Here is a 113676-nt window from a genome sequence, read left to right on the forward strand (position 1 = left end):
TGCACCGACACCTACGAACATTTCTACGAAGTCAGAGCCAGAGATGCTGAAAAACGGCACTTTGGCTTCACCGGCAATCGATTTGGCCAGCAGCGTTTTACCGGTACCAGGGGGGCCGACCAGCAGCAAGCCGCGCGGGATACGACCGCCCAGCTTTTGAAATTTGCTGGGGTCTTTCAGGAAGTCGACAACTTCTTTAACTTCTTCTTTGGCTTCATCGCAACCTGCGACGTCGGCAAAGGTCACGGTGTTGGTGTTTTCGTCCAGCAAACGAGCCTTGCTCTTGCCGAAGCTGAAAGCCCCACCCTTGCCGCCGCCCTGCATCTGGCGCATGAAGTAGACCCAGACGCCGATCAACAGCAACATGGGGCCCCAGCTAACTAGCAGAGTCATCAGCAAAGAGCCTTCTTCACGGGGCTTCACATCAAACTTGACGTTGTTGGCAATCAGGTCACCGACCAAGCCACGATCCAGGTAGGTTGCCGTTGTACGGACTTTGCGGTCATCAGAGGTGACGGCCAGAATCTCGGTACCGCCCTGCCCCTCTTGGATGATGGCACTCTTGATCTGGTTGTTCCGGACCTGCTCCAGGAAATCGGAATACCCGACCATGCCCGACGCCGAGGCGCGCGAGTCGAATTGCTTGAACACGGTGAACAGCACCAAGGCGATCACCAACCAAACTGCAACTTTAGAAAACCACTGATTATTCAAGCGAAGCTCCATTCAGGACGCGAAGGCACGTGCCTCGCATACATGGCAACCATTTTAGGCCTTTCAAGGATGCCCCAAGCTTTTTTGCAGGCCGACAGCCATAGAAACAGCATGGGTTTGATCCAACCGGGCTCAAAAGCCCTTCAAGCCCATGCCGACGAGGAAGGTTTCTGACGACCGGTCCCGCGAAGCCTTTGGCTTCAGGGGCTTGACGGTGACAAACGCATCCTTGAAGCGCTGCACCACACTGTTGTAGCTGCCACCATGGAACACCTTGGCAACAAGCGCTCCTTGGGGCTTCATGTGATTCTGGGCAAATTCAATGGCCAGCTCGACCAGATATTCGATGCGCGCCGCATCCGCAGACGAGATCCCAGACAAATTGGGCGCCATGTCTGACACCACCAAATCTGCCTTCTGCCCCCCCAAGGCGGCCTCCAGCTGGGCCAGCGTATCGGCTTCACGGAAATCCCCTTGGATAAAGGTCACGCCTTCAATCGGCTCCATCGGGAGCAGATCCAGACCGATCAATGTGCCATTGAGGGTGCCAACTGCGGCCCCTTGGGGGGACATCCGTCGACGAAGGTACTGACTCCAGGCGCCCGGCGTGCACCCCAAGTCCACCACCAACTGCCCCGGCTTAACCAGATGCAGGGTTTCGTCAATTTCCTTGAGTTTGTAGGCTGCCCGTGCGCGGTATCCCTCTTTGTTGGCGAGCTTGACGTAGGGGTCATTAATATGGTCGTGCAACCACGCCTTATTGACCTTTTTGTTGCCCGCCTTGTTATCGGGCTTGTTACTTTTGCTCTGCGTTTTCATTGCGTTGATAATACCCACATGCCTCAAATCCAATTGACACCTGCTCAGCGCAAAGAACACCGCGCTGAAGCCCACCACCTCGACCCCGTTGTTCTGGTCGGTGGCGATGGCCTGACTGCCAACGTAAAAAAAGAAATCGACGCCGCGCTGAACGCTCACGGACTCATTAAAGTCCGCGTTTTCTCAGACGACAGGCTTGCCCGCGACGAGATGTTCAAGACACTGGCGGAAGAGCTCAGTGCTGCGCCTATTCAGCACATCGGCAAACTGCTCGTGCTGTGGCGCCCCAAGGCGGTCAAAGAAAAAACCATTGACGAAGACCGCATGCCCGGCCCCCGCGACTTCAAGGTCTTGAAGTTCGGCCGCCCCGGCACCCGCCCCGAAGTCAAAACACTGCGTGTACTGGGCAACCAACGCCTGACGCCCGGCGGCAACATCAAACGTGCCAAGCCGAAGCCAAAGACCAGCGTGAAAAAACGCAGCCAGACTTGATTCCCTAGTAAAGACTAATAACCGGAGCTACATGCTCCGGTTTTTTTATGTCTGGTCGGTTGGTGATGTGGGCTGAGCCGCGAGGGCCGCAATCATTTTCTGCAAGACCACCAGCGCGCACACCCACTGCGCAAAGTACATGGCGCTACCCACGCGGTGCCACACAGCGAGGTTTTCGCGGGCAACGATGCGCGGCGCTACCGCCAACTCCACCAGCAAGGCCAGCAGAACTCCCGCCACTACAAAAAGTGTAGCAGCCTGCGCATATTCAACGGGGACCAACTGGCGATTTGACCTGAAAGTCATCAACAACATGGCGCCACAGGCGACCGACAGCCACGTTTGTGCACCGAACAACTTGGCCGCCATCTGGCCGGCCATAGCCGGCGTCGGCAGGTGGACAAACAGCATGGGCACCACCAAAAAACCGAGCATGGTGAGCGCCATGGCCCACGCGGCCGCCAACCAGACGGGAAGCTGACGCATCAGATGTAGTGGACCGCCACCACCTCATAGGAGCGCTCACCACCGGGGGCTTGCACTACGGCTGTGTCGCCCACCTCTTTGCCGATCAAGGCGCGGGCAATCGGGCTACCGATATTGATAAGACCTTGCTTCAGGTCTGCCTCATCCTCGCCCACGATCTGGTACTTGACGGGTTGACCGCTGTCTTCGTCTTCCAGCTCCACCGTTGCACCAAAAACGACGCGCCCTTCGGCCTGGATCGATGCCGGATCAATCACCTGAGCGGCGGACAACTTGCCCTCCACCTCCTGGATGCGGCCTTCAATAAAGCCTTGGCGCTCTTTGGCAGCGTCGTAGTCCGCGTTCTCGCTGAGGTCGCCCTGGGCACGGGCTTCAGCAATCGCCTGAATCACCGAGGGGCGCTCGACGGTCTTGAGTTTGTGCAGCTCGGCCTTGAGCATTTCTGCGCCGCGCTTGGTAATGGGATAGGTTGCCATGATGTCTCTAGCTAGGTTTTACGGAGCCTCAAAGTACAAGGACAGTGCGGCGCTTGCGCGCGGCACTGTCCTATGCGGTTGGCATGATTATGCCAATGATTGAAAAGAATTACGCCAATAGTTCGGCGTGCATCTCCTGCACGGAAATCACGTCGAGGCTATCGAGGTACTTCATGCCTTCGACCGCAGCTTCCGCGCCTGCAATCGTGGTGTAGGTGGTCACGCGTGCCAACAAAGCAGAGGTCCGGATCAAACGGGAGTCCGCGATGGCGTTGCGGCGCTCTTCCACCGTGTTCACCACCATGGAAATTTCTTCGTTTTTGATGGTGTCCACGATGTGGGGGCGGCCTTCGGTCACTTTGTTGACCACGCCGCAGGCCACGCCAGCCGCGTTGATAGCTGCTGCAGTGCCCTTGGTGGCCACCACTTCAAAGCCCAAGCCGACCAACTTGCGCGCGACCTCTACTGCACGGGGCTTGTCGGCTTGTTTGACCGAGATAAATGCTTTGCCGCCGCGTGGCAGCTTCGCGCCAGCACCCAATTGGCTCTTCACAAAGGCTTCGCCAAAGGTCTTGCCGACTCCCATGACCTCACCGGTGGATTTCATTTCAGGTCCGAGGATGGTGTCCACGCCCGGGAACTTCACAAAGGGGAACACAGCTTCTTTCACGCTGAAGTAAGGAGGTGTTACTTCTTTGCTGATGCCCTGGCTTGCCAAAGACTGGCCGGCCATGCAGCGCGCTGCGACCTTGGCCAGCTGGATACCGGTGGCCTTGGAAACAAAAGGCACGGTGCGGCTGGCGCGAGGGTTCACTTCCAACACGTAGATCACGTCTTTGCCGTCTACGTTTTGAATCGCAAACTGCACGTTCATCAAACCCACCACGTTCAAGGCACCGGCCATGGCCTTGGTTTGGCGCTTGATTTCATCAACAGTATCGGCGTGCAGGCTGTACGGGGGCAGCGAGCAGGCGGAGTCGCCGCTGTGCACGCCAGCTTGTTCAATGTGTTCCATTACGCCGCCGATGAAGGTAGCGCCGGTGCTGTCACGGATGCAGTCCACATCGCACTCGATGGCGTCGTTCAGGAAACGGTCGAGCAGCACAGGGCTGTCGTTGCTGACCTTGACCGCTTCGCGCATGTAACGCTCCAGATCGCGCTGCTCATGAACGATTTCCATCGCACGGCCACCCAACACGTAGCTGGGGCGCACGACCAAGGGGTAACCCAGTGCAGCAGCTTTTTCCAGCGCTTCGGGCTCGGTGCGGGCTGTGGCATTGGGCGGCTGACGCAGGTTGAGTGCGTGCAACAGCTTTTGGAAACGCTCGCGGTCTTCGGCCGCGTCGATCATGTCGGGTGTAGTGCCGATGATGGGCACGCCGTTGGCTTCGAGATCGAGCGCGAGCTTCAAAGGCGTTTGGCCACCGTATTGCACGATCACGCCGACCGGCTTTTCTTTGTCCACGATTTCCAACACGTCTTCAAGCGTCAAAGGCTCAAAGTACAGGCGGTCGGAAGTGTCGTAGTCAGTGGACACCGTCTCGGGGTTACAGTTGACCATGATGGTCTCGTAGCCGTCTTCGCGCATAGCCAAAGCGGCATGCACGCAGCAGTAGTCAAACTCAATACCCTGGCCGATACGGTTAGGCCCGCCACCCAGCACCATGATTTTTTTGTTGTTGGTGGGAGCCGCCTCGCACTCGGCTCCATCTGCCTCGTAGGTGGAGTACAGGTAAGCGGTATTCGTGGCGAACTCAGCGGCGCAGGTGTCCACGCGCTTGTACACCGGGCGCACGCCCAGCGCACGGCGCTTCTCACGCACAGCTTTGTCCGTGGTTTTGAACTGCTTGGCCAAGCGACGATCGGAGAAGCCCTTTTGCTTCAGGCCGCGCAGTGTGGCTGCATCAATCTTGTCCAAGGCGGTGCCGCTTGCGGGCTGGGGCAGGCGCTCAATTTCAAGCTCCAGCTTCACGATCTGCTCGATCTGCACCAGGAACCAGGGGTCGATCTTGGTAAGCGCAAACACTTCGTCCACGCTCATGCCCTGGGCAAATGCATCACCCACGTACCAGATACGCTCAGGGCCGGGCTCGCCCAGTTCTTTTTCCAGGACTTCGCGGTCTTGAGTTTTCTCGTTCATGCCGTCCACACCGACTTCCAGGCCGCGCAGGGCTTTCTGGAACGACTCTTGGAAGGTGCGACCCATGGCCATCACCTCGCCCACCGACTTCATCTGGGTCGTCAAGCGGCTGTCGGCTGTCGGGAATTTTTCGAACGCAAAGCGTGGGATTTTGGTAACCACATAGTCGATGCTGGGCTCGAACGACGCGGGGGTAGCACCACCCGTGATGTCGTTGCGCAACTCGTCGAGGGTAAAGCCCACCGCCAACTTGGCAGCCACCTTGGCAATTGGGAAACCAGTGGCTTTGGAAGCCAATGCAGAGGAACGCGACACACGCGGATTCATCTCGATCACCACCATGCGGCCATCGACCGGGTTGATGGAGAACTGCACGTTGGAACCACCCGTGTCCACACCGATTTCGCGCAACACTGCCAACGAGGCATTGCGCAGGATCTGGTATTCCTTGTCGGTCAAGGTTTGCGCGGGGGCCACGGTAATGGAGTCACCGGTGTGCACACCCATGGGGTCCAGGTTTTCGATGGAGCAAACGATGATGCAGTTGTCCGCCTTGTCGCGCACCACTTCCATCTCGTATTCTTTCCAGCCGAGCAGCGACTCTTCAATCAGCAGCTCATTGGTAGGCGAAGCTTCCAGGCCGCGCTTGCAGATGGTTTCGAACTCTTCGGAGTTGTAGGCGATACCGCCACCGGTACCACCCAGTGTGAAGCTGGGGCGAATAACAGTGGGGAAACCCAGCGTTTTTTGCACCGACCAAGCTTCGTCCATGCTGTGAGCAATGCCGGAACGCGCAGAACCCAGACCGATTTTGGTCATGGCGTCCTTGAACTTGAGGCGGTCTTCCGCCTTGTCGATGGCCTCGGGCGTCGCGCCGATCAGCTCAACCTTGTACTTGTCCAACACGCCGTGGTGCCACAGGTCCAACGCACAGTTCAGTGCCGTCTGGCCACCCATGGTGGGCAAAATCGCATCCGGCTTTTCCTTGGCGATGATCTTTTCGACCGTTTGCCAGGTAATGGGCTCGATATAAGTGACGTCGGCAGTGGCCGGATCCGTCATGATCGTGGCAGGGTTGCTGTTGATCAAGATGACTTTGTAGCCCTCTTCACGCAAAGCTTTACACGCTTGCACGCCGGAATAATCGAACTCACAGGCCTGCCCGATGATGATGGGGCCGGCGCCGATGATGAGAATGCTTTTGATGTCGGTACGTTTTGGCATGGTGGACTCTTAGCTTTAGGGCTTTTTAGTTTTTAATCAAATCGATCAGGGTCAGCTCAAGCTGGCGGTTGCCAGCTTGGCGCCGAACCAGACAAACAGGCCACCCACGGCACTGGACAAGGCGGCACTCAGTCGCTTGCGGCGGCTGAAACCTTGGGCCAATCGGGCGCCTGCAAAAATCAGGGCAGACAGGTAGACAGCGCTAAACACCATGATGATGGCGCTGAGAATCAGAAAAGGCACTGCGGGCGTGTCATAGGCAGGGTCAATGAACTGCACAAAGAACGACAGCAAAAATAGAATCGCCTTGGGGTTGAGCAAGCTGATGACCAGCGCGCGCTTGAAAGGCTGCTGCAAATGCCTCGTGGCCTCGGCCACCGGGCTGGCGCTTGCGGCTTGCGCTGCTTGGGAACTACGCCATTTGCGAATCGCATCGCGGACCAGGTTCAGGCCCACCCAAGCGAGATAGGCCGCGCCGGCATACTTGACCACCATGAACAACGCGGGATAAGTGCGCAACAAGCCTGCTGCACCGAGTGCAGTGAGCAACAACAAAATGGTGTCACCCACAAACACGCCCATCGCGCCCTGGTAGCCCGCTTTAACCCCGCGCACGGTAGCCACCGACAACACGAACAAAGAGTTAGGCCCGGGCAACAAAATGATGCCCAAAGCGCCCAACACATAGGTCCAGAGGTCGGTGACGCCGTAGAAGCTCATGGTGCTTACGCGGCCTTCTTTTCCATCTCGCGGATGAAACGGTCAAACAGATAGCCGATGTCATGCGGCCCCGGCGATGCCTCCGGGTGACCCTGGAAACAAAACGCCGGCTTGTCGGTGCGCTCCAAGCCTTGGAGTGTGCCGTCGAACAAGCTCACATGGGTTGCACGCATGTTGGCAGGCAGAGACTTTTCATCGACCGCAAAACCGTGGTTCTGGCTGGTGATGGAGACTTGGCCACTGTCGAGGTCTTTGACCGGGTGGTTGGCACCGTGGTGACCAAACTTCATTTTGAAAGTCTTGGCACCACTGGCCAGCGCCATGATCTGGTGACCCAGGCAGATACCAAATGTCGGAATGCCGGTTTCGATCAGCTCTTTGGCGGCAGCGATCGCGTAATCGCATGGCTCCGGATCGCCGGGTCCGTTGGACAAAAACACTCCTGTCGGCTTGAGTTTGAGCACGTCGGCGGCAGAAATTTGCGCAGGCACCACGGTGACCTTGCAGCCGCGCTCAGCCAACATGCGCAAGATATTTTTCTTGACGCCGAAGTCGTAGGCCACCACATGAAATTTGGGGGCAGTTTGCTGGCCATAGCCCTTGCCCAACGTCCACTCGGCTTCGGTCCATGTGTAGCTATCCTTGCTGGACACCACCTTGGCCAGGTCGAGGCCGGCCATGCTGGGCGCGCCTTTGGCAGCCGCGACCGCCTTTTCGATAGCCTCTTTGGTGACCGACTCGCCGGCAGATAGCGCGAGAATGCAGCCATTCTGGGCACCGTGGGTGCGCAGTTGGCGGGTCAGTTGGCGGGTATCAATATTGGCAATCGCCACGGTGCCCTCGGCAACCAAGTACTCGGTCAACGTTTGGGTTTTGCGGAAATTGCTGGCCACCAAAGGCAGGTCTTTGATGATCAAGCCGGCTGCGAAGACCTTGTGGGACTCCACGTCTTCGGGGTTGACACCGTAGTTGCCGATGTGGGGGTAAGTCAGGGTGACGATCTGCTGGCAGTAGCTAGGGTCCGTGAGGATTTCCTGGTAGCCGGTCATGGAGGTGTTGAACACAACTTCGCCGACCGTGGAGCCTGCGGCTCCAATGGAATTGCCAATATAGACCGTGCCGTCTGCGAGCGCCAGGATGGCGGGTGGGGTGGTTCCCTTAAGAGACAAGAGCACTGGTTTCTCCGAATGTTTTACGGGTACGCCCAAACGCGCTCAAGACAGACTCTTGGCGGGTGCCGCGCAGGAATAGACCCGGCGGGTGCTTTTTTAGTGAGGGAATGTTGCTTGAACTGCGCTTGGGACGGCTGTTTTCTGGAAAGCCTCCCATTATAGCCGAGGGCTAACCCTGATTCAGGTTTGCGCAAGTTTCAAGCTGCTGGCATGCAGACAAATGGCTGCAGCAGCCGCCACATTCAAAGACTCCTCGCCCCCGGGCTGCCCGATGCGGGCAAACACGGTTGCACGCGCCATGAGTGCATCAGAAACTCCCTGCCCTTCGTGCCCCATGGCCCAGGCACAAGGATGCGGCAGCTCGAGGCGCTGCACGAGGTCGCCCTGGTGCGAGCTGGTGACAACCAAGGGAACTTGCAGAACCTCTAAATCAGCGAGCTCAAGCCCCTCCAGCAGTTGCAGCCCGAAATGCGCCCCCATGCCGGCGCGCAGAACCTTAGGGCTCCAGAGTGCAGCAGCCCCCTTGAGGGCCAGCACTTGACGGAAACCAAAAGCACCTGCGCTGCGCAAAATAGACCCCACATTGCCGGCGTCCTGAACCCGGTCCAGAATGACCGTTGCGGCCTGAGGATCAATCGCTGCCACCGGAGGCAGATTGATCAAAAACCCCACCCGGGCGGGCGACTCCAAGCTGCTTATTTCTCGAAACAAGGCATCCGGAATTACTATTATTTTGATAGCTGCCTGCGCATATTCTGCGGGGGCTGAAGGCCAAAAAGACTCTGAAACCACCATGACCGCAGGCCCCACTCCGCGGGTCAGGGCCGCACTGCACAAGTGATCGCCCTCAATCCAGAAGCGCCCTGCTTTACGGTAAGCGGTATTGTCAGCAGTGAGTTTTTTCAGCTCTTTGAGGAAGGAATTTTCGCGTGAGCTAATAAATACGGGTTCGGTCATAAAAAGGCCTACAGCACCCGTGTTACCGGCGCAAAGGTTTTCCGGTGCTCGGGGCAGGCACCATGGGTTTGAAGGGCTGCGAGGTGCATGGCGGTTCCGTAGCCCTTGTGAGTGGCAAAACCGTATTGGGGGTATCGGGCGTCCAACTCCGCACACCAGCGGTCGCGGGTCACCTTGGCCAGTATGGAGGCGGCTGAAATCGCTGGCACGGTGGCATCCCCCTTGACAATGGCTTCCGCCAAAACATCCAGCACAGGCAAGCGATTGCCATCGACCAGCACTTTGGCTGGCTTGAGCCGCAGGCCCTCTACCGCGCGGCGCATGGCCAGCAGGGTCGCTTGCAGAATATTGATTTCATCGATCTCTTCGACCGTGGCCTGCGCAATGGAGCAGCACAAAGCCTTGGCACGGATCTCGTCAAACAGCTTCTCACGGCGGGCCGCAGTCAGCTTTTTTGAGTCATTCAAGCCGGCAATAGGACGCAAATCATCCAGGATGACCGCCGCAGCCACGACGGGGCCGGCCAGCGGGCCCCGCCCTGCCTCATCTACACCGGCCATCAGGCCCGGCAAGTCCCAGCTGAGGGCCACTTGCTGCACCGCGGGAAGTGCTGAATTAGCTTTGGAGGACTTTTTCAATGGCATCGGTCGCAAGTGTGGCGGTGTCGCGCTGCAGGTCAGTGTGCAACGCGCGGAAGGTGTTTTGGAGTGCCTCTATTTTCGCAGGCTCGCTGCGCGCGGCATCTAACCACTCCAGGGCGGCGGCGGCCAAGGCTGCCGGACTAGCCGCATCCTGCAAAAGCTCTGGCACCACAAACTTGCGGCACAAAATATTGGGCAATCCCACCCAAGGCTGCAGACGTTTGCGCCGCATGATTTGCCATGACAGCCAAGACATGTGGTACCCGATGACCATGGGGCGCTTGAATAGAGCCGCCTCCAGCGTGGCGGTTCCGCTGGCAATCAAGGTGACATCGCAGGCCGCCAAGGCAGTGTGACTTTGCCCGGTCAACAGTTGCAAACGATTTGCGATACCGCTGCGCTGCGCCAAGGCCTGAATCTCAGGTAACAGGCCCGGCACCGAAGGCACTATAAATTTAATAGCAGTACGCGCTTTCAGCATAAGGGCTGCAGCCTGAAAGAACCTCAAAGCCAAGTGCCGGATCTCGGACTGCCGACTGCCCGGCAAGATGGCAACCACCTCATCCTCCGGCTGCAGGTCGAGTATCCGTCGGGCTGCCGCTTTGTCGGGCTCCATGGGAATGACGTTCGCCAGGGGATGGCCCACAAAGGTTGACGCAATGCCGTGAGCAGCCAATAACTCGGGTTCAAAAGGGAAAATGCACAGCACATGGTCAGTGCTCTGGCGGAGTTTTTCAACCCGCTCCAGGCGCCATGCCCAGATGGACGGGCACACGAAATGCACCGTCTTGATACCTTGCTGCCGCAGGCGCGCTTCCAAGGCCAGATTGAAGTCGGGGGCATCCACGCCGATGAACACGTCCGGCTTATCTGCCAGCAAACGGTCCCCGATTGCAGCGCGGATTCCCACGATCTCGCGGTAGCGCCTCAAAAGCTCCCAGCTGAACCCATGCACTGCCAATTTGTGGTGAGGCCACCAAGCCTCGAAACCATGCTGCGCCATATGCGGGCCGCCGATGCCATGCGATTTTGCAGAGGGCCAGCGCTGCCGGATTCCCGCCAATAACAGGCCAGCCAACAGGTCACCGGACGCCTCACCCGCAACGAGCGCTGTTCTCGGCTGCGCCCCTATTGACACACTAGTTGGCATGACCGACACACAGCGCTGCGCTCAGCGCACGATTCCGCGCTGGGCCGACACGCCGGCCAGGAAGCCATTCATCATGGCCACGTCCGGCGCTGTTTCGGGGCGGTCCACAGCCAGTGCTGCGATACGCTCTTTAGACTGCTCCAAAGTGAGGTCATCACGATAAAGTGCCTTGTGAATGGCTTTCACACCGGAGATGCGCTCAGTGGTCCAGCCGCGGCGGCGCAAGCCCTCAAAATTCATGGAGCGAGCAGCAGCCGGCTGCCCTTGGCACATGACAAAGGGAGGCAAGTCCGCAAAAAGCAGCGAGCACATGGCGCTCATGCTGTGCGCGCCAAGCCGCACAAACTGGTGCACCACCGTGAAGCCACCCAAGATGACCCAATCCTCCACGTGCACATGGCCCGCCAGTTGCGAGTTGTTTGCAAAAATAACGTGATCACCCACGATGCAGTCGTGGGCCAGATGGACATAGGCCATGATCCAGTTGTCATTGCCCACGCGGGTCACACCGGCATCGCCGGGGGAACCGATATTGAAGGTGCAAAACTCGCGGATCGTGTTGCGGTCACCAATGATCAACTCGCAAGGTTCACCCGCGTACTTTTTGTCTTGAGGAATAGCCCCCAAGGAATTGAATTGGAAAATCCTGTTGTCACGACCGATGGTGGTGTGCCCCTCGATCACGCAATGCGGGCCGACCGTCGTGCTGGCACCGATACGGACATGGGGACCGATGACGGTATAGGGGCCGACAGTGACCGAGCTGTCCAGCTCTGCGCCCGGCGAAACGATCGCGGTAGGGTGAACGTTTGACACGCCTGTACCTCAGGAAATGGCGCGCATGGCGCAGGTGAGCTCGGCCTCACAGGCGAGCTCTTCTCCGACCATGGCGCTGGCTTTGAATTTGAAAATTCCTGCTTTCATGCGCAGCATTTCGACATTGAGCGTGAGTTGATCGCCGGGCTCAACTGGGCGCTTGAAGCGCGCGCCATCGATACCGGCAAAGTAGTACACCATCTCGTCATTGGGGGAGGTGTCCAAAGCGTCGAATGCAAGCAGTGCTGCGGCTTGCGCAAGGGCTTCGAGCATCAACACACCCGGCATTACCGGGCGATGCGGAAAGTGCCCTTCAAAAAATGGCTCGTTGATGGTGACATTTTTCAGTGCCTTGATGGTTTTGCCTTTTTCCAGCGCCAACACCCGATCCACCAAAAGAAAGGGATAACGATGCGGCAACTGCTTCAAAATTTTGTGGATATCCATCATGACTTGTTCTCTTTTTCTAAAGTTTTAATACGGTCGCGCAGGCTATGCAATTGCTTCAATGAAGCCGCATTGCGCTCCCAGTTTGCGTTCTCATCGATCGGGAACATTCCCGTGTAATGGCCTGGCTTGTGAATCGATTTGCTGACTACGGTTGCCGCCGAAATGTGCACCCCTGGCGCTAAAGTCAAGTGCCCCAAGATGATCGCGCCCCCACCGACCGTGCAGCCCGCACCAATAGTGGCGGAACCTGCCACACCGACACATCCGGCCATGGCTGTGTGGGCGCCGATCCGCACGTTGTGACCGATCTGGATGAGGTTGTCCAATTTGACGCCATCTTCAATCACCGTATCCTGAAGTGCGCCACGATCGATGCAGGTGTTGGCACCGATTTCGACATCGTTTCCGATCACGACGGCCCCCAGCTGTTCAATTTTTTCCCAACGGGCACCATCCAATGCAAAGCCGAATCCATCGGCACCAATAACGACGCCTGAATGGACAATACAACGCTCACCGACATGACAGTCCTCACCCACACTCACCCGGGACTTGAGGACTGTGTGCGCACCTACTGAAGCACCTGCTTCGATGACACACAAAGGGCCTATACGTGCCGTAGATGCCACCCGTGCATCTGGATGGACGACCGCGGTCGGGTGAACCAGTGGCTCATGGGCAGTAGAACGCGCGGTCCATTGCCGCCAGAGTTGGGTCAGGCGCGCAAAGTACAGATACGGGTTGGGGGTAACAATGCACACACCCCGCTGCGTCGCTGCTCCTGCCATGGCCGGGCTGACAATCACGCAAGCCGCTTGGGACAACGCCAGCTGCTGCTGGTACCTGGGATTGCTCAGGAAACTGACATCTTGTGCTGTAGCCGACTCAAGAGGAGCCAACCCTGAAACCATGACCTCGCCGGAGCCGACAAGCTCTCCCCCGAGGCTCGCAATCAGGGAGGAGAGTGGAAAGGAATTCACATGAGACGAGACTTGCGACAAAGCTTATTTTGCGCCTTGGTTAAGGATCTTCAACACCTTCTCGGTGATGTCGTGACGGGGGCTGCTGTAGACGACTTCCTGGATCACGATGTCGTACTTTTCTTCCATCGCGACTTGCTTCACCGCTTTGTTGGCTTTATCCAAGACTTGTTGCAGCTCTTCGTTCCTACGACCATTCAGGTCTTCTTGAAATTCGCGCTGCTTACGCTGAAAGTCGCGGTTTTGCTCTGCGAATTCTTTTTGACGCGTGGTGCGCTGCGCTTCAGACATCGCGGGCGCATCGCGCTCAAACTTGTCACTCATGGACTTCAGCGACTGCTGGACATCACCCAAGTCTTTCTGACGCTTAGAAAACTCCTGCTCCAACTTCGCTTGGGCCGCTTTAGCCGGAGCAGACTCCGTTGTGATGCGCTGGGTGTTGATGTAGCCGACTTTGGACTCTTGCGCAAAGGTGCTGCACATCGCCAACGACATGATGGCTGCCAACGCCCATTTGACTTGTACTGTTTTCATTAAAAAGTGGTTCCAATTTGGAATTGAATATTTTGCATTTTATCTGCGTCGAACTTGGAAAGAGGACGGGCCAAGGCAAGTCGCAATGGACCCACCGGGGATATCCAACTGATACCCACTCCAAACGATGCCCGCATTTCGGACAGCTGAATAGACTCTTCGGGCGCGTAAATGCCGCCGGCGTCTACGAAAACAAAGGCCCGCAAAGTACGGTCATTGCCGCCGCCCGGAAGTGGAGACAACAGCTCTGCGTTGAAAACAACTTTTTTAGCTCCGCCGGTTGCGGTAAGCGAAACCGCTCTCTGGGCGGCAGTCGTAAGACTTCCCTGCTCAAAGCCTCGCACAGAACCTAGGCCACCGAGGTAGTAGTTCTTGAAAATCGGATAAGAGCTGGAGCCGGTTGCAGCGCCCACTGACAACTCACTGTTGAAAGCTGCGGTTACTTTGCGTGTCACCGGAACGAATTGCTGATACTGCGCAGTGCCCCGAACGTAACGCATGTCACCACCCACACTCCACTCGCCGTTCGTACGAATGACTTTGCCGGAACTTGGTACCAAGGCACTATCGCGGGTGTCACGAGACCAACCCACGGTCAAAGGTACTGCCGTAGCACTGAACCCGAATTCCTTGGCGTAGTCTTCATACACTGTCGGGAGAAAAGTTCCAGGAATGATCCGGGTCTTATCAACACCCAAGCCGAAAAACACTGTATCGGAGTCTGAAAATGGCACCCCGAAACGCACCCCTAATCCGGTGGTTTCGATCGCATAGGTGTTTACATCATCGTAGGGGCGCGAGGTACGTTGGTACAGGTCAAACGTCCGCGAAACACCATCGTCCGTAAAGTAAGGGTTGGTGGTGCTGAGCACCACAGTCCGGTTAGCCCTACTGGTGTTGACCTCGATACCTAACGAGTTACCGGAGCCAAACGCGTTTTCCTGCTTGAAGCCGAAGGACAAACCCAAGCCGTCTGCACTGGAGATACCGGCACCCAAACTGATACTGCCTGTAGGCTTCTCTACAACTGTGATGGTGAGGTCCACTTGATCAGGAGATCCAGCAACCTCTTGGGTGTCTATGCCCACATTGGTGAAGTATCCTAGCCGATCGACCCGATTCCGGGATTGCCGGATTTTCTCTCCGTCGTACCAAGCCGCCTCAAGCTGGCGGAACTCGCGTCGGATCACTTCATCTCTGGTCCGGTCGTTTCCGGCAACATTGATACGACGCACATAGACTCTGCGGGATGGCTCCCCCACTAGCGTGATCTCAACGCGATTGGTAGCGCGGTCAATGTCCGTGCGTGCCTCTGCCCGCGCGAAAGCGTAACCGAAGTTAGCAAAGTAATCTGTGAATGCCTTGGTTGTTTGGGCAACGTCCGTCGCGTTGTACGGCTCACCCGCTTTGATCGTGACCAAGGACTGGAATTCAGACTCTTTCCCTAAAAAGTTTCCTGCCAATTTGATCTTGGAGACGGCAAATTGTTCACCTTCGGTGATGTTCAACGTAATAGCGATGTCTTTCTTGTCCGGAGAAATTGCCACTTGTGTAGAGTCCAGCTTGAACTCTAAAAAGCCTCTCGCGAGGTAAAAAGAACGCAGAGTCTCCACATCAGCATTTAACTTAGTGCGCGCGTAGCGGTTGGACTTGGTGTACCAGCTCAGCCAGCTGCCTGTATCCGAGTCAAACAAACCACGCAAAGTGTCAGACGAAAAGGATTTGTTGCCGACGATCGAAATTTCACTGATCTTCGCGGTATCCCCCTCCGTGACAGCGAAGCTTACGTTGACGCGATTCCGCTCGATAGGCGTGACCGTTGTCACGATTTCGACGGCGTACATGCTCTTGCTGATGTATTGTTTTTTCAACTCTTGTTCAGCGCGATCGACTAGCGCCTTATCGAAGGGTCGACCATCGGCCAAACCAATGTCACGCAGTGCACGCTTCAGAACATCTTTGTCAAATTCACGATTGCCGGAAAAGTCCACATCGGCAACGCTCGGACGCTCTTCAACGATAACCACAACTACGCCGTTGTTACTTTCAATGCGAACATCCTTGAAGAGACCCAGAGCAAAAAGCGCTCGGATAGACGCCGCAGCTTTTTCATCGGAATAGGAGTCTCCGACACGAACTGGAATTGAGGCGAAGACCGTGCCTGCCTCTACACGTTGAAGGCCCTCTACCCGAATGTCCTTTACCGAGAAGGGCTCAATGGCCCATGCATTCTGGATGAGCAGTGATAACAAACTGCCTACCGCAACCACACGGATATTGCGGCCGCTACGTTTCAAAATATTCAATTTGAATCTCCGGGGGTCAAGGTGGCCAAGACTCTGGCTAACCCAAGATTTGCTGGATGTCGTTGTAAAAAGCAATGACCATCATCGCCAACAAAAGCGTGATTCCCACGCGTTGCATGTGCTCCCACCATCTTGCGGGAACGGGACGGCCGGTAACAGCTTCCCAAAGATAATACATCAGGTGCCCGCCATCCAAAACTGGCAAGGGAAGCAAGTTCAGAACACCCAAACTGATGCTGATAAGGGCAAGAAAACTCACAAACTGGATCAAGCCAAGGGCAGCCGATTTGCCTGCATAGTCGGCTATCGCAATCGGGCCATTCAAATTTTTGAGAGAAACCTCGCCGGTCACCATTTGTGCCATCGTCACCAAAGACATTCGGGCAATATCCCAAGTCTTGACGAGAGCACGTTTGAATCCCTCAAGCAGCCCATAGCGAACGGAAACCATTTCAGGCACTCCGCCAACATAGGCACCGATTCGCCCGAGCACCACACCATTTTTTGACTCTGCCGCGGGCGTGACAGTGAGTTGAATGTCCCGAGAACCCCGCTTCAATTGCCAGTTCATTGGACGTTCAGCAGACATTCGAATGGCTGCCCTCAACGCATAGGCGTCTTTCACAGGAATACTGTCGACATCTGTAACTAAATCACCTGGCAACAGGCCAGCAGAGGCAGCTCTAGATCCGGCACTGACTTCGCCAATTTCAGCCTTAGAAAAAGGAGAGAGCCACCCAATTCTTTGAAACAAAGTTGCATCAACAGCATGGGTAACTTCCCTCGAAAAATCTAGGGAACGAACAAGCGTCCGGCCCCCGGCCTCATCGTCGATGACCTCCAGCAAAAGTACTTTCTGCTTCAAGGCCGCGGTGGTTAACCACCATCTGAACTCTTCGAACGTTTGAACCGGCTCGAGTGAGGCTTCGGTATACCCCGCCTTCACAATACGCTCGCCGCCGGTCCATCCGTTGCTAGAGGCCATAGAGCCAAGCACCGGAGATGGCAATACCGCCACTGCGGCTGTCGTGGACTGCCAGTTCACAACTGAGTACAAAAGAACAGCAAAAAGCAGGTTGACTAACGGCCCTGCTGCGACGATGGCGCTGCGACGATGGAGAGGCTGCTGATCGAAAGCCAAATGACTTTCTTCAGGCCTCACCGTACCTTCTCGCCCGTCAAGCATTTTGACGTAGCCGCCTAAAGGAACGAGGCTGATGACAAATTCAGTACCAGTGGTTTTTGAAGTACGCCCCCAGAGCCGGGGACCGAATCCGATCGAGAAGCGCAACACCTTGACGCCACACAGTCGAGCCACGATGTAGTGCCCCCACTCATGAACAGCTACAAGCAACCCTATTGCAACGAGAAACGCCAAGACGGTTTGCACTCATCCTCCAAATCGCTCAGATCGACCAAGCCTTACAAAACTGAGTTGCCTGACTTCGAGCCTCTGCATCCAGCACCAATAATGAAGGCAGATCCCTAGGTGTGGTGAACGCCAGGGCATCCAAGGTTGCCCGGTTGAGCGAGTAAATTTCGTCAAACCGAATTTTCCGATCCAAAAATGCTGCCACCGCAACTTCGTTGGCTGCGTTTAAAACGGTCGTAGCACCGGATTGACCTTGCAAAGTCTCCCAAGCCAGAAAAAGTCCGGGAAATCGTTCTTGATGCTCCGGGCTTCGGATCGACTCAAATGTCCACGAAGGCATAGATGCAAAGTCCAAGGGCTTGGTTCCCGACTCCACTCTTGTAGGCCACGATAATCCGTACGCGATGGGTCCACGCATATCGGGTGTGCCCAACTGTGCAACCACCGAATGATCCACATACTGAACCATCGAGTGAATGACACTTTGCGGGTGAATCAACACATCAATCTGAGCAGGCTGAACATTGAATAAGAATTTAGCCTCAATGATTTCTAGGGCTTTGTTCATCATGGAAGCAGAGTCCACCGAAATTTTTCGTCCCATGACCCAATTTGGGTGTGCGCATGCCTGCTCCGGGGTTGCCTCTCGGATTTGAGAGGTACTCCAAGTCCTGAACGGACCGCCAGATGCCGTCAAAATCAACTTATCTACAGTTTCGCTCCAGAGTTCTCTCACGTCAGGTAGCGATTGGAAAATGGCGGAATGTTCACTGTCGATCGGCAACAGAGTCGCCCCGCCTTTTTCTACTGCGGCCATAAAAACAGCTCCGCCTACAACCAAAGCCTCTTTATTGGCTAAAAGCAGTCTCTTGCCCGCCAACGCCGCGGCGATGCATGAAGCCAAACCAGCAGCGCCGACGATAGCCGCCATGACGATATCAACGTCGGCGTGTGATGCCACCTCACTCAATGCGTCATGACCCGAGAGCACTTCGGTTGCAGAGCCGAACTGCTTCAACTGAGATTGCAAGCTCAAGGCGCATTGGTCATCGACCATCACCGCATATTGAGGTTTGAACTCGAGACACTGCCTGAGAAGAGCATCTGTGCTTTTGGACGCAGTTAATGCAAAAACTCGAAAGCGTTCTGGATGGCGCCGCAGGACATCCAATGTATTGACTCCGATCGAGCCAGTGGAGCCCAACACCGAAACTTGTTGCATACCTATTCCAATCAAAACGATTGCAGCAACATGGCAAGCGGCAACACGGGTAGAAGTGCGTCGACCCTATCAAGAACCCCGCCATGACCCGGCAAAAGTTGGCTACTGTCCTTCGCGCCCGCAGCTCGTTTGACTAAAGATTCCAACAAATCACCGGCAACGCTCATGCCACCGAGAAACAAAGAGCCCAGCAACAGGTAGACCCAGTGATAGGAAGCCAAAATAGTGAAAATACTATTTGAATCCAGCGCAAAAAAACTATCTGCCCATTGCCAAATGTGAGCAAGAACCAAAACACCCATCAAACCGCCCAATGCGCCTTCCCTGGTTTTACCAGGACTTATGCTGGCCGCGAGCTTGGCATGAATGAACTGTCCGCCAAACCGCCGCCCAGCAAAATACGCCGCAATGTCGGCAACCCAGACCAATGACATCGCGGAAAAAAGAAAATTAATTCCCTTTGATCTGGCACTAACCACCGCCAACCAAGCGGCGCACAGCAAGAGAAAACCAACAAGCTGCCTGACTACGGCCGGTATGTGATTCCAACTGCCGACTCCGGAGCGCAGAAGATAGCCTCCCCCAAAGACCCAAACAATGGCCGAGACAATCCAAATCAGCTGAAGTGCTCCAGGTTCAAGAGGAGCATTCCAAATGAAAATGCAACACATGGCGCATAGCCCCCCCGTGGACAAAGCACTAAAGCCGCTGGCGCCATTGAGTCGTGACCACTCCCAGGCTCCGCAGGCCATCAATATGCCTGCTACAAAAGCGAAGCCCACCGGATCAGGATAAAACACCGAGGGCACCAAAACCAACAAAAGGGCCACGGCCGTGAAAATGCGTAATCGCAGCATGAAAGCCCTTTGAGAAGCGCCCTCGCCCTAAGCGACCTGCGCTGATGTTTTGCCGAATCTACGTTCACGGGCGCTGAAATCTTCAATAGCAGCGTCCAGATCGACCTCCGTGAAGTCAGGCCACAGCTTCGGACTGAAAAGTAGTTCCGAATAGGCGGCCTGCCAGAGCAAAAAGTTACTGATCCGAAACTCCCCGCCCGTACGGATTAGCAGGTCGGGGTCGGGCGATGGATGGGTAACCATTGACTCACCCAGACTCTGTTCCGTAATGGGAAGCCCCTTGGACACCAAGCGGTTTGCAGCTTGAACGATGTCCCAACGGCCGCCATAGTTGAAACAAACGTTCAAACAAAGCGCCGCGTTTCTTTCGGTTTCTAGCTCGGCTGAGGCCAAGATATCATTAACCTTTCCGGACAAGTTCAGCCTCTCTCCTAAAAATCGAAGCTTTACACCTTCCGCGCTCAGCTGAGATACCTCGCGAGCCAGCGCTCCGACCATTAAGTCCATCAGGCCGGAGACCTCTTCTGCAGGTCTATTCCAATTCTCTGAAGAAAAGGCAAAAACTGTGAGCTCAGTCACCCCTCGCGAAGGGCACGCGCGGACGATGCGCTTTAATGCATCTACGCCTTGCTTGTGCCCAGCAAGCCGAGGCAAAAACCGCTTGGATGCCCACCTGCCATTGCCATCCATGACTATGGCGACATGCAGGTTGTCGAGTTTGCGCTCGGTAGCCATGTTTTGGCCTCAAACAGCCATCAGATCTTGCTCTTTAGATGCGACCAAGCGATCAATTTCTGCAATGTGCCTATCGGTCGTTTTCTGAACATCGGCCTCGCAACGCTTCTGATCATCCTCGGACGCAAGCTTGTCTTTCACGAGCTTCTTAACTGCCTCATTTGCATCACGGCGCAGGTTCCGCACTGCGACCTTACTGGCCTCACCTTCATTCCGAACTACCTTGGTAAGCTCTTTACGACGCTCCTCCGTCATGGCAGGCATTGGCACACGGATTAACTCGCCCATGCTGGATGGATTCAAGCCGAGGTCGCTATCGCGAATGGCTTTCTCGATCTTGGGGGCCATATTCTTCTCCCAAGGCTGCACGCTAATTGTGCGGGCATCAATCAAGGACAGGTTCGCCACTTGGCTGAGTGGAACCATCGATCCGTAGTAATCAACTTGAACCGTATCCAGCAACGCTGGATTCGCACGTCCAGTGCGAACTTTCGTCAAATTATTTTTCAAAGCTGCGATGGATTGATCCATCTTGCCATCCAGCGTTTTCTTGATCTCTTCAATGGACATGTTTACCTCGCGTACTCTTCACTGCTACTTGATTTTCAAACGTGCACCAGTGTGCCTTCGTCCTCACCCATTACAACGCGCTTCAACGCACCATGTTTAAAAATCGAGAACACTTTAATCGGTAACTTTTGGTCGCGGCAAAGTGCAAACGCCGCAGCATCCATGATGCCCAGATTCTGGGTCATGGCTTCATTAAATGTAATTTTGGAGTAACGGGTCGCATCGGGATCCTTCTTGGGATCGGCGGTGTACACCCCATCCACCTTGGTGGCCTTCAGGACAATTTCAGCTCCGATTTCAGCACCGCGCAATGCCGCAGCAGTGTCCGTCGTGAAGAAGGGATTACCGGTACCCGCTGCGAAAATAACAACCTTACCTTCTTCAAGGTACTGAAGAGCCTTGGGGCGCACATAGGGCTCGACGACTTGCTCAATGCCGATGGCCGACATGACGCGAGCCGTCAATCCGGCCTTATTCATAGTGTCACCCAAGGCCAAAGCATTCATGACCGTTGCGAGCATGCCCATGTAGTCCGCTGTGGCACGATCCATTCCGACCGATCCACCAGCAACACCCCTGAAGATATTCCCCCCACCAATCACAACCGCAACCTCGACACCCAAACGGGTCACTTCAGCGATCTCATCCACCATGCGAACGATGGTGTCGCGATTGATACCGAACTGGTCATCGCCCATAAGAGCCTCGCCAGACAGCTTCAGCAAGATTCTTTTGTAAGCAGGTTTGGCTTGACTCATAGTTGACTCCCGTTCGGTGGACGATTCGCTTGATTTGATTTATGCGGACTGCTTAGCTGCGGCAACTTGTGCAGCAACTTCAGCGGCAAAGTCATCAACCTTCTTTTCAATACCTTCGCCAACAACGTACAAGGTGAACCCTTTTACCGACGTATTGACGGACTTGAGCATTTGCTCGACGGTTTGCTTGTCATTCTTGACGAAAGGCTGATTGAACAGAGAGACTTCTTTGAGGTACTTCTGAACGCCGCCTTCAATGCGCTTTGCCACGATTTCAGCAGACTGAACCGGTTTGCCTGCGGCGGTAGCAACCGCAGCATCTTCGGCAGCCTTTGCAGCTGCGACGGAGCGCTCGCGCTCTACGAGTTCGGCAGGCACTTGGTCTGCGGACAAAGACACCGGCTTCATTGCAGCCACGTGCATCGCCACATCCTTAGCCGCCGACTCTTCGCCGTCGAACTCCACCACGACTCCGATACGGGTGCCGTGCAGGTAGGATGCCAATTTGGTAGAGCCATCGAAATGCTTGAACCGACGGAAAGTCATGTTTTCACCGATTTTGCCAATCAAGCCCTTGCGAACATCTTCCAAGGTTGGCCCGAAACCGTCTTGCTCGTAAGCCAAAGCGCTCAAAGCCGCTACATCCGCAGGGTTGTGCTGGGCTACGAGCGCAGCCGCTGCACCTGCCAAGGCCAAGAAGCTATCGTTCTTGGTCACAAAGTCTGTTTCGCAATTCACTTCAATCAAAGCGCCTACGCCGTTGGCGATGCTCGATGCAACTACGCCTTCAGCAGTCACGCGCGCAGCAGCCTTACCGGCCTTGCTGCCCAACTTCACGCGCAAAATTTCTTCTGCTTTGCCCATGTCGCCGTCAGCTTCTGTCAAAGCTTTCTTGCACTCCATCATCGGTGCGTCTGTCTTGCCGCGCAGTTCCGCCACCATGCTCGCTGTAATTGCTGCCATTTGTATTCTCCGAATTTCAACAGTTTAAATAAAGGCTAAAAAAAAGGGGCAACGAAGCCCCCTTTTCCGGGTGCAGAGAGACTTAAGCGGAAGCTTCGCTCACTTCAACAAACTCGTCATCGCCTTCAGCGGCAACGGCCTTGACCACGTCATCAACCGCATTCGCACGGCCTTCCAGAATCGCATCAGCGATTCCCCGGGCGTACAGAGTCACAGCCTTAGAAGAGTCATCGTTACCAGGGATCACATAGTCGATACCTTCAGGAGAGTGATTGGAATCAACCACACCAACCAAGGGAATGCCCAGTTTACGAGCCTCAGCAATTGCAATTTTGTGGTAGCCGACGTCAATCACGAAGATTGCATCAGGCAATGCATTCATTTCTTGGATGCCGCCGATGTCTTTCTCCAGTTTTTCGAGTTCACGGGCGAACATCAACTGCTCTTTTTTGCTCATGCTATCCAAGCCGGCTTCTTGCTGGACTTTCATGTCCTTCAAGCGCTTGATGGATGTCTTCACTGTTTTGAAATTCGTCAACATGCCGCCCAACCAACGCTGGTCGACAAATGGAACGCCAGCGCGTTGCGCTTCAGCAGCAACGATTTCACGGGCTTGGCGCTTTGTACCAACCATCAAAATGGTGCCGCGCTTAGCTGACAGCTGACGAACGAACTTCGCAGCCTCCTGGAACATCGGCAGCGATTTTTCCAGGTTAATGATGTGAATCTTGTTGCGATGACCGAAGATGAACGGTGCCATCTTGGGATTCCAGAAGCGGGTCTGGTGACCGAAGTGGACACCTGCTTCCAACATTTCGCGCATTGTTACTGCCATATTTAACTCCAAAGGTTTGGTCTGAAATCCGTCCCACTTATTGCCAGAACACTACGCACTAGCAACACCTTGAGAGGACGGTTTGCGTTTACATAGGCGGAGCTTCCACCTAAGCCGGTCGAGTATAGCACGCGAAGCAGATTAGGCTGCAGGGCAGCGGCACTGGGGCCACCGAGGCAGTAGAAGAAACTGCTGCTCGAAACACCGCAAAGCTGTGAAAAAATAGAAGGTAGTGGACATACGTTAGAAACCTGAGAATTCAAATGAAAATCGCGATTGTGGGAGCGGGTGTTGTAGGGTTAATGACTGCACAAGAGCTATCCGACAAAGGACATGAAGTTGCAGTGTTTGACAGAAACGGTGCAGCAGGGGAAGGCAGCACGTTCGCTAGCGGGGGAATTTTCGATGCTAGCTACCCCCTTCCACTTGCCGGCACGGGCAGTCACCTTAGTCGTTTTTTGCGGCAAACCAGGGGCTTTTCATCCGTTCGCTGGACGAGATTGGGCGATGTTCATTGGATTTGGCAGCGCGCTCGGTTTCACTCAGACGCATTGGCCGCACGTCGCGAAGACGTAGCAAGCAAGCTTATCCAGTCAGGAATCGATATCAATGTCGATTTGATTGCGAAACACCAATGGGATCAAGAGCAAAGCTTCGGCCAAACAGTTCTTCTGAAGAATGAAGCCGACATCATGGCCTACGAGGCGCGGCTCCCCGCAATCAGAGATGCGGGGCTAAGCTGCCAGACGCTCGAGAGATCAGAGATCCACGCGATTGAGCCATCGCTCGCGGGTAATGACAGTTTTTTAAAAGCAATTCACTTTCCACAAAACTGGGTGGTTAACTGTCGACAGCTAGTCTTGAACACCAAACAAGAGCTAGCAAAGAATGGAGTGAACTTTCAATTTAATTGCAAGGTGACTGAAGTCGTACCCGGTGGCCAACCGCTCTTGCGAACCGAGAGCGGAGGGTCGATGTCATTCGATCACATCGTTTTATGCACCGAAAGTTTGCCAACCCCAACATTTGTCAGACTCCCTCTCCGTGCGCCCCTAGTCACCATCAGTGCATACGCTCTGAGCGTCCCGATACGCGAGCCACTCAATGCACCTAAAAGTGCAATTCGGGACGCCAACACCGGCATCACCATCAGTAGATTGGGACGGCGCATTCGTGTCTGCGGCGGTGGCGAGCTCAACATGTCGAACAAGCTGCACCATGACAAACAGCTTGTCTCGAGACTCTTCAAGACCTTGGATCAGTATTTTCCAGGCTCCGCGAGTTACGCCGCAGGCACGCAAATTTGGCGAGGAAGCAACACCCATACTGCAGATGGACTCCCACTAGTGGGCAAAGCAGGTGTGCCCGGCGTATGGCTGAATATGGCGCACGGCTCCAATGGAGCTGGCATGGCCAGCGCAGCTGCGAGGTTACTATGCGAGCAAATCGAAGCGAAATCTACTCACCTCGCTGGTGAGTACCTTGACCCTCTTCGGTTTAGCCGCTGAAACTCAGCTTCCGTCAAGTCCACGCGAGTCGCTAAGGGGAACAACATGAGCCCGGAACTTTCTCAAAAACTGTCAGCAGCAGTGGAAAGAATGCCTGCGTTTCCCAAGAGCGTTGAAAAGATTTTGGCGTTGACTCGAGATGTCAACAGCACCCCCAAAGACTTAGTGGACGTTATCGACAAAGATCCGGTCGTGACGGTCAAGGTCCTCAAAGTGGTGAACTCCGCTTACTACAGCCTCCCCCGACAGGTGACATCAATCGGCCATGCGGTCGTGTACCTGGGGTTCAACACGATCAAGAACCTTGCGTTAAGTATTGCTGCCATCGGCATGCTGCCCAAAGAAAATGACTCGGGATTCGACGTGCAGCAGTACTTGTTGCACTCGCTGGCAACGGCCAGTATTGCCAAGCAACTCGCCAGCAAAGTCGACAACGCCGACCCAATGGACTGCTTCATTGCCGGACTTTTGCATGATTTCGGCAAGGTTGTTTTTGCGCAGTTTATGCCTGCCGAGTTCAAAACCGCTCTAGCCATTAGCGCACAGGACAAGAGCTCTTTACATACGGCACTTCGCGCTACTATTGGGGCAGACCACGCTTTGGTTGGGGCGATGCTGGTGGAGAAGTGGCGGTTTGCTCCGGCTCTGATCGAAACCATCCGCCACCAACGACCCGATGACTTCAAAGACACCGACATGATTGCATGCGTATTCGCAGCCAACCAGATTAGCAAGCGACTGGAATTCGGGTTTGCAGGCAACCATTGGATCGACGAGCTGCCAGCATCTTTGCAAAAGAGACTTGGCGGAAACCTGGATGAGGTCATAGCCTCGCTAGGTGACCTCGCGCCGGTTTTTCAAGAAGCTCAAGTTTTTGCCAAGCTGTAAAGGACGCGCAATATGAAAGTCAGGTTCTGGGGCGTTCGCGGCTCCATCGCATCCCCCGGCCCCAAGACTATGCGTTATGGCGGCAATACGACGTGCATCGAAATCCGCACGGACAACAACGAGTTAATCATCTTGGATGCAGGGACCGGGATATTCCCTCTTTCACAGACTTTGCTGGCAGAAATGCCAGTTTCGGCCAACGTGCTGATTACCCACTCCCACTGGGATCACATCCAGGGCTTGCCGTTCTTTATTCCCAACTTCATTCCCGGAAACACCTTAAGACTCCATGGTGGCTTTGATCCGGTATCCGGCAAAGGGATCGAACATGTGATGTCCGTTCAGTTGCAGTACAGCTACTTCCCGGTACGAGAAGAAGAAATGAAAGCCCGCATTGAATACGTCACTCTAGAGCCCGGTGTCCCCGTTGAGATCGGGAGTGCCATCGTCACTCCATGCTTACTTAACCACCCTGTGGTGGACTTTGGCTATCGCATCGACTGCAACGGGAAATCAGTATTTTTCACCGGTGATCACGAGCCACCCTACAACATTTACGAACCCGACGACGAAGGTTATGAACAGTACCAAGCGTTCGTCGAAGAGAAAAATCAGGTCATCCTGGAGGCCACTCGCGGCGTAGATGTGCTGATTGCAGACACTTCCTACACAGCATCAGAGTACCCTGGAAAAAAAGGGTGGGGACATGGAACGTTTAGCACCAGCATTGATTTAGCTCACCAATGTGGCGCAAAAGTTCTGTTTTGCACGCACCACGAGCCCACACGGAGTGATGACGCTTTGGAGCAAGTCTTTTCAGACGCACTACAACAGCACTCGGCTATCACCCGCAATATGGACATCCGACTAGCCCGCGAAGGCGACTGCTATGAATTCTGAGTGGATCGTGGGTTCAAAAGGCCCACGATCCACTTCAGAGCATGCCCTGTTGTCTACGTCACAAATCCGGAGCCTAGAGGCTCAAGCGTTAACGCCCGCAGGAAACTCGTCTCTGATGGAAATTGCCGGACTGGAGATCGCCAAATGGGTGATAGCTCAAGTGCCGCATGCGGAAACCATCTGGATAGCCTGCGGCCGTGGCAACAATGGGGGCGATGGCATGGAGGCTGCCATCCACCTTCACGGCTGGGGAAAGAACGTCAAGGTTTCTCTCCTGCCCGGCGAAAGCCAACTCGCCGCCGAATCCTCAAAAGCACGGGACAAGCTGGCGCGCGCGGGCATCAGCATTCAAGCAGAACCTCCGGCATTCTGGGATGTGTGCGTAGACGCCTTACTTGGCATCGGCTTGCGTTGCGCGCCGTTGGATCCCTATGGGCGCTGGATAGAACTGATGAACCACCATCACAGCCCTACTCTGGCGGTGGACACACCAAGCGGCTTGAATGCTGACACCGGCTCCACTCCAGGCAAATGGGTACGTGCCAATGCAACTTTGACCCTGCTCGGACTAAAACCCGGACTTTTCACAGGACAAGGCCGCGATGCTTGCGGGGATATCTGGTTAAACAACCTTGGCATCAATTCCACACGTGAATCATTCGCAAGCCTGAATCCGCCTTCGGAGTTGCCGTTCAGGCAACATTCCAGTCACAAAGGTTCTTTTGGGGATGTTGGCATCTTGGGCGGTGCCCAGGGCATGGAAGGAGCGGCCGTATTAGCTGCCCGCGCTGCACTCCATGCGGGTGCAGGTCGGGTTTATTTGGCTTGCTTGCACGGCTCGGAGTTACAAGCCCTCAGCATTCCTAAAGACATCATGCGACGCCAGCCGGAGGCACTTGCGCCAATGGGCCTCACACTGGTTGCGGGCTGCGGCGGTGGAGAAGAAATAAGCCGCTTCTTACCCAACTGGATTAGACAAGCCGAGCGCTTGGTACTAGACGCCGATGCCCTCAATGCCATCGCACGGGAGCCCGACTTAGCCCAAATGCTGCCGCATCGCCCACCAGAAACAACCGTATTGACACCTCACCCTCTCGAGGCGGCACGCCTGCTCGGATGTAACACAGCCGATGTTCAAGCAGACCGAATCCAAGCAGCGCAACGACTGGCGGATGTCTTTCAATGCACGGTGATACTCAAGGGTTCGGGCAGCATCATTGCGGCGCCCGGTAAAAGACCGCGTGTCAACCCCACTGGAAATGCATTGCTGGCGATTGGGGGTACAGGGGATGTACTCGCGGGCCTGACGGGCACCCTCCTAGGACAGCACAGAAGCGCTTGGGACGCGGCCTCCCATGCCTGCTACTTACATGGTGCTTTGGCAGACCGCTGGCCAACAGGCAAGGCCCTGACAGCGAGCAGATTGCTTGATTCCATGTAAATAGAGCTGCAGCCCAATAAATATATGGGCTAGCAGCTCCTATTTTTATAGCAAATAGCTTAGCGACGCTTCTTTGCGACTTTCTTCGCCGAAGTAGCGGATTTCTCTGCAGGACGGCCGGAACGAGACTGCTTCGCTGCCGAACGTTGCTGCCGGACTTTTCCTTTGAACAATGGACTGTGCGTCGCATCAGCCTCGGCACGTGCATTGAGCTCGGGCCGACTTGATTTCTGATCCCGGGCTCCACCTTTTTCAGAGGCTGCCCTTACTGGCGTGCCATGCCCTTCCTGAACCAAGCGGAAGTCGATTTTTCGTCCATCGAGGTCAACCCGACTCACCTGAATACGGACTCGCGTGCCAATGGCATAACGTATTCCCGTGCGCTCGCCCCGGAGCTCCTGCCGAGCTTCATCAAACCGGAAGTACTCTCCGCCCAGTTCAGTGATGTGAACCAAGCCTTCGACATACATCGCATCAAGAGTCACAAATAGTCCAAAGGTCGTCGCTGATGACACGACGCCGGAATACTCCTCACCCAAGTGCTCCCGCATGTATTTGCACTTCAGCCAAGCCTCCACGTCACGGCTGGCTTCATCAGCACGACGTTCATTCGCACTGCAATGCAAGCCCGCGGCCTGCCACGCAGTTCCCTCCGCTGTAAGCTTCTTGGGTTTCGTCGCCGGATTGTCAACGCGGGAAGCCAGATTCTTTTCAAGTCGACGGGCCAGTTTGGCATGCGCCTCTCCGGGGGTTGGCAATACCGGTAGCTGGTACTTCGCCTTGGCGAGGATCGCCTTAATCACCCGGTGCACCAGCAAATCAGGGTACCGCCGTATCGGACTCGTAAAGTGCGTGTAGGCGTCAAATGCCAACCCGAAGTGACCGCTATTCACAGGCGTGTAGATGGCCTGCGACATGGACCGCAGCAGCATGGAGTGAATTTGCTGCGCATCAGGCCGGTCTTTGGTGGCTTCGGCTATCGCTTGGAACTCTCCGGGCGCAGGCTTATCACTGATCGAGAGCCCGATTCCGCTAACCTTCAAATAGTTTCGCAGTGTTTCTTGCTTTTCCGGAGTAGGACCTTCATGCACCCGGAACAGTCCCTGGTGCTTATTCTGGGCAATGAAATCTGCGCTGCATACGTTGGCCGCCAACATGGCCTCTTCAATCAAGCGGTGTGCCGTATTTCGTGTACGCGGCACGATTTTCTCGATGCGCCCGTTTTCGTCACAAACGATTTGTGTTTCAGTCGTCTCAAAATCCACAGCACCACGCTTGTGGCGCGACTTCAGGAGGGCTTGATAGACGCCGTGCAAATCCAATAAGTGGGGCACCAATTCTTTGCGCTTGCTGGCCTCAGGTCCCCGCGTATTGCCCAAAATAGCAGCAACTTCGGTGTAAGTAAACCGGGCATGACTCCACATTACCGCCGGATAGAACTGATAGGCATCGACCTGACCATCTGCCGTCACAAACATGTCGCACACCATGCACAAGCGTTCGACCTCAGGATTCAGCGAGCACAAGCCGTTGGACAACTTCTCAGGCAGCATCGGAATGACACGACGCGGAAAATACACACTGGTCGCGCGGTCGTAAGCGTCTACATCAATAGCATTTCCGGTTTCAACGTAGTGACTGACATCTGCAATAGCAACCAATAACCGCCACCCTTTGACCGCTGTTTTACCGCGGCCCTTGGTTGCAGGCTCACAGTAGACCGCATCATCAAAGTCGCGAGCATCCTCTCCGTCGATCGTGACCAATGGCACATCTGTTAAGTCGATGCGTTGCAATTTATCTTGTGGCCGCACCTTGTCCGGCAAGGTGCGCGCCAAAGCAACGCACGCATCAGAGAACTCGTGAGGCACGCTGTACTTGCGAACCGCGATCTCGATCTCCATGCCGGGGTCATCAACCTCTCCGAGCACTTCCTTGATGCGCCCCACAGGCTGCCCAAAAAGTGCGGGGGGCTCAATCAACTCAACGACCACTACCTGCCCGGGCTTCGCCACACTGGTGGCGCCCTTGGGAATCAAAACGTCTTGGCCGTAACGCTTGTCCTCCGGAGCTACTAGCCAGACGCCACTCTCCTGAAGCAAGCGGCCAATAATCGGCTGCTTCGATCGCTCTGTGATTTCCACCACGCGGCCCTCGGGACGGCCCTTCCTGTCACTGCGGACAATACGCACCTTGACGCGGTCTTTGTGCAGCACTGCACGCATCTCATTGGGGGGAAGATAAATGTCAGCGGCACCGTCATCGCGGGACACGAAACCGTGTCCATCCCGATGCCCTTGAACAATTCCTTCAACTTCTTCCAGCAATCCGCTGTTTTGGCCTAAATGTTTGATATACTTCTCTCTTTCCTGAGATGCCCAGATGGCGGAATTGGTAGACGCACTAGTTTCAGGTACTAGCGAGTAACATCGTGGAGGTTCGAGTCCTCTTCTGGGCACCAACAATGGTAATGTAGATAATGAAAAGCCGCTGTGAAAACAGCGGCTTTTTTTTGCCTGTGTGATTGAAGCCACTGCGAACTCTTCAGCATCGCAGCGGCAATAAAATTTATATAGGAAGAGCGACTAGGTCGTGCCCTTGCGCACTGACTATGCGGGCTTTGGTGAACTCACCGACCTTCAGCGTCTTGCTGATTTTCTCGGGCGGCAACAGCCTGACAACGCCATCAATCTCAGGCGCATCCGCATAACTCCGACCCACGCCCCCTTTGCGGCCCAACGCTGGCGCCGAATCAACCAACACCTGCATTACAGAACCCACACGACGCTGCAAACGCGCAGCAGAGACTTCCTCTGCCACTTGCATAAAGCGTGCGCGCCGCTCTTCGCGAACCTCTACCGGCAACATACCCGGCAATTCATTGGCCGTAGCCCCACCAACTGCGCTATACGCAAAACAGCCGGCGCGATCGATCTGGGCCTCACGGACAAAGTCAAGCAAGTGCTCAAACTCCGCTTCGGTTTCGCCCGGGAATCCCGCAATAAACGTACTCCGCACAACAAGCTCCGGACAAGCTTCACGCCACTGCTGCAAGCGCTCGAGGTTCTTCTCACCACTCGCAGGACGCTTCATGCGACGCAATACATCAGGGTGGCTGTGCTGCAGGGGCACGTCTAAATAAGGAAGCACCCGACCAGTCGCCATCAAAGGCACCACCTCATCCACACTTGGATAGGGATACACATAGTGCAACCGCACCCACGCCCCATAGGGCTCCGCAATATTCCCGAGTGACTGCACCAACTCCAGCATCCGGGTCTTCACAGGCTTGCCGTCCCAAAAGCCCGTGCGGTATTTCACATCCACGCCATAAGCAGATGTATCTTGGCTGATAACCAACAGCTCTTTCACGCCGCCTTCAAACAGTGCCCGAGCTTCACTCAGCACATCCCCGATGGGGCGAGACACCAAATTTCCGCGCATGCTGGGGATGATGCAAAACGTGCAGCGGTGGTTGCAGCCTTCGCTGATTTTCAAATACGCGTAATGACGTGGCGTCAACTTGACACCAGCCACACCAAAGGATTGCGGCACCAAATCCAGGAATGGGTCGTGCGGTTTAGGTAGATTCAAATGCACCGCATCCATCACCTCTTGGGTCGCATGGGGCCCGGTCACAGCCAGCACCTTTGGGTGCATTTGGCGCACCATGTTTTCACCACCATCGGTAGTCTTGGCACCAAGACAGCCCGTGACGATGACGCGGCCATTTTCAGCCAGCGCCTCCCCAATAGTGTCCAGACTTTCTTTCACCGCATCATCAATAAAACCGCAGGTATTGACGATCACCAAGTCCGCACCCTGGAATGTTTTGGATGTCTGGTAACCCTCGGCGCTTAACTGCGTCAGGATGAGTTCAGAGTCTGTCAATGCTTTAGGGCAACCCAAACTTACGAAACCGACCTTTGGCGCAGCAGAGGTAGCAGGAAGAGGATTCAAAATTTCAGTCATAGTGTGAAGTTCCAGAGTCCGCCCCTCAAACACCCGCCAGCTAGCTCATCGCTTGATGCCGAAGGTGCCGAGAAACTGCTCGGTTTGTTTTTGCATGTGTTCCTGCATTTGCTGGAACATGTTGTTACCCATAACGCCCTGCACCATCGGAGCCTGCAAGTCCATGAGCGCTTGCATGTTTTTCTCAAGATAACCGCCCATCATTCCCTGCATAGCGTGGCCATAGAAGCGAATGATGTTGGACAAAACCGGCGCCGTAAACATGGGTGAACCATTCGCCTCTTCTTCCAGAATAATCTGCAACAAGATACTACGGGTGAGATCCTCGCCTGACTTCGCGTCTACCACCGCAAAAGTCTCGCTATCCATCACGAGTTGCTTGATTTCAGCCAAGGTGATGTAGGTCGACGTATCCGTATCGTACAGGCGCCGATTAGGGTATTTCTTGATGACCCGCTGAGCAGTCTTATTATCTTTCGAGGAGGTTTTTTGCATGTCGATCGCTCTGCACTAGGTGTGTGAGCCAAGTTAGTGTTGCACTGCAACACATTCTAGAGAGAGACCGTCTGACGCTAACCTAGGATTACCCTAGCTGAGGCCGGATCGGAAAATGTTGGTAGGCGCAATTGGACTCGAACCAACGACCCCCACCATGTCAAGGTGGTGCTCTAACCAGCTGAGCTATGCGCCTACATTTATCCGAGAGGCCGAAGTATAGCAGCATAAAAATGTGCTTTTCCCGAAACACATTGAAAAAGTTCAAATAGATAAAAACTTAGCTAAGCCATAATTGACGTTTACGTAAACGTCAATTTAGCAACCTTACAAGGAGTAGCACGTGGAAATTGCAGGCAAAGTCTTTATCGTTACCGGCGGCGCATCGGGCTTGGGGGAAGGTACTGCCCGCATGCTTGCTGCCAAAGGCGGCAAGGTGGTAATCGCCGACATGCAGTCCGACAAAGGAGCTGTCATCGCCCAAGAAATTGGTGGCGCTTTCGTCAAATGCGATGTCAGCAATGAACTCGATGGCCAGGCAGTCGTCGCCAAGGCAGTCTCTATGGGCAAGCTGATGGGGTTGGTGAATTGCGCCGGCATCGCACCTGCCGAAAAAACAGTCGGGAAAAACGGTGCCCATGCCTTGGCTTCATTTAACAAAACCATCACCGTTAACTTAATCGGTAGCTTCAACATGATCCGCCTGGCTGCCGAAGCCATGAGCAAAAATGAAGCAGAAGCCACCGGTGAGCGCGGCGTCATGATTTCCACTGCATCAGTTGCGGCCTACGACGGCCAGATTGGCCAAGCTGCGTACAGCGCTTCAAAAGGTGGTGTGGTGGGCATGACACTACCTATCGCCCGGGACCTGGCGCGCAATGGCATCCGCAACATGACGATTGCACCCGGCATTTTCGGGACTCCGATGCTTTTTAGCATGCCCCAGGAAGTGCAAGACGCACTGGCCGCTGGTGTCCCCTTCCCTTCCCGCTTGGGTACACCGCAAGACTACGCCAAGTTGGCAGTTCATATTTTCGAGAACGACATGCTGAACGGGGAAGTCATACGACTGGATGGTGCAATCCGGCTCGCTCCAAAGTAAAAAATCCACCGCTTACGACGCGGGTGCAGTGCACATGCGCTGCACCTCAGCCGTGGGCCCAAATTGAAGCGACCATGCCCAGCACAAAAATACAAGCAGCCCACCACTGCAGTGGTTGCAGCCAATCTCGATAGACGAGAAAAGCATAAAACAACGCGAACAGTGTCTCTGACACAATCAATTGGCCACAGAGGCTTGCACTTAAGCGGCGACTTGCAAAGTTCCAAAGCATGGTTGCAGCCCAAGCAGAACCAACACCCGTCAAAACGCAAACCGTGGCATACCGAGCGATGTCGGGATGGCTCAAAAGCACCTGCGCGCTGGTCCCCATGAACATCCAGTGTACTGCGGCCGCACCGCCTGCGCCCACCCCTACCCAGCTGGTCCAATCGAGCAAGCGAACCTCCCGGTGGCGCTTAAGCCACGCGGAATTCAATACCGCAAAGACCACCCAGCACCCCATGGCGAGTAAGCCGTACAAGACACCACGCCAAAACACTCGGTCATTAGAGTGCGCACCGTCTGCAGTTGGGTCATCTGCGTTCATCATGAGCACCACACCGGAAAGCGTCAGCGCCAAGCCCGGCAAAAGACGCCGCCACTCAAGCCCCGCAGGCTTTCCGAGCAACATTACCCATACGGGGACCGTGCCGATAATCATGGTGGGCACCTCCACACCGGCATCGCGGATGGCATATACCAGTAGAAGGTAGTAGCCGGTAAAACCCAACACACTGAGTAGGGCAGCGGCACCCGCTTGGCGCCATGTCGGCGTCCGGGAGCGCCCTTGAAGACAACCAACCCCGACGATCAATACCGAAGCTCCACCGAAAATTAAAAATCGTCCTGCAGCCAAGTCCACGGGCAGCAAGCCAGGCACCAATGCCGGCGCAACGAAAACCAAGCCCCATAGAGCTCACGCAGCCAGCCCGGCCAGCACTCCGCTCAGCAAAACATCACCGAACTCTCACGCAAAATTCCGACCCGAAACATATACAGCTCAAACTCCAAAACCGTCGTCTGCGGCAATGACCGCGCCATTGATAAAGTGGCTCTGATCCGAACAAAGGGTCACCAGAATAGCGTCGAGGTCCTGGGGGTGACCGATCCGTTTGCGCGGGAGCATCTGCACCAACTTCGCGCCCGCATCGGTATGCCAGTGTTCGTGGTTAATCTCTGTGTCGATGTAGCCGGGGCAAAGGGCATTCACGTTAATACCGAACTTACCCCACTCTGCCGCCTGTGCCTTAGTCATCTGAATGACCGCCGCTTTGCTCATGCAATACACACCAATTTGCGGGAGCACCCTTAACCCGGCCATGGACGCGATATTGACAATGCGCCCGCCCGTATAACTGCCGGGTGCTGCGCCCTTGGCGCGCGCAATCATGCGCTTTCCGACCTCCTGCGCCACAAAGAAGGCACCTTTGACATTGGTGTCGAAAATAAAGTCAAAGTCTTCGGGCGCCACATCCTGCAAGCGCTGCGTAGCGCTCACACCCGAGTTGTTGATGAGGATGTCGATAGAGCCGACCTCGGTCTCCGCATGGGCCACCGCGGACTTGATCGAATCGTGGTCCGCCACATCCAACTCGATAACATGGGCATCGCCGCCCTGCCCCTCGATCTGGGCCCGCAAGTCTTTGAGCTTGTCGATGCGTCGACTGGCCAGCACGACTGCAGCACCGGCTGCCGACAGGGTGCGGGCAAACTGCGCCCCGAGCCCGCTTGAGGCACCGGTAATGAACGCGATGCGGCCCGATAGGTCAATGCTGTAAGCCATTTAGAGTCCCTTCACAAATTAAAAAAGAACGGTCGTTCTTTTTTATAAAATCAGCGAATAAAATCTGCCGGCGGCAACGTACGGACTTTGCGCGTACGCTCACTCAAAAGACCATCCATTATCAAGCGAGACACCCCATGACAAACCAGGAAATTCTGGCTCAATTCGGCCCCCGTGAATCCATGGAATACGACGTGGTTGTCGTGGGCGGCGGCCCCGGTGGCTTGTCCACTGCCATTCGCTTGAAACAACTCGCCGCCGAGAAGGGCACCGATATCTCTGTGGTGGTCCTTGAAAAAGGCTCGGAGCCCGGTGCGCACATTTTGTCCGGCGCCATCATGGACCCTAAAGCGCTCACCGAACTGATTCCCGACTGGAAGGCCTTGGGCGCCCCCCTGAACCAGCCGGTAACCGACGACGCCTACCTTTTCTTGAGTGAAAACTCGGGCTTCCGGGTGCCCAACATGGTGTTGCCCCCGTTCGCACACAACGATGGCAACTACATCATCAGCCTGGGCGCCGTCACCAAATGGCTGGCTGAGCAAGCTGAGAGTCTGGGCGTAGAAATCTTCCCCGGCTTCACGGCAGCTGAAGTGCTTTACAACGACGATGGTTCCGTCAAGGGTGTGGCCACGGGCAACCTGGGCGTAGGCAAAGACGGCGAGCCCACTGAAAACTTCCAACTCGGTATGGAGTTGCTAGGCAAATACACCGTGTTTGCCGAAGGCGCACGGGGCCACTTGGGCAAGCAGCTCATTGCCAAGTACAAACTCGACGAGGGCCGCGACCCGCAAAGCTTCGGCATTGGCATCAAAGAGTTGTGGGAAATTGACCCCAGCCGCCACAAGCCCGGCTTTGTGATGCACACCGCCGGCTGGCCCATGGAGTCCGACACCTATGGCGGCGCCTTTTTGTACCACCTTGAAGGCAACAAAGTCGCTCTAGGCTTTGTCACCGGCCTGGGCTACAGCAACCCCTACCTCAGCCCGTTTGAAGAGTTCCAGCGTTGGAAAACGCACCCGAACGTGCGCTACTACTTTGAAAACGACAAGGGCGAAGTGACCGGCAAGCGCCTGTCGTATGGCGCGCGCGCCATCAATGCCAGCGGCATCAACGCTCTGCCCAAAACCGTGTTCCCCGGCGGCTGCCTGGTGGGCTGCAACGCCGGCTACCTCAATGTGAGCCGCATCAAAGGCAGCCACGCCGCCATCAAAACCGGCATGCTCGCCGCAGAGGCCGCCTTTGACGCCGTCGTGGCAGGCCGCCAGCACGATGAGCTGGGCGCCTACCCCGAGGCGTTCGAGAAGAGCTGGCTGCATACCGAGCTCAACAAAGACCGCAACTTCAAAAACTGGTTCAAATACGGCCTGACCACCGCCACTCTAATGAACGGCTTTGAGCAGTTCGTCTTGCGCGGTCACATCCCCTGGACCTTGCGCCGCGAGAAGCCTGACCACGCTTACTTGAAGCCGGCCGCTGAGTGCAAGCCTATCGTCTACCCCAAGCCCGATGGCAAGCTCACCTTCGACCGCTTGAGCAGCGTGTTCATCAGCAACACCAACCACGAAGAGCAGCAGCCTGCGCACTTGACGCTCAAAGACGCATCGGTGCCGGTAAGCATCAACCTCGCCAAGTACGCAGGCCCCGAGGCCCGCTACTGCCCGGCCGGAGTCTATGAATACGTGAAGAACGAAGACAACACCGACCGCCTGCAGATCAACGCGCAGAACTGCGTTCACTGCAAGACCTGCGACATCAAGGACCCGACCCAGAACATCGTCTGGGTCACGCCCGAAGGCGGCGGCGGCCCCAACTACGCGGGCATGTAAGCCAGGCGTTCACCACGGAAACGGGACCTCAGGGTCCCGTTTTTGTTTGCCCCAGGCATTTGACAACTAGACCGACCGGTCTATAGAATTCATCTATGCCCATCCGCAACGCACCATTACCTATTACAGACAGCAACCCGACGCCCACCAGAGACCGGTTAATTGCCGCCATGCTGAATGCCCTGCGACGCACCGGCTTTCACGGTGTGGGCTTGAGTGAGCTTTTGTCAGAAGCCGGTGCACCCAAGGGCGTGATGTACCACCACTTCCCCGGTGGCAAGTCTGAGTTAGCCATTGCCGCCATCGACCTTGTCGTGAACCAGATCACCGCAGGACTGGCAAAACTCATGCAGCGACATGTGGACCCCGCCGACGCCCTGCAGGCCTGGATGGCATCAGCCCAGAAGCTGCTAGCTGGTAGCGGGTACCAACAAGGTTGTCCGCTGGCCTCCATGGCCTCGGAGTCCACGCCGGACGACATGGCCATTCGCGAAGCCCTGGCCAAGGGCTTCGGTCATATTCGCCAGCAACTGGGCTCAGCCCTCGAAAACGCGGGGGTCGCCCCCGCCCGCAGTGCCAACCTCGCTGCATTGATGGTGTCTGCATACGAAGGCGCCCTCATCCAGGCCCGCGTGGCCGGGCAGGTGGACGCCATGCAAAACACCACTGATGCGCTGGTGGAACTAATCCGCCTCAGCCTCCCACCCCAACCATGAACGCCCAGCCCATGAACACACCCCAAGCAATCACCCTTAAAACCCGCGACGGACAGGACTTGCAGGCTCTGCGCTACCCCGCAACAGGGCAGATTAAGGGGAACTTGGTAGTCGCAGGTGCCACCGGTGTGCCGCAGTTGTTTTACAAAAACTTTGCGCTCTATGCCGCCCAACAGGGCTACAACACGCTGACGGTGGATTACAGGGGCATTGGCTTGTCAAAGCAGGCTGACCTGCGCGGCTTTCGCATGGACTATCTGGATTGGGCGTTTCACGATGCCGCCGCCGCGGTGGAGGCTATGGCGGACGACACCCTGCCCCTCTTTATGGTGGGCCACTCATTCGGCGGGCATGCGTTCGGCTTGCTGCCCAACCATGACAAGGTGGCGCGCTTCTACACCTTCGCCACCGGAGCCGGCTGGCACGGCTGGATGCCTCGTGCCGAACAACTCAGGGTTTTATTGATGTGGCATGTGATCGGCCCCTTGCTCACCCGCTGGAAAGGGTATCTGGCCTGGAGCAAGCTCCAAATGGGGGAAGACTTGCCACTGGGCGTTTATCGGGACTGGAAGCGCTGGTGCAAGTTTCCGCGCTACTTTTTTGATGACCCCACCATGCCCCACGTGGCGGGGCTATTCGGAAAAGTCCGCACTCCCATCGTCGCCGCGAATGCGACCGATGATCTCTGGGCGCCCCCGAGCTCCCGTGACGCATTCATGGCCGCTTACAGTAACACCACAGTGCGCACCATAGACATTGACCCGGCCCGCCAAGGCATAGGGCCCATTGGCCACATGGGGTACTTCCGCCGGCAAGCGCAACCTTTGTGGGGTGATGTGCTGCAATGGTTCGCAGAGCACCAGGCCCTGCGCTGAGTTCAGGGCTCGGAGACCCGAGCGTCCAGCTCTGCGATACAGGCCACCATCTGTGCCCGGCACTGCTCCATCAAGGCGGGCATGTCGTCCAAGGTCATACCGGCAGTGGGAATCGGCGGTAGCGTTTTAATAATGATGTTGCCGCTGCGCCAGCGATTCAAACGCATGGTGCTTTTGTAGCTGCTGCAGCACAGCGGCACGATGGGCACGCCCGCGTTAATGGCCATCTGAAAGGCACCTTTCTTGAACGGCAGCAGGCCGCGACCCAGATTGCGGGTGCCCTCGGCAAACACCCAGATGGAGGTGTCCTGCTCCTGCATCACCCGGGTGGTGTGCAACATGGCTGCTTTGGCTTTGACCGCATTGCCGCGGTCAATCAAGATATTGCCGGCCAGCCAGTAAATCTGTCCGAAAAACGGAATCCATTTCAGGCTCTTCTTGCCCAGCGACACGGTGCGCCGTGGCACGCTGTAACCCACCACAAACAAATCCCAGTTGGACTGGTGGTTGGCCACCACCACAAACGGGTTCGCTAGTGACTTGAAGTCTTCCGTCTCCAGCCGCATCGACAGGCCGAGCAAGCGCAAAGCCGGGGCGGAATACATCCAACCACTCCAGCGCGAGTTGTCAGGGTTAAAGGGGCGGGCCAGACACACCACCAGATTAATCAAAGACGCGACCAGGAAGTGGATACCGATCAGCACCAGACGTAGTAAATAAAGCATGCAGCAAAGGTAAAAACGGGCAAATGCCTGTCGGATAGTAACAAGTGCCTCCACCCGACTGCGGCTAGTTTAGAATCCAACCCGTTCAGGAGAGAGCCCCGCCACGGGGCCGCCGAAGGCGCAGGACGGCTGATTGCAGCGGTCTGAACGCTCAGGCAAAAGGACTGACAAATGCCGGCAAGCACCAGTGCTGCCGGCAACACCCCACTGGAGAGAGTTTGCACCGCGCAGCGGCTTGCAAACCACCGAAGGAGCAACCCGCAGTCTGCGCACCCCACCCGGTGCACGCAGGCCCGGCGAATCTCTCAGGTAAAGCGGACAGCGGGGGCAGCACCGGAGGGGCGCGATTTGGCGTTCGTCCGGGTTTGGATTGCCCCTCCGGCGCCTTGCGCCGGGATTGTTTGGATCGCCGCCATGTCCGCTTCTGACACAACCTTGTTGACCACGCCGCTCAACGCCCTGCACCTCGAACTCGGTGCCCGCATGGTGCCGTTTGCCGGCTATTCGATGCCGGTGCAATACCCCGCAGGCCTCATGGCCGAGCACCACCACACCCGCAAGGCGGCCGGCCTGTTTGATGTGTCCCACATGGGCCAGCTGCGCCTGAGCGGCCCCGACGCCTGCGCGGCGTTTGAGAGCCTGATGCCGGTCGACGTGATCGACCTCGCCGTAGGCAAGCAACGCTACGGCCTGCTGCTGACCGAAGAAGGCACCATCATCGATGACTTGATGTTCTTCAAACAGGCCCAAGACGAGCTCTTCGTCATCGTCAACGGAGCCTGCAAGGCGGGGGATATCGCCCACATCCAAGCCCGGATCGGCAGCCGCTGCCAAGTCACCCCCCTGCCCGACTACGCGCTGCTGGCCCTGCAAGGCCCCCAGGCGGTGACGGCGCTGGCCCGCTTGGCACCCGGGGTGGAAAAGCTCATTTTCATGACGGGTGGAGACTTCACGGTCGACACCGGCACCCAAAAGATCGACGTATTCCTCACCCGCAGTGGCTACACGGGTGAAGACGGCTTTGAGATTTCGGTCCACAACGACCATGCCGAAGCCCTTGCCCGCGCCCTGCTGGCCCAGCCCGAAGTGCAGCCTATCGGCCTGGGTGCCCGCAACTCCCTGCGGCTGGAGGCCGGCCTGTGCCTGTATGGCAACGACATTGACACCACCACCACACCAGTCGAAGCGAGCCTGAACTGGGCCATGCAAAAGGTGCGCCGCACTGGTGGTGCGCGCGAAGGCGGCTTCCCTGGTGCTACAAAAATACTAGCTGCTCTCGCAGAATCTACGGGGGCTAGCGGCCAAAAAGGCACTAAAAAGCGGGTAGGTCTGGTTGCGCAGGAGCGCATTCCGGTGCGCGAGCACACCGAGCTGCAAGACGGTGCGGGCAACCGCATCGGCGAAGTCACCAGCGGGCTACTCGGCCCCACCATCAACCAGTGCATTGCTATCGCTTACGTCGACGCTTCGCTGGCCGCGTTGGGCACCCCGGTAGTGGCCATCGTGCGCGGCAAGCCGGTGCCCATGGTGGTGAGCGCCATGCCCTTTGTGCCTACGAACTACTACCGCGGCTGATACGAGACAGCTTGGCGCCGGAAACCGCACTTTCAGCCGCTACAGTGGCGTCTGGCAGGTTCCAGTTCCGGTGGTTCAACCCTTTATCGCAAACCCTTAATTTCAAGTTTCAGGAGAACGTTATGTCTATCAAATACACAGCCGATCACGAATGGCTCAAGATCGAAGGCGATATCGCCACCGTCGGCATCACCCACCACGCGCAAGACGCGCTGGGCGATGTGGTGTTCGTTGACCTGCCCGCCGTGGGCGCCAGCATCGACGCCAAGGCCGTGGCCGGCGTGGTCGAATCGGTGAAAGCCGCTGCCGACGTGTACATGCCCGTCACCGGCGAAATCCTTGAGGTCAACGAAACCCTGCGCGATGACCCCTCGCTGGCCAACACCGACCCGCTGGGCGCCGGCTGGTTCTTCAAGGTCAAGCTGTCCAACCCGGCCGAACTCGACGGTCTGATGGACGAGACCAGCTACACCGCGTTTTCCGCCAACGCGTAACGCCGCACCGGCGCTGTGCAGGCACCACCTGCGCAGCTCCCCGGGGCTCACCTTGAACCAGTGAACAACCCGATAGCCCGCCCACCACCGAACCCACCGACCGCCATGTCTACCTCTGCCCCCACCTTCACGCCCACCTTGGCCCAGCTGGAAAACGCCAGCGAATTCCAGGCACGCCACATCGGCATTTTTGCGGACGACGAAGCCGTCATGCTGCAAGCCATTGGCGAAAAGTCGCGCAGCGACCTGATTGCCAGCATCGTGCCCGCCAGCATCGCGCGCAAGAGCGCCATGGCGATTCCGGCAGCGATTAGCGAAGCGGCTGCGTTGGCAGAACTCAAGGCGGTCGCGGGCAAGAACAAGGTGCTCAAAAGCTTCATCGGCCAGGGCTATTACGGCACCCACACGCCCGGCGTGATCCTGCGCAACATTCTGGAAAACCCCGCGTGGTACACCGCCTACACGCCCTACCAGGCCGAGATCAGCCAGGGCCGCATGGAAGCGCTGGTGAACTTCCAGACCATGGTGTGCGACCTGACCGGCATGCCGATTGCCAACGCCTCCATGCTCGACGAAGCCACCGCCGCCGCAGAAGCCATGACCTTGGCCAAGCGCTCGGTCAAAAGCAAGAGCAACACCTTTGTGGTGGCAGGCGACTGCCACCCCCAAACCATCGAGGTGATCCAGACCCGCGCCGCGCCCCTGGGCATCACGGTGCAACTGGCCAACTCCGCTGCCGAATGGGAAGCCGCCTTGGCGGGCGACTACTTTGCCGTGCTGGCCCAGTACCCCGCCACCAGCGGCCGCATTGACGACCTGCGCGCCGACGTGGCCAAGGTGCACGCCAAGCAAGCGGCCTTTATTGCCGCCACCGACCTGCTGGCCCTGACCTTGTTGACCCCACCCGGCGAATGGGGCGGCGCCCCCGGCGCGGCCGACAGTGCGGACATCGTGGTCGGCACCACCCAGCGCTTCGGCATGCCGCTGTGCAACGGCGGCCCCCACGCCGCCTTCATGGCCTGCCGCGACGAATACAAACGCTCCATGCCCGGCCGTCTGGTGGGCGTGAGTGTGGACGTGCACGGCAACCCCGCCTACCGCCTGGCCCTGCAAACCCGCGAGCAACACATCCGCCGCGAAAAAGCCACCTCCAACATCTGCACTGCGCAGGTGCTGCCGGCCGTGGTGGCCAGCATGTACGCCGTGTACCACGGGCCGGAAGGCCTCAAGCGCATCGCCACCCGCGTTGCCACACTCACCGCCATCCTGGCCAAGGGCCTGGAGCAACTGGGCCTCCACACCGGCAGCCCGCAAACCTTTGACACCTTGTGCGTCAAGACCGACGGCGCTACCAAATCCATAGCTGCTCGCGCAGTATCTGCGGGCGTGAATGTGCGAATTGCTTGGGATGACTACATTTGCATCTCGCTGGACGAGACCACCACCCGCGACGATGTAGCGCTGCTGTGGAGCCTTTTCGCCCAACCGGGCCAGACCCTGCCCACGATCGAAGCGCTGCAAGCCGGCGCACAACCTTTGATCCCCGCTGCTCTGCGCCGCACCAGTGCATTCCTCACGCACCCGGTCTTCAACACCCACCACTCCGAGACCGGCATGCTGCGCTACATCCGCATGCTGAGTGACAAAGACCTAGCGCTGGACCGCAGCATGATCCCGCTGGGCTCCTGCACCATGAAGCTCAACGCGACCAGCGAGATGATCCCCATCACCTGGCCCGAGTTCGCCAACATCCACCCTTTCTGCCCGGCCGATCAGCGCGAAGGCTATGCCGAGCTGGACGCGCAACTGCGCGCCTGGCTGTGCGCCGCCACCGGCTACGCGGGCATCAGCCTGCAACCCAACGCCGGCAGCCAGGGCGAATACGCCGGCCTGCTGGTCATCAAGGCTTACCACGAAGCCCGTGGCCAAGGCTACCGCAACATCTGCCTGATTCCCAGCAGCGCGCACGGCACCAACCCTGCCAGCGCCATGATGGTCGGCATGACCGTAGTCGTGACCAAGTGCGACGACAACGGCAACGTGGACATGGCTGACCTCTCTGCCAAGTGCGAGCAGCACAGCGCCAACCTGGCCGCGGTGATGATCACCTACCCCAGCACCCACGGCGTGTTCGAGACCTCGGTCAAAGAGCTGTGCGCACTGGTGCACCAGCACGGCGGCCGTGTGTATGTGGACGGCGCCAACATGAACGCGCTGGTGGGCACTGCCGCCCCCGGTGAGTTCGGCGGCGACGTGAGCCACCTGAACCTGCACAAAACCTTCTGCATTCCCCACGGCGGTGGCGGCCCCGGTGTCGGACCCGTATGTGTGGTGGAAGATTTGGTGCCCTACTTGCCCGGCCATGCCACGGGCGGTGTGCCCGGCACCGGTGCGGTGAGCGCAGCGCCCTTGGGTAACGCAGCGGTGCTGCCGATCAGCTGGATGTACTGCCGCATGATGGGACCGGACGGCCTGCAGCAAGCCACCGAAGTGGCGATTTTGAGCGCCAACTACATCAGCGCCCGCCTGGCAGACCACTACCCAACGCTGTACGCATCTGCCAACGGGCATGTGGCGCACGAGTGCATCTTGGACCTGCGCCACTTCAAAGAGACCTGCGGCGTGATGGCTGAAGACGTGGCCAAGCGGCTCATGGACTATGGCTTTCACGCGCCCACGCTGTCATTCCCCGTGCCCAACACTTTGATGGTGGAGCCCACCGAGAGCGAGACGCTGGCCGAACTGGACCGCTTTATCGACGCCATGATTGCCATCCGTGGCGAAATTGCGCAAGTTGAGGGCGGCGTCTGGCCACAGGACAACAACCCCTTGAAGCATGCTCCTCACACCGCAGCCAGTGTGATCGGCGCCGCGTGGGACCGCCCTTACAGCCGTGAGGCCGGCGCCTTCCCGCTGGCCACCCTGAAAGCGTCCAAGTACTGGCCTACCGTGGGCCGGGTGGACAACGTGTATGGCGATCGCAATCTCTTCTGTAGCTGTGTTCCTGTGGCGGACTACGCCAACGCCTAGAAGGAATCTTTGCACCACTGAAACTGGTTTTCAGGGCGGCTGTGCATTGCATGCCGCCGCCCTCGCCGGGCTAGCCCCGGCATCGCAGCGGGAGAGCCTGCCGCCCACCCGGGCAGCAGCGCCGAAGGAGCAACCACCCCGGAAACTCTCAGGCACCCAGGACCGCTGCGATCGTTTGCACTCTGAAGAGCTGCCGTGGACTTGTCACCCGGCACACCGCAGGAGCAAGCCCCCGGCCCACCCGGCAGGGGGTGAATCTCTCAGGTCTCAAACAGAGGGGGCGCGCCTGGCACGCAGTGTGCACAGGCGTGTTCCCTTGTTTGCGACACACCTGAAAGAGCTCTCATGAAACACATAGCCATCATCGGCGGCGGCATCACCGGCGTCACCAGCGCCTACACCCTGGCCAAGGCCGGCTACCGGGTCACCCTGATCGAAAAAAACCGCTACGCGGGCATGGAAACGTCGTACGCCAACGGCGGCCAGCTCTCGGCCTCTAACGCCGAGGTCTGGACCCACCCCAGCACCCTGGTAAAGGGCCTGAAGTGGATGTTCACCAAGGACGCGCCCCTCCTCATGAACCCCGCCCCCACCTGGCACAAGCTGAGCTGGATGACCGAGTTTGTGGCCTCCATCCCCAAGTACCGCGAGAACACCGAAGCCACCACCCGCCTGGCCATTGCGGCGCGCGAGCACCTGTTCGCCTGGGCGCAAGCCGAGGGCATTGACTTCGACCACCAGCGCAAGGGCATCTTGCACATCTACCGCAACAAGGCAGGTTTTGAGCACGCGGGCAAAGTCTCTACCATGCTGGCCGCGGGTGGCCTGCAGCGCCGCACTGTCACGCCGGAAGAGATGCGCTATATCGAGCCCACCCTGCAAGGCAGCTACTACGGCGGCTACTACACCGAGAGCGACTCCACCGGCGACATCCACAAGTTCACCCACGGCCTGTCGCAAGCCTGCGCCCGCCTGGGCGTGACCACGCTTTACGGCCACCAAGTGGCCAGCGCCAGCACCGACGGCACAGTGGCTACCCTGGAGCTGCAACACGAGGGTGGCACCGAGGCCCACCGGTTCGACGGCGTGGTGGTGTGCGCCGGTGTACACGGCCGCGGCATTGCGGCGCAGCTGGGCGACCGGCTGAACATTTATCCGGTCAAGGGTTATTCGATCACCGTGCAGCTCAACGACGAGGCCAGCCAGCAAGCCGCCCCGTGGGTCAGCCTCTTGGACGACGAAACCAAGCTGGTGACCAGCCGCTTAGGCGCAGACCGCTTCCGCGTAGCAGGCACTGCGGAGTACAACGGCATTGACTACGACATTCGCGCTGACCGCATCCGCCCGCTGATCGCTTGGGTCAACCAGCTCTTCCCCGGTGTGAACACGCGCCGCTGCGAACCCTGGGCCGGCCTGCGCCCCATGATGCCGAACATGATGCCCCGCGTGGGCCCTGGCAAACGCAACAACGTGTTCTACAACACCGGCCACGGGCACCTGGGCTGGACGCTCTCGGCCATCACCGCCCACCAGTTGGCCGGGCATGTGCACCAGCACTTGCCGGCCTGATACCTCCCTCCTCTACCGCTCTTAGGAAACCACCATGGCAGTCTCCGTGTTCGACCTGTTCAAAATCGGCATCGGTCCCAGCAGCTCGCACACGGTGGGGCCCATGCGGGCGGCCCGCCTGTTTGTGGGCCGGCTGCAGCACGAGGGTCTCTTGGCAGAAACCACCACCGTGCGCTGCTGGCTGCACGGCTCTCTGGGCGCCACCGGCAAGGGCCACGCCAGCGATGTGGCGGTGCTGCTCGGCCTCTCCGGCATGGAGCCCGACACGGTAGAGGTGGAGCACATTGCACCCACGCTGGCGACCATTCGCAGCAGCAAAAGCATTCAGCTCGCTGGGCACCACGCCATTACCTTCAACGAAAAAGAAGACCTGCTCTTCATGCGCGCCCCCCTGCCCTTTCATGCCAACGGCATGCGCCTGGTGGCGCTGGACGCGGCGGGCCAAGAGCTGGCCAACCGCGTGTATTACTCCGTGGGTGGCGGCTTTATCGTGAGCGATGAAGTGGCCGCCGATGGCAGCCGCCAGAAGGTAATTGCACCGGACGCCACCGTGCTGCCCCTGCCCTTTACGAGCGGCGACGCCCTGCTGCAGGTGGCCCGGCGAGAAGGCTTGAGCATTGCCCAGGTGATGCGACGCAACGAGCAGCACTGGCGCAGCGATGCCGACATCGACGCCGGCCTGCTGCGCATCTGGCACGTCATGCAAGACTGCGTGAAACGCGGCTGCCGCACTGAGGGCATTTTGCCGGGCGGCTTCAAGGTCAAGCGCCGTGCGGCCAGCCTGTTTGCAGCGCTCACCAGCAACCCCGAAGCTGCGCTCAAAGACCCGCTGCAGGTCATGGACTGGGTGAACCTCTACGCCCTGGCCGTGAACGAAGAAAACGCCGCCGGTAGCCGCGTGGTGACAGCACCCACCAACGGCGCGGCCGGCATCGTGCCCGCCGTGCTGCACTACTACACCCGCTTTGTGCCAGGCGCGAACGACGCTGGCGTGGTCGACTTTTTGCTCACGGCAGCGGCCATCGGCATTCTCTACAAAGAAAACGCGTCCATCAGCGGCGCCGAGGTGGGCTGCCAAGGCGAGGTGGGTGTGGCCTGCAGCATGGCTGCCGCGGCCCTGTGCGCGGTGATGGGCGGCACGCCCGAGCAGGTGGAAAACGCCGCCGAAATCGGCATGGAACACCACCTGGGCCTGACCTGCGACCCGGTGGGCGGGCTGGTGCAAATTCCGTGCATCGAGCGCAACGCCATTGCATCGGTCAAAGCCATCAACGCCGCTCGCATGGCGCTGCGAGGCGACGGCAGCCACTTCGTGAGCCTGGACAAGGTCATCAAGACCATGCGCGAAACCGGCGCGGACATGAAAACCAAATACAAAGAAACGGCGCGTGGCGGGCTGGCGGTGAATATTGTGGAGTGCTGAATAAGCGTCAAGCCAGCGCGTTGCGCACGATGGCGGCGCGCAGGCGGGTCAGCTCTTCCACACCCAAGATGTCGCGCAGCTGGGCCACCACGCGGCTGACGGCGGCTACATCGGTGATGGGCTCGCCTTCCCACTCGGTGCCCATGTGTTCGGTGCCCAGCACTTCGGCGAACTGGCGGTAGGTTTCCTGCATACGGCCCATGTGGCCCTCGCCCTCCGGGAACAAGCGCTCGGCTCTGTCGTTAGCGCCTATGCGGCGCAGTGCTCGCTCAAAAGGTTCCAGCCGGGCCTCTACATCGCGGGTGATCCAGAGCACGTATTTCTGTTTGATCTGCAGCAAGCGGTCAGAGTGGTCCAGCGCCTCTTGCGTGGGGCCTTCGCGGAACAGAGTGCGCAATGCGGACAAGACTTCGGCCACATAGTCCTCGCAAAAGGCCACGTGCTTGTCAAAAGCAACCGACGCCATGTGCGAGCCTGCTGCAAGAGAAAAGCGCTGCTCGGACTCGGAGAGCTGTTGCTCCTGCCGGCGCTGGCTCTGCTGTCGCAAGATATCGACTACCAAAGCAGACAGGGCGCCGAAGATCGGTATGGCAGCCAGCGTTTGCACCAATTCCCCATGCGGCAGCAACAGCACCACCCCGATGGCGAGGGCCACCACCATCCACAAAGCTCCTGTGTGTTTCGCTTGCATACCGCTCCCGGTTGAGATTTTCTGCCCCGAATGTAGCGCCTCGTGGCGCGCAAACAGCTTGCACCTCCGCAACAAAGGTTTACGCAGATTTGCAAAGCAAGCAATCAGGCTTTACGGGCGGCGAAGACCATGGGGGTCCCTTAACTTGGAAACATTCCAATGAAAAAACTTCTCCTTGCTTCCTTCGCTGTGGCTTCTTTGGCTGGCACCTCCGCATTTGCGGCCGGACCGGTTGCTAACGACCTTTCCGGCTTCAGCATCGGCACCCAGGTCGAATTTGCGCGCGGTGCAGTGAACGGGACAGACGGTAGTTCAGACGGTGCTGCCACCACCGGCGCAGGCCTGCAGGCGCGCTACGACTGGGCTTTGACTCCCACCTTTGCCATTGGCTTGGGTGCCAGCTACAGCACCGGCAACCATGGCTTTGGCAGCTATGCCAACGGCACTGCCGCTACGGTGAACAACCGGTACTCGGTCGATATCGTTCCTACCGTCGCGCTGTCTAACGACTACCAGCTGTTCGGCAAAGTGTCCTCCATCTACGGCACAGCCGCATCCAGCGACGGCAGCAGCACTAGCGATGTGCAAGGCGTGGGCTACGGTATCGGCGTGCGCAAGATGTTGGACAAAAACCTCTTTGTCCAGGCTGGCTACGACTTGAACAAGTACCGCGACGTCACCTACAGCAATGGCACCACCGCCAGCCTGCAGGAGAACGTGTACAGCATTGGTATCGGCTACAAGTTCCGCTAACCCATCGCTATAAAAAGAGTAGCGGCTAGCGCATATACCACCTGGGCTAGCTGCACTTTTCACTCTTAAATCCGATCTACAGGGCGGCTAACGAGGTGTCTGGCCTCTTTGGCTGCCTCAACGCGTTCCGCAAGCCCTTGCGGAACGCCTGATAAGCCAAGGGCCTGCCGGTGGCGGGCGATAAGCAGTTAAATTCGAGGCACCCCTTTTTTTCTGCCTCGAACACCTCCACCCACTGCCTATGTCCACCGCCACGCCTGCACTCCCCAACTGGACGATTGCCCTCCCCTTGCTGGCCTGGGGTTTGTTGGCAGGCCAGTTCGCTGGCATGGCAGGTGGCGGATACATCGCGCTAATGGCCGTGGGCCTGGTGGGTGCCGTGCTGGCAGCCGTTCACCACGCGGAGGTGGTGGCGCACAAGGTGGGCGAGCCCTATGGCACGCTGGTGCTGGCGCTGGCCATCACCATCATCGAGGTGGCGCTCATTGTTTCCATGATGTTGGCCGGTGGCCCGCAAACCACGGCCCTGGCGCGGGACACGGTGTTTGCCGCGGTAATGCTGATTCTGAATGGCATTGTGGGCATCTGCCTGCTAGCAGGAGGCAGCCGCCACCGGGAGCAAACCTTCGGGCAGCTCGGAGTGAGTGCTTCGCTCACCACACTGGCAGCAATTGCGGTGCTCACCCTGGTGCTGCCCAACTACACCACCAGCATTGCCGGGCCGGTCTACACCTCCAGCCAGTTGGCTTTTGTAGCGGTCGTCTCTTTGGTGCTGTATGGCACCTTTGTGCTGGTGCAGACGGTTCGCCATCGCGATTACTTTTTGCCAGCTCAGGCGGACTCCGAGAGCCATGCCGCCCCGCCCTCGGGCCGGACAGCCGCCGTCAGCGGTGTGTTGCTGGTGATTGGTCTGGTTGCCGTAGTTCTGCTGGCCAAAGGCTTAGCGCCCACGATCGAGGCGGCCGTTGCCCACGCAGGTGCACCCAAGGCGGTGGTCGGCATCATCATCGCCATGGTGGTGCTGTTGCCGGAAGGCCTTGCCGCTTTTCGAGCCGCCCAAGCCAACCGCCTGCAAACCAGCCTGAACCTAGCGCTGGGCTCAGCCTTGGCCAGCATTGGCCTCACCATACCCGCCGTCGCCATCGTCTCTTTGGCAACCGGCTGGACGCTGACTCTGGGCCTGGACCTGAAGTCGGTGGTTCTGCTCCTGCTGTCCCTGTTTGTGACGAGTTTGTCGCTCAGTACCGGGCGCACCACGGTCTTGCAGGGAACGGTTCACCTGGTCTTGCTGGCGACTTACCTGTTCACCACCGTCGTGCCCTGATGGGCCGGGCCTGCGGCCAGCCTCTACGATTCGTTTCGGCGCTGCTACATTGCCATCAGGAGGAGCTCGAATGTCACCCCGCTTTCGAATTGGGTTAGCCACACTCTGCGTTGCGCTGATGCTGCCCGGCTGCTCACCGCGGGAGCCTGAAAAAGCGCTGAGCTACACCACTCAGGCACCCGAGGGTCAGATGCCGGTGTACCGCTTTGCGGTGCACCCCCTCTACAACCCGCACAAGCTGGTGGACACCTATCAACCCCTGATGGACTACCTCAACGCCAACCTCCTTAACGCCCGGCTGGAGGTGGAGGCCTCCCGCGACTACCCCTCCTATGAGGCCAAGATCACCCAGTCCGACCCGGCCTTTTTGTTACCCAACCCGGTGCAAACGCTGCTTGCCGTGAAAAAGGGCTACCGGGTCATCGCCATGGCGGGCGCACCGGAGGACTTCAAGGGCATTTTTCTGGTTCGCAAGGACTCCAACATCCGCAAACCGCAAGACCTGATAGGCAAAGTCGTGAGCTACCCCTCGCCTACGGCGCTGGCCGCCGCCATCATGCCCCAGTACTACCTTTTCAATCAGGGACTCAATGTGCAGAAAGACCTGGTCAACACCTATGTCGGCTCACAGGAGTCCTCCATCTTGAACGCTTACCTCGGCACCTCCGCGGCAGCGGCAACTTGGCCACCCCCGTGGCGCATGTTCCAGAAAGACCACCCTGCAGAGGCCGCCCAGATGATGCAAATCTGGGAAACGCCCCCGCTCATGAACAACTCGGTCATGGTGCATGAGTCGGTGCCCCTGCCCGTGCAGCAACAGGTCAAAGCACTGCTCCTACGCTTGAAAGACACGCCTGAAGGCCCCGCCTTGCTCAGCGGCATGGAAACGGCTGCGTTTTACCCGGCCGACGACCAGAGCTACGATGTAGTGCAGCGCTATCTGCAAACCTTTGAGCAGACAGTGCGCCCCGTACAACTCCAAATGAACTGATGCGAATCACCCTCCGCTGCCTCCTGCTGGGTAGTCTGCGCCGCCAACTGGTGCTGGGTATGGCATCGGTAGTTGCGCTCACGATGGCGCTCATGCTGTGGCAACTGGCCGTGCGGGAACACGAAGAGCTCTTGACCCGCCAAACTGAGCAAGCGGCGGCCATGGCGGAGAGCATTGCACTATCTTCCAGCGTCTGGGTTGCCTCCCGCGATGTGGCGGGTCTGCAGGAAATTGTGGAGAGCTCATCGCGATACCCCGATGTGCGTTACGCCATCGTGCTGGACCGGCGCGGTCAAGTGCTGGCCCACACGGACCCGGCGCGACTGGGGCAGTTCATGGACGATCTGCCTGCCGAACCCCGCACCCGCGTCTTGCAGGACTCCGACACTTTGCTCGACATTGCCAGCCCCGTCATGCTGGACTCCTTGCAGCTGGGCTGGGTTCGCATCGGCATGGGGCGGACCCAGCTCCACAGCCAGATCAATCGCATGCTACGCAACGGTGTTGGCTACCTTCTTACCAGCATGGTATTGATAGGCGCTCTGGCCTCGCTCACCGGGCTCTATTTCACCCGGCGTCTCAACACTATCAGCGCCGTGGCCGATGCGGTGCAAGCAGGCGACACCGGACGGCGGGTAGCCATCGGCGGGACCGACGAAGCCGCCCGGCTCGCGCGAAACGTCAACCACATGCTCGACACCCTGCAAACGCGGGAGCAGGAGCTTCGCGCCTCCCGTGACGAGTTGCGCATTGCCGCCACGGCGTTTGAATCTAACGATGTGATGTTTGTTTGCGATGCTGAGTGGAACATCCTGCAGGTCAACTCCGCGTTTCAACGCGTGACGGGCTATCGGCCCGAAGAAGCCATAGGTCACAAACCGCGGGATCTGCTGGGCTCCGGCATGCACACGCAGGACTTCTATGAAGCCATGAACGCCAGCATCCGAGACCTCGGTTGCTGGCAGGGCGAAGTGTGGGACCGCCGCAAGAGTGGCGAAACCTTCCCCGCCTGGAGCACTATCACGGCCGTGCGCTCCGACCACGGGGAAGTCACCCATTACGTGGCCAATCTCTCGGACTTCAGTGCGCACAAGGCGGCTGAAAATGAAATCAAAACATTGGTCTACTTTGACTCCTTAACCATGCTGCCCAACCGGCGCATGCTCATGGGCCGCTTGGAAACCGCCATGCAAGCTGCTCTGGCCTCCGGCCACCTAGGCGCACTGCTGTTTATTGACCTGGATGACTTTAAAACCCTCAACGACACACTGGGGCACCACCAGGGGGATGTTTTGTTGCAGCAAGTCGCCCACCGGCTACAGGGCTGTGTACGGGAGGTCGATACCGTTGCCCGCCTGGGTGGGGACGAGTTTGTGGTGATGTTGGAGGGTTTGAGCAAAGACACGGCAGAGGCGTCGGCGCAGGCGCAGGCGGTTGCCGAGAAAATCATGCGCGCACTGAACCAGCCTTATGACCTAGGCACCTTGACCCGCAACAGCACGCCGAGCGTGGGTGTGACGGTATTTGGCACCTGCCAGGAAATGCTCGATGAGCCGCTCAAGCGGGCTGATTTGGCCATGTACCAGGCGAAAGCCGCAGGCCGCAACACCATGCGCCTGTTCGACCCCAAGACCCAAGCCGCAGTGACGCTGCGGGCTGACCTGGAATCTGCATTGCGCACAGCGCTCGAAGAAAACCAGTTTGTGTTGTACCTCCAGCCGCAGATCTCTGAGGACGCCAGCGTCCTGGGTGCCGAGGCGCTGGTCCGCTGGCAACACCCCGACCGTGGTCTGGTCATGCCGGGTGAATTCATCACCGTGGCGGAAGACTGCGGCATGATTGTTCCCATCGGCAACTGGGTGCTGAACACGGCGTGCCGGCAGCTCGCAGTCTGGGCCCACAAGCCGGGTTTCGAGCACCTGACCATTGCCGTCAACGTGAGTGCCAAACAGTTTCACCAGGTCGATTTCGTAGAGCGCGTTCTGGATGCACTCGATCACCATGGTGCGCTGGCCAGCCGGCTGAAAATCGAGATCACCGAGAGCATGTTGATTGCCAACGTGGACGACGTCATTACCCGGATGGAGGAGCTGCAGCACCACGGCGTGGGCTTCGCCATGGACGACTTCGGCACCGGCTATTCGTCGCTCGGCTATCTCAAGCGTCTGCCACTGGATGTGCTCAAAATCGACCAGAGCTTTGTGCGCGATGTGCTGGTCGACAGCAATGATGCGGCCATTGCCAACATGATCGTGGCGCTGGCCAATAGCCTGGGCTTGAGTGTGATTGCCGAGGGCGTAGAAACCGTGGAGCAAATGCACTATCTGGCCCAGCACGGCTGCCATGCGTATCAGGGCTATCTGTTCAGCAGGCCGCTCCCTGTGGACCGGTTTGAGGCTTCTATGTCAGATTTTCTGCTGCCCCTTCATTCCACCAACAGCGTCAAGCAGGTTGAAGCGCCGGGCGGTTGAGCCGCCACACCTTTAGGGCACACAGCATTGCGCAGACCGCCATCACCGCAGTCGCCCAAAACACACTTTGCAGCCCCCAACGGGCACTCAGCTGCCCGCCTACCAGGCCTCCAATGACACCAGGCACGCCATAACCGATGACGGTGTACAGCGCTTGCCCACGGCCGCGCAAGGTACCGGGAAAGTGGTGCGACACCAAGGCGATGCAAGCGCTGTGGTGCGCCGCAAAAGTCAGCGCGTGCAGGGCTTGCATCACCGCTAGCAGCCACAACACCGAGGCCATAGACGCAGTCACCCCCATCCGCAAGGCCATGACAGCAGCACAAAGAACCAACCAGCCACTCAGGCTCAAACGCGGCATCCAACGGCTCTGGGTAAAAAACCAGCCGATCTCGACCGTGACCGATACCGCCCACAGCAGCCCGATCATGGTTTTGGAGTAACCCAGCGAATCGAGGTACAGCGAGAAAAAGCTGTAAATCCCCATGTGCGAAAGAATGTGAAAAAACGCCGACGCGAAAAACCAGCGCACCGCCGGTTGTGCCAGCACCGGAAGGATGGGCGCCGCCGGCGCGCGAACATCGGTGTGCTGCTCTCTGACATCCGGCATGCGAAAAGCAAACATCAACAAGGCGGCCAAGCTGAGCGACACAATGAGCGGAAAGCTGGTCATGCCCACATGCTCATACCAAGCGCCGGCTGCCATCACAGCCAGCATGAACCCGAGTGAGCCCCACAAGCGCACGCGGCCATAAAGTTTGGTGTCAAACACCCCGCCTTGGGTTACCACGTGAGCTACCGCGGCTTCGGTCATCGGCATCATGCCGCTGGTTTGCAGGTACACCACCAACAACACCAGCCCGAGCCACCAGAAGCCGCCGTTCCACCAGAGCCCCGCAGACGCTAGCAGTGCCAAGCCCGCACCCCAACGCATCAGCCGAGCCCGCTCGCCAGTGCGGTCACTCAAAGCGCCCCAGGCATAGGGCGCAAACATGCGGGTCGCGGCTTGGATGGAAGTGAGCACACTGATGGTTACCAGGCTCAGGCCCAGGCTCTTCAACCACAGCGGCAAAAAAGGGTTCATCAGCGCGCCGTGCGCGCAATACACGGCCGACAGCGCTGCGAATGGCAGGACCTGCCGCCTACCCGTTGCGGCGGCCTGCTGCGGAGTGTCGCTCAAATGCTGCCCGGAATCGGCGTCAGCGTAGGCACCACGTCACCGCATTGGGCGCGGTGGCGCAGGGCGTGGTCCATCACCACCAAAGCCAACATAGCCTCGGCAATGGGAGTGGCGCGAATGCCCACGCAGGGGTCGTGGCGGCCTTTAGTCACCACTTCGGTCGGGTTGCCTTGCGAGTCAATCGAGGCGCGGGGCGTGATGATGGAACTGGTGGGCTTGATGGCAATGCTCACCTCCAGGTCCTGCCCGGTGGTGATACCGCCCAACACGCCACCCGCGTTATTGGTGGCAAAGCCTTCGGGGGTCAACGAGTCACCGTGGGTGGTGCCGCGCTGGGCCACGCTGGCAAAGCCCGCGCCGATTTCCACGCCCTTGACGGCGTTGATGCCCATCATGGCGTAGCCGATGTCGGCATCCATCTTGTCAAACAGCGGCTCGCCTAAGCCCACCGGCACATTGCTGGCCGTGACGCGGATGCGCGCACCGCAAGAGTCGCCTGCTTTGCGCAGCGCGTCCATGTAGTCCTCCAGGGCCTGCACATCGGCCACGGGGGCAAAGAAAGGGTTGTGGGGCACGTGCTCCCAAGACTCGAAAGCAATAGGCAACTCGCCCACTTGCGTCATACAGCCGCGGAACTCGGTGCCGAATTTTTCTTTGAGCCATTTCTTGGCCACCGCACCCGCCGCCACCATGGGCGCAGTCAGGCGGGCGCTGGAGCGGCCACCACCGCGCGGGTCGCGGATGCCGTATTTCTGAAAATAAGCGTAATCCGCATGGCCGGGGCGGAAGGTTTCGAGGATGTTACCGTAGTCTTTGCTGCGCTGGTCGGTGTTCTGAATGAGCAGCGCAATCGGCGTGCCGGTCGTTTTGCCCTGGTACACACCACTGAGAATCTGCACCGCATCAGGCTCGTTGCGCTGGGTCACGTGGCGGCTGGTGCCGGGGCGGCGGCGGTCCAGGTCGATCTGGATATCGGCCTCCGACAGTTCCATGCCCGGAGGGCAGCCGTCGATGATGCAGCCGATGGCCGGGCCGTGAGATTCACCGAAGTTGGTGACTGTGAATGTGTGTCCGAAGGTATTGCCGCTCATAGTGCCCCGATTATCCCTGACCGCCAGTGCCCACCCGGTAACCGGGCTGGAACAGTTTATGCATCGTGCTGCAGCGCACCATTTCAGTGTTTTTCCGCTTTTTGAACCAGGAGTGAGCCATGCTAGACCGCACTGCAACCAAGTTCTCCCATGTCAAACCTGAGGACACCCAGTTTGTGTCCGGCGGATTGCGGGACTTTTTCCTCTACAAGGATCTCGGCATCGCCGAGGCCACGCACGGAAAAGTGATTGCGCACCTCGTCAAGGCCAATATGGCACCAGAAACAGGCACCGGCTGGCACCGGCATGAGGCGGACTTTCAAATCGTCATCATGACCAAAGGCTGGGCCCGCTTCATGTACGAGGACAAAGAGACACTGGTGCAGGCGGGCGATGTGATTCACCAGCGCCCCGGCATCCGCCACTACCTGTTCGACTACTCGCCGGACATGGAGTACCTCGAAATAGTCTCCCCGGCGGACTTCAAGTCGATTGACGTGGACCCGGTGTGCACGGTGCCGGCACCCACGCCCTGGGCTTAAAACTCTGCGTCCAGCTCGTCGATTTCGTCGGGCTCGGCGCAGGCAGCGGCCACCCACTCCTGCATGGCCGGTAAAGCCATGATGCTTTTGCAGTAGCCCGCGGCTTGTTCATCCAACGACACGTCGTAGGTCATAAAGCGGGTGACTACGGGGGCATACATGGCATCGGCAATGCAAGGCTGCTTGCCAAACAGGAACGGGCCACCGTAGCTCTCCAGGCAGTCTTTCCAGATGGCGAGCACCCGGTCTATGTCCCCTTGAGCGCGCGACCAGACCTTGAAGTTGGGGAAATGAGCCTTGATGTTCATGGGCAGCGCCCCCCGCATGGAGGCAAAGCCGGAGTGCATTTCTCCACTGACGGCCCGGCAGTGGGCCCGCGCCTTGATATCAGCAGGTAGCAGACCCGCCTTGGGCTTGATTTCATGGAGATATTCGCCAATCGCCAGCGTGTCCCACACGGTCACCCCGTTGTGCTGCAAACACGGCACCAACATGCTGCTGGAGAGCAGCAACATTTCGGCGCGCATGGCCGGGTCGTCCGGCGAAATCACTTGCTCAGAAAACTCGAGGCCCGCCAGTTTGGTCATTAACCAGCCACGCAAGGCCCAGGCACCGTAGTTTTTGCTGCTGATGGTGAGAACTGCTTTGGCCATGGCTCTGCTTTCAAGTGATGCGGTAGGCACCGGGAGTGCAAGGGTTGTGCCAAGCCTTGTATCGCGGGTCAGCGTCAGCTTGGCGCGGTAATTGCCTAGAACTGGTTACCGGGCTTTTGCCGCACTAAGACAGGACTTCTCATGCTGTACCAGGCCTACCAGACCCAATCCGACATGGGCGCACCACTCCGCCTCATGGCCCAAAGCTTGAGCGCCGTGCTCTGGATGGAAAACACCGAAGGCAGCTGGCTGCGCAAAATGTCTGCCGGCATGGATGTGTTGTCCCGCATGCGGCTGACCCACTCCCGGCCGGACTACGGCATCCACTCCATCACGGTGGACGAAGAGGTCTTCCCTATCCAGGAAGAGTCGGTGCTCAGTTTGCCTTTCGGCACCTTGCTGCACTTCCGCAAGACCACGCCGCCGGCCGACGCCCAGCCCAAAGTGCTGCTGGTCGCGCCGCTCTCCGGGCACTTTGCCACCTTGCTGCGCGAAACCGCCCGCACCCTGCTGCAGCACCACGATGTCTATATCACCGACTGGCACAACGCCCGCGATGTGTCGCTGCGCCACGGCCCCTTCGGGCTGGATGACTACATCGACCACATGATCCGCTTCACGCAAACCATTGGCCCCGGCACCCACCTGGTGGCGGTGTGTCAGCCTTGTGTAGCAGCTCTGGCAGCCACCGCCTTGATGGCCGAAGACGACGACCCTGCCCAGCCCCGCAGCCTCACGCTAATGGCCGGCCCGGTGGACTGCCGGGTGAACCCCACCGAGGTCAACAAACTGGCGGTGAGCAAGCCCATCGACTGGTTTGAAAAAAACCTTATCAGCCACGTGCCGCTACCCCACAAGGGCTACATGCGCCGTGTGTACCCCGGCTTTGTGCAGCTCAGTGCCTTTATGAGCATGAACCCGGAGCGGCACAAGCAGTCGTTCAAAGACATGTACCAGCACCTGCTCCAAGGCGATGTGGACAAGGCCAATGTGATCCGGGTGTTTTACGACGAGTACCTGGCCGTGAACGACCTGCCTGCAGAGTTCTACTTAGAGACCGTTGAAAAAGTGTTCCAGACCTACGACCTGCCGCTGGGTAAGCTGGAATACCGGGGCCGCCTGGTGAACCCCGCCGCCATCCGCCGGACCTCTTTGATGACGGTAGAAGGTGAGCGGGACGATATCTGCGCCGTGGGCCAAACGGTGGCTGCGCAAGACCTGTGCAGCAGCATTCGCCCCTATAAAAAAACACACCATGTGCAAACCGGTGTGGGGCACTATGGTGTGTTCAGCGGGCGCAAATGGAACCAGCAAATCTACCCGCGGGTGCGGGACATGATCCACGCCAGTGAAGGCTAAGTGTTCTCGGCTTCAGGCTTCTCGGCTTCGCCTTCGGGCCAGTCGCGGATGTAGGCCTTGAGCATCTTGTTCTCAAAGTTCTGGCTGTCCACCACGGCGCGGGCTACGTCGTAGAAGCTGATCACGCCTTGCAACATGCGGTTGTCGATGACCGGCATGTAACGGGCGTGGCGCTCCAGCATCATGCGGCGGACTTCGTCCATTTCAGTTTCTAAGGTGCAAGTCAGCGGGCCGGGGTCCATGGCGCGGTACACGGTCGAGGTGCCAAAAGACCCTCCGTTTTTAACCACCGCCTGAATCACCTCGCGGAAGGTCAGCATGCCCACCACCAGACCGTGCGAAATAACGACCAGCGAGCCAATGTCTTTCTCCGCCATCAACTGGGCCGCATCGGCCAGAGAGTCCTCGGGCGTGGTCGTATAAAGCGTTCCGCCTTTAACGCGCAGGATATCGCTGACTTTCATGGGGACTTCCTCGTGACACTGGGGTTGAATTTGAATAGCAAATATAGCCCACAATGCGCGGGTTTCATTGCGGTTTCACAACGATCCGCACCACTGTTGACCCAAGACATGATCGGAGACACCCATGGCTGGTTACGCTGACCCGGGCTTTGACACGCTGGCACTGCATGCCGGCGCCGCCCCCGACCCCACCACCGGTGCACGCGCAGTGCCCATCCACCTCAGCACCTCGTTTGTTTTTGAGTCCAGCGAACATGCGCAGTCGCTGTTCAATCTGGAGCGTGCAGGCCATGTCTACAGCCGCATCAGCAACCCCACCAACGCGGTGCTGGAGCAGCGGGTGGCGGCGCTGGAGGGCGGCATAGGCGCCATCACCACCGCCAGCGGCCAAGCCGCACTGCACCTGGCTATTGCCACGCTCATGGGTGCGGGCGGGCACATTGTGTCGTCCAGCGCCCTGTATGGCGGCTCGCACAACCTGCTGCACTACACCATGTCCCGCTTCGGCATTGAAACCACCTTTGTGAAACCTGGCGATGTGGACGCGTGGCGCGCTGCGGTGCGGCCCAACACGCGCTTGTTTTTCGGGGAAACCGTGGGTAACCCCGGCCTGGATGTGCTGGACACGCCCACCATTGCGCAAATTGCGCATGAGGCCGGTGTGCCCCTGCTGGTGGACTCCACCCTCACCTCGCCGTGGCTGGTGCAGCCCTTTACCCAAGGTGCGGATCTGGTGTACCACTCGGCCACCAAGTTCTTGAGCGGCCACGGGACGGTGATTGGCGGTGTGGTGGTGGATGGCGGCAGCTTTGACTGGGCCCGCGCGTATGAAGCAAGCGGCAAATTTGCCGAGCTGGCCGCACCCTACGAAGGCTTTCACCACATGAACTTCAGCGAGGAAAGCACCGTGGGCGCCTTCCTGCTGCGCGCCCGGCGCGAGGGCCTGCGCGACTTCGGCGCCTGCATGAGCCCACACAGCGCGTGGCTCATTCTGCAAGGCATTGAAACCCTGAGCCTGCGCATGGAGCGACACATGCGCAACACTGAAAAGGTGGTGCAGTTCCTGGCCAGCCAGCCTTTTGTAAGCCGCGTGGGCCACCCGCTGCTGGAGAGCCATGCCAGCCATGCGCTTGCGCAAAAGCTGCTCCCCAAAGGCGCGGGCTCGGTGTTCAGCTTCGACCTCAAAGGCAACCGCGAGCAGGGCAAAAAGTTCATTGAAACCCTCAAGGTCTTCAGCCACCTCGCCAATGTGGGCGACTGCCGGAGCCTGGTCATCCACCCCGCCAGCACCACCCATTTCCGCATGGGCGACGAGGCATTGGCAGCCGGCGGCATCACGCAGGGCACCATCCGCCTGTCCATCGGGCTGGAAGATGCAGACGACCTGATAGACGACCTCAAGCGCGCGCTCAAGGCCGCCGAGAAAGCAGGAGCCTGACCATGCAACTCACCGTCAACGGCGCCAACGCCTACTGCTACACCGGCGGCAAACCCTTCGATGCCGCCAAGCCCACGGTGGTCTTCATCCACGGTGTGCTCAACGACCACAGCGTCTGGATATTGCAAAGCCGCTACCTCGCCCACCACGGCTACAACGTGCTGGCCGTGGACCTGCCCGGCCACTGCCGCAGCGGCGGCGAGGCGCCGGAAACCGTGGAGCAAGCCGCCGCTTTCATCGTGGCGCTGCTGGATGCGGCGGGCATAGAGAAAGCGGCCTTGGTAGGCCACAGCTGGGGTTCACTCATTGCGCTGGAAGCCGCAGCCCGCCTCAAAGACCGCGCCACGCACCTGGTGCTGGTGGGCTCGGCCTACCCCATGAAAGTGTCTCCCGCCCTGCTGGAAACTTCGCTCCAGGAGCCCATGAAGGCGCTCACCATGATCAACGTGTTTTCGCGCAGCACGCTGGCAGCGCCCCCCTCGGCACTGGGCCCGGGCACCTGGGTCTATGGCGCGAGCATGGCACTGGGCCGCCGGGTCTTGGCCAGCAACACGGCGGTGAACGTGTTCCACCGCGGCTTCAAGGCGTGCGACAGCTACGCAGGTGGCGAGGCGGCCATGGCGCAGGTGCAGTGCCCGGTGCTGTTTGTGCTGGGCGATCAGGACCAGATGACCTCGCCCAAAGCCGCGCAAACGCTGGTGCAGGCAGCCAAGGCCGCAGGCGTGCGCGCCGAGACCGTGCGAATCGCGGTGGGTCACCACCAGATGACCGAGGCGCCAGAGGAAACCCTGTCGGCCCTGCGGCAGTTTTTGGCAAAACCCTAAGGAGCACCCATGCCCACCGAACCCTCCGTAGACCCCCGCAGTTTTCAGAGCTTTGCGGAGTTCTACCCGTTTTATTTGGGCGAGCACAGCAACACCACCTGCCGCCGCCTGCACTTCGTGGGCTCCACCCTGAGCTTGGTGTGCCTAGGCATGTTGATTGCCACGGGCAAGCCTCAGTACTTTGTCTACGCGCTGCTGTGCGGCTACGGCTTTGCGTGGCTGGGCCACTTCGGGTTCGAGAAAAACAAGCCCGCCAGCTTCAAGCGCCCGCTCTACAGCCTGATGGGCGACTGGCGTATGTATGCGGATATCTGGATGGGGAAGATTAGGTTCTGAACCGGACTTGACCCGGGCATGCGAGAGCTGTTTGCTATTATTTCAGTAGCTGCTTGCGCATACTCCGGGAGGGCTAGCAGTCTTTTTTTGTGAAAATTATCAGAACTTTTGGGCTGCTTACAATCGAACAACGTGCTCTCTAACCGGCGCGCGCCGAAGGTGGCGCGTCCGCGTTGCCTAGGGGAAGGTAGGCGGCTTACGGCGCAATAGGCACATGAATGCTTCCCCGTGGAAGATAGACAAAGCCGCTTCCGATCCGAACAAAGGCTTCCTCGTAATCGAGTTGGATCACAACATTCCGCGCCGGGCACTCGGGACCGGCCTTAACCTTCGCTTCGCGCTGGGGTGTCTTGAGCAGCGTGACAACCCCGAGGCCTGCCTTTTCGCCTTCGAAGCACTGGATAAAGAACTGCTGACCGCCTTGTCCGATGGTCACGACAAGGTTGATCTTGTTCTTCATTGATGCCGTGTAGCCCGACATCTCTGTGTTTTTCACGTTACTGAAGGTGCCTGAGAGAGGCGTATCCGACGCCCACAAGGACAGCGCAGGGAACCACAGAATGGCCACGGCGAGAGTCTTCGCATGCATAGTCACCTAACGTTGGCGCTGTCCGGCGCGCAACCCGTGCCGCGAAGCGGCAGCCTTTGGTTGCGTGTCCGCGCCGAGCAACCTGTTAACGGGCATGAGAACGATCATCGTAAGCACTCGTGGCTATTGGGAAAAGAAGCCAATTATTACTACGATGTTGCCTATAAGCCCAGCTCGCTTGGCGCTTTTCGCCGCTGACGTGCCGGTAGGCGTTAAGGGCACGCGACGCCAGGACCACACGTAAAACCAAAATGCGAGAGCGCCGCCGCCCGCGAAGACCCAACCTGTCTGGTAAAACGAAGCTGCGAATCCTGACACCGCCAGGAGCGCGCACGCACCAAGTACGGCCCCCCCCGACGCGGAACTTTGGACGAAAGATAGTGCGTCACAAGCATTGCAACGTACCGGAAATCCAGCGCTAGAGCCCCAAGCCGCAGCATGAGAAATTGACTTAGCGCCACACGATGGACAAGTTTGCATGTTGTGCTCGTTAACGTAATGTAGCCCGCAAAGCGCGGTTGATACACCCGGGCACTAACGATACATACTTTGGATAAATGGCTGAAAAGCCGCCCGCTGTCTTGATCACTGTATTTTTCATGTGCGTTGGAAAAGGTATAAAAAATATCGACAGACCCCGCACCTTGTAAGTCATGGAGTCAGCTATTGATTTCACGATTGTTGCGACTCGAAACCATCTTGAACATCCCCCAAACGGGTGTTTCTGAAGGTCGACTGCCGCCACCAAGCAGACATTGATCAATCAGCCGGAATCTCTAACTTCACACTGCCAATAGCCATAGATACAAGGCGAGTACCGCGAACGCACAAAACCACCCCGCTACTCTTTTTGTAGCGCCTCGCGCACAGTAGTCGTGCGCCAGCGGCCTAATTTCCATAAATTAGCAGTAAACGGCTCGGGGGCGAGCAGCAGGCGCTGCATCAGGGGTTCCAGCACGGTGTGGTCGAGGTCGGCCATGAGCACATAGCGGGCCTGGCCATCGCGGGCGCCCTCTTCCTGCAGTTGACCGACCCAGTCCAGCTCTTGCAGGGCTTGCAGGACTGGCTCCAACCTTTGCGAGTCCACCTGCAGCGCCAGCCGCATGTGCGACAGCGTGAGGCCTCGGGCATCGCTGGTCTTGGCGGCGTCCAGCATGTGCAGCACCTCCAGCCCCAGCTGGAACTGCCAGCCGTGGCCCAGCTTGCGGCGCGGCACCCCGGCCAGCAGACTGGGCAGATAGGCGGTGAGCGCCGCCCCCAGCAGCACAATGACCCAAGCCACATAGATCCAGATCAGCAAAATCGGCACGGTGGCAAACGCGCCGTACACCACCGAATACGTGGGCACCTTGGCCAGGTACATGGCCAGCCCCTTGCGGGCCAGCTCCATGCCGGCCGAGACAAACAAGCCGCCCATCCAGGCATGGCCCCAGCGCACGTAGGTGTTGGGCACGTAGTGAAACATGGCCGCGGTACCGGCAGCCAACAGCACAAACTGCAAGCTGTCCAGCAACAATGCCACCCCGCCCGGCAAGCCGCCCACCACGCCTTTGGATGCGGTAATGGCATACGACGTGATCGTCAAGCTCGCCCCCAGCAGCAAGGGGCCCAAGGTCACCGCGGCCCAATAAATGAGCACGCGCTGGCCGAACGGGCGGCGCTTCTTCACCCGCCAGATGCTGTTGAGCGTGCGGTCAATCGTAAAAATCAAGGCCAGTGCGGTGCCCAGCAAAATAGTCAGGCCGGCCACGCCGAGGCGGCTGGCCTTGCCGGCAAACTGGTTCAGGTAGCCCAGCACCTGGCGGGCAATGCTGTCGGGCACCAGGCTCTCAATGAGCCACTTTTGCAGCACGTCCTGAAACTTGGCAAACATGGGGAAGGCGGTAAACACCGCCAGCGCCACGGTAATAAAAGGCACCAATGCAATGGTGGTGGTGAAGGTCAGGCTGCTGGCGGTGAGGCCCAGGCGGTCTTCCCGGAAACGCTCGCGCAGCATGATGGCGGCGTCGCGCCAGGGGATGCTGGCTATGTCTTTTAACCAAGACGTGAACAGGGGTTTGGCTTGCATGGCCCGCATCATGCCACTGCCCGGTGGCTCGCCTGTAACCGGGTGTGTGGTGAGGCGGTGCCTAGCGGTCCACCATGACCGGGCGAGCCTTCCAGCGCTGGATACTGGCGCGCAATATGTCATCGAGCACACCGGCTTTTTTGAGCTGGGCCAACCGGGCGTCGATTTGCTCCAACTTGTCGGCGCATTTGCCGTGGCGGGTCAGGGCCAGGTAGTTGGGCGTGTCGACCAGAAAGGGCTCCTGGGCCACAAAAAGTATGTCGTCACCGCGCTTCCAGAGCAAAGCCATGCCGGTGTAGTAGCCGGTAATGAAATACTCCGCCCGCCCCAGCTGAATGAGCGAGAAGCTGGCCTCGGCACGGCTCATCTCCTGCACCTGCAGTTTGTCTTGAATGAACTCATCGAGCCCGCCACCGAAGACGTTGCCCCGCGCCATGGTGCCGCGCAGGCCGACCAGGTCGGTGCGGTCTTTGTAGAGCAAAGGCAGGCTGCGCAAGGTAAAGGCAGCCACCGGGTTCTGCAGCGCCACAGTTTTGGGGTAGAGCAAAAAAGCTTCCCGCTCGGGCGTTTTCTTCAAGGTGGCGACCATGTCCACCTCGCCACGCTCGGCCAGTGCCATCACCCTCGGAAACGGCCCGGGGCTGCGGATTTCGAAGTCGATCTTCAGGTCGGTGAGCACGCGCTTGGCGATTTCAATGCTGGCGCCCTGAAGGGTGTCGCCATCAAACCAGTGCAGGGGCGGGTAGGCCGGGTCGGCAGCCACCACCATGCGGGTGCATTGGGCGTGGGCGCACGCACCGAGGGCCAGCCCCCAGGCCAGCGCCGCTACACGAATGCATTTCACACACCCCATGGGCTCTCCTCCCGCCTGCACAACAAGCTGACTGTACCGGAAACCGCCAGCGGGGGTGTGGCAAGAGGGCTTCCCGCCATAAGCCCTAGAACAAGCCCACTAATCCGGAGTGGCGCCGCTATTTGGCTTAAGCTACGCGGCTCCCTACGAACCGGTGCGCCCCTGTGACTGCTGCTACCCCTGCCCCCTATGTTGTTGCTGCCCGCTGGGCGGCTGTTGCCAGCCTGATCGGGCTGATTGTGCTGGGCCTGGCCTGGGAGCTGTGGCTGGCCCCTACCGGCCGGGGCACGCTGGCCCTGAAAGTGCTGCCCCTGTGCATTCCACTGGCCGGTTTGCTCAAAAGCCGCATGTACACCTACCGCTGGCTCAGCCTGATGGTGTGGCTGTATTTCACCGAAGGCGTGGTCCGCGCCTGGAGCGACAAGCCGCCAAGCAACTGGCTGGCCTTGATCGAGGTGGCACTGTGCATCGTGCTGTTTGTGGCCTGCACCTTCCACATTCGCTTGCGGCTCAAGGCGGGCAAAGCCCTGCAAACCGCTGCTGACAACACCACGACTCCACCTGCCCCATGACTGCCACAGACACTTTGGGCGGCACCCTGCGCGCTACCCTGCGCACCCTGGTGGGCGACGCCCATGTACTCACCGAAGGCGACCTCACCGCCTATGAGCAAGACTGGCGCAAACGCGAGCGCGGCCGCGCCTTGGCCGTGGTGCGCCCCGGCAGCACCGACGAAGTAGCCGCCGTGGTGAAAGCCTGCGCCGCAGCCGGGGTGAGCCTGGTACCGCAGGGCGGCAACACCGGCATGGTGGTGGGCTCCATTCCCGACGCGTCAGGCACCCAGGTGCTGCTGAGCCTGCAGCGGCTGAACCGCATCCGCGCCATTGACGCGGCCAACCTCACCGTGACTGTGGAAGCCGGCTGCGTGTTGCAGACCCTGCAAGAGGCGTGTGAAAAAGAAGGCTTTTTGTTCCCCCTGAGCCTGGCCGCCGAGGGCAGCTGCACCATTGGCGGCAACCTGGCCACCAACGCGGGCGGCACGCAGGTGGTGCGCTACGGCAACACCCGCGAGCTGTGCCTGGGCCTGGAAGTGGTCACCGCGCAGGGCGAGGTGTGGAGCGGCCTGACCGGCCTGCGCAAAGACAACACCGGCTACGACCTGCGCCACCTGTTCATTGGCTCCGAGGGCACGCTGGGCGTGATCACCGCGGCCACGCTGCGCATGTACCCGCTGCCCGCCTCGCAGCTCACCGCCTTTGCCGCCGTGCCCTCGCTGGACGCGGCGGTGCAGCTGCTGGGCCTAGCCCACCAACACCTGAACGCGGGCCTGACCGGCTTTGAGGTGATGGGCGACTTTGCATTGGGCTTGGTGCGCAAGCACTTTCCGCAGCAGAACGTGCCGTTTGGTGGAGTGTCGCCTTACTGCGTGGTGTTGGAGAACTCCGACCACGAGTCGGAGAGCCATGCCCGCGCGCAATTCGAGCGCCTGCTGGAAGCTGCCTTAGAGCAAGGCTGCGTGCTCGACGCTGTGGTGGCCGAGAACATTGCCCAGGCCCGCGCGCTGTGGCATATCCGCGAGAGCATTCCGCTGGCGCAGGCGCAAGAGGGCCTGAACATCAAGCACGACATCTCCATTGCCGTGTCGCGCATTCCGGCCTTTGTGACGGAGACCGATGCGCTGCTGGAGCAGCATTTCCCCGGCGCGCGGCTGGTCAACTACGGCCACTTGGGTGACGGCAACCTGCACTACAACGTGCAGGCCCCGGACGGTGCCGATGCCGAAGCCTTTTTGCGCGACCAAGAGGGCCCGATCAACGCGCTGGTGTACGAGGTGGTGGACCGGTACAACGGATCCATCTCCGCGGAGCATGGCATCGGCAGCTTGAAGCGCGAGAAGCTGGCGCACCACAAATCGCCCGTGGCACTGAACGCCATGCGCGCCATCAAGGGTGCGCTGGACCCGCACAACCTGCTCAACCCCGGCCGGGTGCTATCAATAGAGTAGCTGCTCGCGCATATTCTTCGAGGGCTAGAGCACTATTTGGCACTTAAACCTCCCTCGCTACCACCCACCCGCGTTCAGGAGCCCACCGTGGCGCACCTCATTCTTCTGGGCATTGTGTATGTGTCCTTTATCAGCCTGGGCCTGCCGGACGGCATTCTGGGCGTGGCCTGGCCGGCCATCCGGGCCGACATGGGCCAGCCGCTGGCGGCGGTGGGTGCTATCACCATCACCATGACCATTTGCTCGGCCACCGCGAGCTACTTCGCCGGGGCTATTGCCAAGCGCATGGGCACCGGCGCGGTGGTGGCGGCCAGTTGCTTGATGACAGCGCTGGCCTTGCTCGGCTTCTCGGTGGCACCCTCCTTCGGTTGGCTGGTCGCGCTGGCGGTGCCGCTGGGCTTGGGTGCCGGCGCGGTAGACGCCAGCCTGAACCACTTTGTGGCGGCGCATTACTCCTCGCGCCATATGAACTGGCTGCACGGTTTCTGGGGTGTGGGCGCCACCACTGGCCCGCTGATCATGGGCCTGGCGCTGGCCAGCAGCGGCGGCTGGGCACTGGGGGTGCGCAGCATCGGGCTGATGCAGCTGGCCTTGGCCGTGGTGCTGTTTGCCACGCTGGCCCTCTGGGCCAAAGAACACTCCAAACCGCCTGCCGGGGAAAGTGCCCACGGTGCTGCCGCCTTCAAGCCGGTGCGCCCGCTGGCCACCTGGCTGGCGCCTACGCTGTTTTTGTTGTACGTGGCCGCCGAAATGGGCACCGGCCTGTGGGCTGCCAGCATTCTGGTCAGTGACCGGGGCCTGCCACAGGCTCAGGCGGGCGTTTGGGTGTCGGTGTACTTTGGGTCTATCACTGCGGGGCGCTTTGCCGTGGGCCTGGTGGCCGACCGGCTGGGCAACCGGCGCTTGGTGCGCCTGGGTATTGCCGTGGCAGCGCTGGGCGCTTTGGTGTTTGCCCTGCCGGGCGTGTTCGGCAGCGCGGCCAGCTTCGGGCTGGTGCTGATGGGCCTGGGCTGCGCGCCGGTGTTTCCGTCGCTCATGCACGAAACAGCGCGCCGCTTTCCTGAGGATGTAGCGCGCACCGTGATCGGGCGGCAAATGAGCTTTGCCTATGCCGGTGGCTCGGTCATTCCGGCGGCCTTCGGGCTGCTGGCTACCTGGGTAGGGCTGGGCGCAGTCATGCCGGTGGTGGTGGTGCTCTTGCTAGCGCTACTGGCCGCGGCCGCAGCGCTGGACCGCATCACCTGACGCGGCCCACGCCTCTCAGGTGCGGGCCAGTTTGCGCGCGAGCTGCTCCAGGCGGGCTTGGTAGGCCACGGCATCAAACGGGCGGCGGGTGCTGCCGCTGTCTGCCGCCGCTTGCGCCACGCGCAAAGACACTGCTTGCAGCAAACGCTTGTCGAGCAGCGTGGGCAGGAGCTTGTCTTTGCCGAAGGCGCTGTCATCACGGGCCAGATCGGCCAGCGCCCAGACGGCGGCTTGCTTCATGGCTTCGTTGATCTGGGGGGCGCCCACGTCCAGCGCCGCGCGGAACAGATAGGGAAAGCACAGCGCGTTGTTCACCTGGTTGGGGTAATCCGAGCGCCCGGTGGCAGTGATGGCATCGGCCGCAGCCGCCATCACCAGCTCAGGGCGGATTTCAGGCTCGGGATTGGCCAGCGCAAACACCACCGGCTTAGCGGCCATGCTGCGCACCATGTCCTGGCTGACCACGCCGGGGCCCGAGAGGCCCAAGAACACGTCGGCACCGGCCAGCGCATCGGCCAGGGTGCGAGCGGCGGTGTCGCGGGCCCAAGCGGCTTTTTCGCCGTCGTCGCCCTTGGCACCACGGCCCATGTAAATCACGCCCTTGGAGTCACACACGGTGATGTTGGATTTTTGCGCGCCCAAGCTAACCAGCAGCTCCAGGCAGGCGTTGGCGGCCGCACCGGCGCCGTTGCACACCAGCGTGGCGGTTTCCAGCGCCTTGCCCTGCAAGCGCAGGGCGTTAATCAGCCCTGCGGCCACCACGATGGCGGTGCCGTGCTGGTCGTCATGGAACACGGGAATCGACAAACGGGCGCGCAGCGCGCGCTCGATTTCAAAGCACTCGGGCGCCTTGATGTCTTCGAGGTTGATGCCGCCGAAGGTGGGGTGCAGGCTGGCAATGGTGTCGATGAGCTTTTTGGGGTCGGTCTCGTCAATCTCAATGTCAAACGCATCAATGCCGGCAAAGCGCTTGAACAGCACCGCCTTACCTTCCATCACCGGCTTGCCCGCCAGCGCACCAATATTGCCCAGCCCCAGCACCGCGGTGCCGTTGGTGATGACGGCCACCAGGTTGCCCTTGGCGGTGTACTGATAAGCCAGCTCGGGGTCGCGCTCGATCTCCAGGCAGGGCACGGCCACACCGGGCGAGTAGGCCAGCGACAGGTCGTCCTGGCTGCCTACGGGCTTGGTGACGTGGATTTCGATCTTGCCGCCGATGTCGTCCGAATCCCGGGCGCGGTGGTAGGCCAGAGCGGCCTCGTGCAAATTAAACGCACCGTCCGCCGCCAGGCGTTGTTGCTGTTGCTCGGAGCCCGCTGCGGAAGGGGCGGCCATCTGGGTTTCGGTGGAGGACATGCAAGCAGCGCTCGGGGCGCGGTAGAAGTAGGCCGTGAGAGGCGGAGCGGCAGATTCTGCGCGTGTTGCCCGCCACCGGCTAGCAAAACCTGCGCAAATTCCATGCGGAAATGTCTTGGGCATATGCAGCACACGCATACCCGCCCCGCCCTACAATTTCGGCCATGACCAGCCCTACTCCCCAGCGCCCCGTGCGCAGCCAGTACGAAGATTTCATGCGCCATGTGCACACCACCGGCGTGTTCAAGGCGGACCGCACCGGCACCGGCACGAAAAGCGTGTTCGGCTACCAGATGCGCTTTGACCTCAACGAAGGTTTCCCGCTGGTCACCAGCAAAAAGGTGCACCTGCGCAGCATCATCCAGGAGCTGCTGTGGTTCCTGACCGGCTCTGCCAACAACAACTGGCTCAAAGAGCGCGGTGTCACCATCTGGGACGAATGGGCCAACCCCGAAACCGGCGACCTGGGCCCGGTCTACGGCGTGCAGTGGCGCAGCTGGCCCACACCGGACGGCGGTCACATTGACCAGATTGCCGATGTCATCAAAACCCTCAAGACCAACCCCGACAGCCGCCGCATCATCGTGAGCGCCTGGAACGTGGCCGAGCTCTCCAAGATGGCGCTCATGCCTTGCCACGCGTTCTTCCAGTTCTATGTGGCCCCGCCCGAAACCGAGGGCGGGCGCGGCAAACTGAGCTGCCAGCTCTACCAGCGCAGTGCCGACATCTTTTTGGGCGTGCCTTTCAACATCGCCAGCTACGCCCTGCTCACCCATATGGTGGCCCAGCAGTGCGACCTGGACGTGGGCGACTTCATCTGGACCGGTGGCGACTGCCACATCTACAGCAACCACACCGAGCAGGTGGAGCTGCAGCTGAGCCGCGCGCCCATGGCCTACCCCACCCTGCACATCAAGCGCAAGCCCGAGAGCATTTTCGATTACCAGTTTGAAGACTTTGAGGTGCAGGGCTACGAGTGCCACCCCGCTATCAAGGCACCGGTGGCGGTGTGATGGCAGGCACAATGAGCACGATCACCCCACGCCCCCGCCTCCACCTGATTTACGCCCGCGCCGCCAACGGCGTGATCGGCGTCAATGGCACCCTGCCCTGGCACCTGCCCGAAGACTTGGCCCACTTCAAGCGGACCACGCTGGGCTGCCCGGTCATCATGGGCCGCAAGACCTGGGACTCGCTGCCCCCCAAATTCCGCCCCCTGCCCGGCCGCGCCAATATCGTGGTGACCCGGCAGACAGATTGGAACGAAAATGGCGCTCAGCCCGCAGCTGATCTGCGCGAGGCGCTACAACTTTGTGAGCAGGCTGCCGACGTGTGGGTGATTGGCGGCGCCCAGCTCTACACCCTGGCCGAGCCACTGGCCACCACCGCCGTGGTGACCGACATTGAAAAAGACTTTGAAGGCGACGCCTACGCGCCCACCCTGGGCGCAGCGTGGCACGAGACAGCCCGCGAGCGCCATGTAGCCGCCAGTGGGCTGCCCTTCAGCTTTGTGACCTACACCCGTACTGCACCATGAAACTCGCTACCTGGAACGTCAACTCGTTGGGCGTGCGCCTCCCCCAAGTCTTGGACTGGCTGGCCGCCAATCCTGTCGATGTGCTGGCCCTGCAAGAGCTCAAGCTCACCGACGACAAATTCCCCGCCGATGCGTTTGAAGCCATCGGCTACCACGCACAATGGTTCGGCCAGAAGACCTACAACGGCGTGGCCTTGCTCTCGCGCACACCCGCCAGCGATGTCATTAAAAACATTCCCGGCTTCGAAGACGACATGTCCCGCGTGATCACCGGCACCGTGGACGGAGTCCGCGTCATTGGCGCCTACTTTCCCAACGGGCAGGAGCCCGGCAGCGACAAGTTTGAGTACAAGATGGAGTGGCTCACCGCCCTGCGCCGCTGGGTGAAAGACGAGCTGGCAGCCCACCCGAACCTGGTGCTCATGGGCGACTACAACATCACCTTTGATGACGACGATGTCTGGGACCCGGAGGGGTTGTTCGAATCCATTCACTGCACGGAGGAAGAGCGCTACCACCTGCGCGCCCTCATCGCGCTGGGCCTGACCGACAGCCACCGCCTGTTCCCCCACCCGCCCAAAACCTTCAGCTGGTGGGACTACCGTGACGCGGGCTTTCGCCGCAACCGCGGGCTGCGCATTGACCACATTCTGGTGAGCAACGCGCTCAAGCCCCGGGTCACCGCTTGCGAAGTCGACAAGACCCCGCGCAAGAACGAGCGCCCGAGCGACCACGCGCCGGTAGTGGTGGACATCAGCGCTGCCGGCTAAGCAAACTGCGCCCATAAAAAAAGCCGGCACATGTGCCGGCTTTTTGCTATTAAATCAGGAGCTGCTTGCGCAATATTTACGTGGGCTAGCAGCACTTTTGACCTAAAATTACTCCAAACCCAGCTCCTGAATTTTGCGGGTGATGGTGTTGCGGCCGATACCCAGCTTTTGCGCAGCCTCGATGCGGCGGCCCTTGGTGTTGGCCAAGGCCGCCAGAATCAAGCGCGACTCAAACCTGCGGGTGAGCGTGTCCCACACTTCAGGCTGGCCAGAGCCCAACAAGGCCACGGCTTCTGTCTCCAGCTCGGCCTCCCAGCCCTCCAGCGGGCCGTGAGCCGCAGCGGCGCGCGCCAGCACATGCGACAGGTCTTCAGCTTCGTGCAAGGCCGGCACATGGGCATGCGGGTCCAGCGGCACATCTTTGAGCTGCGCCTCGGGGGCGGCGGTCAGCACCGGCTTCACCAGCAAGGGCTCGCCGGACTCGGCGCGGCCTTGACTCACCTCGGGTGGCAGGTCTTTGCGCTCAATCACCTGGGCCGGCGCCATGACAGTGAGCCAGTGGCAAATGTTTTCCAGCTGGCGCACGTTGCCGGGAAAGCCGAAGCCCTCCAGCCAACCCAGCGCGGAGTCAGAAATCCGCTTGGGCTCCACGCCCAATTGTTTGGCGCTTTGCTGCAGGAAGTGGCGTGTCAACATCGACACGTCTTCCTTGCGCTCGCGCAGCGCAGGCAGGCGCAATCGGATCACGTTGAGGCGGTGGAACAAGTCTTCGCGGAACACACCGTCTTTGACGCGCTGCTCCAAGTTCTGGTGAGTAGCCGCAATCACGCGCACGTTCGATTTGACGGCGCTGTGGCCGCCCACGCGGTAAAAATGCCCGTCGCTCAAAACGCGTAGCAGGCGGGTCTGCAGCTCAAACGGCATGTCGCCGATTTCGTCCAGAAACAGCGTGCCGCCATCGGCCTGCTCAAAGCGGCCACGGCGCATGGTTTGCGCGCCGGTGAAAGCACCGCGTTCATGGCCGAAGAGTTCGCTCTCTAACAAGTCTTTGGGAATGGCAGCGGTGTTGATGGCCACAAACGGACCATCGGCGCGCGGGGAATGCTTGTGCAGCGCACGGGCCACCAGCTCTTTGCCGGAGCCGGATTCGCCGGTGATCATGACCGTGACGTTGCTCTGGCTCAAGCGGCCGATGGCGCGGAACACGTCCTGCATGGCGGGCGCCTGGCCGAGCATTTCGGGGGACTCGGCCATGCGCTCTTCGGCGACTTCCTCACGCTGGCTTTCTTCCACAGCACGGCGGATCAACTCCACCGCTTTGGGCAGGTCAAACGGCTTGGGCAAATACTCAAACGCACCGCCTTGGAAGGCGCTGACCGCGCTGTCCAGGTCCGAAAACGCCGTCATGATGATGACGGGCAGGCCGGGGTGTTTGGCTTTGACTTTTTCGAGCAGGTCCAGGCCGGAGCCTCCGGGCATGCGGATATCGCTCACCAGGATTTGCGGGCCTTCGTCGTCTGCTGCGGTGCTCAGCGCAGTCAGGACATCGCGTGGATTGGAAAAGCTGCGTGTGGGCAAGTGCTCACGCAACAGCGCCTTCTCCAGCACGAAGCGGATGGACTGGTCATCATCTACGATCCAAATCGGCTTCATGTTGTGGGGCACCCTATGTTCTTTGTGTTTGTTACGGTAACGGAATCAAAATTTTGAAATCCGTGCGGCCCGGAACGCTATCGACTTCGATCATTCCGTGGTGTTGCTGGACAAAGGTTTGCGCCAATGTTAGCCCCAGGCCGGAGCCGCCTTCTCTGCCCGACACCAGCGGGTAAAAAATGCGGTCTCTGATCGAATCCGGTACGCCGGGTCCGTTGTCAATGACATGCAATTCCAATGCCAACCGATAACGCTGTTTACCAAAGGTGATTTGGCGAGTCACGCGGGTCTTGAATGTCACACAACCGTCACCCGCGGCAATTCGCTCAGCCAAGGCTTGGCAGGCATTGTGGGCAATGTTCAGCACGGTTTGGATGAGCTGCTCGCGGTCCCCCCGGAACTCGGGGATCGAGGTGTCGTAGTCCCGCACCACGCGCAAGCCCTTGGGAAACTCGGCCAGAATGAGCGAGCGCACGCGCTCACACACCTCGTGGATATTGACATCGCCCACCAGATGCGGCCGCCGGTGCGGTGCCAGCAAGCGGTCCACCAGGCTTTGCAGGCGATCCGCCTCGTGGATGATGACCTGCGTGTACTCGGTGAGCTCGGGCGACTCCATCTCCATCTCTAGCAACTGCGCTGCACCCCGGATGCCTCCGAGCGGATTCTTGATTTCGTGCGCCAGGTTGCGAATGAGCTCTTTATTGGTCTGGGCCTGCTCGGCCAAGCGCTCCTCACGGTCCTGCCGGGTTTGCTGCTCTTGGGGCACCATTTCCACAATGATGTCGTTCGACGCTTCGGTGCGGGTCACGATCACATGGACCGGCATGGACTCCAGACCGGCACGTTTGAGCCAGGCGTCGTAGCGCAGTGCGGCAAAAGCGTTGTCGAGCGCGCCTTCCAAGGCGCTTTGGAGCTGCGCGGGCTCGGTAAACACTTCGGCGAAGTTGGAGCCGATGATGGTCCGGCGCGAGATGCCCAATGCGTCTTCCAACGCAGCATTAGAAAACTGTACCGAAGCGTCGGCCGTGACCACTGCCACGAGTGTGGCCAGCAGGTCGAATGAGTGGAATCGCTCCATGGGGCTTGTCCGCGGAAAAAATGAGTTACGAACCGGGCCCGTGGCACCGCCGGTGGCGGCACGCGCCGAGCCGGACTTTAAGGCTTGCTGCCGGAACCGGGCAAGCGACCGAGTTCGCGGCGTATACCAGCGATATCGCTTTCATTGCGGGCCAACGCCGCCTTGAGCTCGGCAACACGGTCCAGGTATTTTTGGTGGTTGCGGGTCTCGGGGCCCAGCTTCTCGGGCTCACCGTTGTTGTACTCTTTGGTGAGCTCAATCTGGCGGGCTTCCGCCTTTTTGAGCTCGGCCTCCAGAATCAGCCGGGCATCAGAGTCTTTGGAGCGCTGGTCAGCGTTGTCGATACGCGGCGCACTGCCACCGGAGGCCGCTGCCACTTTCACGCCGGGCGCTGGCGCTGCCGCCTTGGGCCCCTGAACCACGGTCACATTGCCGCCCGAAATCAGCTTGCAGGTTTTGGCCTGAGCGTCGGTGACGGTATTGGTGTATTCGTTACCGCAACGGTAGATTCGCTCCTGCGCCGAAGCTCCGAGCATCGTGCCGGCGGTCAACCAAAGAATCAGGAGTGTGGGTTTCATGCTGTGTCAGTGTCCGCGCTATCTTTTCGTGAGCGCTGTGATTCAGTATGCGCCAAAAAGTGCCCGAGAACAAAACCTCCGAGTATCCCCGAGGTTGGGGTGGCGATTTGTATCCAGGTGTTCCATGAAAAAAAGGACGGCTTGCGCCGTCCTTTTTTCGATCATCTCGGTGCTTTGCAGCGCCAGGATTACAGGGAGTAGTACATGTCGTATTCGACAGGGTGTACCGACATACGGTAACGGGTCACTTCTTGCATCTTCAAGTCGATATAGGCATCGATCATGGAGTCAGTGAACACGCCGCCCTTGGTCAGGAACGCGCGGTCTTTGTCCAAGTGCTCCAAGGCTTGATCCAAGCTGTGACACACGGTTGGGACCTTCGCATCTTCCTCGGGAGGCAGATGGTACAAGTCTTTGGTGGCTGCTTCGCCGGGATGGATCTTGTTTTCCACGCCGTCCAGACCCGCCATCAACAAGGCTGCGAAGCCGAGGTAAGGGTTCATCAATGGATCGGGGAAACGCGCTTCCACGCGACGGCCCTTGGGGTTCGCCACGAATGGAATACGGATCGAAGCGGAACGGTTCTTGGCAGAATATGCCAACTTGACCGGAGCTTCGAAGTGAGGAACCAAGCGCTTGTAGCTATTGGTGCCGGGGTTGGTGATGGCGTTCAAGGCACGTGCGTGCTTGATGATGCCGCCGATGTAGTACAGCGCGAAGTCAGACAGACCTGCATAGCCGTCGCCGGCAAACAGATTCTTGCCGTCTTTCCACACGGACTGGTGCACGTGCATGCCGGAACCGTTGTCACCGTGGTAAGGCTTGGGCATGAAAGTAGCAGTCTTGCCGTAAGCGTTGGCCACGTTGTGGACCACGTACTTTTGCAACATAGTCCAGTCAGCGCGCTCAACCAGTGTAGAGAAGCGTGTGCCGATTTCGTTTTGACCGGCGCCAGCCACTTCGTGGTGGAACACTTCGACCGGAATGCCCAAGGATTCGAGAATCAGGGACATTTCAGCGCGCATGTCTTGCGTGCTGTCGACGGGGGGCACTGGGAAGTAGCCGCCCTTGACGGTGGGACGGTGGCCGCGGTTGCCGCCTTCGAGCTTGGAACCGGTGTTCCAAGGAGCTTCGTACTCGTCGATTTCGTAGAAAGTGTTGTTGGGTTCTGTGGACCAACGCACGCCGTCGAACAAGAAGAACTCTGGCTCGGGACCGAAGTAAGCAGTGTCGCCCATGCCGGAGGCCTTCAGGTAGGCTTCAGCGCGCTTGGCGATAGAACGTGGATCGCGGTCGTAGGACTTGCCGTCAGCGGGCTCGACTACATCGCAGTTCATGATCAGGGTGGTTTCTTCGAAGAAAGGATCGATGTTGGCGGTGCCTGGATCGGGCATCAACAACATGTCGGAAGCTTCGATACCTTTCCAGCCAGCGATGGATGAACCGTCGAATGCGTGGCCGGAAGTGAACTTGTCTTCATCAAAGTGCGAAACAGGCACAGTCGTGTGCTGCTGCTTGCCACGGGTATCGGTGAAACGGAAGTCAACAAACTTGACTTCGTTTTCTTTCACCATCTTCATCACATCTGCGACGGTCTTGGCCATCAAATACTCCTGTTGCACGGTTGTAAAAAGATTTGCACTGCGGTTAATGCAGCTTTTGTGCCAAAGCACGCACCAAAGGCAATTCGGCAAACCGCGCTATTTTGCATCGTTAAAGCCCGGTTGCGAGCCCGAAACGCCGAAACTTACCCATCGCGGCGGACCGCAGGGGTCCATTTGCACCAACATAGTGCAAACTTAGGATTTGCACAAACTTGGTGCAAAACACCTAGCGCACCAATTCGGGGCCGAGTGGCATATTCATGGACCGCAGGCCCGCCAACAAGTCGGCATAGGCAGCCTCCAGAACCTGAGGGTCCCCTTTCACGCCCAATTCGATGTGGCGGCCGTATTCCGGATGGTCCACGCTCGGCAGACTGAATACCTTGACCGGATGGGCTTGCTCCAAGCGCTCCATCAAAGGCGTCAAGAGGGACTCCATGGCGCCGAACACGATCACCGATTGCTCGCGCCAAGCATCCCGCTGGAACCATGTCGTGCACTGCGTCTCCAGAACCCACTCCACCATCGGCCAGGCCATCACAGGGAAACCGGGCACAAAATGCACCCGACCTTGATCTACCCCGGGGTAGCTGAAACCCGGAATTTTGTTGTACGGGTTAGGAATGAGCGAGGCGCCGTCGGGGAACATTCCCATCTGCAAGCGGTGCAGGTTATCCGGCCGGTCCGGCTCGTACGGGAGGCCCTGCTCCCGGGCTACGTCTTGAATGCGCTCTTCAATTGCAGCACGGGCCGCCGCAGTGAGCACCAGAGGCTTGCCTGCGGCCAACGCAGCGCACTGGCGGGTGTGGTCATCCGGAGTGGCGCCTATGCCCCCGAATGAGAAAACGGTGTCGCCGGATGCCAGGGCTGCCACCAAGGCTGCGGTGATGCGCTGGGGGTCGTCGCCGACATAATGGGCATAGGCCAGCGCGATGCCCCGCGCACCCAATAGCTCGATGGTTTTAGCGAGGTGCTTATCGGCACGCTTACCGGACAGAATTTCATCGCCAATGATGATTGCGCCAAATTTCATAAGACCTCCACATCAACCACATCAAGCGACACCGGTGGCGCCATCACCACTGCAGTCGCCTCAGCACGCAAGTCCTGCAATGCCTTGAGACCGTAGTGGGTGAACCACAAGGACGAAAAGGCGAACAACAGCGTGTACAGCCAAATCGACACCGGCACCAACACCGGGGCGAGCGCCACCGCCACGAATCCGAAGGACCAGACCAAGCTAGGGGCGGCCCCCAGGTAGCCGGCGAACACCCCCATGGCCAGCAAAGGCCAGCGGTGCCGCTCGAAGATCACTTGGCGCTCCGCGCGGGTTGCGTAGTCTGACAGGGCATCAAACGCCATCACCCGGTAAGTCAACCAGCCCCAGATCAAAGGAGGAAGCACCAGAACCAAAGGGGGGATCAGCCACAGCGGCAGCGAGATGATGAGTGCCAGCAGCGCTGCCAGCGTCGAGACCAGCGCCCAGCCGACACTCAAAAGATAGGAACCGGAACCCTGCTTTTCGAGCTCAGGAAAGCGGCGCTTCCCCACCAGCCCGACCAGCATTGGCGCCATCAGAGTCGCCACGACCAACAGGCAGGCCACCACCACCACGGGCGTCAACACCAGAATCACCAGCAGGGGCACCAACACGGTTTTGAGTTTCCCCACCCCCATGGACTCCAGCCAGGCCCAGAGCATTTGGAGCCAATCCATGGATTCCAGCAAACGATGAACGGTGTCGAGCAGCGCATCAAGATAAAAATAGCCGAGCCCCGCTGTCACCCCCACCATCAGCACCAGCGGTAGAAACGACCACAGAATGACTTTGGGATGCAGGCAATATGCCACCGAACGCCAGAATGCATCGAGTACGGCATTCATGCCCTCACCCCTTGCTTTGCACGGCCACTATTTCTTCGGCGGTGAGCCAGCGCCAGCCCCCCGGCGGCAAATCAGCCGGAAGTGCCACGCCCCCGATACTGGAGCGGTGCAAGCCTTCGACCCGGTTGCTCACAGCCGCCAGCATGCGCTTGACCTGGTGGTATTTGCCTTCGGTGAGCGTCATCCGGAGGTGAAACTCACTCACCGCTTCACATGCGGCAGCCCTGACGGGCTTCGGATCGTCGTCCAAAACCACCCCGCTGAGCAGCTTGCTCACCTGCTTTTCATCCAGCGGGTGCTTGACGGTGACTTCATAGACCTTGGGCACATGGTGCTTGGGCGAGCTCATGCGGTGGATGAATTTGCCGTCATCGGTCAACAACAGCATGCCGGTGGTGTCCTGGTCAAGTCGCCCGACAGCCTGCACGCCCTGCACCGCCGCTTTTTGGGGCCGCAGTCGCAGCGGGCTGGGCAGCAAGGTGTAGATGCTCGGATAGGTCGAGGGTTTCTGCGAGCACTCGGTACCTGCCGGCTTGTGCAGCATCAGGTAGGCGCGCTCCGCGTAGGGCCAATCGACACCCTGCACCCGGAACTGCAGCCCTTCCGCTACAAATTCCATAGCTGACTGCGTAATGGTGACGGGGGCTAGACCTTGCTCGGGCCCATACACCTGGACCAAACCCTGCTGAATCATGCCGGCACACACACGGCGGGTCCCGAATCCCTGCGAATAGAGAATTTCCTGTAATTGCATAGTCGTAGTATCGCAGTGACATCCAGTAGACTGTGACGATTCGATTCCAACCGGGACCTGTGTCATGACAGATGATTTGGTTTTCAGTGATGAGCCAGAAACGGAACTAGCCCGCAGCCATTCTGGCGCGCGATGGCAGGTTCTGGTGGTTGACGACGAGCCAGCCGTTCATGAGGTCACTAAACTGGTCATGTCCGATTTCGAAATGGACTGGCGCGGCTTGGAATTTTCCCACTGCTACAGTGCCGCCGAGGCGCGATCATTTTTGGCGCAACGCCAGGACATCGCTCTGATCCTGCTGGATGTTGTGATGGAGTCGGAGCATGCCGGCCTTGAGCTCGCGAAATACATCCGGGAAGACCTAGGCAACCTCAACGTACGCATAGTCTTGCGCACAGGCCAGCCGGGCCAGGCTCCCGAGGAACAAGTCATTCGTGACTACGACATCAACGACTACAAAGAAAAGACCGACCTGACCCGGCGCAAGCTCATTACCGTGTTTTACGCGGGTCTAAGGGCCTACCGAGACCTGATGCGGCTGGAAAACGCGCGCAGGGGTCTGGTCAGGTCAATCGAGGCCATCAGCGAAGTGTGCGACTCGCACAATCTGCGCAGCTTTGCGTCCGCAGTACTGTCGCAGCTGAACTACCTTCTTGACTTGCAGGGCGAGGGCCTGTGTGCGAGTCGACTGTCGGCCTACACGGCCAATTCCGCCCACGGTAAGCTAAAAGTTCTTGCCGCCACCGACGCTTTTTCGCAGCTGATCTCCGAAGATAAGGTAGACAACCTGCCGGAAGCCGTCAGGAACGCCATATTGCAGTCCTTGGGCGAGAAGGTCAGCCGGCACGGAGAACGCTTCTACGCCGGTTACTTCAAAACCAAGGCAGGCAGCGAGAGTCTGATTTACATGGAGTTCCCGGAACCGATTTCAGATCAGTCCCGTGAGCTCCTTGAAATGTTTTCACGCAATGTTGCCAGCACCTATGACGGCCTGCTGTTGCGGGAAGAAACCCAAAACACCCAAAGTGACACGATTGCGGCCCTCGGAGGTGCGATTGAAGGCCGCGGGGGGGAAAGCGCACACCATGTGCAACGTGTGGGCGCATTGGCCGCTCTTTTGGCACGCGCAAGCGGCCACAGTGACAACGAAGTTGAAATGATTCGCCTAGCCTCAACCCTGCATGATGTGGGCAAGGCAGGCATACCGGACCAAATTTTGTCAAAACCCGGCCCACTGTCTGAAGACGAATGGACAGTGATGCGGACCCATGCAGTCTTAGGTCACCAACTGCTGGACCAGTCAGACTCCCGGCTGCATGCGTTGGGGGCACTTATTGCCCGCGAACACCATGAGCGCTGGGACGGCAGCGGCTACCCTGCCGGTCTAAAAGGAAGCGACATCAGCCTGGCCGGCCGCATCGCTGCCGTGGCAGACGTTTTAGATTCTTTGGTATCGGCCAGCCCCTATAAGCCGGCGTGGGAGCTGGCCAAGGCCTTGGATTACCTCTATCGAGAGGCAGGGAAACACTTCGACCCCGAGTTAGTTCAACGCCTGAAAGAAAATTTGCCCGAGGTGGAGCGGATCTACAAGGGGTAGGTGGGCCGGGCGTCAATAGTCTGACTCACCCACGCCCGGAGAAAATTCGTCCGTAGCATAAAAAGGGAAAGGCAGATAAACTTTCCCCCAAGACTAAGACCCCGTAGAGGGTCCTACTTTCAGGGCGTAGACATGTTTTTTTCATTTGCCGGCGGCCTCCTGCTCGGTCTCTTTGTGGCCTATTGGCGTCACCGTTATCTGAAAAGACAACGTCGCAGAATACCGTCCGTCTGGCCGCTTAAAGTCCGCGCCATGGTAAACAGCCGGGAGCGCAAGGTGTGGTTGTGGCTGACGAAAGTCATGTTCGACCAGCAGGTTCTCGTGAAACTACCGGTGACGCGCTTCACCATTCCGTCGGAACAAACTGAAGCCACCCATTGGTACAAACTTCTCAACGGTGTGTATTGCACCTTCACCGTGTGTGGCTTGGACGGTAAAGTCATTGGTTGTGTGGATGTGCCGGGCGCAACCGGACTGTCATTGGGCAACCAGACCTTGAAGCACACTCTGCTGGAACAATGTGGAGTGCGTTATTGGGTGGTCGACCCTGACAACCTGCCCCACCTGACCCAAATCCGCACGGCCTTTCTGGGTGAACATGCAGCCATGGCGGCCCCGGAGAAACCTCTAGACACGCGGTTTCAAAACGTGCGGGAGCACTTGCAGGCGGCAGTGACCCGCCGCCGCCAAAGCAAGTCGGCGGAAACCTCTGGTTTTACGCCACTGGCCAGTGGCGAGTTTCAGGAAAGCCGCCTTGCTTCAGGCTGGGAGCTGAACTCGTTTGTCAGCCCGCTGGATAGCCGGATGGACAAACTGCAATAAGCGGGTGGCCTACAGAGCGTTCAAATCGGCGCGCAGAGCCCGGGCTTTCTCCATCAAAGCGTCCTTAACGTCCGGCTGCATTTTTTCAAGCTGCCGGTAGGCCATGCCGATGCGCGGGTTGTGGGCGAGGCGACGGTGGTGCCGTTCATAAAACTCCCAATAGAGCGCATTAAACGGACACGCGCTGTCGCCGGTTTTTTGCCTTTTGTCGTAGCGACAGTCACGACAATGATCTCCCATCCGATCGAGATATGCGGCGCTTGATACGTAAGGCTTGGTGGCCAAACCTCCACCATCGGCAAATTGACTCATTCCGACGGTGTTGGGGAGCTCGACCCACTCAAACGCATCGATATAGATTCCCAAATACCACTGGTGCAGAGCATGCGGGTTGAGGCCAGCCAGCAGAGCGAAATTACCGATGACCATCAACCGCTGAATATGGTGCGCATGGGCCATGTCAAGTGATTGGGTAATAGCTGCCGACACGCACGCCATCCTGGTCTTCCCGGTCCAAAACCAATCAGGCAAATCCGCTTGGTGGTCGAAGAAATTATGGGATTCGTAGCCGGGCATGGTCGCCCAATACACACCGCGCACGTATTCGCGCCACCCCAATATCTGGCGGATATAGCCCTCCGCAGCCGGCAAGGGTGCATGCCCTTCTCGCCAAGCCCGGGCGACACGCTCAACCACCTCTTGGGGTGACAACATCTTGGTATTCAGCGCAAAAGAGAGCAGCGAGTGAAAGAGCCGCCGTGCTTTGCTGCTCAGTGCATCTTGAAAATCACCAAAGTACGGCAGAACGCCGGTCACAAAGGTCTCCAACTGAACCAGCGCCTCCCGACGACTCACCGGCCAATGAAAGTCTGCAGCGGACGGGTTCCCGAAGGTTTTAACCCCGGCCTGCAGAATCTGCTGCCAGAGTACCGAGTGGTCATGCAGAGGCCTGAAGTCTGCCGGCTCAGGGGGCACACCTTTCCAAGCCTTGCGGTTCTCGCTGTCGAAATTCCATTGGCCGCCCTCGGGCTCCAGCTTGGCATCGAGCAATACCGCATGGCGTTTGCGCATCTGGCGGTAAAACGTTTCCATCAACCACCGTACGCCGGGCTTGAACATGCTTTGCGCCTGGTGGCGCCCGGTGTAAAAGTGCTCGCTCGACACCATGCGCCCGGCATAGTTGCCAGACGCCTCGGCGTGAACCATGTGCGCTTTGAGCAGCTCATCCAGTCGAAACTCGTCCGGCTCCTGGTACTCCAGCACAGATGCACCGGTGTCCAGCATGATCCGGTCCAGAATCTCGCCCATGGGCAGATGACTCTCAGGCTGATCAATCCGCACATAGTGCACACGGTGCCCCTGCTCCACCAATGCAGCGGCAAAAGCGCGCATGGCGGCAAAAATAGCGATCACCTTTTGCGCATGATGACGGACATAGTCGGTTTCTTGCCGCACTTCCATCATCACATAAAGCACCCCCGGGTCGCCACTGGAAAACCAGCTGTGCGCAGGATTAAGCTGATCCCCCAACACGAGACGAACCGCGTGAGTCTTTAAGGTTTTTTCTGTCATGCCGCAGCACTCCATAAAGCCCGGTACACACCGTCCGGGTCATGTTCAGCCGTCTGCTTGGGCACATTGAATCGACGCCCGCCTCGGGGGTCGGTCCCTAGCCCGGCGATGTACAGCCAATTGCTTTGGTTGGAGTACACGTCATAGTCCAGCAGCTGCGATTCGAACCAAGCTGCTCCAGCCCGCCAATCGCCGCCCAGATCGTAGATCCAGAAACTCGCCAGAATTTGTCGCATGCGGTTGGAGCTGTACCCACTGAAAGCCAACTCCCGCATGCCCGCATCGACCAGTTCACAGCCTGTGCGGCCTTGCGTCCAATGCGCAAAGGCCCGCTGGTGTTTCTCTGGCTTCACCGGCGGGGAGGCATCGCCCAAGCCGCGCCCCCGGTAGAGAGCGCCACCATACTGCTGGTGTAAGCAACGAAAATACTCACGCCACAAAAGCTCAAACCAAAGCCAATAGCTGCCGTCGTTCTGGCCGTGGCGATCTTCATAGGACCGTAAAGCCAAAATAATCTCCCGGGCCGAGACAGCACCGACTGCCAACCAAGGAGACCATTTGCTGGAGTAGTCCATGCCCGTCAGCCCGTTGCGCGTTGCTTTGTATTGCGCCACCCGCCCGGACGCAAAGTAGGTATCCAAGTAACGGTGTGCTCCCGCATTCCCCGCCGTCACACTGGAGGCAACCCCCTCCTGCCAAAGAAAAGCGGAGCGCGGATCGAGTCCGGACTCCCCTGCCGGCGGAGTCGCCAAGCACTCCACGAAAAACGGCAAGTCCCCGGGCGCCACCGCGAAACCACGTGCTGCTGACGGCGCAGGCAAAGGTGGCGGCACCGGCACGCGAGCCCGCTCCACAGCATTACGGAATTGGCTGAAGACAGCTGGCAAAGCCTCGACCGCAAAAGGTAGGGATGAAGCATCAAACAGCCTACAGCCCCACCGCGCATGCACCTCCAAGCCGGCACCGCGCAGTGCAACCAGCTCAGCTTGTTCGTAGGGTGCGGCAATGTCCGAGCAATACACGGCACTGGCTCCCACGCGCCTCGCCAGGGACGGGATAACCTTTGGGGCAGCGCCGCGCAAAATCCAAAGCACCACACCCTGCCCGGACAGCTCTTGCTGGAGCGCTTGCACATTGGCGTGCCACCATTGGAGTCGCACGGCCCCCGGTTGCTCAGCGCCCCAGCGCTGCTCCATTGCGGCCATTGCAGGCTCAAATGCCAAGGCCACGATCGGCTGCCCGGTCGCACAGGCTTGAACCCAGGCCGGGTTGTCGCGGAGCCTCAAGTCATTGCGAAACCAGAAAATAATGGGCGTGGACACGCTGTCAGCCTGCATTTTGTTTGCCCCCGCTGCGACGACACCGCTCAGAGCAGTATTTCACCTCCGCCCAGACCTTCTCCCACTTTTTGCGCCATTGAAACGGCAGGCCGCAAGCAGCGCATGCCTTCGACGGCAGTTCACTTTTCTTACGCATCTTCATAGCAACTCCAATTGGGCAGGCGCCGCCATGCCGGGTGCCGCGCGGCTGCGTTTTCGCACCAGGTTCCGGGAGCCGTGCTGTTGGACGATGGCCGCTTTGGCGGCCTTGACGTCGGGTCGTGCGCGGAGCTGAAACAAGCGGGCTTTGGCCAGCCGGGTGGCTTGTTCCAAGTCCACCAGAGGAACGGGTAAATCTGCATCCTCACCGCCCACGCGCAAACCGCAACGCGCCTGCATGTCCGCGGGCATGCGCCATGGCTCGAACAACCAAGCATCAGGCACTTTGCGCATAGCCGGCAACCAGTGGCGCACGAACTGGCCCTCGGGGTCCTGGTCCTGCGCTTGCTTGATCGGGTTGTAAATGCGGGCCGTATTGATGCCGGTGGTGCCCGACTGCATCTGCATCTGGCTCCAGTGAATGCCGGGCTCGTAGTCCAGAAACTCTGTCGCCAGCCATTCGCCCACCGGCCGCCAATGCAACCACAAAGGGTAGGCGGCCACCGAAACCAGCATGGCCCGCATCCGGAAATTCAGCCACCCTGTCTGCCGCAGCATGGCCACACACGCATCGACCAGCGGCCAGCCGGTTCGCCCTGCCACCAAGGCCGCAAAATGCGCCGGGTTGTGCTCGCTTTCGCGCAGCCCGTCGTAGCCCCTGTGCATATTGGCAAACTCGATAGAGGGCTCGGATTCAAGCTTTTGAATGAAGTGGCAATGCCAATGCAAACGGCTACCGAATGCGGCCAATCCGGCCATTTGTTTGGCTTCCAGCGGCGGCGGCCCATTGCGTGCCAACTCCACACTCTGCCAGACCTCCCGCACACTCAGGCAGCCCCATGCGAGGTAAGGTGAAAGCCGGGAACATGCATCAACCGCCCGGAGTGGCGAAGAAATACCGCCACGGTATTGCCTGCTCCTACTTTGGATGAAACTGCGCAGAAGTTGCATACCGGCCACCCGACCGCCAAGCTGCCGAGCGGGCTTGTCGGCTTGCGCAAGGCCAAGGGCTTCAGCATCCGGCGGAGGTGGCTCTGCCCATGGCAATGCCACGGACTGGGCTCTGTAGCTGTCAGCTGTTTCGGCCTGAGGAGAGCCCATCTGCCTGTGCCAGTGCCGGCTCCACGCATCGCGATTCGCTCTGCCCCGCTGTACACCGAATTGCGGCAGCTCGTGCCATGCGAGTTGGTGGCGCCGGCACCACTGGGCTACCGCGCGATCCCGCTGGAAGCTGGCGTCATTGCCGGTTTCCTGGTGTGAATAGAGTGCAGTAAATGGAGCGGCTGCATACAGCCGGGCCAGAAAATCAGGCGCATCCTCAGTCACCACCTGCAACTGCAGCCCCACCGACCGGAGGCTTGTCCACAGGTCCCTGAGGGACTCGATCATGAATCGGTAGTGCTGGGTTGCGGCATCGGCTTGGCGCCACAACGCAGGCTCTATGCAGAACACACAGAGCACCGGGCCTGCAGCCACCGCCTGCGCCAGCGCAGCGTGATCGTGTATGCGGAGATCTCTCTTAAACCAAACGACGCTGTACGACATGAGCGTAAAAACCACGGCCCAGCAACATGGCTGGGCCGCAAGTATCGCGAATCACGCAGCGCTCTGCAGGTCGCCAGCACATGCCCCTGAAAACCGATCAGTGTTGCGTGATCTTCAGGCTGGACTGGATGTCGAGGTCGAACTGCTTCACAGCACTTTGTGTCAGCGCATCGGTGCTCCAAGCGACCAGACTGGCCGGTGGCAAAGTAACCGCAGCAGCGCCGACAGCCACCAATTGCCCCAGCACTTCCGGCGTCTTGATGCTGGCTGCCAATAGACGGGGGCCCGTGGCCTGCACCGCAACACAGGCCTCCATGAGAGCCCAGACGTTGCGCCCATCGTTGGCCAAGCGGCCGACATAGGGCGCCACATATTGCACCCCTTTGTGCTGTGCCCACAAAAGTTGCACTGCATTGGATAAACCGGTCAGCAGCACGTCTTGCTGCTCTGCACGCACGGCATCAATGCAAGCATCCCACTCAGGGGCGCAAGGCAGCTTGATGGTCAAGCCCACCTTGCGGGCCACGGCAGCAGGTTGCAGAGCTTTGAGCCACTCTCTGGCTTGCTCTGGTTGGCTATTCGGCAGCTGCACCATGAGCTCCGCGAGTCCGTGGTCTGCCACTGCAGATATCAACCCCAAGTAGGTATTGAGTGTGACAGGAAGTCCCGCCTGAAACACCAGACTAGGGTTGGTGGTCACACCTTGCACGGGGGGGCAACCCACCGGTAACGCCCACGACTCGGCACGGGCGGAGTCCAGGTAAATTTTTGCCATATGGTCTTTTCTCAAGGTACCGGCCACGCCGGCTTTCCCTCAGAGGATAACGCCCTTGCAAAACATGGCATTGCCGTAGGCGGTGACTTCGCCGCTTTGGACGATGACACTCGCGCCCTTGATCTTGTCGTAAAACGCAAAGCGCTCTACGGCTTCAACGCGGTCTGCCGGCAAGCCCTCATTGGCCAACAAAGCCACCACCGACGCCTGAGCCGGAGTCTGGTGACCTTGCGGGCTGTGACAGACTTGCATAAAGGCTGCCGGGCAGCTGACATCTTCCGCCAGTGGAAACACGGACAGCACGGCCCGGCTTACCCGTTCAAGGCTGTGGCCCGGCAGACGCACCAGCGCTTTGCCCTTGCCTAAGAAATCGGCCGTGAAATTGGCATCCACCACCGCGACCCATTCGCCATGCCCCATGGCGGACAAATACATCAGCAATTCGGGAGTCAACAGAGGGTCGAGACCTTTTAGCATGCGACCGCCTCCGAAGACTGCAGGGTTGCGGGATCAATCGCCCCGGTAATCAAGCCCACAATTTCTTCCGGGTTGGTTTCCTTGGTCAAACGGCTGCAGATGATGCGCCCCTGACGGAACACCCAGATGCGGTCCACCAGATCAAAAACTTGGCGCAAGTTGTGGCTGATGATGATCAGCGGGATACCCTGCTTCTTGAGTCCTTTGATGATTTGTTCCACGCGAGCTGTTTCGGCCACGCCTAATGCTGCGGTGGGCTCATCCAGAATAATGAGCTTTTTGGCAAAGCCGGCCGCTCTGGCAATAGCTACACACTGCCGCTGCCCACCGGACATGCCGCGCAGACTCTCCGACATATCTTGAATCTTGACGCCGGTGGTGGACAGCATCGAAGCGGACTGTTCCCGCATGGCTTTGTGGTTCAAGATGGACAAAGGCCCCAATGCCAGACGCGTAATTTCACGCCCGAGAAAAATGTTGGCAGGCACATCGAGGTCTTCCGCAAGGGCCAGCGTTTGGTACACGGTCTCAATGCCTTGGTCTCGGGCATCGAGCGGCGAGCCGAAATAAACGCTCTGACCATCGAGGGTGATATCACCGGAGTTGGGCTGCTCCACACCCGTGATCAAGCGGACAAAGGTGCTTTTGCCTGCACCGTTGTCTCCCACGATCGCAGCGTGTTCGCCGGGCAGCAAGCGGAAGTTGGCATCGGTCAGGGCCTTCACGCCACCGTAATGCTTGGTCAGACTCTTGATCTGCAGGACTGGTTGTTTGGATGTCATGGTGGACCTATTTCAGAAAACTGGACGTAAGCATGCCAGATTGCTCACGCAAATCGTATTAGTAAAACTACTAGATTTATTTAAATGAAACTCTGCTGTAATTCGATCCCAGCAAGCCATGGAATCCACCGAGGCTGCTAATTCAACCTATAACGGAGATAAACGAATGATCACCAAACGCATGTTGGGCCGCTTGGCCATCGCCATGGCCACCGCCGGCCTGATGTCTGCCGCAGCCGCAGAAACCACCATTGCCTACATCACCAACGGCAACACCAACGAAGGTTGGACGCTGATCAACGGTGGCGCAAAGAAAGCCGGTCAAAAAGCTGGCGTGAAGTTCATTGAATTGGCAGCAGAAAAAGGCGAACTCTCCAAGCAGTTGGCCATCGTGGAAGACATGATCACCCGCAAGGTGAACGCCATTGCCATCGCGCCGGTCGATAGCGCAGGCATTGCTCCAGCCATCAATAAGGCCTTGGCAGCAGGCATCAAGGTAGTTGCAGTGGACACCGGCATCTCCGGCGCCAAGATCACTTCTTACGTTGCAACTGACAACATCAAAGCCGCTATGGTTCAAGGCGACTGGACAGCCGAACAAGTGAAAGACGGCGACACCGTCATCTACATCACGGGCGACCTCGGCCAATCCACCGGTCAAGAGCGCAAGAAGGGCTTCCTGGATGGCTTGAACGCCAAGCGAAAGAACGTCAAAGTGGTGGAAGTCTCCACTACCTGGGATCAAACCATGGCACAAAACGGCGTGGAAACCGCCATGCGTGCCAACCCCGGCACCAAAGTCATTGCATGCGCTTGGGATGGCGGCGCACTGGGCGCTAAAGCCGCATTGATGGCCGCAGGCAAAAAGGCCGGCGACGTCAAGATTGCAGGTTTCGACGGCTCACCCGGCGGCCTGGACATGATGAAGCAAGGCTGGCAGAGCGCCAACGCCGCACAGATGCTGGCCAAGATCGGTCAAGTCGGCGTGGAAACCGCCATTGCTGCAGCCGAAGGCAAGAAGGTTGATGCCCGTATCGACACCGGCTCTTTCCTGGTGTTGCCCACCAACGTGGACCAGTTCGCCAAAGACTCCGGCGTAGTGCAGTTCATGAAGGTGAAGTAAGTCAACGTACCCGCCCGGTGGAGCTCCACCGGGCCCGGACGACCGCTGCAAGGTGGTCGTCATTTTTTATTTGAGGAATTGATTTCATGAAGTCCATCACCCGCCAAGAATGGTATGGAGCCCTAGTCGCCGTTTTGGTCCTGGGAGCCTTGCTGACCGTCGCATCGCCCTACTTTCTGACCACCGGCAATTTGTCCAACATTCTGGTGCAGGCCTCGGTCATCGCGCTGCTGGCAGGTGGCCAGACCTTTGTGATCCTGACCGGCGGCGTAGACCTCGCCGTAGGTGCGCTGACAGCGCTGGCGGGCGCTGTAGCCGGCCACATGATGATCAAACTGGGGGTCGATCCCTATATTTGTGTCGCCGCAGCGTTCGCCATTGGCGCAGCGGTGGGCCTGTTTAACGGCTACCTCGTCGCGTTTGTAGGCATTCCATCCTTCATCGTTACCTTGGGCGGCCTGACTTTGTGGCGTGGCTTGGCCTTTGAATCGACCGGTGGTTTTGACAACTCCGGCATGCCCGACCCCTTGCCATTCATCGGCTACGGCCAGTTCCTCGGTGTGCCGATGCCGATCTGGATCACCGGCCTCTTCTTTGTCATGATGGCGTTTATTTTGTCCAGTACCAAGCTGGGCCGCTATGTCTACGCCATGGGCTCCAACGAAATGGGTGCGCGTCAAGTCGGTATCAACATCCGCTGGTACAAGTTAGGTGTGTATGTTGTATCCGGTTTAAGCTGTGCGTTAGGTGCGCTGGTGCTGATGGCCCGCATGGACTCGTCCAGCGGAAAAATGGCCCAGATGTTTGAGTTGGACGCCATTGCTGCGGTCATCTTGGGCGGCACTTCCCTCTTCGGCGGGCGTGGAAGCATCTGGGGCAGCCTGTTGGGTGCAGTCCTGATCACCATGATCCGCAATGGCATGAACCTGATGGAAATCTCGCAGTTCAAGCAGATGATGGCTATCGGCGCGGTGGTCATTTTGGCTGTTTGGATTGATGTGATCCGTCGTCAACGACTTTTGAAAAAATGACCGCATCTATTTGGGTACTCGGCGAAGCATTGATGGACTGCCTGTCTCAGGCAGACGGAACCCTCAAGCCCTTCATGGGCGGCAGCCCCTACAACATGGCTCGCGCGGCTGCGCTGCGCGGGGCGAGTGTGGGCTATGTCAACCCCTTATCGAGTGACCGCTTCGGGCAGCAACTGGGCGCACAACTGCAGGCAGATGGCGTTCAGGTGCTTGCTTCGCCCAGCCGGCTACCGACTTCGCTGGCCGTCGTGCAAATCACCGATGGCCAACCGAGTTACGGTTTTTACCGGGAAGGTATCGCCGACCGGGACTACACCGTGGAATCGGTACTGACCACGCTCAAGGCGGCGACTCCCGGTGTGCTGCACACCGGATCTTTGCTCCTGGTGCCGCCGGAACACACCAAAGTGGTGGAGATTCTGAAAGGCGCCAAAGCGCTGGGTTGGACCATCAGTGTGGACGTGAACCTGCGCCCCAAGTTGGCCGCTGACTTGGCTGCTTATGTGGCCGCAGTCCGGGAAGTCGCGGTCCTGGCCGACTGGATCAAGGCCAGCGACGAAGACTTGGAGTTGCTGGGTGTGACCGCACCAAGTCGCGCCAAGGGGAAAGAAATAGCAGCTTTGTTCCGCGCCCAAGGAGCGAGCCGCATTGCTCTCACCTTCGGGGGTGATGGAGCGTGGCTAGAGGTGGATGGCGTAGCAGCCGAAGCCGATGTGCCACTGACCCGGGTGGTGGACACGGTGGGTGCCGGAGATACCTTCTGGGGAAATTGCCTGGGTGACTGGGTACTCAACACCGATGGGAAAGGCCGAGTGCAGCAAACGCTGAAAGAGGCCATGCAAGCCGCGGCGATCAATTGCGCCCGCGCAGGGTGTCAGCCGCCTCAATACGCTGAGGTCAGCGCACTGGTCTGACCCCTCCACACAAGGCCTGTTGATCAGGCCTTATTTTTTAGCTTGCCACGGGGCATAACCGCTGTGGTGACCGTGGCCCGCACAGGCTCACCACCCGTCATGGGTTTGGGCGGCGTGGAGTCTTTCTTGGGCTTTTTAGACTCTTTGTTTGATTTTTGTTGACCTTTGGCCATGGCGGAGAGTCCTTTAATGAGAGTGGTATGGTTCGGGGCAGTCTAACCGTCCCAAACTCACGCCGTGGCTTTTCTTTTTGACCGAATCGCAGCTGAAGCACAGCTGCTTTCCATACGCGCACAAGGCGCTGGCGGACAAAACGTCAACAAAGTATCGAGTGCCATACATCTGCGCTTTGATATCCATGCCTCGTCGCTCCCTGAGGCTGTCAAAGAACGCCTATTGCAAAGCGCGGACAACCGCATCAGCCGTGACGGCGTGTTGATCCTCAAAGCCCAGCAGCACCGGACGAGAGAACTCAACCGCCAAGACGCCTATGAGCGTTTACGCTCCATCCTGGAGGCGGCAGCCATCGAGCCGGTGCCTCGCAAAGCTACGCAGCCCAGCTATGCCTCGCGCCGACGTCGACGCGAATCCAAGTCCTTGCGAAGCGGCATCAAGCAATTGCGAAGCGGCCGGATCGATCTCTAGCAAGGATCTTGCATAGCGTAATTTGCTATCAAATATATAGCTATGCGCGCATATCGCATAAGGGCTAGAGCAATATTTCATCATGAAAGAAAAAGGCCACCAACTATCGCTAGTTAGCGGCCTTTGTCAGAGGGTATGGTGGAGCTGGGGGGATTTGAACCCCCGTCCACAAGCCTTATTCGAACAGTTCTACATGTGTAGCCGTCTGATTTAGATCTCACCCCTCACATCGCGCAGTGGCACGCTATGCAAGACGCCAGTAACCTATTGTCTCGACCCGCCCTAAGTCACCCAAGGCGAGTCCAGCCGAATGAAATTAGCCCACAGCCTGGACAGCTTGCGCCACCCTTGCCCAGCCTATCGGCTTGCTGTTGTGAGCCTCACGCGCAATTAAGCGGCGAGTGCGAAACGTTCGTCGTTTGCAGTTAGTTTGTTTGAATCTGTTTTACGAGCGCACTCAGCTCGACATGCCCTGCTGCGCGTCCGAACCCGTGTCGAAACCAGTGCAGCCCCTCAATCTCTATTTTAGGCGCTTGCCAGCAATTGCAAGAGTTGCGAGGGAGATTTAATTTCGATGTCTGCACCCCATTGCCCCGTGTCCGTCCGGGCACCCAAATATCCGTAGCCAGCGGCCACCGAATACATACCCGCCGCCCGTGCAGCCTGGATGTCACGCTCATCGTCACCCACGTAAATACAGTCCGCCGGCGTCAGTGCCAATCGCCTTGCGGCCTCGAGCAATGGTTCCGGATGGGGTTTCGCATGGGCTGTGGTGTCGCCGCTGATGACTACTGATGCTGTGGAGAACAAGGGCATTTGGGCTACCAATGGCTCAGTAAACCGTTTGGACTTGTTGGTCACTACGCCCCATAGGCAGCCACTTGCTTCAATTTGCGCGAGCATTTCCGCAACTTCATCGAATACATAGGTCCGATCCGTCATGTTGCGCTCGTAATTCTGGAAGAATTCCTCACGCATCACTGCAAACTCGGGCGATTCAGGCGTCATTCCGAAAGCAACTTGCAGCATCCCCCTTGCGCCCGCTCCAGCCATCGGCCGGTAGATGGCGTCGGGGAGCGATGCCAGGCCACGCTCGATCCGCATTTTGTCTGCCGCCGCACCTAAGTCCGGAGCACTGTCAATGAGCGTGCCATCCAAGTCAAACAAGACCGCTCTTATGGGTCCACGAGGCGTGCGCAAAGTCATTCAACAGGTCTCTGGGTCGCGAACAGGTAGTTCACTTGGGTGCTGTTATTGAGCGCATATTTCCCGGTGATCGGGTTGTAACCCAGCCCTTTGGTGGCGCGCAAATCCAAGCCTGCTAAACGGCAATAATGCGCCAGCTCGCTAGGTCGGATCATTTTGGCGTACTCGTGCGTCCCCTTTGGCAAAAGCTTGAGCACATACTCTGCTCCGACTATCGCCTGGATAAACGACATGGGGTTGCGGTTCAGCGTGGAAAAGAACACCCAGCCACCTGGTTTCACCAAGCTGGCACAAGCTTTAACCACCGATGCAGGGTCGGGAACGTGCTCCAGCATTTCCATGCAGGTCACCACATCAAAAGTCGCAGGCGCCTCATCAGCCAGAGCCTCGGCGCTTACTTCACGGTAGGTCACGCGTGGGGTCTCAGCCTCCAAGGCATGAAGTTGGGCGACCCGCAGGGCCTTGGTAGAAAGATCAGCGCCCAAAACCTCGGCACCTTGGCGTGCTGCCGCATCCGCCAGAATTCCGCCACCACAACCGATGTCCACCATGCGCTTACCGGTCAAAGGGACAAAGCCTTGAATCCAGGCCAAGCGCAACGGATTGATTTGATGAAGAGGCTTGAACTCACTCTCCAAATCCCACCAGCGGTGAGCGAGCTCTGAAAACTTGGCCAGTTCGGCGGGATCAGCGTTGATAGTGGATGTCATGAGTGAATTATGTAGGGGCAAGAAAAAACCCGCCGGAGCGGGTTTTTTCACATCGTTCGGAGGAACAGATTACTTGGCGCGAGTGCCCACCACTTCGATTTCAACGCGGCGGTTCTTAGCACGGCCTTCTTTGGTCTTGTTGTCAGCAACAGGTTGCTTCTCGCCCTTGCCTTCAGTGTAGACACGGTTCTTTTCGATGCCCTTGGACACCAAGTAAGCCTTCACAGCTTCGGAACGTGCAACAGACAGCTTTTGGTTGTAGCCGTCTTCACCGGTGGCGTCAGTGTGACCCACAGCAATGATGACTTCCAGGTTGATAGCCTTGACCTTGGAAACCAGGTCGTCCAACTTTGCCTTGCCTTCAGCCTTCAGAACAGCCTTGTCGAAGTCAAAGAACGCGTCAGCGGCGTATGTCACTTTGCTAGCGGCAGCTGCTGGAGCAGGAGCTACAGGAGCCACAGCAACGGGAGCTGGAGCGGGAGCAGCAACAGGAGCGGGAGCAGCAACAGGAGCAGGAGCCATTGCCTTAGGAGCGGCAATTGCGCCGTCGCAACCGGCAGCTGCAGTAGCTGGGGTCCAGCTGGCATCACGCCAGCATTGGCCGTCAACGTTCTTCCAGACGTCGCCAGCAGCGCTGCGCCAGTTGTGGATTTCTTGAGCGCCAGCGGCAGTTGCCAACACGGTGGTAGCGATCAGGGCTGCTACTTTGTTCAATTGTTTCATGAGACCTTCCTTATTTAGGCTGAGACTGCAGCGAGCTGCGATTGATTTGTGACGCCCCAAGGCTGATGCACCAAAGACGTTCACATGATTGTGCCATAGCGGCGCGGAGGTGAATAACGCCATTGCCAACTAGTTCCGCTATTGGCGAAGCTTGCACATTGATGTTGCATTCGTGCTACACGCTGGCGGCCGTAGAATCCAAGGTTGTCCTCGACATTGATAGACAGACCTACCCATGACCCAGTTCGCCAAAGAAACCCTGCCCATCAGTCTTGAAGAGGAAATGCGCCGCAGTTACCTCGATTACGCGATGAGCGTAATCGTGGGCCGTGCATTGCCCGATGCGCGGGACGGCCTGAAGCCGGTTCACCGCCGGGTGCTCTATGCCATGCATGAGCTCAACAATGACTGGAATCGTGCCTACAAAAAGTCGGCACGTATCGTGGGCGACGTCATCGGCAAATACCACCCGCACGGGGATCAGTCGGTGTACGACACCATCGTCCGTATGGCGCAGGACTTCTCCATGCGGCACATGCTGGTAGACGGCCAGGGCAACTTCGGCTCCGTCGACGGCGATAGCGCTGCTGCGATGCGCTACACCGAAATCCGCTTGGCGAAAATCGCCCACGAATTGTTGGCCGATCTGGACAAAGAAACGGTCGACTTCGGCCCCAACTACGACGGCTCCGAAACAGAACCCTTGGTGATGCCTACCCGCATTCCCAACCTGCTGGTGAACGGCTCCGGCGGTATTGCGGTGGGCATGGCTACCAATATTCCGCCCCACAACCTGAACGAAGTGGTCGATGCTTGCCTGCATTTACTGAAGAACCCGCAAGCGACCATCGACGAGTTGATGGACATTATTCCGGCGCCAGACTTCCCGACCGCCGGCATCATCTATGGCATTCAGGGTGTGAAGGACGGTTACCGCACCGGCCGCGGCCGCGTGGTCATGCGCGCACGCTGCCATTTTGAAGACATCGACAAAGGCCAGCGTCAGGCCATCATCGTGGATGAGCTCCCCTACCAGGTCAACAAAAAGACCCTGCAAGAGCGCATGGCCGAACTGGTGCACGAGAAGAAGATTGAAGGTATCAGCCACATCCAGGACGAGTCTGACAAGTCAGGCATGCGCCTGGTCATCGAGCTCAAGCGCGGCGAAGTGCCTGAAGTGGTGTTGAACAACCTCTACAAGCAAACCCAGTTGCAAGACACCTTCGGCATCAACATGGTGGCGCTGGTGAACGGCCAGCCTAAGCTGTGCAACCTGAAGGACCTGATTGAAGTCTTCCTGGACCACCGCCGTGAAGTGGTGACCCGTCGCACAGTGTTCAACTTGCGCAAAGCCCGCGAGCGCGGCCACGTGCTGGAAGGCTTGGCGGTTGCTCTGGCCAACATCGACGACTTCATCCGCATTATCCGCGAGTCCCCCACACCGCCCGTGGCGAAGCTGGAACTGATGAACCGGCCGTGGGACAGCAAACTGGTCCGCGAGATGCTGACCCGCACCCGTGCCGATGGTGGCGTGGTGAATGCAGACGACTACCGCCCCGAAGGCCTGGAAAGAGAATTCGGCATGGGCAATGATGGCCTGTACCGCTTGTCTGAAACGCAAGCGCAGGAAATCCTGCAAATGCGCCTGCAGCGCCTGACCGGTCTGGAACAGGACAAGATCGTTGCCGAATACAAAGACGTGATGGCCGAGATCGAAGATCTGCTGGATATCCTGGCCAAACCCGCCCGCGTGGCCGTGATCATTGGTGAAGAGTTGGGCCATGTGAAACAGGAATTCGGCCAGACCAAAATCGGCGCTCGCCGCAGCTTGGTAGAGCACTCCTCGTTCGACCTGTCCACTGAAGACCTGATCACACCTACCGACATGGTGGTCACGATGAGCCACAGCGGCTACATCAAGAGCCAGCCCTTGCACGAATATCGCGCGCAGAAACGCGGTGGCCGTGGCAAACAAGCCACCGCCACCAAGGAAGACGATTGGGTCGACCAGCTGTTTGTGGCCAACACGCATGACTACATCCTGTGCTTCTCCAACCGCGGCCGCTTGTACTGGCTCAAGGTCTGGGAAGTGCCGCAAGGCTCGCGCGGCTCACGTGGCCGCCCTATCGTGAACATGTTCCCCCTGCAAGAAGGCGAAAAAATCACGGTGGTGCTGGCGCTCACCGGCGAGAAGCGCACCTTCCCGGCCGACCAATATGTGTTCATGTCCACCCGCATGGGCACGGTCAAGAAGACCGCACTCGACGAATTCAGCAACCCGCGCAAGGCCGGCATCATTGCCGTGGACTTGGACGAAGGCGACTTTTTGATCGGCGCCGCTTTGACCGACGGCAAACACGATGTCATGCTATTCAGCGACGGCGGCAAGGCCGTGCGCTTTGACGAAAACGATGTGCGCCCCATGGGCCGCAATGCGCGTGGTGTGCGCGGCATGATGCTCGACGAGACGCAGAGCGTGATCGCCATGTTGGTGGCCGAAGACGAGCAACAAAGCGTGTTGACTGCCACCGAGAACGGTTACGGCAAGCGCACCAACATCACCGAATACACCCGCCATGGCCGCGGTACCAAGGGGATGATTGCCATCCAGCAATCCGAGCGCAACGGCAAAGTGGTGGCGGCCACGCTGGTACATGCCGACGACGAAATCATGCTGATCACCGACAAGGGTGTGCTGGTGCGCACCCGGGTGAGCGAAATCCGTGAAATGGGCCGCGCCACGCAGGGCGTGACCCTGATCGGACTGGACGAAGGCTCCAAGCTCAGCGGACTGCAGCGCATTGTGGAAAACGACGCCAACCCGGTCGACGCGATCGACTCGGCTGAGGGCGCAGACGATGCCCAAGACGGCAACGAGGGAGATGCACCGGCCGCAGAATAACTATCAATTTGATAGCTGCTCCCGCACATTCCACGAGGGCTAGACCCCGATTTCACTTAAAAACCATCGATGCAACGCCCCTACAACTTTTCGGCCGGACCGGCCGCCATGCCAGCCGAAGTGTTGGAACAAGCCGCCGCCGAGATGCTGAACTGGCCCGACGCCAGCGGCCGCTTGAGTGGCATGGGCGTGATGGAAATGAGCCACCGCGGCAAAGAGTTTCTGAGCATTTACGAAGCTGCCGAGGCCGACCTGCGTGAGCTGCTGGCAGTGCCTGCTAACTTCAAAATCCTCTTCATGCAGGGCGGTGGTTTGGCGGAAAACGCCATCGTTCCACTGAATTTGAGCGGTGTGCGGGCCCATGGTGGCGCGGGTGCTGCGGACTTTGTGGTGACCGGCAGCTGGAGTGAAAAGTCGCTCAAGGAAGCGGGCAAATACTGCAGCGCCCACCTCGCTGCCACGGGCAAGGCCGATGGCTTTACTGCCATTCCCCCTGCGGCCAGCTGGGAGCTGCGTGACGAGGCCAGCTATGTACACATCTGCAGCAACGAAACCATCAACGGTATCGAATTCCAGAACCTGCCCGACCTGAAGGCGCTCGGCTCTAAGGCCGAACTGGTGATTGACTTCTCCTCCCATGTCGCCTCTCGGCCGGTGGACTGGAGCCGCGTGGGCCTGGCCTTTGGCGGCGCCCAAAAGAACCTCGGCCCTGCAGGCTTGACCCTGGTGGTGGTGCGCGAAGATCTGCTGGGTCATGCCCAGAGCATTTGCCCCAGCGCGTTTGACTACAAGACCGTGGCCGACAACGGCTCGATGTACAACACCCCGCCCACCTACTCGATCTATATCGCAGGCTTGGTATTCCAGTGGCTCAAGCGCCAGGGCGGTGTCGCCGCCATGGAGGCCCGCAACATCGCCAAGGCCGAGTTGCTGTACGACACCATTGACGCTACCGGCTTCTACCTGAACGGCGTGGCGCGCAATGCCCGCTCGCGCATGAATGTTCCTTTCTTCTTGCGCAATGAGAGCCTTAACGACGCCTTTCTGGCCGGCGCCAAAGAGGCTGGCTTGCTGCAACTCAAGGGTCACAAATCGGTAGGCGGCATGCGCGCCAGCATTTACAACGCCATTCCCTTGGAGGGTGTGCAGGCGCTGGTGGCGTACATGCGCGAGTTCGAGCGGACCCACGGCTAAGGCACACCATGGCACGAACACTCCCAGAACTGCGCATCCTCATCGACGCACTCGACCTCGAACTCCTCGCCCTGCTGAACCGCCGCGCGGGCTTGGCCCACGAGGTGGGCGAGATCAAAAAAGTAGAAGGCTCCGCCGTCTTCCGCCCTGAGCGCGAAGCGCAGGTCATCCAGACTCTGCAAGGCGCTAACGATGGCGCGCTTAAAAACAGCAGCGTCGCGGTGATTTGGCGCGAGATCATGTCGGCCTGCCGCGCGCTGGAGGCGCCGCAGCGTGTGGCGTACCTCGGACCCAAAGGCACCTTCAGTGAAGAGGCTGCACTGCGCTTTTTCGGCTCCAGCATCACCCATGTGCCCTGCGCCAATTTCGACGAAGTGTTTCACGCTGCCACTGCAGGCTCTGCAGAGTTCGGCGTGGTGCCGGTAGAAAACAGCACCGAAGGCGTGGTCACCCGCTCGCTCGATTTGCTACTGAATTCGCCGCTCCACATCGTGGGCGAAATCAGCCTGCTCGTGCGCCACCACTTGCTGCGCACAACGGCTTCGCTGGACGGCATTGAAGTTGTATTGGCGCACCCCCAGGCACTGGCGCAATGCCAACAGTGGCTGAGCACCCACCTCCCCAACGCGGAGCGCCGCGCTGTGTCGAGCAATGCCGAGGGCGCCCGCTTGGCGGCCGGCAACCCGGCATGGGCGGGCATTGCCAGCGAACGCGCAGGCTCCGAATTCGGGCTGCACACTGCGGCTCACGCCATTCAAGACGAAGCATTCAATCGCACCCGCTTTGTGGTGGTGTGCCTGCCCAGCGTGTTGCCCGCACCACAGGCCTCAGGCAAAGACTGCACCAGTTTGGTGGTGTCGGTGCCCAACAAGCCGGGGGCCGTCCACGACATGCTGGTGCCCCTGAAAAAGCATGGCGTCTCCATGACCCGGTTTGAGTCGCGACCCGCCCGCAGCGGGCAGTGGGAGTATTACTTCTACATTGATCTGCAGGGACACCCTTCGCAGCCCCCTGTGGCGGCGGCACTGAATGACCTTGCCGGACTCTGCGCCTTCTACAAGGTGTTGGGCACCTACCCTTTGGCAGATTGAGCAAACTGCAGGACCTCACTTATGTTTGAACAACTCGGTCTGATTGGTTGCGGCTTGATGGGCGGCTCCTTCGCTTTGGCCTTGAAGCGGGCCGGGCTGGTCAAGCGCGTGGTGGGCTACAGCAAATCGCCGTCCACCACCGAGCGCGCACGGCAAATGGGCGTGATCGACATTGAAGCGCCCTCGGCCCTGCTGGCGGTGTCCGGCGCCGACATTGTGTTGATTGCGGTGCCGGTCTCGGCCACGGAGTCGACCTTCAAAGCCATCAAACACCTGGTGACGCCCAACATGTTGATCATGGATGTGGGCTCCACCAAGCGCGATGTGATCGACGCCGGCCGCCGCGGCCTGCGTGAGCACATCGGCTCTTTCGTGCCGGCCCACCCGATTGCGGGCAAAGAAGTGTCCGGCGTAGAGCACGCGGATCCGGATCTGTACACCGGCAAGCAGATCATCCTGACCCCCATCGAGCGCACGCTGACCACCCAGCTGCAAAAAGCAGTCGATGTCTGGTCCGCGTTGGGCTGCCGGGTTCTGAAAATGTCGCCTGAGCAGCACGATGCCGCGTTTGCGGCGGTGAGCCACTTGCCGCACCTGATTGCATTTGCCCTGATGAACGGCATCAGCGGTCAAACCCAAGGCAAAGACTACCTGTCGCTCGCGGGCCCCGGCTTTCGCGACTTCACCCGCATTGCGGCAGGCGACCCCAAAATCTGGCGCGACATCATGATCTCCAATCGCGAGGAGTTGCTCGAGCAGAGCAAGATCTTTCAGCGCACGCTGCAAGCCATGGAGTTGATGATCTCCAGCGGCAACGGCGATGCCCTCGAAGGGTTGATTGAACAAGCCAGCCATACCCGTGCCACCTGGACGATGGCGACCAAACACAACAAATAATGTTTTCTACTGCCTTCCTCGACCTGCCGCCCCTGGCACATGCTGCCGGCACAGTCACCCTTCCCGGCTCCAAAAGTATTTCTAACCGCGTGCTCCTGCTGGCCGCCATGAGCGAGGGCACCACGACCATCCACGATTTGCTGGACTCGGACGACACCCGCGTCATGCTGATTGCACTGCGCACACTGGGCTGTGCGGTCGAACAGTCAGGCGCTGTTGTCAGGATCACCGGCCTGGGCGGCAAGCTGCCCAACGGTTCCGCCAAGCTGTTCCTCGGCAATGCCGGCACCGCCATGCGCCCCTTGACGGCCGCCCTCGCGGTGGTCGGCGGCGACTTTGAACTCAGCGGCGTGCCGCGCATGCACGAGCGGCCTATTGGCGACCTGGTGGACGCTCTGCGTCAGTTGGGTTGCGCCATTGACTACTTGGGCAACGAGGGCTACCCGCCCCTGAAGCTGGGTACGCCCGCCTTGCAGCTCGACGCTCCCATCAAAGTGCGCGGCGATGTTTCCAGCCAATTTCTGACTGCTTTGTTGATGGCTTTGCCGCTCGTCGCGACCAAAGACATCGTGATCGAGGTGGTGGGCGAACTGATTTCGCGCCCCTACATCGAGATCACCTTGAACCTGCTGGCCCGCTTTGGCGTGCAGGTCCGGCGTGATGGCTGGGAGCGCTTCACCATTCCCGCAGGTGCCAAGCTGAGCGCACCGGGCGATATCCACGTAGAAGCCGACGCCTCCAGTGCTAGCTATTTCATAGCACTCGGCGCACTATCTACCGGGGCTAGTGGCCAAAATGGCATCAAAGTCCAGGGCGTGGGCGCTGACTCCATCCAGGGCGACATCCGCTTCATGGAAGCCGCACAGGCCATGGGTGCGAAGATCGAAAGCGGCCCGAACTGGCTGCACATCCAACGCGGCGCCTGGCCCCTGAAGGCCATCGACCTGGACTGCAACCACATTCCGGACGCCGCCATGACCCTGGCGGTGATGGCGCTGTACGCCAATGGAACGACCACCTTGCGCAACATTGCCAGCTGGCGCGTCAAGGAAACAGACCGGATCGCCGCCATGGCCACCGAGCTGCGCAAACTCGGAGCCACCGTGGTGGAAGGCGCCGACTTCCTCCAGGTGACTCCACCGGCCACGCCGCAAGCCTGGAAGGCTGCCAGCATCCACACCTACGACGACCACCGTGTCGCCATGTGCTTTTCACTGGCCGCATTCAACCCGGCGGGTGTGCCCTTGCGCATTGAAGACCCCAAGTGTGTTGCCAAGACCTTCCCGGATTATTTTGAAACTCTGTTCTCGGTGGCATCGTCAGCACCCGGCGCTATACCGGTCCTGTGTGTCGACGGCCCCACGGCCTCCGGCAAAGGCACGCTGGCAGCAGTGCTGGCTGAAAAGCTGGGCTACCACTTTCTGGATTCCGGCTCGCTGTACCGCATCACCGGCCTGGCAGCGACACGGGCCGGCATTCCTCTGGAGTTGGCCCACGAATCCGCCATCGTGGCGCTCTTGAAAACCTTGCCGATTCACTTTGAAGGCAGCCATATCTGGTTGGCGGACGAGGATGTGAGCGAAGCAATCCGCACTGAAGAAGCCGGCATGAACGCCTCCAAGGTATCTGCCTTTCCGGCCGTGCGGTCTGCACTGATTGATTTGCAACGCAATTTCCGCCAACTGCCGGGCCTGGTTGCCGATGGCCGCGACATGGGCACCGTGATCTTTCCGGAGGCCACTCTGAAGGTCTACCTGACTGCCAGCGCCGCATGCCGTGCGGAGCGCAGACTGAAGCAGTTGATTGCCAAAGGGATTCCCGCTACACTCGACAGTCTTCGCGCGGACCTAGAGGCCCGCGACGCCCGGGATTCTTCTCGGACCGTTGCACCCCTCAAACCTGCGCAAGATGCCTTGCTAATGGACAACTCGGAATTAACCGTCGATTCGTCGGTTCAAACCGTGCTGAACTGGTGGCAAGACAAACAGCCTTTCTAGCCTTCGCCTGAAAAGCAAACCTGGTCCCCGAAACTCCTCTCGCGCGTCAGTGCACCGGTTCACACCGAGAGTTTTGGGGTTCAACAACTTAACCCGCGATGCAAATCGCAAACCTCATGTCTGAATCTTTCGCAGCCCTATTTGAAGAATCGCTACAACGCTCGGAAATGCGCACCGGTGAAGTTATCACCGCTGAAGTCGTCCGCATCGAGCACAGCTTCGTTGTTGTCAACGCCGGCCTCAAGTCTGAAGCCTACGTGCCAATCGAAGAATTCAAGAGCGACAAGGGCGAAATCGAAGTCCAAGTGGGTGACTTCGTGTCGGTGGCTATCGACTCCGTCGAAAACGGCTACGGCGACACTATCCTGTCCCGTGACAAGGCCAAGCGTCTGGCTTCCTGGATGTCCTTGGAAAAGGCCTTGGAGTCCGGCGAATTCGTGACCGGCACCACCTCCGGCAAGGTCAAGGGCGGTCTGACCGTTCTGGTCAACGGCATCCGCGCATTCCTGCCCGGTTCGCTGGTCGACACACGTCCTACCAAAGATCTGTCTCCGTACGAGAACAAGACCTTGGAATTCAAGGTTATCAAGCTGGACCGCAAGCGCAACAACGTGGTGCTGAGCCGCCGCGCTGTGGTGGAAGCCTCCATGGGCGAAGAGCGCGCCAAGCTGATGCACACCCTCAAAGAAGGTTCTGTGGTGCAAGGCGTGGTCAAGAACATCACCGAATACGGTGCGTTCGTGGACCTGGGCGGTATCGACGGCCTGTTGCACATCACTGACATGGCATGGCGCCGCGTCCGTCACCCATCCGAAGTGGTGACTGCTGGTCAAGAGATCACTGCCAAGATCCTGAAGTTCGACACCGAAAAGAACCGCGTGTCTCTGGGTCTGAAGCAAATGGGCGACGATCCTTGGATGGGCGTGAACCGCCGTTACCCCCAAGGTACCCGCATGTTCGGCAAGATCACCAACATCGCCGACTACGGCGCGTTTGTGGAACTCGAACCCGGTATCGAAGGTTTGGTGCACGTGTCCGAAATGGACTGGACCAACAAGAACGTGGCTCCTTCGAAGATCGTTGCCCTGGGTGACGAAGTCGAAGTCATGGTTCTGGAAATCGACGAAGACAAGCGTCGCATCTCCTTGGGCATGAAGCAGTGCAAGGCCAACCCTTGGCAAGAATTTGCTCAGAACACCAAGCGCGGCGACCGCGTGAAGGGCCCGATCAAATCCATCACCGATTTCGGCGTGTTCGTCGGTCTGGCTGCTGGTATCGACGGCCTGGTGCACCTGTCTGACCTGTCTTGGAACGAATCCGGCGAAACCGCCGTGCGCGAATTCAAGAAGGGCCAGGAAGTTGAAGCCATCGTGTTGGCCGTGGACGTGGACCGCGAGCGCATCTCCCTGGGCATCAAGCAGTTGGATTCTGACCCCTTCACGACCTTCGTGTCCGTGAACGACAAGGGCCAGACCGTGACCGGCAAGGTCAAGACTGTCGATGCCAAGGGCGCTGAAATCGATCTGGGCGACGACATCCTGGGTTACCTGCGCGCTTCCGAAATCAGCCGCGACCGCGTTGAAGACGCTCGCAACGTGCTGAAAGAAGGCGACGAAGTGACTGCAGTGGTGGTGAACGTGGATCGCAAGACCCGCAACATCCAGTTGTCCATCAAGGCGAAAGACATGGCTGACCAGAACGAAGCTATGCAATCCCTGAACCAGAACACCGGCTCCGCTGGTACCACCAGCCTGGGCGCTTTGTTGCGCGCCAAGCTGGACAACAACAACTAATCTGTTGTTGCTGACCTGATTGAACGACCGGCTGCTTCACTGCACCGGTCGTTTTTTCTTCGTATATTCTGTCTAGATCGCTATGACCCGCTCCGACCTTGTTGAAGAACTGGCCAACCGCTTCCGGCAACTGACCCACCGCGATGCTGAATTCGCCGTGAAGTCCATTCTGGACGCCATGAATGACGCCTTGGTCCGTGGCCACCGCATTGAAATCCGTGGTTTCGGCAGCTTCTCCATCAACCGTCGCCCTCCCCGCATGGGTCGCAATCCCCGCAGCGGCGAAAGCGTGGCGATTCCCGAAAAACGGGTCCCCCACTTCAAGCCCGGAAAAGCTTTACGTGAAGCGGTCGACACTCGCACTGCCGAGCTGGAATCCCAGTCGAAACCCTGAGTAGAATCCCTCGACAACGAGGAGATCAATGAAACAGATCGCATGGCTCTTTAAGTGGCTACTTAAAGCGGCCATTTTTTTTACCCTGTTTGCTTTCGCCCTGAATAACCAAGGCGACGCTACGGTGTACTTTTTCTTCGGCACCCGCTGGACCGCCCCCATGGTGCTCGTGGTGCTGAGCGCGTTTGCGGCCGGCCTGTTGATCGGGGTCCTCGGGATGGTCCCGCGCTGGTGGAGACACCGCAGCGCCGCACGCCATGCCCGCTCTGACGCCGACTCCGCCCGCGCCACCCTGGCCGCAGAAACGAACGCAACGCCTTTAGTGCCTCCGCATGGACTTTGATATTTCCCTTTTGCTGATCAGCCTGCTGCTGGCCTTTGTGTTGGGTTGGCTCGCCTCGCGGCTCGACCTGCGGCAGCTGCGGCTGGAAAACCGGCAAGCCCCGAAAGCCTATTTCAAGGGCCTGAATTTCTTGTTGAACGAACAGCAGGATCAGGCTATTGATGCCTTTATTGAAGCCGTTCAGAGCGACCCCGACACCTCGGAGCTTCACTTCGCACTCGGTAATTTATTCCGTCGGCGTGGAGAGTACGAACGTGCCGTCCGGGTACACCAGCACCTGCTGTCCCGTGGCGACCTCAGCCAGGATGACCAGCACCGCGCACAACATGCATTGGCCTTGGACTACCTGAAAGCCGGACTACTGGACCGTGCCGAAGTAGCTTTACTCAAGCTCGAAGGCACGCGGTTTGAAGCACAGGCCCGGTTGGCCTTGCTGGCCAACTACGAGCGCTCCCGCGACTGGGAACACGCAGCCGGCATCGCCCGCAAGCTGGAGGCCTTCGGACAAGGCAGCTTTACCGGCAGGCTCGCCCACTACCTCTGCGAGCAAGCGGCAACCTTGCTGGCCCAAGGTGATGACTCCGCTGCGCGTGCGCTACTGGAACAAGCCATTGCCAGTGCCCCGCAGGTTCCCCGCCCGCGTATCGACCTCGCCGCCCTCTGGACGCGCTCCGGGCACGCCGACAGGGCCTGGCGAGGCCTCACCGAGGCTCTGCACGCAGCCCCCACCGCCATTCCCTTGATCGCCCCTTTGCTGGCACAAAGCGCCATCGCAGCCGGTGAAGGCGACGCAACACTCACCCTGCTCAAAGCGACCTACCTCGAGGTGCCCTCCTTGGACGTGCTCGATGCGATCGTCATGCTGGAAGCAAGCAGCCAGGAACTCACCCCCACCGCGCGGGACTGGTATGCCCGACACCTTGAAAAAGAACCCTCGCTCGTAGCGGCCACCAAATGGATCGCCGGCGAAAAGCTGGAGCGGGAAGCCTTTCACCCCCAGGTTCAGCGTGCGCTGGACCATGCGGTCAAACCCCTTACCCGCTACCGCTGTGCGGCCTGTGGCTTCGAAGCCAAGCTGCACTTCTGGCAATGCCCGGGCTGCCAAGCCTGGGACAGCTACCCGGCCCGCCGGGTAGAGGAGCTGTAACCCCATGAGCATGACAAAAAACAAACTTTCCGCCTCCCGCGTGCTGGTCGTTGGCGATGTGATGTTGGACCGCTATTGGTACGGTGCGGTCGACCGCATCTCCCCCGAAGCCCCGGTGCCGGTGGTGCGCATCACCCACGAGGAAGAGCGTTGTGGCGGTGCTGCCAACGTGGCATTCAACGCCGCGACACTGGGCGCACAGGCATCGCTACTCACCGTGGTGGGCAATGATGAAGCCAGCCACAAACTGGAGGCGCTGGTCGCCAAAACGGGCATACGCACCCACTTCGGCCGGGACTCCGACCTCAAGACCACGGTCAAGCTCCGCGTTATCGGGCGGCAACAGCAGCTGATCCGGCTTGATTTTGAAAACACACCGAAAAGCGAAGTACTGGCCACCCAGACTGCCTCCTTCAGCCGCCTGCTGGCGGAGCACGACGCGGTGCTGTTCTCCGACTATGGCAAGGGCGGTCTCGCCCATGTGAGCGACATGATTGCGGGTGCGCGCGCAGCGGGCAAACCCATTTTTATAGACCCCAAAGGCAGCGACTATTCGCGCTACCAGCAGGCCACCGTCATCACCCCGAACCGCGCCGAGCTGCAACAAGTCATCGGCATGTGGGCAAGCGAAGAGGAGCTGCACACGAAGGTGCACGCCCTGCGTCGTCAACTGCAGCTCGACGCCGTGCTACTCACCCGCAGCGAAGAGGGCATGACCTTGTTTGATGAGGGCGGGCACCTGCACGTGAGCGCGCAGGCCCGTGAAGTGTTTGATGTCACCGGCGCGGGCGATACCGTCATTGCCACCATGGCAACGCTGGTAGGTGCAGGGATGAGCCTGCGCGACGCAGTCCCTCTGGCCAATCGGGCCGGCGGCATTGTGGTGGGGAAATTCGGCACCGCGACGGTGTCCCATGAGGAGCTTTTTGTATGACACGCATCGTGGTCACCGGCGCGGCCGGGTTTATTGGCAGCAACATCATTGCGGGACTGAATGCCCGCGGAATGACCGACATCATCGCAGTCGACGACCTCAAGCAGGGCGACAAATTCTGCAATCTGGTCGATTTGAAAATTGCCGACTACGTCGACATGGACACCTTCTATGACGAGTTTGCGGCAGGTCACTACGGGCAGGTGGAAGCCGTGTTCCATGAAGGTGCCTGCAGCGACACCATGGAGCAAGACGGCAAGTACATGATGGCCAACAACTACACCCTCTCATGGCACTTGTTTCAAGCCTGCCAGAAGCGCGGTGCCCGCTTGTTCTACGCGTCCAGCGCTGCTACGTATGGCGGCTCAGACACGTTCCGCGAAGACCCGGCCTTTGAAGCGCCCCTGAACGTCTACGGCTACTCCAAACTCCTGTTTGACCAGCGCATGCGGCGCGAGTGCGGCAACCACTTTGAGCGGACCCGTGCCGGCAGGACGCAGCAAGTCGTGGGCTTCCGCTACTTCAATGTCTACGGGCCGCGTGAGCAGCACAAGGGCCGCATGGCCAGCGTCGCCTTTCACCAATTCAACCAGTTCAATACTGAGGGCAAGGTCAAGCTTTTTGGCGAATATGGGGGCTACCCGCAAGGCGGCCAGATGCGGGACTTCGTCTTCATTGACGATGTGGTGGCGGTCAATCTGTGGTTCTTTGACCACCCATCCCAAAGCGGCATTTTCAACCTAGGCTCCGGTCGTGCGCAGCCCTTTAACGACGTGGCGAGCTCCGTGGTCAACTCCATGCGGCGCTTGCGCGGTGAGGCGCCCCTCACCCTCGCGGACGTAGCAGCACAAGGCCTGGTGGAATATGTGCCCTTCCCGGACGCCCTGCGCGGCAAGTACCAGTGCTACACCCAGGCCGATCTGAGCGCCTTGCGCGCAACCGGCTGCGACCACGCCTTTGCCGATGTGCAAACCGGCGTCGGCAAATATGTCGACTGGCTTGCCAGCCGCAAGGCCTGAGCCCCGACTCCAAGGGAAGCCTGTCATGCACTCTACGGTCCCACCTATCCTTCAGCGCATGGCGGTTGTGGTTCTGGCGAGCCTTGCCTTTACCACCGCCCACGCCTTGGAAATTAACCAGGCAACCGAGGCGCAACTCGATGGCATGCGCGGCCTCGGCCCGAGCAGCACCGCGCGCATATTGCAAGCCCGCGAAACCGGCCCCTTTCTGGACTGGCGCGACTTCATGGCCCGGGTGAAAGGCGTCAAGCCCGCTACCGCGGCCAAGCTGTCCGGCCAAGGGCTTACCGTGAACGGTGCTGCCTACACGGCCGGGGACAAATAATGCTGCCCGTCCTTGCGATCTGCCTGGGTGCCTGCACCGGTGCACTTGCGCGTTGGCAATTGGGCCTCTGGCTCAATCCGGTTGCTACTGCGGGCACGGTGCTTCCGGTGGGAACCTTGGCGGCCAATCTCATCGGCGGTTATTTGATCGGCATCTGCGTCGCCGTTTTCCAGGCCATGCCCCAGCTCGATCCCGCTTGGCGCCTTGCGCTGGTCACAGGCTTTCTGGGTGCCCTGACCACCTTCTCCAGCTTCTCGGCCGAAGTGGTCGCCATGCTCGGCCAACAGCGCTACCTGCTGGCACTCGGGACAGCGGGCATTCACCTGCTGGGTTCGCTCGCCCTCACCATCGCAGGCTTGCGAACTGCTACGTTTTTTATAGCTACTCACGCATGATCTAAGAGGGCCAGAGGCACTTTTCTCTTAAAAGCGCAGGCGAAATTCGCAAAACTCCCGTCCCCTTTTACTCGTGCTTGCCCACGGCAAGCTATGGTTTACCCCTAGGGCTGCCCGTCAGGGTTTCTTCAGCCGCAAACGCGGGGGCAAGGCTTAGACTCCGTAGGTTCTTGAAACGGGCCTGCGCCTCTGCGCGCAAGGCATTGGGATAACTACAAACGGAGACACCATGGCACCCCTGCTCTCACTGTCCAGGCTGATCGACATGCTCAGCACCTGGGTCGGCAAACTCACCATGTGGCTGATTCTGGCCACCACCCTGATCAGCGCTGGAAATGCGTTAGTCCGAAAATTCTTCAATGTCAGCTCCAACGGTTTGTTGGAAATTCAGTGGTACCTGTTTGCCGCTGTGTTTATGCTGGGCGCGGGTTACGGCTTGTTGAAAAACTCCCATGTCCGCATTGACTTCATCTCCACCAAGCTGAGCGACCGGACCCGCAACTGGGTCGATGTAGGCGGAATTGTGTTGGTGCTGTTCCCCTTCTGCCTTATCAGTGTTTCACTGGGTTGGCCCTTTTTCTCACAAGCCTTGGCAAGCGGAGAAATGTCGCAAAACGCAGGGGGCCTGATCCGCTGGCCCGCCTATGCCCTGATTCCCCTGGGCTTCAGCCTCTTGATGCTGCAAGGGGTGTCAGAGCTCATCAAGCGCTTGGCTTTCCTGACCGGTAACGGACCTGACGTGCTGAGCAGCGAAGAGTCGAAATCCGACGACCAAAAGAAGCTCGAAGAGCTCGAAGCCCAAACCGCCAAGATGTTGGCTGGAGACAAATAAATGCAAACCACACTCCTGGCACAGCAGTTTGTGCCCCTGATGTTCATCACGCTGTTCATCGTCCTGTTGACCGGCTTTCCTGTGGCCTTCGGCCTGGCTGCGACCGGCCTGGCGTTGGGCTTTGTTGGCATTGAGGCTGGCATTTTCCCGGCCGCCCTGTTCCAAGCCTTGCCGCTGCGAATTTTCGGCATCATGCAGAACGACACCCTGCTGGCGATTCCGTTTTTCACCTTCATGGGGATTATTCTGGAACGCTCCGGCATGGCGGAAGACCTGCTGGAAACCGTGGGCCAGGTCTTCGGACCGGTGCGCGGCGGTGTGGCAATTGCAGTGATTCTGGTGGGTGCCTTGTTGGCTGCCACCACCGGCGTGGTCGCTGCGGCGGTGATTTCCATGGGTCTGATTTCTTTGCCCGTGATGCTGCGCTACGGTTACAGCCGCACCATTGCGACCGGCACCATTACCGCCTCGGGCACCTTGGCGCAGGCTATTCCGCCATCGCTGGTGCTGATCGTGCTGGCTGACCAGTTGGGCCGCTCGGTGGGAGACATGTACTCCGGCGCCTTGATCCCCGGCTTGCTGCTGGTGGGTCTCTACATCGCCTTCATTGTGGCAGTGGCTATCTTCAAGCCGGCCATGGTGCCCGCACTGCCGCCCGAAGCATTGCTCTACAAAGAAGACAACGGCGCCTCCGGCCACAAGTCCCTATTGGCCTTGGTGTTGGTGTGTGCAGGTGTCGGTTTCGCCTGGGCGCAGGTCCATAACGGTCTGCTCACAAAATGGTTGGAACGCGCGACTCCTTCTGCTGGCGATGAAATCGTCATCCTGTCCCTCACACTGGCCTCGCTGACAGGCTTGGCACTGGCCATCATCAACCGCGTCACCAAAATGGGGCTGTTGTCCAAACTGGCCGAGCAGGTCACGTTCGTGCTAATGCCACCGCTGATCCTGATCTTCCTGGTGCTGGGCACGATCTTCTTGGGCGTGGCTACCCCCACCGAAGGTGGTGCCATGGGTGCACTGGGCGCGCTGATTCTGGCCTTCGGCAAGCGCCGCTTGGACATGCCGCTGCTCAAGCAGGCGCTCGAGAACACCGCCAAACTGGCCTCGTTTGTTTTGTTCATCTTGATCGGCTCCACCGTGTTCAGCTTTACCTTCAATGCGGCCGATGGCCACATCTGGGTGGAACACCTGTTTGACAAGATTCCCGGCGGCGCTTGGGGCTTTCTGGTTGTGGTGAACATTCTGGTGTTCATTCTGGGCTGCTTCATCGACTTCTTTGAAATCGCCTTCATCGTGATCCCCTTGCTGGCCCCCGTGGCAGAGAAGATCTTGCCCGGCTTGGTGCCCGGCATGACACCGGACCAGGCCATGATCTGGTTCGGCGTGATCATCGCCATGAACCTGCAGACCTCGTTCCTGACGCCCCCATTCGGCTTCGCTTTGTTCTACCTGCGCAGCGTAGCTGCCAAGTTCGACTACAAGGACCGTGTCACCGGCAAGTTGATCCCATCGGTAAAGACCATCGAGATTTACAAAGGCTCTATTGCCTTCATCATCTTGCAGTTGATCATGGTGGTCGCGGTGATTGCCTTCCCGAACCTGGTGACGGGCGGTATTGAAAAGGTGGAATCCTTAAGTGCAGACCAGATCATGGAGCAGCTCGATACCCCTAAGGCGGAAGAAGCTGCGGACCCCCTGGCCGGCATGGACAACGCTGCCAAAGACGCCAATGCAGCCCCCGCCGATGCAGCGAAGGAAGAAGACCCCATGAAAGCCTTGGAAGATGCCGCCAAAGACGCGGCCAAGAAGCCCTGACGCAGAGCAGCACCCTCTTCTGCATCTTTCCCCTGAGCCGGAGCAGCCCACGCTGCTCCGGCTTTTTTTATGGGCATTTGAAGGGCACTTGATACGGCGCTTGAACGGCGCCCGATGCGCTGCCTGATGGGGTGCCTTGTACCCCAGGGACTCAGGCTGGAGAAGGCTGCGACAGGGTCGTCGCGAAAAGCCTTGAGGCAAAAAAAAGCCCCGCAGAGCGGGGCTTTTGGACAGCGTGAAGCGGCGAGCTTACAGCTTTTGCGCTTGCATGAAGCTGTCGAAACGCGCTTCAGTAAAGCGGAACCACAGGTTCTGGTCCTTGCGGAAGGCTGCGTAGTCGTCGTAGACCTTTTTCCAGTTCGGGTTCTTGGCGCTGATTTCAGCGTACAGAGCCATGGCTTCTTTGAACGCCAGATCCAGCACGTCTTTGGGGAAAGGCATGACCTTGACCTTGGCACCCACGAGCTCTTTCAGAGCCTTGGGGTTGCGGGCATCGTACTTGGCCTGCATTTCCACGTGGGCGTAAGAAGCCGCAGCTTCCACGATCGCCTTGTTCTCTGGGGACAGGGACGCAAATGCTTTGTCGTTGATGAAAAAGTCCAACTGGGGACCGCCCTCCCACCAGCCGGGGTAGTAGTAAAAGGGAGCCACTTTGCCGAAGCCGAGCTTTTGGTCATCGTAAGGACCGACCCACTCTGCAGCGTCGATGGTGCCTTTTTCCAAGGCCGTGTAGATTTCACCGCCAGGGATGTTTTGTGGCACACCGCCCATGCGTTCGATGACCTTGCCGGCGAAGCCGCCCACGCGGAACTTCAAGCCCTTGATGTCTGCAGCGGACTTGATTTCTTTTCGGTACCAGCCACCCATTTGGGCACCGGTGTTACCACCGGGGAAGTTCACGATGTTGTACTTGGCGTAGAACTCGCGCATCAGCTTGCCGCCGTTGCCTTCGTACATCCAAGCGGTCATCTGGCGGCTGTTCAGGCCGAAAGGAATCGCGCAACCCAAGGCAAAGGTTTCGTCCTTGCCGAAGAAGTAGTAAGGCGCAGTGTGGGCCATTTCCACGGTGCCGTTTTGCACACCGTCCACCACACCGAAGGCGGGCATCAACTCGCCGCCGGCATGGGTGGTGATGGTGAACTTGCCACCGGACATTTCGCCCACTTTTTTAGCGAACACATCGGCTGCGCCGAAGATGGTGTCCAGCGCCTTCGGGAAGCTGGAAGCAAGACGCCAACGAATGGCGGCCTGTGCGTGCACTGCGGGGGCTGCACCAGCAGCCAAGACGCCGGCGATACCTGCGTTTTTGATAATTGAACGACGATCCATTCGCTTTACTCCGGTAATTGTGTTGTAACCAGCTTGTGGCGCAATGGTGTCGCCCCAC

106 protein-coding genes, 2 tRNA genes, 1 other RNA gene, 1 pseudogene and 3 riboswitches (1 of these 113 running past the window's edge) are annotated in these 113676 nt (G+C 59.0%); of the genes and pseudogenes, 51 read left to right on the forward strand and 59 right to left on the reverse strand.

The window, feature by feature from the left end; genetic code table 11:
- A protein-coding gene (gene ftsH / locus QZW03_RS04330; protein ID WP_296508634.1) for an ATP-dependent zinc metalloprotease FtsH crosses the window boundary here: on the reverse strand, window positions 1–714 show its start. The gene continues 1197 nt to the left of window position 1, outside the view; only the first 714 of its 1911 coding nucleotides appear in the window; the start codon lies at window positions 712–714; its stop codon lies off the left edge, out of view.
- Window positions 715–846: 132 nt separating this feature from the next.
- Entirely contained in the window at window positions 847–1533 is a 687-nt protein-coding gene (locus tag QZW03_RS04335) for an RlmE family RNA methyltransferase (protein WP_296508635.1), read from the reverse strand.
- A gap of 18 nt (window positions 1534–1551) precedes the next feature.
- Between QZW03_RS04335 and QZW03_RS04340 the strand changes: the two genes are divergently transcribed.
- Window positions 1552–2025, forward strand: a complete 474-nt coding sequence (locus QZW03_RS04340) for a YhbY family RNA-binding protein (RefSeq protein WP_296508637.1) — start codon at window positions 1552–1554, stop codon at window positions 2023–2025.
- A gap of 45 nt (window positions 2026–2070) precedes the next feature.
- Here the strand turns inward: QZW03_RS04340 and QZW03_RS04345 are convergent, their stop codons facing one another.
- The 21 genes from QZW03_RS04345 to rpsB form a co-directional block, all read right to left on the reverse strand.
- Entirely contained in the window at window positions 2071–2511 is a 441-nt protein-coding gene (locus QZW03_RS04345) for a DUF4149 domain-containing protein (RefSeq protein ID WP_296508639.1), read from the reverse strand.
- On the reverse strand, window positions 2511–2987 hold the full coding sequence (greA, locus tag QZW03_RS04350) for a transcription elongation factor GreA (protein ID WP_296508640.1): 477 nt from the start codon (window positions 2985–2987) through the stop codon (window positions 2511–2513). Before greA ends, QZW03_RS04345 begins: the two co-directional genes overlap by 1 nt.
- 109 nt (window positions 2988–3096) lie before the next feature.
- The gene (carB, locus tag QZW03_RS04355) at window positions 3097–6351 is read right to left on the reverse strand and encodes a carbamoyl-phosphate synthase large subunit (RefSeq protein WP_296508642.1); all 3255 of its coding nucleotides are present in this window, start codon (window positions 6349–6351) and stop codon (window positions 3097–3099) included.
- Window positions 6352–6402: 51 nt separating this feature from the next.
- Window positions 6403–7071: a leucine efflux protein LeuE gene (leuE, locus tag QZW03_RS04360; protein ID WP_296508644.1), complete on the reverse strand. Its 669-nt coding sequence runs from the start codon at window positions 7069–7071 to the stop codon at window positions 6403–6405.
- A gap of 5 nt (window positions 7072–7076) precedes the next feature.
- Window positions 7077–8246, reverse strand: a complete 1170-nt coding sequence (gene carA, locus QZW03_RS04365) for a glutamine-hydrolyzing carbamoyl-phosphate synthase small subunit (RefSeq protein WP_296508646.1) — start codon at window positions 8244–8246, stop codon at window positions 7077–7079.
- A gap of 177 nt (window positions 8247–8423) precedes the next feature.
- A complete protein-coding gene (locus QZW03_RS04370; protein WP_296508648.1) occupies window positions 8424–9200 on the reverse strand; it encodes an RNA methyltransferase in 777 nt (258 codons plus the stop codon).
- Between the two features lie 8 nt (window positions 9201–9208).
- Window positions 9209–9844 carry a ribonuclease HII gene (gene rnhB, locus QZW03_RS04375; protein WP_296508650.1) on the reverse strand — a complete coding sequence of 212 codons (636 nt, stop codon included), beginning with the start codon at window positions 9842–9844 and terminating at the stop codon, window positions 9209–9211.
- Complete coding sequence (lpxB, locus tag QZW03_RS04380) at window positions 9816–10991, reverse strand: lipid-A-disaccharide synthase (protein ID WP_296508652.1); 1176 nt, start codon at window positions 10989–10991, stop codon at window positions 9816–9818. The genes rnhB and lpxB overlap by 29 nt, the downstream gene beginning before the upstream one ends.
- Window positions 10992–11012: 21 nt before the next feature.
- Window positions 11013–11807, reverse strand: coding sequence for an acyl-ACP--UDP-N-acetylglucosamine O-acyltransferase (lpxA, locus tag QZW03_RS04385; RefSeq protein WP_296508654.1), 795 nt, complete (start codon window positions 11805–11807; stop codon window positions 11013–11015).
- Between the two features lie 9 nt (window positions 11808–11816).
- A complete protein-coding gene (gene fabZ, locus QZW03_RS04390; protein ID WP_296508656.1) occupies window positions 11817–12257 on the reverse strand; it encodes a 3-hydroxyacyl-ACP dehydratase FabZ in 441 nt (146 codons plus the stop codon).
- The gene (gene lpxD / locus QZW03_RS04395) at window positions 12254–13237 is read right to left on the reverse strand and encodes a UDP-3-O-(3-hydroxymyristoyl)glucosamine N-acyltransferase (RefSeq protein ID WP_296508972.1); all 984 of its coding nucleotides are present in this window, start codon (window positions 13235–13237) and stop codon (window positions 12254–12256) included. The genes fabZ and lpxD overlap by 4 nt, the downstream gene beginning before the upstream one ends.
- A 24-nt stretch (window positions 13238–13261) precedes the next feature.
- Window positions 13262–13771: an OmpH family outer membrane protein gene (locus tag QZW03_RS04400; RefSeq protein ID WP_296508657.1), complete on the reverse strand. Its 510-nt coding sequence runs from the start codon at window positions 13769–13771 to the stop codon at window positions 13262–13264.
- Window positions 13771–16041 carry an outer membrane protein assembly factor BamA gene (gene bamA, locus QZW03_RS04405; RefSeq protein WP_296508973.1) on the reverse strand — a complete coding sequence of 757 codons (2271 nt, stop codon included), beginning with the start codon at window positions 16039–16041 and terminating at the stop codon, window positions 13771–13773. Before bamA ends, QZW03_RS04400 begins: the two co-directional genes overlap by 1 nt.
- A 73-nt stretch (window positions 16042–16114) precedes the next feature.
- Window positions 16115–17467 (reverse strand): RIP metalloprotease RseP, encoded by a 1353-nt coding sequence (rseP, locus tag QZW03_RS04410; RefSeq protein ID WP_296508659.1) that lies wholly within the window; start codon window positions 17465–17467, stop codon window positions 16115–16117.
- 16 nt (window positions 17468–17483) lie between these two features.
- Window positions 17484–18671, reverse strand: a complete 1188-nt coding sequence (gene ispC, locus QZW03_RS04415) for a 1-deoxy-D-xylulose-5-phosphate reductoisomerase (RefSeq protein WP_296508663.1) — start codon at window positions 18669–18671, stop codon at window positions 17484–17486.
- An 11-nt stretch (window positions 18672–18682) separates the two neighbouring features.
- Window positions 18683–19528 (reverse strand): phosphatidate cytidylyltransferase, encoded by an 846-nt coding sequence (locus tag QZW03_RS04420; protein ID WP_296508664.1) that lies wholly within the window; start codon window positions 19526–19528, stop codon window positions 18683–18685.
- Window positions 19529–19555: 27 nt separating this feature from the next.
- Window positions 19556–20263, reverse strand: a complete 708-nt coding sequence (gene uppS, locus QZW03_RS04425) for a polyprenyl diphosphate synthase (protein ID WP_296508665.1) — start codon at window positions 20261–20263, stop codon at window positions 19556–19558.
- Window positions 20264–20272: 9 nt separating this feature from the next.
- The gene (frr, locus tag QZW03_RS04430; RefSeq protein ID WP_296508666.1) at window positions 20273–20833 is read right to left on the reverse strand and encodes a ribosome recycling factor; all 561 of its coding nucleotides are present in this window, start codon (window positions 20831–20833) and stop codon (window positions 20273–20275) included.
- A 35-nt stretch (window positions 20834–20868) separates the two neighbouring features.
- Entirely contained in the window at window positions 20869–21591 is a 723-nt protein-coding gene (pyrH, locus tag QZW03_RS04435; RefSeq protein WP_296508668.1) for a UMP kinase, read from the reverse strand.
- A 39-nt stretch (window positions 21592–21630) separates the two neighbouring features.
- On the reverse strand, window positions 21631–22554 hold the full coding sequence (gene tsf / locus QZW03_RS04440; protein WP_296508669.1) for a translation elongation factor Ts: 924 nt from the start codon (window positions 22552–22554) through the stop codon (window positions 21631–21633).
- Between the two features lie 82 nt (window positions 22555–22636).
- Window positions 22637–23389 (reverse strand): 30S ribosomal protein S2, encoded by a 753-nt coding sequence (rpsB, locus tag QZW03_RS04445; protein ID WP_296508671.1) that lies wholly within the window; start codon window positions 23387–23389, stop codon window positions 22637–22639.
- A 263-nt stretch (window positions 23390–23652) separates the two neighbouring features.
- On the opposite strand from rpsB, the gene QZW03_RS04450 reads away from it, so the two are divergent.
- The 4 genes from QZW03_RS04450 to QZW03_RS04465 all read left to right on the forward strand — a co-directional run bounded on the left by QZW03_RS04450 (window position 23653) and on the right by QZW03_RS04465 (window position 28126).
- Window positions 23653–24897, forward strand: coding sequence for an FAD-dependent oxidoreductase (locus QZW03_RS04450; RefSeq protein ID WP_296508673.1), 1245 nt, complete (start codon window positions 23653–23655; stop codon window positions 24895–24897).
- Between the two features lie 45 nt (window positions 24898–24942).
- On the forward strand, window positions 24943–25785 hold the full coding sequence (locus QZW03_RS04455; protein WP_296508675.1) for an HDOD domain-containing protein: 843 nt from the start codon (window positions 24943–24945) through the stop codon (window positions 25783–25785).
- A gap of 12 nt (window positions 25786–25797) precedes the next feature.
- Window positions 25798–26685 carry an MBL fold metallo-hydrolase gene (locus QZW03_RS04460; RefSeq protein WP_296508676.1) on the forward strand — a complete coding sequence of 296 codons (888 nt, stop codon included), beginning with the start codon at window positions 25798–25800 and terminating at the stop codon, window positions 26683–26685.
- Window positions 26686–26800: 115 nt separating this feature from the next.
- A complete protein-coding gene (locus QZW03_RS04465) occupies window positions 26801–28126 on the forward strand; it encodes an NAD(P)H-hydrate dehydratase (protein ID WP_296508678.1) in 1326 nt (441 codons plus the stop codon).
- Window positions 28127–28185: 59 nt separating this feature from the next.
- On the opposite strand, the gene rnr is transcribed toward QZW03_RS04465, so the two are convergent.
- The gene (gene rnr / locus QZW03_RS04470; RefSeq protein WP_296508680.1) at window positions 28186–30453 is read right to left on the reverse strand and encodes a ribonuclease R; all 2268 of its coding nucleotides are present in this window, start codon (window positions 30451–30453) and stop codon (window positions 28186–28188) included.
- Window positions 30454–30502: 49 nt separating this feature from the next.
- Here rnr and QZW03_RS04475 point away from each other — a divergent pair.
- Window positions 30503–30587 (forward strand) — tRNA-Leu (locus QZW03_RS04475).
- 107 nt (window positions 30588–30694) lie between these two features.
- On the opposite strand, the gene rimO is transcribed toward QZW03_RS04475, so the two are convergent.
- The 3 genes from rimO to QZW03_RS04490 all read right to left on the reverse strand — a co-directional run bounded on the left by rimO (window position 30695) and on the right by QZW03_RS04490 (window position 32789).
- Entirely contained in the window at window positions 30695–32098 is a 1404-nt protein-coding gene (gene rimO, locus QZW03_RS04480; protein WP_296508682.1) for a 30S ribosomal protein S12 methylthiotransferase RimO, read from the reverse strand.
- A 45-nt stretch (window positions 32099–32143) separates the two neighbouring features.
- Window positions 32144–32593 (reverse strand): polyhydroxyalkanoate synthesis repressor PhaR, encoded by a 450-nt coding sequence (gene phaR / locus QZW03_RS04485; protein ID WP_296508683.1) that lies wholly within the window; start codon window positions 32591–32593, stop codon window positions 32144–32146.
- Between the two features lie 119 nt (window positions 32594–32712).
- Window positions 32713–32789: transfer RNA gene (locus QZW03_RS04490), tRNA-Val, on the reverse strand.
- Window positions 32790–32936: 147 nt separating this feature from the next.
- Here QZW03_RS04490 and QZW03_RS04495 point away from each other — a divergent pair.
- Entirely contained in the window at window positions 32937–33695 is a 759-nt protein-coding gene (locus QZW03_RS04495) for a 3-hydroxyacyl-CoA dehydrogenase (protein WP_296508684.1), read from the forward strand.
- Window positions 33696–33741: 46 nt separating this feature from the next.
- Here QZW03_RS04495 and QZW03_RS04500 read toward each other — a convergent pair whose 3' ends face one another.
- Both QZW03_RS04500 and QZW03_RS04505 read right to left on the reverse strand, forming a co-directional pair.
- Window positions 33742–34599 (reverse strand): DMT family transporter, encoded by an 858-nt coding sequence (locus QZW03_RS04500; protein ID WP_296508685.1) that lies wholly within the window; start codon window positions 34597–34599, stop codon window positions 33742–33744.
- Between the two features lie 96 nt (window positions 34600–34695).
- Window positions 34696–35478 (reverse strand): SDR family oxidoreductase, encoded by a 783-nt coding sequence (locus QZW03_RS04505; RefSeq protein ID WP_296508686.1) that lies wholly within the window; start codon window positions 35476–35478, stop codon window positions 34696–34698.
- Between the two features lie 137 nt (window positions 35479–35615).
- Here QZW03_RS04505 and QZW03_RS04510 point away from each other — a divergent pair, with 137 nt between their 5' ends.
- From QZW03_RS04510 to QZW03_RS04520, 3 genes are all read left to right on the forward strand, one after another.
- Complete coding sequence (locus QZW03_RS04510; RefSeq protein ID WP_296508688.1) at window positions 35616–37307, forward strand: electron transfer flavoprotein-ubiquinone oxidoreductase; 1692 nt, start codon at window positions 35616–35618, stop codon at window positions 37305–37307.
- A gap of 95 nt (window positions 37308–37402) precedes the next feature.
- Window positions 37403–38023, forward strand: a complete 621-nt coding sequence (locus tag QZW03_RS04515) for a TetR/AcrR family transcriptional regulator (RefSeq protein WP_296508690.1) — start codon at window positions 37403–37405, stop codon at window positions 38021–38023.
- An 11-nt stretch (window positions 38024–38034) separates the two neighbouring features.
- Window positions 38035–38898, forward strand: a complete 864-nt coding sequence (locus tag QZW03_RS04520) for an alpha/beta fold hydrolase (protein WP_296508692.1) — start codon at window positions 38035–38037, stop codon at window positions 38896–38898.
- Window positions 38899–38900: 2 nt separating this feature from the next.
- Here QZW03_RS04520 and QZW03_RS04525 read toward each other — a convergent pair whose 3' ends face one another.
- Window positions 38901–39623: a 1-acylglycerol-3-phosphate O-acyltransferase gene (locus QZW03_RS04525; RefSeq protein ID WP_296508694.1), complete on the reverse strand. Its 723-nt coding sequence runs from the start codon at window positions 39621–39623 to the stop codon at window positions 38901–38903.
- 76 nt (window positions 39624–39699) lie between these two features.
- Window positions 39700–39800, forward strand: a riboswitch (glycine riboswitch).
- A gap of 20 nt (window positions 39801–39820) precedes the next feature.
- Window positions 39821–39955: riboswitch (glycine riboswitch) on the forward strand.
- 82 nt (window positions 39956–40037) lie between these two features.
- Between QZW03_RS04525 and gcvT the strand changes: the two genes are divergently transcribed.
- From gcvT to QZW03_RS04550, 5 genes are all read left to right on the forward strand, one after another.
- Window positions 40038–41198, forward strand: a complete 1161-nt coding sequence (gene gcvT / locus QZW03_RS04530) for a glycine cleavage system aminomethyltransferase GcvT (RefSeq protein WP_296508696.1) — start codon at window positions 40038–40040, stop codon at window positions 41196–41198.
- A 122-nt stretch (window positions 41199–41320) separates the two neighbouring features.
- Window positions 41321–41692: a glycine cleavage system protein GcvH gene (gcvH, locus tag QZW03_RS04535; protein ID WP_296508698.1), complete on the forward strand. Its 372-nt coding sequence runs from the start codon at window positions 41321–41323 to the stop codon at window positions 41690–41692.
- Window positions 41693–41797: 105 nt separating this feature from the next.
- Window positions 41798–44722 carry an aminomethyl-transferring glycine dehydrogenase gene (gene gcvP / locus QZW03_RS04540; protein WP_296508699.1) on the forward strand — a complete coding sequence of 975 codons (2925 nt, stop codon included), beginning with the start codon at window positions 41798–41800 and terminating at the stop codon, window positions 44720–44722.
- A 78-nt stretch (window positions 44723–44800) separates the two neighbouring features.
- A riboswitch (glycine riboswitch) is annotated at window positions 44801–44897 on the forward strand.
- Window positions 44898–45067: 170 nt separating this feature from the next.
- Entirely contained in the window at window positions 45068–46291 is a 1224-nt protein-coding gene (locus tag QZW03_RS04545) for a D-amino acid dehydrogenase (RefSeq protein WP_296508700.1), read from the forward strand.
- 34 nt (window positions 46292–46325) lie between these two features.
- Entirely contained in the window at window positions 46326–47714 is a 1389-nt protein-coding gene (locus QZW03_RS04550) for an L-serine ammonia-lyase (RefSeq protein ID WP_296508702.1), read from the forward strand.
- Window positions 47715–47721: 7 nt separating this feature from the next.
- Here QZW03_RS04550 and QZW03_RS04555 read toward each other — a convergent pair whose 3' ends face one another.
- Window positions 47722–48405, reverse strand: a complete 684-nt coding sequence (locus tag QZW03_RS04555; protein WP_296508703.1) for a hypothetical protein — start codon at window positions 48403–48405, stop codon at window positions 47722–47724.
- Window positions 48406–48564: 159 nt separating this feature from the next.
- On the opposite strand from QZW03_RS04555, the gene QZW03_RS04560 reads away from it, so the two are divergent.
- The 4 genes from QZW03_RS04560 to QZW03_RS04575 all read left to right on the forward strand — a co-directional run bounded on the left by QZW03_RS04560 (window position 48565) and on the right by QZW03_RS04575 (window position 53944).
- Window positions 48565–49158 carry an outer membrane beta-barrel protein gene (locus QZW03_RS04560; RefSeq protein WP_296508705.1) on the forward strand — a complete coding sequence of 198 codons (594 nt, stop codon included), beginning with the start codon at window positions 48565–48567 and terminating at the stop codon, window positions 49156–49158.
- A gap of 241 nt (window positions 49159–49399) precedes the next feature.
- Entirely contained in the window at window positions 49400–50482 is a 1083-nt protein-coding gene (locus tag QZW03_RS04565) for an ionic transporter y4hA (protein WP_296508707.1), read from the forward strand.
- A 70-nt stretch (window positions 50483–50552) separates the two neighbouring features.
- Window positions 50553–51473 carry a PhnD/SsuA/transferrin family substrate-binding protein gene (locus QZW03_RS04570; protein ID WP_296508709.1) on the forward strand — a complete coding sequence of 307 codons (921 nt, stop codon included), beginning with the start codon at window positions 50553–50555 and terminating at the stop codon, window positions 51471–51473.
- Window positions 51473–53944 (forward strand): EAL domain-containing protein, encoded by a 2472-nt coding sequence (locus tag QZW03_RS04575; protein WP_296508711.1) that lies wholly within the window; start codon window positions 51473–51475, stop codon window positions 53942–53944. Before QZW03_RS04570 ends, QZW03_RS04575 begins: the two co-directional genes overlap by 1 nt.
- Here QZW03_RS04575 and QZW03_RS04580 read toward each other — a convergent pair.
- Both QZW03_RS04580 and aroC read right to left on the reverse strand, forming a co-directional pair.
- The gene (locus QZW03_RS04580) at window positions 53916–55052 is read right to left on the reverse strand and encodes an MFS transporter (RefSeq protein ID WP_366481381.1); all 1137 of its coding nucleotides are present in this window, start codon (window positions 55050–55052) and stop codon (window positions 53916–53918) included. The genes QZW03_RS04575 and QZW03_RS04580 overlap by 29 nt on opposite strands.
- Before the next feature lie 68 nt (window positions 55053–55120).
- Window positions 55121–56215: a chorismate synthase gene (gene aroC / locus QZW03_RS04585; RefSeq protein ID WP_296508715.1), complete on the reverse strand. Its 1095-nt coding sequence runs from the start codon at window positions 56213–56215 to the stop codon at window positions 55121–55123.
- A gap of 119 nt (window positions 56216–56334) precedes the next feature.
- On the opposite strand from aroC, the gene QZW03_RS04590 reads away from it, so the two are divergent.
- On the forward strand, window positions 56335–56757 hold the full coding sequence (locus QZW03_RS04590; protein WP_296508717.1) for a cupin domain-containing protein: 423 nt from the start codon (window positions 56335–56337) through the stop codon (window positions 56755–56757).
- Here the strand turns inward: QZW03_RS04590 and QZW03_RS04595 are convergent.
- Window positions 56754–57410 carry a glutathione S-transferase gene (locus tag QZW03_RS04595; RefSeq protein ID WP_296508719.1) on the reverse strand — a complete coding sequence of 219 codons (657 nt, stop codon included), beginning with the start codon at window positions 57408–57410 and terminating at the stop codon, window positions 56754–56756. The genes QZW03_RS04590 and QZW03_RS04595 overlap by 4 nt on opposite strands.
- Before the next feature lie 141 nt (window positions 57411–57551).
- On the opposite strand from QZW03_RS04595, the gene phaZ reads away from it, so the two are divergent.
- On the forward strand, window positions 57552–58769 hold the full coding sequence (gene phaZ, locus QZW03_RS04600; RefSeq protein ID WP_296508721.1) for a polyhydroxyalkanoate depolymerase: 1218 nt from the start codon (window positions 57552–57554) through the stop codon (window positions 58767–58769).
- Here the strand turns inward: phaZ and QZW03_RS04605 are convergent.
- Window positions 58766–59233, reverse strand: coding sequence for a CBS domain-containing protein (locus tag QZW03_RS04605; protein WP_296508723.1), 468 nt, complete (start codon window positions 59231–59233; stop codon window positions 58766–58768). The two genes, phaZ and QZW03_RS04605, sit on opposite strands and share 4 nt — an antisense overlap.
- A gap of 124 nt (window positions 59234–59357) precedes the next feature.
- On the opposite strand from QZW03_RS04605, the gene QZW03_RS04610 reads away from it, so the two are divergent.
- From QZW03_RS04610 to QZW03_RS04620, 3 genes are read left to right on the forward strand one after another with little or no spacing between them, the layout of a single operon-like run.
- Window positions 59358–60671: an O-acetylhomoserine aminocarboxypropyltransferase gene (locus tag QZW03_RS04610; RefSeq protein ID WP_296508724.1), complete on the forward strand. Its 1314-nt coding sequence runs from the start codon at window positions 59358–59360 to the stop codon at window positions 60669–60671.
- Between the two features lie 2 nt (window positions 60672–60673).
- Complete coding sequence (locus QZW03_RS04615) at window positions 60674–61495, forward strand: alpha/beta hydrolase (protein ID WP_296508726.1); 822 nt, start codon at window positions 60674–60676, stop codon at window positions 61493–61495.
- 9 nt (window positions 61496–61504) lie between these two features.
- On the forward strand, window positions 61505–61831 hold the full coding sequence (locus QZW03_RS04620; protein ID WP_296508727.1) for an Mpo1-like protein: 327 nt from the start codon (window positions 61505–61507) through the stop codon (window positions 61829–61831).
- A gap of 196 nt (window positions 61832–62027) precedes the next feature.
- On the opposite strand, the gene QZW03_RS04625 is transcribed toward QZW03_RS04620, so the two are convergent.
- The 3 genes from QZW03_RS04625 to QZW03_RS04635 form a co-directional block, all read right to left on the reverse strand.
- On the reverse strand, window positions 62028–62399 hold the full coding sequence (locus tag QZW03_RS04625) for a hypothetical protein (protein WP_296508729.1): 372 nt from the start codon (window positions 62397–62399) through the stop codon (window positions 62028–62030).
- 862 nt (window positions 62400–63261) lie between these two features.
- Window positions 63262–64488 carry a YhjD/YihY/BrkB family envelope integrity protein gene (locus QZW03_RS04630; RefSeq protein ID WP_296508730.1) on the reverse strand — a complete coding sequence of 409 codons (1227 nt, stop codon included), beginning with the start codon at window positions 64486–64488 and terminating at the stop codon, window positions 63262–63264.
- A gap of 61 nt (window positions 64489–64549) precedes the next feature.
- Window positions 64550–65332: a transporter substrate-binding domain-containing protein gene (locus QZW03_RS04635; RefSeq protein WP_296508732.1), complete on the reverse strand. Its 783-nt coding sequence runs from the start codon at window positions 65330–65332 to the stop codon at window positions 64550–64552.
- A 173-nt stretch (window positions 65333–65505) separates the two neighbouring features.
- Here QZW03_RS04635 and QZW03_RS04640 point away from each other — a divergent pair, with 173 nt between their 5' ends.
- The 3 genes from QZW03_RS04640 to QZW03_RS04650 all read left to right on the forward strand — a co-directional run bounded on the left by QZW03_RS04640 (window position 65506) and on the right by QZW03_RS04650 (window position 68591).
- On the forward strand, window positions 65506–65913 hold the full coding sequence (locus QZW03_RS04640) for a DUF2069 domain-containing protein (protein WP_296508734.1): 408 nt from the start codon (window positions 65506–65508) through the stop codon (window positions 65911–65913).
- On the forward strand, window positions 65910–67346 hold the full coding sequence (locus tag QZW03_RS04645) for an FAD-binding oxidoreductase (protein ID WP_296508736.1): 1437 nt from the start codon (window positions 65910–65912) through the stop codon (window positions 67344–67346). Before QZW03_RS04640 ends, QZW03_RS04645 begins: the two co-directional genes overlap by 4 nt.
- Window positions 67347–67433: 87 nt before the next feature.
- On the forward strand, window positions 67434–68591 hold the full coding sequence (locus QZW03_RS04650) for an MFS transporter (RefSeq protein ID WP_296508737.1): 1158 nt from the start codon (window positions 67434–67436) through the stop codon (window positions 68589–68591).
- A gap of 48 nt (window positions 68592–68639) precedes the next feature.
- On the opposite strand, the pseudogene QZW03_RS04655 reads toward QZW03_RS04650, so the two are convergent.
- Window positions 68640–69926, reverse strand: a pseudogene (locus QZW03_RS04655) (malic enzyme-like NAD(P)-binding protein); the annotation flags it as partial.
- Between the two features lie 185 nt (window positions 69927–70111).
- Here QZW03_RS04655 and QZW03_RS04660 point away from each other — a divergent pair.
- The 3 genes from QZW03_RS04660 to QZW03_RS04670 are packed head-to-tail and all read left to right on the forward strand — an operon-like array spanning window position 70112 to window position 72254.
- Entirely contained in the window at window positions 70112–70960 is an 849-nt protein-coding gene (locus QZW03_RS04660; RefSeq protein ID WP_296508739.1) for a thymidylate synthase, read from the forward strand.
- An 11-nt stretch (window positions 70961–70971) separates the two neighbouring features.
- Window positions 70972–71484 carry a dihydrofolate reductase gene (locus tag QZW03_RS04665; RefSeq protein WP_296508741.1) on the forward strand — a complete coding sequence of 171 codons (513 nt, stop codon included), beginning with the start codon at window positions 70972–70974 and terminating at the stop codon, window positions 71482–71484.
- Window positions 71481–72254 (forward strand): exodeoxyribonuclease III, encoded by a 774-nt coding sequence (locus QZW03_RS04670; RefSeq protein WP_296508743.1) that lies wholly within the window; start codon window positions 71481–71483, stop codon window positions 72252–72254. The genes QZW03_RS04665 and QZW03_RS04670 overlap by 4 nt, the downstream gene beginning before the upstream one ends.
- Window positions 72255–72362: 108 nt before the next feature.
- Here the strand turns inward: QZW03_RS04670 and ntrC are convergent, their stop codons facing one another.
- From ntrC to QZW03_RS04705, 7 genes are all read right to left on the reverse strand, one after another.
- On the reverse strand, window positions 72363–73907 hold the full coding sequence (gene ntrC, locus QZW03_RS04675; RefSeq protein ID WP_296508745.1) for a nitrogen regulation protein NR(I): 1545 nt from the start codon (window positions 73905–73907) through the stop codon (window positions 72363–72365).
- A 31-nt stretch (window positions 73908–73938) separates the two neighbouring features.
- Window positions 73939–74988, reverse strand: coding sequence for a nitrogen regulation protein NR(II) (gene glnL, locus QZW03_RS04680; protein ID WP_296508746.1), 1050 nt, complete (start codon window positions 74986–74988; stop codon window positions 73939–73941).
- A 77-nt stretch (window positions 74989–75065) separates the two neighbouring features.
- A complete protein-coding gene (locus QZW03_RS04685) occupies window positions 75066–75566 on the reverse strand; it encodes a hypothetical protein (protein ID WP_296508748.1) in 501 nt (166 codons plus the stop codon).
- A 188-nt stretch (window positions 75567–75754) separates the two neighbouring features.
- Entirely contained in the window at window positions 75755–77170 is a 1416-nt protein-coding gene (gene glnA, locus QZW03_RS04690) for a type I glutamate--ammonia ligase (RefSeq protein WP_296508750.1), read from the reverse strand.
- A 226-nt stretch (window positions 77171–77396) separates the two neighbouring features.
- The gene (locus QZW03_RS04695; protein WP_296508752.1) at window positions 77397–78203 is read right to left on the reverse strand and encodes a molybdopterin-binding protein; all 807 of its coding nucleotides are present in this window, start codon (window positions 78201–78203) and stop codon (window positions 77397–77399) included.
- A complete protein-coding gene (locus tag QZW03_RS04700; protein ID WP_296508754.1) occupies window positions 78200–79054 on the reverse strand; it encodes an EI24 domain-containing protein in 855 nt (284 codons plus the stop codon). The genes QZW03_RS04695 and QZW03_RS04700 overlap by 4 nt, the downstream gene beginning before the upstream one ends.
- A gap of 4 nt (window positions 79055–79058) precedes the next feature.
- Window positions 79059–79808: a 16S rRNA pseudouridine(516) synthase gene (locus QZW03_RS04705; RefSeq protein ID WP_296508755.1), complete on the reverse strand. Its 750-nt coding sequence runs from the start codon at window positions 79806–79808 to the stop codon at window positions 79059–79061.
- A gap of 64 nt (window positions 79809–79872) precedes the next feature.
- Here QZW03_RS04705 and QZW03_RS04710 point away from each other — a divergent pair, with 64 nt between their 5' ends.
- Entirely contained in the window at window positions 79873–81405 is a 1533-nt protein-coding gene (locus QZW03_RS04710) for a DUF3369 domain-containing protein (protein ID WP_296508757.1), read from the forward strand.
- Between the two features lie 252 nt (window positions 81406–81657).
- Window positions 81658–82227 (forward strand): hypothetical protein, encoded by a 570-nt coding sequence (locus tag QZW03_RS04715; RefSeq protein WP_296508759.1) that lies wholly within the window; start codon window positions 81658–81660, stop codon window positions 82225–82227.
- Window positions 82228–82236: 9 nt separating this feature from the next.
- Here the strand turns inward: QZW03_RS04715 and QZW03_RS04720 are convergent, their stop codons facing one another.
- The 7 genes from QZW03_RS04720 to QZW03_RS04750 form a co-directional block, all read right to left on the reverse strand.
- Window positions 82237–83799, reverse strand: a complete 1563-nt coding sequence (locus tag QZW03_RS04720; protein WP_296508761.1) for a cryptochrome/photolyase family protein — start codon at window positions 83797–83799, stop codon at window positions 82237–82239.
- Window positions 83796–85121 (reverse strand): DASH family cryptochrome, encoded by a 1326-nt coding sequence (locus QZW03_RS04725; protein WP_296508763.1) that lies wholly within the window; start codon window positions 85119–85121, stop codon window positions 83796–83798. The genes QZW03_RS04720 and QZW03_RS04725 overlap by 4 nt, the downstream gene beginning before the upstream one ends.
- A gap of 4 nt (window positions 85122–85125) precedes the next feature.
- Window positions 85126–85281, reverse strand: a complete 156-nt coding sequence (locus QZW03_RS04730) for a DUF2256 domain-containing protein (RefSeq protein ID WP_296508765.1) — start codon at window positions 85279–85281, stop codon at window positions 85126–85128.
- Window positions 85278–86822 (reverse strand): FAD-binding domain-containing protein, encoded by a 1545-nt coding sequence (locus QZW03_RS04735; RefSeq protein ID WP_296508767.1) that lies wholly within the window; start codon window positions 86820–86822, stop codon window positions 85278–85280. The genes QZW03_RS04730 and QZW03_RS04735 overlap by 4 nt, the downstream gene beginning before the upstream one ends.
- A 97-nt stretch (window positions 86823–86919) precedes the next feature.
- Complete coding sequence (locus QZW03_RS04740; RefSeq protein ID WP_296508769.1) at window positions 86920–87597, reverse strand: transaldolase family protein; 678 nt, start codon at window positions 87595–87597, stop codon at window positions 86920–86922.
- 39 nt (window positions 87598–87636) lie between these two features.
- Complete coding sequence (locus QZW03_RS04745; RefSeq protein ID WP_296508770.1) at window positions 87637–88074, reverse strand: RbsD/FucU domain-containing protein; 438 nt, start codon at window positions 88072–88074, stop codon at window positions 87637–87639.
- The gene (locus QZW03_RS04750; RefSeq protein WP_296508771.1) at window positions 88068–88856 is read right to left on the reverse strand and encodes an ATP-binding cassette domain-containing protein; all 789 of its coding nucleotides are present in this window, start codon (window positions 88854–88856) and stop codon (window positions 88068–88070) included. The genes QZW03_RS04745 and QZW03_RS04750 overlap by 7 nt, the downstream gene beginning before the upstream one ends.
- A 166-nt stretch (window positions 88857–89022) precedes the next feature.
- Between QZW03_RS04750 and QZW03_RS04755 the strand changes: the two genes are divergently transcribed.
- The 3 genes from QZW03_RS04755 to QZW03_RS04765 all read left to right on the forward strand — a co-directional run bounded on the left by QZW03_RS04755 (window position 89023) and on the right by QZW03_RS04765 (window position 91924).
- Window positions 89023–89979, forward strand: a complete 957-nt coding sequence (locus tag QZW03_RS04755) for a sugar ABC transporter substrate-binding protein (protein ID WP_296508772.1) — start codon at window positions 89023–89025, stop codon at window positions 89977–89979.
- A gap of 86 nt (window positions 89980–90065) precedes the next feature.
- Complete coding sequence (locus tag QZW03_RS04760; protein WP_296508773.1) at window positions 90066–91010, forward strand: ABC transporter permease; 945 nt, start codon at window positions 90066–90068, stop codon at window positions 91008–91010.
- Window positions 91007–91924, forward strand: a complete 918-nt coding sequence (locus tag QZW03_RS04765; protein ID WP_296508775.1) for a PfkB family carbohydrate kinase — start codon at window positions 91007–91009, stop codon at window positions 91922–91924. The genes QZW03_RS04760 and QZW03_RS04765 overlap by 4 nt, the downstream gene beginning before the upstream one ends.
- Before the next feature lie 23 nt (window positions 91925–91947).
- Here the strand turns inward: QZW03_RS04765 and QZW03_RS04770 are convergent, their stop codons facing one another.
- The gene (locus tag QZW03_RS04770; protein WP_296508777.1) at window positions 91948–92097 is read right to left on the reverse strand and encodes a hypothetical protein; all 150 of its coding nucleotides are present in this window, start codon (window positions 92095–92097) and stop codon (window positions 91948–91950) included.
- Between the two features lie 64 nt (window positions 92098–92161).
- On the opposite strand from QZW03_RS04770, the gene arfB reads away from it, so the two are divergent.
- Entirely contained in the window at window positions 92162–92569 is a 408-nt protein-coding gene (gene arfB, locus QZW03_RS04775; protein WP_296508778.1) for an alternative ribosome rescue aminoacyl-tRNA hydrolase ArfB, read from the forward strand.
- Window positions 92570–92705: 136 nt separating this feature from the next.
- Here the strand turns inward: arfB and ssrA are convergent.
- The 4 genes from ssrA to ompA form a co-directional block, all read right to left on the reverse strand.
- Window positions 92706–93082: a transfer-messenger RNA gene (gene ssrA / locus QZW03_RS04780) on the reverse strand.
- Window positions 93083–93094: 12 nt separating this feature from the next.
- Complete coding sequence (gene gph, locus QZW03_RS04785; protein ID WP_296508780.1) at window positions 93095–93775, reverse strand: phosphoglycolate phosphatase; 681 nt, start codon at window positions 93773–93775, stop codon at window positions 93095–93097.
- A complete protein-coding gene (gene ubiG / locus QZW03_RS04790; RefSeq protein ID WP_296508784.1) occupies window positions 93772–94485 on the reverse strand; it encodes a bifunctional 2-polyprenyl-6-hydroxyphenol methylase/3-demethylubiquinol 3-O-methyltransferase UbiG in 714 nt (237 codons plus the stop codon). Before ubiG ends, gph begins: the two co-directional genes overlap by 4 nt.
- A 69-nt stretch (window positions 94486–94554) precedes the next feature.
- Complete coding sequence (gene ompA / locus QZW03_RS04795; RefSeq protein WP_296508786.1) at window positions 94555–95208, reverse strand: outer membrane protein OmpA; 654 nt, start codon at window positions 95206–95208, stop codon at window positions 94555–94557.
- 235 nt (window positions 95209–95443) lie between these two features.
- On the opposite strand from ompA, the gene gyrA reads away from it, so the two are divergent.
- The 15 genes from gyrA (at window position 95444) to QZW03_RS04870 (ending at window position 112289) form a co-directional block, all read left to right on the forward strand.
- On the forward strand, window positions 95444–98110 hold the full coding sequence (gene gyrA, locus QZW03_RS04800) for a DNA gyrase subunit A (RefSeq protein WP_296508788.1): 2667 nt from the start codon (window positions 95444–95446) through the stop codon (window positions 98108–98110).
- A gap of 69 nt (window positions 98111–98179) precedes the next feature.
- On the forward strand, window positions 98180–99304 hold the full coding sequence (serC, locus tag QZW03_RS04805; RefSeq protein ID WP_296508790.1) for a 3-phosphoserine/phosphohydroxythreonine transaminase: 1125 nt from the start codon (window positions 98180–98182) through the stop codon (window positions 99302–99304).
- Window positions 99305–99312: 8 nt separating this feature from the next.
- The gene (gene pheA / locus QZW03_RS04810; protein WP_296508791.1) at window positions 99313–100395 is read left to right on the forward strand and encodes a prephenate dehydratase; all 1083 of its coding nucleotides are present in this window, start codon (window positions 99313–99315) and stop codon (window positions 100393–100395) included.
- Between the two features lie 21 nt (window positions 100396–100416).
- A complete protein-coding gene (locus QZW03_RS04815; RefSeq protein WP_296508793.1) occupies window positions 100417–101292 on the forward strand; it encodes a prephenate dehydrogenase/arogenate dehydrogenase family protein in 876 nt (291 codons plus the stop codon).
- Window positions 101292–103289, forward strand: coding sequence for a bifunctional 3-phosphoshikimate 1-carboxyvinyltransferase/cytidylate kinase (locus tag QZW03_RS04820; RefSeq protein ID WP_296508795.1), 1998 nt, complete (start codon window positions 101292–101294; stop codon window positions 103287–103289). The genes QZW03_RS04815 and QZW03_RS04820 overlap by 1 nt, the downstream gene beginning before the upstream one ends.
- 116 nt (window positions 103290–103405) lie before the next feature.
- Window positions 103406–105082 (forward strand): 30S ribosomal protein S1, encoded by a 1677-nt coding sequence (gene rpsA / locus QZW03_RS04825; protein WP_087496962.1) that lies wholly within the window; start codon window positions 103406–103408, stop codon window positions 105080–105082.
- 82 nt (window positions 105083–105164) lie between these two features.
- A complete protein-coding gene (locus tag QZW03_RS04830) occupies window positions 105165–105476 on the forward strand; it encodes an integration host factor subunit beta (protein ID WP_296508797.1) in 312 nt (103 codons plus the stop codon).
- A gap of 28 nt (window positions 105477–105504) precedes the next feature.
- Window positions 105505–105819 (forward strand): lipopolysaccharide assembly LapA domain-containing protein, encoded by a 315-nt coding sequence (locus QZW03_RS04835; RefSeq protein ID WP_296508800.1) that lies wholly within the window; start codon window positions 105505–105507, stop codon window positions 105817–105819.
- Window positions 105809–106966 (forward strand): lipopolysaccharide assembly protein LapB, encoded by a 1158-nt coding sequence (gene lapB / locus QZW03_RS04840; protein WP_296508801.1) that lies wholly within the window; start codon window positions 105809–105811, stop codon window positions 106964–106966. Before QZW03_RS04835 ends, lapB begins: the two co-directional genes overlap by 11 nt.
- A 4-nt stretch (window positions 106967–106970) precedes the next feature.
- A complete protein-coding gene (rfaE1, locus tag QZW03_RS04845) occupies window positions 106971–107900 on the forward strand; it encodes a D-glycero-beta-D-manno-heptose-7-phosphate kinase (RefSeq protein ID WP_296508803.1) in 930 nt (309 codons plus the stop codon).
- Complete coding sequence (gene rfaD, locus QZW03_RS04850) at window positions 107897–108919, forward strand: ADP-glyceromanno-heptose 6-epimerase (protein ID WP_296508805.1); 1023 nt, start codon at window positions 107897–107899, stop codon at window positions 108917–108919. The genes rfaE1 and rfaD overlap by 4 nt, the downstream gene beginning before the upstream one ends.
- 25 nt (window positions 108920–108944) lie before the next feature.
- Window positions 108945–109244 carry a helix-hairpin-helix domain-containing protein gene (locus tag QZW03_RS04855; RefSeq protein WP_296508806.1) on the forward strand — a complete coding sequence of 100 codons (300 nt, stop codon included), beginning with the start codon at window positions 108945–108947 and terminating at the stop codon, window positions 109242–109244.
- On the forward strand, window positions 109244–109639 hold the full coding sequence (gene crcB, locus QZW03_RS04860; protein ID WP_296508807.1) for a fluoride efflux transporter CrcB: 396 nt from the start codon (window positions 109244–109246) through the stop codon (window positions 109637–109639). Before QZW03_RS04855 ends, crcB begins: the two co-directional genes overlap by 1 nt.
- Before the next feature lie 229 nt (window positions 109640–109868).
- Window positions 109869–110471, forward strand: coding sequence for a TRAP transporter small permease subunit (locus QZW03_RS04865; protein WP_296508808.1), 603 nt, complete (start codon window positions 109869–109871; stop codon window positions 110469–110471).
- Window positions 110472–112289, forward strand: coding sequence for a TRAP transporter large permease subunit (locus QZW03_RS04870; protein WP_296508810.1), 1818 nt, complete (start codon window positions 110472–110474; stop codon window positions 112287–112289).
- 249 nt (window positions 112290–112538) lie between these two features.
- On the opposite strand, the gene QZW03_RS04875 is transcribed toward QZW03_RS04870, so the two are convergent.
- Window positions 112539–113618, reverse strand: a complete 1080-nt coding sequence (locus tag QZW03_RS04875) for a TRAP transporter substrate-binding protein (RefSeq protein WP_296508813.1) — start codon at window positions 113616–113618, stop codon at window positions 112539–112541.
- Window positions 113619–113676 lie beyond the last annotated feature (58 nt).

The sequence above is a fragment of the Rhodoferax sp. genome, assembly GCF_013297935.1.
In the GTDB taxonomy this organism is placed as follows: domain Bacteria; phylum Pseudomonadota; class Gammaproteobacteria; order Burkholderiales; family Burkholderiaceae_C; genus Allorhodoferax.

Excerpts from the sequence above, each read along its gene's own strand:
- QZW03_RS04335 (WP_296508635.1), bottom strand. The coding sequence starts at position 1,533 with ATGAAAACGCAGAGCAAAAGTAACAAGCCCGATAACAAGGCGGGCAAC.
- QZW03_RS04340 (WP_296508637.1), top strand. The coding sequence starts at position 1,552 with ATGCCTCAAATCCAATTGACACCTGCTCAGCGCAAAGAACACCGCGCT.
- QZW03_RS04345 (WP_296508639.1), bottom strand. The coding sequence starts at position 2,511 with ATGCGTCAGCTTCCCGTCTGGTTGGCGGCCGCGTGGGCCATGGCGCTC.
- greA (WP_296508640.1), bottom strand. The coding sequence starts at position 2,987 with ATGGCAACCTATCCCATTACCAAGCGCGGCGCAGAAATGCTCAAGGCC.
- carB (WP_296508642.1), bottom strand. The coding sequence starts at position 6,351 with ATGCCAAAACGTACCGACATCAAAAGCATTCTCATCATCGGCGCCGGC.
- leuE (WP_296508644.1), bottom strand. The coding sequence starts at position 7,071 with ATGAGCTTCTACGGCGTCACCGACCTCTGGACCTATGTGTTGGGCGCT.
- QZW03_RS04370 (WP_296508648.1), bottom strand. The coding sequence starts at position 9,200 with ATGACCGAACCCGTATTTATTAGCTCACGCGAAAATTCCTTCCTCAAA.
- rnhB (WP_296508650.1), bottom strand. The coding sequence starts at position 9,844 with ATGCCATTGAAAAAGTCCTCCAAAGCTAATTCAGCACTTCCCGCGGTG.
- lpxB (WP_296508652.1), bottom strand. The coding sequence starts at position 10,991 with ATGCCAACTAGTGTGTCAATAGGGGCGCAGCCGAGAACAGCGCTCGTT.
- fabZ (WP_296508656.1), bottom strand. The coding sequence starts at position 12,257 with ATGATGGATATCCACAAAATTTTGAAGCAGTTGCCGCATCGTTATCCC.
- QZW03_RS04400 (WP_296508657.1), bottom strand. The coding sequence starts at position 13,771 with ATGAAAACAGTACAAGTCAAATGGGCGTTGGCAGCCATCATGTCGTTG.
- ispC (WP_296508663.1), bottom strand. The coding sequence starts at position 18,671 with ATGCAACAAGTTTCGGTGTTGGGCTCCACTGGCTCGATCGGAGTCAAT.
- QZW03_RS04420 (WP_296508664.1), bottom strand. The coding sequence starts at position 19,528 with ATGCTGCGATTACGCATTTTCACGGCCGTGGCCCTTTTGTTGGTTTTG.
- uppS (WP_296508665.1), bottom strand. The coding sequence starts at position 20,263 with ATGGCTACCGAGCGCAAACTCGACAACCTGCATGTCGCCATAGTCATG.
- frr (WP_296508666.1), bottom strand. The coding sequence starts at position 20,833 with ATGTCCATTGAAGAGATCAAGAAAACGCTGGATGGCAAGATGGATCAA.
- pyrH (WP_296508668.1), bottom strand. The coding sequence starts at position 21,591 with ATGAGTCAAGCCAAACCTGCTTACAAAAGAATCTTGCTGAAGCTGTCT.
- tsf (WP_296508669.1), bottom strand. The coding sequence starts at position 22,554 with ATGGCAGCAATTACAGCGAGCATGGTGGCGGAACTGCGCGGCAAGACA.
- rpsB (WP_296508671.1), bottom strand. The coding sequence starts at position 23,389 with ATGGCAGTAACAATGCGCGAAATGTTGGAAGCAGGTGTCCACTTCGGT.
- QZW03_RS04450 (WP_296508673.1), top strand. The coding sequence starts at position 23,653 with ATGAAAATCGCGATTGTGGGAGCGGGTGTTGTAGGGTTAATGACTGCA.
- QZW03_RS04455 (WP_296508675.1), top strand. The coding sequence starts at position 24,943 with ATGAGCCCGGAACTTTCTCAAAAACTGTCAGCAGCAGTGGAAAGAATG.
- QZW03_RS04460 (WP_296508676.1), top strand. The coding sequence starts at position 25,798 with ATGAAAGTCAGGTTCTGGGGCGTTCGCGGCTCCATCGCATCCCCCGGC.
- QZW03_RS04465 (WP_296508678.1), top strand. The coding sequence starts at position 26,801 with ATGGAAATTGCCGGACTGGAGATCGCCAAATGGGTGATAGCTCAAGTG.
- rimO (WP_296508682.1), bottom strand. The coding sequence starts at position 32,098 with ATGACTGAAATTTTGAATCCTCTTCCTGCTACCTCTGCTGCGCCAAAG.
- phaR (WP_296508683.1), bottom strand. The coding sequence starts at position 32,593 with ATGCAAAAAACCTCCTCGAAAGATAATAAGACTGCTCAGCGGGTCATC.
- QZW03_RS04505 (WP_296508686.1), bottom strand. The coding sequence starts at position 35,478 with ATGGCTTACAGCATTGACCTATCGGGCCGCATCGCGTTCATTACCGGT.
- QZW03_RS04510 (WP_296508688.1), top strand. The coding sequence starts at position 35,616 with ATGACAAACCAGGAAATTCTGGCTCAATTCGGCCCCCGTGAATCCATG.
- QZW03_RS04515 (WP_296508690.1), top strand. The coding sequence starts at position 37,403 with ATGCCCATCCGCAACGCACCATTACCTATTACAGACAGCAACCCGACG.
- QZW03_RS04520 (WP_296508692.1), top strand. The coding sequence starts at position 38,035 with ATGAACACACCCCAAGCAATCACCCTTAAAACCCGCGACGGACAGGAC.
- QZW03_RS04525 (WP_296508694.1), bottom strand. The coding sequence starts at position 39,623 with ATGCTTTATTTACTACGTCTGGTGCTGATCGGTATCCACTTCCTGGTC.
- gcvT (WP_296508696.1), top strand. The coding sequence starts at position 40,038 with ATGTCCGCTTCTGACACAACCTTGTTGACCACGCCGCTCAACGCCCTG.
- gcvH (WP_296508698.1), top strand. The coding sequence starts at position 41,321 with ATGTCTATCAAATACACAGCCGATCACGAATGGCTCAAGATCGAAGGC.
- gcvP (WP_296508699.1), top strand. The coding sequence starts at position 41,798 with ATGTCTACCTCTGCCCCCACCTTCACGCCCACCTTGGCCCAGCTGGAA.
- QZW03_RS04545 (WP_296508700.1), top strand. The coding sequence starts at position 45,068 with ATGAAACACATAGCCATCATCGGCGGCGGCATCACCGGCGTCACCAGC.
- QZW03_RS04550 (WP_296508702.1), top strand. The coding sequence starts at position 46,326 with ATGGCAGTCTCCGTGTTCGACCTGTTCAAAATCGGCATCGGTCCCAGC.
- QZW03_RS04555 (WP_296508703.1), bottom strand. The coding sequence starts at position 48,405 with ATGCAAGCGAAACACACAGGAGCTTTGTGGATGGTGGTGGCCCTCGCC.
- QZW03_RS04560 (WP_296508705.1), top strand. The coding sequence starts at position 48,565 with ATGAAAAAACTTCTCCTTGCTTCCTTCGCTGTGGCTTCTTTGGCTGGC.
- QZW03_RS04565 (WP_296508707.1), top strand. The coding sequence starts at position 49,400 with ATGTCCACCGCCACGCCTGCACTCCCCAACTGGACGATTGCCCTCCCC.
- QZW03_RS04570 (WP_296508709.1), top strand. The coding sequence starts at position 50,553 with ATGTCACCCCGCTTTCGAATTGGGTTAGCCACACTCTGCGTTGCGCTG.
- QZW03_RS04575 (WP_296508711.1), top strand. The coding sequence starts at position 51,473 with ATGCGAATCACCCTCCGCTGCCTCCTGCTGGGTAGTCTGCGCCGCCAA.
- aroC (WP_296508715.1), bottom strand. The coding sequence starts at position 56,215 with ATGAGCGGCAATACCTTCGGACACACATTCACAGTCACCAACTTCGGT.
- QZW03_RS04590 (WP_296508717.1), top strand. The coding sequence starts at position 56,335 with ATGCTAGACCGCACTGCAACCAAGTTCTCCCATGTCAAACCTGAGGAC.
- QZW03_RS04595 (WP_296508719.1), bottom strand. The coding sequence starts at position 57,410 with ATGGCCAAAGCAGTTCTCACCATCAGCAGCAAAAACTACGGTGCCTGG.
- phaZ (WP_296508721.1), top strand. The coding sequence starts at position 57,552 with ATGCTGTACCAGGCCTACCAGACCCAATCCGACATGGGCGCACCACTC.
- QZW03_RS04605 (WP_296508723.1), bottom strand. The coding sequence starts at position 59,233 with ATGAAAGTCAGCGATATCCTGCGCGTTAAAGGCGGAACGCTTTATACG.
- QZW03_RS04610 (WP_296508724.1), top strand. The coding sequence starts at position 59,358 with ATGGCTGGTTACGCTGACCCGGGCTTTGACACGCTGGCACTGCATGCC.
- QZW03_RS04615 (WP_296508726.1), top strand. The coding sequence starts at position 60,674 with ATGCAACTCACCGTCAACGGCGCCAACGCCTACTGCTACACCGGCGGC.
- QZW03_RS04620 (WP_296508727.1), top strand. The coding sequence starts at position 61,505 with ATGCCCACCGAACCCTCCGTAGACCCCCGCAGTTTTCAGAGCTTTGCG.
- QZW03_RS04630 (WP_296508730.1), bottom strand. The coding sequence starts at position 64,488 with ATGCAAGCCAAACCCCTGTTCACGTCTTGGTTAAAAGACATAGCCAGC.
- QZW03_RS04645 (WP_296508736.1), top strand. The coding sequence starts at position 65,910 with ATGACTGCCACAGACACTTTGGGCGGCACCCTGCGCGCTACCCTGCGC.
- QZW03_RS04660 (WP_296508739.1), top strand. The coding sequence starts at position 70,112 with ATGACCAGCCCTACTCCCCAGCGCCCCGTGCGCAGCCAGTACGAAGAT.
- QZW03_RS04665 (WP_296508741.1), top strand. The coding sequence starts at position 70,972 with ATGAGCACGATCACCCCACGCCCCCGCCTCCACCTGATTTACGCCCGC.
- QZW03_RS04670 (WP_296508743.1), top strand. The coding sequence starts at position 71,481 with ATGAAACTCGCTACCTGGAACGTCAACTCGTTGGGCGTGCGCCTCCCC.
- ntrC (WP_296508745.1), bottom strand. The coding sequence starts at position 73,907 with ATGAAGCCGATTTGGATCGTAGATGATGACCAGTCCATCCGCTTCGTG.
- glnL (WP_296508746.1), bottom strand. The coding sequence starts at position 74,988 with ATGGAGCGATTCCACTCATTCGACCTGCTGGCCACACTCGTGGCAGTG.
- QZW03_RS04685 (WP_296508748.1), bottom strand. The coding sequence starts at position 75,566 with ATGAAACCCACACTCCTGATTCTTTGGTTGACCGCCGGCACGATGCTC.
- glnA (WP_296508750.1), bottom strand. The coding sequence starts at position 77,170 with ATGGCCAAGACCGTCGCAGATGTGATGAAGATGGTGAAAGAAAACGAA.
- QZW03_RS04695 (WP_296508752.1), bottom strand. The coding sequence starts at position 78,203 with ATGAAATTTGGCGCAATCATCATTGGCGATGAAATTCTGTCCGGTAAG.
- QZW03_RS04700 (WP_296508754.1), bottom strand. The coding sequence starts at position 79,054 with ATGAATGCCGTACTCGATGCATTCTGGCGTTCGGTGGCATATTGCCTG.
- QZW03_RS04705 (WP_296508755.1), bottom strand. The coding sequence starts at position 79,808 with ATGCAATTACAGGAAATTCTCTATTCGCAGGGATTCGGGACCCGCCGT.
- QZW03_RS04710 (WP_296508757.1), top strand. The coding sequence starts at position 79,873 with ATGACAGATGATTTGGTTTTCAGTGATGAGCCAGAAACGGAACTAGCC.
- QZW03_RS04715 (WP_296508759.1), top strand. The coding sequence starts at position 81,658 with ATGGTAAACAGCCGGGAGCGCAAGGTGTGGTTGTGGCTGACGAAAGTC.
- QZW03_RS04720 (WP_296508761.1), bottom strand. The coding sequence starts at position 83,799 with ATGACAGAAAAAACCTTAAAGACTCACGCGGTTCGTCTCGTGTTGGGG.
- QZW03_RS04730 (WP_296508765.1), bottom strand. The coding sequence starts at position 85,281 with ATGAAGATGCGTAAGAAAAGTGAACTGCCGTCGAAGGCATGCGCTGCT.
- QZW03_RS04735 (WP_296508767.1), bottom strand. The coding sequence starts at position 86,822 with ATGTCGTACAGCGTCGTTTGGTTTAAGAGAGATCTCCGCATACACGAT.
- QZW03_RS04740 (WP_296508769.1), bottom strand. The coding sequence starts at position 87,597 with ATGGCAAAAATTTACCTGGACTCCGCCCGTGCCGAGTCGTGGGCGTTA.
- QZW03_RS04745 (WP_296508770.1), bottom strand. The coding sequence starts at position 88,074 with ATGCTAAAAGGTCTCGACCCTCTGTTGACTCCCGAATTGCTGATGTAT.
- QZW03_RS04750 (WP_296508771.1), bottom strand. The coding sequence starts at position 88,856 with ATGACATCCAAACAACCAGTCCTGCAGATCAAGAGTCTGACCAAGCAT.
- QZW03_RS04755 (WP_296508772.1), top strand. The coding sequence starts at position 89,023 with ATGATCACCAAACGCATGTTGGGCCGCTTGGCCATCGCCATGGCCACC.
- QZW03_RS04760 (WP_296508773.1), top strand. The coding sequence starts at position 90,066 with ATGAAGTCCATCACCCGCCAAGAATGGTATGGAGCCCTAGTCGCCGTT.
- QZW03_RS04765 (WP_296508775.1), top strand. The coding sequence starts at position 91,007 with ATGACCGCATCTATTTGGGTACTCGGCGAAGCATTGATGGACTGCCTG.
- QZW03_RS04770 (WP_296508777.1), bottom strand. The coding sequence starts at position 92,097 with ATGGCCAAAGGTCAACAAAAATCAAACAAAGAGTCTAAAAAGCCCAAG.
- gph (WP_296508780.1), bottom strand. The coding sequence starts at position 93,775 with ATGACTTTGCGCACGCCTCGTGGACCCATAAGAGCGGTCTTGTTTGAC.
- ubiG (WP_296508784.1), bottom strand. The coding sequence starts at position 94,485 with ATGACATCCACTATCAACGCTGATCCCGCCGAACTGGCCAAGTTTTCA.
- ompA (WP_296508786.1), bottom strand. The coding sequence starts at position 95,208 with ATGAAACAATTGAACAAAGTAGCAGCCCTGATCGCTACCACCGTGTTG.
- gyrA (WP_296508788.1), top strand. The coding sequence starts at position 95,444 with ATGACCCAGTTCGCCAAAGAAACCCTGCCCATCAGTCTTGAAGAGGAA.
- serC (WP_296508790.1), top strand. The coding sequence starts at position 98,180 with ATGCAACGCCCCTACAACTTTTCGGCCGGACCGGCCGCCATGCCAGCC.
- pheA (WP_296508791.1), top strand. The coding sequence starts at position 99,313 with ATGGCACGAACACTCCCAGAACTGCGCATCCTCATCGACGCACTCGAC.
- QZW03_RS04815 (WP_296508793.1), top strand. The coding sequence starts at position 100,417 with ATGTTTGAACAACTCGGTCTGATTGGTTGCGGCTTGATGGGCGGCTCC.
- QZW03_RS04820 (WP_296508795.1), top strand. The coding sequence starts at position 101,292 with ATGTTTTCTACTGCCTTCCTCGACCTGCCGCCCCTGGCACATGCTGCC.
- rpsA (WP_087496962.1), top strand. The coding sequence starts at position 103,406 with ATGTCTGAATCTTTCGCAGCCCTATTTGAAGAATCGCTACAACGCTCG.
- QZW03_RS04830 (WP_296508797.1), top strand. The coding sequence starts at position 105,165 with ATGACCCGCTCCGACCTTGTTGAAGAACTGGCCAACCGCTTCCGGCAA.
- QZW03_RS04835 (WP_296508800.1), top strand. The coding sequence starts at position 105,505 with ATGAAACAGATCGCATGGCTCTTTAAGTGGCTACTTAAAGCGGCCATT.
- lapB (WP_296508801.1), top strand. The coding sequence starts at position 105,809 with ATGGACTTTGATATTTCCCTTTTGCTGATCAGCCTGCTGCTGGCCTTT.
- rfaE1 (WP_296508803.1), top strand. The coding sequence starts at position 106,971 with ATGAGCATGACAAAAAACAAACTTTCCGCCTCCCGCGTGCTGGTCGTT.
- rfaD (WP_296508805.1), top strand. The coding sequence starts at position 107,897 with ATGACACGCATCGTGGTCACCGGCGCGGCCGGGTTTATTGGCAGCAAC.
- QZW03_RS04855 (WP_296508806.1), top strand. The coding sequence starts at position 108,945 with ATGCACTCTACGGTCCCACCTATCCTTCAGCGCATGGCGGTTGTGGTT.
- crcB (WP_296508807.1), top strand. The coding sequence starts at position 109,244 with ATGCTGCCCGTCCTTGCGATCTGCCTGGGTGCCTGCACCGGTGCACTT.
- QZW03_RS04865 (WP_296508808.1), top strand. The coding sequence starts at position 109,869 with ATGGCACCCCTGCTCTCACTGTCCAGGCTGATCGACATGCTCAGCACC.
- QZW03_RS04870 (WP_296508810.1), top strand. The coding sequence starts at position 110,472 with ATGCAAACCACACTCCTGGCACAGCAGTTTGTGCCCCTGATGTTCATC.
- QZW03_RS04875 (WP_296508813.1), bottom strand. The coding sequence starts at position 113,618 with ATGGATCGTCGTTCAATTATCAAAAACGCAGGTATCGCCGGCGTCTTG.